The 115343-nt window shown below is 69.5% G+C and carries 107 protein-coding genes, 7 tRNA genes and 1 pseudogene (1 of these 115 running past the window's edge); 46 read left to right on the forward strand and 69 right to left on the reverse strand.

What is annotated here, in order from left to right; translation table 11 throughout:
* Positions 1-56: 56 nt before the first annotated feature.
* From aroQ to RT2_RS06950, 5 genes are read right to left on the reverse strand one after another with little or no spacing between them, the layout of a single operon-like run.
* Complete coding sequence (gene aroQ / locus RT2_RS06930; RefSeq protein ID WP_072843828.1) at positions 57-482, reverse strand: type II 3-dehydroquinate dehydratase; 426 nt, start codon at positions 480-482, stop codon at positions 57-59.
* Positions 479-1591, reverse strand: a complete 1113-nt coding sequence (gene aroB / locus RT2_RS06935; protein WP_072843829.1) for a 3-dehydroquinate synthase — start codon at positions 1589-1591, stop codon at positions 479-481. Before aroB ends, aroQ begins: the two co-directional genes overlap by 4 nt.
* A gap of 53 nt (positions 1592-1644) precedes the next feature.
* Positions 1645-2148 carry a shikimate kinase gene (locus tag RT2_RS06940; RefSeq protein ID WP_072843830.1) on the reverse strand — a complete coding sequence of 168 codons (504 nt, stop codon included), beginning with the start codon at positions 2146-2148 and terminating at the stop codon, positions 1645-1647.
* A 19-nt stretch (positions 2149-2167) separates the two neighbouring features.
* Positions 2168-3367: a chorismate synthase gene (gene aroC / locus RT2_RS06945; RefSeq protein WP_174556678.1), complete on the reverse strand. Its 1200-nt coding sequence runs from the start codon at positions 3365-3367 to the stop codon at positions 2168-2170.
* Between the two features lie 34 nt (positions 3368-3401).
* A complete protein-coding gene (locus RT2_RS06950; RefSeq protein ID WP_072844212.1) occupies positions 3402-3830 on the reverse strand; it encodes a prepilin peptidase in 429 nt (142 codons plus the stop codon).
* A 244-nt stretch (positions 3831-4074) separates the two neighbouring features.
* Between RT2_RS06950 and RT2_RS06955 the strand changes: the two genes are divergently transcribed.
* On the forward strand, positions 4075-4908 hold the full coding sequence (locus RT2_RS06955) for a lipase family protein (RefSeq protein ID WP_083577157.1): 834 nt from the start codon (positions 4075-4077) through the stop codon (positions 4906-4908).
* A gap of 3 nt (positions 4909-4911) precedes the next feature.
* On the opposite strand, the gene RT2_RS06960 is transcribed toward RT2_RS06955, so the two are convergent.
* From RT2_RS06960 to RT2_RS06980, 5 genes are all read right to left on the reverse strand, one after another.
* Positions 4912-5739, reverse strand: a complete 828-nt coding sequence (locus RT2_RS06960) for a shikimate dehydrogenase (RefSeq protein WP_072843832.1) — start codon at positions 5737-5739, stop codon at positions 4912-4914.
* 13 nt (positions 5740-5752) lie between these two features.
* Positions 5753-6988: an endolytic transglycosylase MltG gene (locus RT2_RS06965; protein ID WP_072843833.1), complete on the reverse strand. Its 1236-nt coding sequence runs from the start codon at positions 6986-6988 to the stop codon at positions 5753-5755.
* Positions 6985-7515, reverse strand: a complete 531-nt coding sequence (ruvX, locus tag RT2_RS06970) for a Holliday junction resolvase RuvX (RefSeq protein ID WP_072843834.1) — start codon at positions 7513-7515, stop codon at positions 6985-6987. Before ruvX ends, RT2_RS06965 begins: the two co-directional genes overlap by 4 nt.
* Complete coding sequence (gene alaS / locus RT2_RS06975; RefSeq protein ID WP_072843835.1) at positions 7512-10181, reverse strand: alanine--tRNA ligase; 2670 nt, start codon at positions 10179-10181, stop codon at positions 7512-7514. Before alaS ends, ruvX begins: the two co-directional genes overlap by 4 nt.
* A gap of 106 nt (positions 10182-10287) precedes the next feature.
* Entirely contained in the window at positions 10288-11166 is an 879-nt protein-coding gene (locus RT2_RS06980) for an AraC family transcriptional regulator (RefSeq protein ID WP_072843836.1), read from the reverse strand.
* 26 nt (positions 11167-11192) lie between these two features.
* Here RT2_RS06980 and RT2_RS06985 point away from each other — a divergent pair, with 26 nt between their 5' ends.
* Entirely contained in the window at positions 11193-11687 is a 495-nt protein-coding gene (locus RT2_RS06985) for a VOC family protein (protein WP_072843837.1), read from the forward strand.
* On the opposite strand, the gene RT2_RS06990 is transcribed toward RT2_RS06985, so the two are convergent.
* Entirely contained in the window at positions 11671-13080 is a 1410-nt protein-coding gene (locus RT2_RS06990; RefSeq protein ID WP_072843838.1) for a replication-associated recombination protein A, read from the reverse strand. The two genes, RT2_RS06985 and RT2_RS06990, sit on opposite strands and share 17 nt — an antisense overlap.
* Positions 13081-13305: 225 nt before the next feature.
* Between RT2_RS06990 and RT2_RS06995 the strand changes: the two genes are divergently transcribed.
* Positions 13306-14976, forward strand: coding sequence for an alkaline phosphatase D family protein (locus RT2_RS06995; RefSeq protein WP_083577192.1), 1671 nt, complete (start codon positions 13306-13308; stop codon positions 14974-14976).
* 97 nt (positions 14977-15073) lie between these two features.
* Positions 15074-16798, forward strand: a complete 1725-nt coding sequence (locus tag RT2_RS07000) for an alkaline phosphatase D family protein (RefSeq protein WP_245709157.1) — start codon at positions 15074-15076, stop codon at positions 16796-16798.
* A 13-nt stretch (positions 16799-16811) separates the two neighbouring features.
* Here the strand turns inward: RT2_RS07000 and RT2_RS07005 are convergent, their stop codons facing one another.
* From RT2_RS07005 to aspS, 3 genes are all read right to left on the reverse strand, one after another.
* A complete protein-coding gene (locus tag RT2_RS07005) occupies positions 16812-18011 on the reverse strand; it encodes a kinase (protein WP_072843841.1) in 1200 nt (399 codons plus the stop codon).
* A 168-nt stretch (positions 18012-18179) separates the two neighbouring features.
* Entirely contained in the window at positions 18180-19130 is a 951-nt protein-coding gene (locus RT2_RS07010) for a DUF389 domain-containing protein (protein WP_072843842.1), read from the reverse strand.
* Positions 19131-19146: 16 nt separating this feature from the next.
* Entirely contained in the window at positions 19147-20952 is a 1806-nt protein-coding gene (gene aspS, locus RT2_RS07015; protein WP_072843843.1) for an aspartate--tRNA ligase, read from the reverse strand.
* A 154-nt stretch (positions 20953-21106) separates the two neighbouring features.
* Between aspS and ypfJ the strand changes: the two genes are divergently transcribed.
* Positions 21107-22054, forward strand: a complete 948-nt coding sequence (gene ypfJ / locus RT2_RS07020; RefSeq protein WP_072844214.1) for a KPN_02809 family neutral zinc metallopeptidase — start codon at positions 21107-21109, stop codon at positions 22052-22054.
* A gap of 21 nt (positions 22055-22075) precedes the next feature.
* Here the strand turns inward: ypfJ and RT2_RS07025 are convergent, their stop codons facing one another.
* On the reverse strand, positions 22076-23245 hold the full coding sequence (locus RT2_RS07025; RefSeq protein ID WP_072843844.1) for an AI-2E family transporter: 1170 nt from the start codon (positions 23243-23245) through the stop codon (positions 22076-22078).
* A 103-nt stretch (positions 23246-23348) separates the two neighbouring features.
* Positions 23349-24392 (reverse strand): Rv2578c family radical SAM protein, encoded by a 1044-nt coding sequence (locus RT2_RS07030; protein WP_072843845.1) that lies wholly within the window; start codon positions 24390-24392, stop codon positions 23349-23351.
* An 87-nt stretch (positions 24393-24479) separates the two neighbouring features.
* Here RT2_RS07030 and RT2_RS07035 point away from each other — a divergent pair, with 87 nt between their 5' ends.
* The 5 genes from RT2_RS07035 to RT2_RS07055 all read left to right on the forward strand — a co-directional run bounded on the left by RT2_RS07035 (position 24480) and on the right by RT2_RS07055 (position 30661).
* On the forward strand, positions 24480-25394 hold the full coding sequence (locus RT2_RS07035) for a DUF5995 family protein (protein WP_072843846.1): 915 nt from the start codon (positions 24480-24482) through the stop codon (positions 25392-25394).
* Between the two features lie 12 nt (positions 25395-25406).
* Positions 25407-27053 (forward strand): FAD-dependent monooxygenase, encoded by a 1647-nt coding sequence (locus tag RT2_RS07040; protein ID WP_072843847.1) that lies wholly within the window; start codon positions 25407-25409, stop codon positions 27051-27053.
* Between the two features lie 164 nt (positions 27054-27217).
* Positions 27218-28756, forward strand: coding sequence for an arylsulfatase (locus tag RT2_RS07045; protein WP_072843848.1), 1539 nt, complete (start codon positions 27218-27220; stop codon positions 28754-28756).
* A gap of 4 nt (positions 28757-28760) precedes the next feature.
* Positions 28761-29702, forward strand: a complete 942-nt coding sequence (locus RT2_RS07050) for an HAD family hydrolase (RefSeq protein WP_072843849.1) — start codon at positions 28761-28763, stop codon at positions 29700-29702.
* A 23-nt stretch (positions 29703-29725) separates the two neighbouring features.
* A complete protein-coding gene (locus RT2_RS07055) occupies positions 29726-30661 on the forward strand; it encodes a formylglycine-generating enzyme family protein (RefSeq protein ID WP_072843850.1) in 936 nt (311 codons plus the stop codon).
* Here the strand turns inward: RT2_RS07055 and RT2_RS07060 are convergent.
* The 7 genes from RT2_RS07060 to RT2_RS07090 all read right to left on the reverse strand — a co-directional run bounded on the left by RT2_RS07060 (position 30656) and on the right by RT2_RS07090 (position 38856).
* Positions 30656-31039, reverse strand: a complete 384-nt coding sequence (locus RT2_RS07060) for a YidH family protein (RefSeq protein ID WP_072843851.1) — start codon at positions 31037-31039, stop codon at positions 30656-30658. The two genes, RT2_RS07055 and RT2_RS07060, sit on opposite strands and share 6 nt — an antisense overlap.
* Positions 31040-31063: 24 nt before the next feature.
* Positions 31064-31639, reverse strand: coding sequence for a TetR/AcrR family transcriptional regulator (locus tag RT2_RS07065; RefSeq protein ID WP_072843852.1), 576 nt, complete (start codon positions 31637-31639; stop codon positions 31064-31066).
* Positions 31636-33609, reverse strand: a complete 1974-nt coding sequence (locus tag RT2_RS07070; RefSeq protein WP_245709158.1) for an MFS transporter — start codon at positions 33607-33609, stop codon at positions 31636-31638. Before RT2_RS07070 ends, RT2_RS07065 begins: the two co-directional genes overlap by 4 nt.
* A 95-nt stretch (positions 33610-33704) precedes the next feature.
* A complete protein-coding gene (locus tag RT2_RS07075; RefSeq protein ID WP_072843854.1) occupies positions 33705-35750 on the reverse strand; it encodes a 5-oxoprolinase/urea amidolyase family protein in 2046 nt (681 codons plus the stop codon).
* Complete coding sequence (locus RT2_RS07080) at positions 35750-36415, reverse strand: urea amidolyase associated protein UAAP2 (RefSeq protein WP_072843855.1); 666 nt, start codon at positions 36413-36415, stop codon at positions 35750-35752. The genes RT2_RS07075 and RT2_RS07080 overlap by 1 nt, the downstream gene beginning before the upstream one ends.
* A complete protein-coding gene (locus RT2_RS07085) occupies positions 36412-37320 on the reverse strand; it encodes an urea amidolyase associated protein UAAP1 (RefSeq protein ID WP_072843856.1) in 909 nt (302 codons plus the stop codon). Before RT2_RS07085 ends, RT2_RS07080 begins: the two co-directional genes overlap by 4 nt.
* 3 nt (positions 37321-37323) lie before the next feature.
* Positions 37324-38856 (reverse strand): amino acid permease, encoded by a 1533-nt coding sequence (locus tag RT2_RS07090; RefSeq protein ID WP_072843857.1) that lies wholly within the window; start codon positions 38854-38856, stop codon positions 37324-37326.
* A gap of 194 nt (positions 38857-39050) precedes the next feature.
* Between RT2_RS07090 and RT2_RS07095 the strand changes: the two genes are divergently transcribed.
* The 5 genes from RT2_RS07095 to RT2_RS25340 all read left to right on the forward strand — a co-directional run bounded on the left by RT2_RS07095 (position 39051) and on the right by RT2_RS25340 (position 45064).
* The gene (locus tag RT2_RS07095; RefSeq protein WP_245709159.1) at positions 39051-40493 is read left to right on the forward strand and encodes a putative nucleotidyltransferase substrate binding domain-containing protein; all 1443 of its coding nucleotides are present in this window, start codon (positions 39051-39053) and stop codon (positions 40491-40493) included.
* Positions 40490-41209 (forward strand): Fic family protein, encoded by a 720-nt coding sequence (locus RT2_RS07100; RefSeq protein WP_072843858.1) that lies wholly within the window; start codon positions 40490-40492, stop codon positions 41207-41209. Before RT2_RS07095 ends, RT2_RS07100 begins: the two co-directional genes overlap by 4 nt.
* 39 nt (positions 41210-41248) lie before the next feature.
* Complete coding sequence (locus RT2_RS07105) at positions 41249-42337, forward strand: tyrosine-type recombinase/integrase (protein WP_072843859.1); 1089 nt, start codon at positions 41249-41251, stop codon at positions 42335-42337.
* A 509-nt stretch (positions 42338-42846) separates the two neighbouring features.
* Entirely contained in the window at positions 42847-44637 is a 1791-nt protein-coding gene (locus tag RT2_RS07110; protein ID WP_169888199.1) for a tyrosine-type recombinase/integrase, read from the forward strand.
* Complete coding sequence (locus RT2_RS25340; RefSeq protein ID WP_139191130.1) at positions 44627-45064, forward strand: DUF6262 family protein; 438 nt, start codon at positions 44627-44629, stop codon at positions 45062-45064. Before RT2_RS07110 ends, RT2_RS25340 begins: the two co-directional genes overlap by 11 nt.
* A gap of 83 nt (positions 45065-45147) precedes the next feature.
* Here RT2_RS25340 and RT2_RS07120 read toward each other — a convergent pair whose 3' ends face one another.
* Positions 45148-45414 (reverse strand): helix-turn-helix domain-containing protein, encoded by a 267-nt coding sequence (locus RT2_RS07120; protein WP_072843862.1) that lies wholly within the window; start codon positions 45412-45414, stop codon positions 45148-45150.
* Between the two features lie 110 nt (positions 45415-45524).
* Between RT2_RS07120 and RT2_RS25345 the strand changes: the two genes are divergently transcribed.
* Positions 45525-46406, forward strand: coding sequence for a hypothetical protein (locus RT2_RS25345; protein ID WP_139191131.1), 882 nt, complete (start codon positions 45525-45527; stop codon positions 46404-46406).
* Positions 46407-46465: 59 nt separating this feature from the next.
* Here the strand turns inward: RT2_RS25345 and RT2_RS07125 are convergent, their stop codons facing one another.
* The 5 genes from RT2_RS07125 to RT2_RS07145 form a co-directional block, all read right to left on the reverse strand.
* Positions 46466-46813, reverse strand: a complete 348-nt coding sequence (locus tag RT2_RS07125; protein WP_072843863.1) for a hypothetical protein — start codon at positions 46811-46813, stop codon at positions 46466-46468.
* Between the two features lie 363 nt (positions 46814-47176).
* Positions 47177-48010: a hypothetical protein gene (locus RT2_RS07130; RefSeq protein WP_139191132.1), complete on the reverse strand. Its 834-nt coding sequence runs from the start codon at positions 48008-48010 to the stop codon at positions 47177-47179.
* Between the two features lie 73 nt (positions 48011-48083).
* A complete protein-coding gene (locus RT2_RS07135; protein WP_139191133.1) occupies positions 48084-48683 on the reverse strand; it encodes a hypothetical protein in 600 nt (199 codons plus the stop codon).
* Between the two features lie 200 nt (positions 48684-48883).
* The gene (locus RT2_RS07140; RefSeq protein ID WP_072843866.1) at positions 48884-53830 is read right to left on the reverse strand and encodes a DEAD/DEAH box helicase; all 4947 of its coding nucleotides are present in this window, start codon (positions 53828-53830) and stop codon (positions 48884-48886) included.
* A gap of 112 nt (positions 53831-53942) precedes the next feature.
* Positions 53943-54335 carry a hypothetical protein gene (locus RT2_RS07145; RefSeq protein WP_072843867.1) on the reverse strand — a complete coding sequence of 131 codons (393 nt, stop codon included), beginning with the start codon at positions 54333-54335 and terminating at the stop codon, positions 53943-53945.
* Positions 54336-54561: 226 nt separating this feature from the next.
* Here RT2_RS07145 and RT2_RS25350 point away from each other — a divergent pair, with 226 nt between their 5' ends.
* From RT2_RS25350 to RT2_RS07165, 5 genes are all read left to right on the forward strand, one after another.
* The gene (locus RT2_RS25350) at positions 54562-55455 is read left to right on the forward strand and encodes a hypothetical protein (protein WP_139191134.1); all 894 of its coding nucleotides are present in this window, start codon (positions 54562-54564) and stop codon (positions 55453-55455) included.
* A 32-nt stretch (positions 55456-55487) separates the two neighbouring features.
* Positions 55488-55940 (forward strand): hypothetical protein, encoded by a 453-nt coding sequence (locus RT2_RS07150; protein WP_139191135.1) that lies wholly within the window; start codon positions 55488-55490, stop codon positions 55938-55940.
* A gap of 476 nt (positions 55941-56416) precedes the next feature.
* Positions 56417-57793, forward strand: a complete 1377-nt coding sequence (locus RT2_RS07155; RefSeq protein ID WP_072843869.1) for an MBL fold metallo-hydrolase — start codon at positions 56417-56419, stop codon at positions 57791-57793.
* Positions 57794-57827: 34 nt separating this feature from the next.
* Positions 57828-58055, forward strand: a complete 228-nt coding sequence (locus RT2_RS07160; RefSeq protein WP_072843870.1) for a YgaP family membrane protein — start codon at positions 57828-57830, stop codon at positions 58053-58055.
* A gap of 5 nt (positions 58056-58060) precedes the next feature.
* The gene (locus RT2_RS07165) at positions 58061-58843 is read left to right on the forward strand and encodes a sulfite exporter TauE/SafE family protein (protein ID WP_072843871.1); all 783 of its coding nucleotides are present in this window, start codon (positions 58061-58063) and stop codon (positions 58841-58843) included.
* A gap of 7 nt (positions 58844-58850) precedes the next feature.
* Here the strand turns inward: RT2_RS07165 and RT2_RS07170 are convergent, their stop codons facing one another.
* Together RT2_RS07170 and RT2_RS07175 are read right to left on the reverse strand one after the other, a co-directional pair.
* Positions 58851-59231, reverse strand: coding sequence for a DsrE family protein (locus RT2_RS07170; protein WP_072843872.1), 381 nt, complete (start codon positions 59229-59231; stop codon positions 58851-58853).
* Between the two features lie 51 nt (positions 59232-59282).
* Positions 59283-60860 (reverse strand): HD domain-containing phosphohydrolase, encoded by a 1578-nt coding sequence (locus RT2_RS07175; protein ID WP_072843873.1) that lies wholly within the window; start codon positions 60858-60860, stop codon positions 59283-59285.
* 61 nt (positions 60861-60921) lie between these two features.
* On the opposite strand from RT2_RS07175, the pseudogene RT2_RS26305 reads away from it, so the two are divergent.
* Positions 60922-61461: pseudogene (locus RT2_RS26305) on the forward strand (TetR/AcrR family transcriptional regulator); the annotation flags it as partial.
* Positions 61462-61771: 310 nt separating this feature from the next.
* Positions 61772-62194 carry an HIT family protein gene (locus RT2_RS07185; protein ID WP_072843874.1) on the forward strand — a complete coding sequence of 141 codons (423 nt, stop codon included), beginning with the start codon at positions 61772-61774 and terminating at the stop codon, positions 62192-62194.
* A 37-nt stretch (positions 62195-62231) separates the two neighbouring features.
* Here RT2_RS07185 and RT2_RS07190 read toward each other — a convergent pair whose 3' ends face one another.
* Positions 62232-62882, reverse strand: coding sequence for a class I SAM-dependent DNA methyltransferase (locus RT2_RS07190; protein WP_072844217.1), 651 nt, complete (start codon positions 62880-62882; stop codon positions 62232-62234).
* A gap of 134 nt (positions 62883-63016) precedes the next feature.
* Here RT2_RS07190 and RT2_RS07195 point away from each other — a divergent pair, with 134 nt between their 5' ends.
* Positions 63017-64459, forward strand: a complete 1443-nt coding sequence (locus RT2_RS07195) for an HNH endonuclease signature motif containing protein (RefSeq protein WP_072843875.1) — start codon at positions 63017-63019, stop codon at positions 64457-64459.
* A gap of 128 nt (positions 64460-64587) precedes the next feature.
* On the forward strand, positions 64588-64758 hold the full coding sequence (locus RT2_RS25765) for a hypothetical protein (protein ID WP_169888201.1): 171 nt from the start codon (positions 64588-64590) through the stop codon (positions 64756-64758).
* Between the two features lie 42 nt (positions 64759-64800).
* On the opposite strand, the gene RT2_RS07200 is transcribed toward RT2_RS25765, so the two are convergent.
* Genes RT2_RS07200 through RT2_RS07210 form a run of 3 tightly spaced genes read right to left on the reverse strand, consistent with a single transcriptional unit; the run spans position 64801 to position 67438 of the window.
* A complete protein-coding gene (locus RT2_RS07200) occupies positions 64801-65439 on the reverse strand; it encodes a hypothetical protein (RefSeq protein WP_072843876.1) in 639 nt (212 codons plus the stop codon).
* Positions 65426-66706: a histidine--tRNA ligase gene (hisS, locus tag RT2_RS07205; protein ID WP_072843877.1), complete on the reverse strand. Its 1281-nt coding sequence runs from the start codon at positions 66704-66706 to the stop codon at positions 65426-65428. Before hisS ends, RT2_RS07200 begins: the two co-directional genes overlap by 14 nt.
* 51 nt (positions 66707-66757) lie before the next feature.
* Positions 66758-67438 carry an MBL fold metallo-hydrolase gene (locus tag RT2_RS07210; RefSeq protein ID WP_072843878.1) on the reverse strand — a complete coding sequence of 227 codons (681 nt, stop codon included), beginning with the start codon at positions 67436-67438 and terminating at the stop codon, positions 66758-66760.
* 224 nt (positions 67439-67662) lie between these two features.
* Between RT2_RS07210 and RT2_RS07215 the strand changes: the two genes are divergently transcribed.
* From RT2_RS07215 to RT2_RS07225, 3 genes are all read left to right on the forward strand, one after another.
* Complete coding sequence (locus RT2_RS07215) at positions 67663-68532, forward strand: peptidylprolyl isomerase (RefSeq protein ID WP_072843879.1); 870 nt, start codon at positions 67663-67665, stop codon at positions 68530-68532.
* On the forward strand, positions 68529-69329 hold the full coding sequence (locus RT2_RS07220) for a peptidylprolyl isomerase (RefSeq protein ID WP_072843880.1): 801 nt from the start codon (positions 68529-68531) through the stop codon (positions 69327-69329). The genes RT2_RS07215 and RT2_RS07220 overlap by 4 nt, the downstream gene beginning before the upstream one ends.
* Positions 69330-69599: 270 nt before the next feature.
* Positions 69600-70211, forward strand: a complete 612-nt coding sequence (locus tag RT2_RS07225; protein ID WP_072843881.1) for a DUF1707 SHOCT-like domain-containing protein — start codon at positions 69600-69602, stop codon at positions 70209-70211.
* 66 nt (positions 70212-70277) lie between these two features.
* On the opposite strand, the gene RT2_RS07230 is transcribed toward RT2_RS07225, so the two are convergent.
* The 25 genes from RT2_RS07230 to RT2_RS07350 all read right to left on the reverse strand — a co-directional run bounded on the left by RT2_RS07230 (position 70278) and on the right by RT2_RS07350 (position 94495).
* Positions 70278-72608 carry a RelA/SpoT family protein gene (locus RT2_RS07230; RefSeq protein WP_072843882.1) on the reverse strand — a complete coding sequence of 777 codons (2331 nt, stop codon included), beginning with the start codon at positions 72606-72608 and terminating at the stop codon, positions 70278-70280.
* A gap of 70 nt (positions 72609-72678) precedes the next feature.
* Positions 72679-73239: an adenine phosphoribosyltransferase gene (locus RT2_RS07235; RefSeq protein ID WP_072843883.1), complete on the reverse strand. Its 561-nt coding sequence runs from the start codon at positions 73237-73239 to the stop codon at positions 72679-72681.
* Positions 73236-74945, reverse strand: a complete 1710-nt coding sequence (locus RT2_RS07240; RefSeq protein WP_072843884.1) for an ABC transporter substrate-binding protein — start codon at positions 74943-74945, stop codon at positions 73236-73238. Before RT2_RS07240 ends, RT2_RS07235 begins: the two co-directional genes overlap by 4 nt.
* A gap of 1 nt (position 74946) precedes the next feature.
* On the reverse strand, positions 74947-76116 hold the full coding sequence (gene secF / locus RT2_RS07245; RefSeq protein ID WP_245709161.1) for a protein translocase subunit SecF: 1170 nt from the start codon (positions 76114-76116) through the stop codon (positions 74947-74949).
* Between the two features lie 4 nt (positions 76117-76120).
* Entirely contained in the window at positions 76121-77848 is a 1728-nt protein-coding gene (gene secD, locus RT2_RS07250; protein ID WP_072843886.1) for a protein translocase subunit SecD, read from the reverse strand.
* 134 nt (positions 77849-77982) lie between these two features.
* The gene (yajC, locus tag RT2_RS07255; protein WP_072843887.1) at positions 77983-78357 is read right to left on the reverse strand and encodes a preprotein translocase subunit YajC; all 375 of its coding nucleotides are present in this window, start codon (positions 78355-78357) and stop codon (positions 77983-77985) included.
* A gap of 73 nt (positions 78358-78430) precedes the next feature.
* A complete protein-coding gene (gene ruvB / locus RT2_RS07260; protein ID WP_072844219.1) occupies positions 78431-79525 on the reverse strand; it encodes a Holliday junction branch migration DNA helicase RuvB in 1095 nt (364 codons plus the stop codon).
* Positions 79526-79527: 2 nt separating this feature from the next.
* Positions 79528-80136 (reverse strand): Holliday junction branch migration protein RuvA, encoded by a 609-nt coding sequence (gene ruvA, locus RT2_RS07265; protein ID WP_072843888.1) that lies wholly within the window; start codon positions 80134-80136, stop codon positions 79528-79530.
* Entirely contained in the window at positions 80133-80717 is a 585-nt protein-coding gene (gene ruvC / locus RT2_RS07270) for a crossover junction endodeoxyribonuclease RuvC (RefSeq protein WP_072843889.1), read from the reverse strand. The genes ruvA and ruvC overlap by 4 nt, the downstream gene beginning before the upstream one ends.
* Positions 80718-80832: 115 nt before the next feature.
* A complete protein-coding gene (locus RT2_RS07275) occupies positions 80833-81585 on the reverse strand; it encodes a YebC/PmpR family DNA-binding transcriptional regulator (protein ID WP_072843890.1) in 753 nt (250 codons plus the stop codon).
* Positions 81586-81666: 81 nt separating this feature from the next.
* Complete coding sequence (gene pdxT, locus RT2_RS07280) at positions 81667-82317, reverse strand: pyridoxal 5'-phosphate synthase glutaminase subunit PdxT (RefSeq protein ID WP_281244412.1); 651 nt, start codon at positions 82315-82317, stop codon at positions 81667-81669.
* 267 nt (positions 82318-82584) lie between these two features.
* Complete coding sequence (locus RT2_RS07285; RefSeq protein WP_245709163.1) at positions 82585-82905, reverse strand: hypothetical protein; 321 nt, start codon at positions 82903-82905, stop codon at positions 82585-82587.
* A gap of 286 nt (positions 82906-83191) precedes the next feature.
* A complete protein-coding gene (locus RT2_RS07290) occupies positions 83192-84013 on the reverse strand; it encodes an acyl-CoA thioesterase (protein ID WP_072843892.1) in 822 nt (273 codons plus the stop codon).
* A 55-nt stretch (positions 84014-84068) separates the two neighbouring features.
* Positions 84069-85085: a cation diffusion facilitator family transporter gene (locus tag RT2_RS07295; protein WP_072843893.1), complete on the reverse strand. Its 1017-nt coding sequence runs from the start codon at positions 85083-85085 to the stop codon at positions 84069-84071.
* Positions 85082-85480 (reverse strand): ArsR/SmtB family transcription factor, encoded by a 399-nt coding sequence (locus RT2_RS07300; protein WP_072843894.1) that lies wholly within the window; start codon positions 85478-85480, stop codon positions 85082-85084. The genes RT2_RS07295 and RT2_RS07300 overlap by 4 nt, the downstream gene beginning before the upstream one ends.
* A gap of 119 nt (positions 85481-85599) precedes the next feature.
* Positions 85600-86502 (reverse strand): pyridoxal 5'-phosphate synthase lyase subunit PdxS, encoded by a 903-nt coding sequence (gene pdxS / locus RT2_RS07305; protein WP_072844223.1) that lies wholly within the window; start codon positions 86500-86502, stop codon positions 85600-85602.
* A 129-nt stretch (positions 86503-86631) separates the two neighbouring features.
* A complete protein-coding gene (locus RT2_RS07310) occupies positions 86632-87687 on the reverse strand; it encodes an NUDIX hydrolase (RefSeq protein ID WP_072843895.1) in 1056 nt (351 codons plus the stop codon).
* Complete coding sequence (locus tag RT2_RS07315) at positions 87687-88814, reverse strand: glycosyltransferase family 4 protein (RefSeq protein WP_072843897.1); 1128 nt, start codon at positions 88812-88814, stop codon at positions 87687-87689. Before RT2_RS07315 ends, RT2_RS07310 begins: the two co-directional genes overlap by 1 nt.
* Positions 88815-89717 carry a phosphatidylinositol mannoside acyltransferase gene (locus RT2_RS07320; RefSeq protein WP_072843899.1) on the reverse strand — a complete coding sequence of 301 codons (903 nt, stop codon included), beginning with the start codon at positions 89715-89717 and terminating at the stop codon, positions 88815-88817.
* A complete protein-coding gene (pgsA, locus tag RT2_RS07325; RefSeq protein WP_072843900.1) occupies positions 89714-90397 on the reverse strand; it encodes a phosphatidylinositol phosphate synthase in 684 nt (227 codons plus the stop codon). The genes RT2_RS07320 and pgsA overlap by 4 nt, the downstream gene beginning before the upstream one ends.
* Positions 90398-90964: an ATP adenylyltransferase gene (locus RT2_RS07330; protein ID WP_072843902.1), complete on the reverse strand. Its 567-nt coding sequence runs from the start codon at positions 90962-90964 to the stop codon at positions 90398-90400.
* Complete coding sequence (gene thrS / locus RT2_RS07335) at positions 90961-93012, reverse strand: threonine--tRNA ligase (protein ID WP_072843904.1); 2052 nt, start codon at positions 93010-93012, stop codon at positions 90961-90963. Before thrS ends, RT2_RS07330 begins: the two co-directional genes overlap by 4 nt.
* A gap of 89 nt (positions 93013-93101) precedes the next feature.
* Positions 93102-93914, reverse strand: coding sequence for a hypothetical protein (locus tag RT2_RS07340; RefSeq protein WP_092775869.1), 813 nt, complete (start codon positions 93912-93914; stop codon positions 93102-93104).
* On the reverse strand, positions 93911-94294 hold the full coding sequence (locus RT2_RS07345; RefSeq protein WP_072844227.1) for a TIGR02611 family protein: 384 nt from the start codon (positions 94292-94294) through the stop codon (positions 93911-93913). Before RT2_RS07345 ends, RT2_RS07340 begins: the two co-directional genes overlap by 4 nt.
* 129 nt (positions 94295-94423) lie before the next feature.
* Positions 94424-94495, reverse strand: a tRNA-Val gene (locus tag RT2_RS07350).
* A gap of 666 nt (positions 94496-95161) precedes the next feature.
* Here RT2_RS07350 and RT2_RS07355 point away from each other — a divergent pair.
* The 3 genes from RT2_RS07355 to RT2_RS07365 all read left to right on the forward strand — a co-directional run bounded on the left by RT2_RS07355 (position 95162) and on the right by RT2_RS07365 (position 95404).
* Positions 95162-95234: transfer RNA gene (locus RT2_RS07355), tRNA-Gly, on the forward strand.
* A 23-nt stretch (positions 95235-95257) separates the two neighbouring features.
* Positions 95258-95328: transfer RNA gene (locus RT2_RS07360), tRNA-Cys, on the forward strand.
* A 1-nt stretch (position 95329) separates the two neighbouring features.
* Positions 95330-95404, forward strand: a tRNA-Val gene (locus RT2_RS07365).
* A gap of 58 nt (positions 95405-95462) precedes the next feature.
* Here the strand turns inward: RT2_RS07365 and RT2_RS07370 are convergent.
* A complete protein-coding gene (locus tag RT2_RS07370; protein ID WP_083577197.1) occupies positions 95463-96173 on the reverse strand; it encodes a cation diffusion facilitator family transporter in 711 nt (236 codons plus the stop codon).
* A complete protein-coding gene (locus RT2_RS07375) occupies positions 96173-96502 on the reverse strand; it encodes an ArsR/SmtB family transcription factor (RefSeq protein ID WP_072843906.1) in 330 nt (109 codons plus the stop codon). Before RT2_RS07375 ends, RT2_RS07370 begins: the two co-directional genes overlap by 1 nt.
* 207 nt (positions 96503-96709) lie before the next feature.
* On the opposite strand from RT2_RS07375, the gene RT2_RS07380 reads away from it, so the two are divergent.
* The 5 genes from RT2_RS07380 (at position 96710) to RT2_RS07400 (ending at position 98341) form a co-directional block, all read left to right on the forward strand.
* Positions 96710-96782: transfer RNA gene (locus RT2_RS07380), tRNA-Gly, on the forward strand.
* 22 nt (positions 96783-96804) lie between these two features.
* Positions 96805-96875 (forward strand) — tRNA-Cys (locus RT2_RS07385).
* A 16-nt stretch (positions 96876-96891) separates the two neighbouring features.
* Positions 96892-96966 (forward strand) — tRNA-Val (locus RT2_RS07390).
* 164 nt (positions 96967-97130) lie between these two features.
* Complete coding sequence (locus RT2_RS07395) at positions 97131-97856, forward strand: hypothetical protein (RefSeq protein WP_072843908.1); 726 nt, start codon at positions 97131-97133, stop codon at positions 97854-97856.
* Positions 97853-98341 carry an RDD family protein gene (locus RT2_RS07400; RefSeq protein ID WP_072843910.1) on the forward strand — a complete coding sequence of 163 codons (489 nt, stop codon included), beginning with the start codon at positions 97853-97855 and terminating at the stop codon, positions 98339-98341. The genes RT2_RS07395 and RT2_RS07400 overlap by 4 nt, the downstream gene beginning before the upstream one ends.
* Here the strand turns inward: RT2_RS07400 and RT2_RS26195 are convergent.
* On the reverse strand, positions 98331-98633 hold the full coding sequence (locus RT2_RS26195; protein WP_072843911.1) for a hypothetical protein: 303 nt from the start codon (positions 98631-98633) through the stop codon (positions 98331-98333). The two genes, RT2_RS07400 and RT2_RS26195, sit on opposite strands and share 11 nt — an antisense overlap.
* Before the next feature lie 33 nt (positions 98634-98666).
* Between RT2_RS26195 and RT2_RS07410 the strand changes: the two genes are divergently transcribed.
* A complete protein-coding gene (locus tag RT2_RS07410; protein WP_072843913.1) occupies positions 98667-99071 on the forward strand; it encodes an NAD(P)-dependent oxidoreductase in 405 nt (134 codons plus the stop codon).
* Here RT2_RS07410 and RT2_RS07415 read toward each other — a convergent pair.
* Positions 99005-100057, reverse strand: a complete 1053-nt coding sequence (locus RT2_RS07415) for an alpha/beta hydrolase (RefSeq protein WP_072843915.1) — start codon at positions 100055-100057, stop codon at positions 99005-99007. The genes RT2_RS07410 and RT2_RS07415 overlap by 67 nt on opposite strands.
* Positions 100058-100089: 32 nt before the next feature.
* Positions 100090-101469: a GH1 family beta-glucosidase gene (locus RT2_RS07420; protein WP_072843917.1), complete on the reverse strand. Its 1380-nt coding sequence runs from the start codon at positions 101467-101469 to the stop codon at positions 100090-100092.
* Between the two features lie 98 nt (positions 101470-101567).
* Here RT2_RS07420 and RT2_RS07425 point away from each other — a divergent pair, with 98 nt between their 5' ends.
* The 3 genes from RT2_RS07425 to RT2_RS26315 are packed head-to-tail and all read left to right on the forward strand — an operon-like array spanning position 101568 to position 103812.
* A complete protein-coding gene (locus tag RT2_RS07425; protein ID WP_072843919.1) occupies positions 101568-102794 on the forward strand; it encodes an MFS transporter in 1227 nt (408 codons plus the stop codon).
* Positions 102795-102823: 29 nt separating this feature from the next.
* The gene (locus tag RT2_RS26310) at positions 102824-103279 is read left to right on the forward strand and encodes a hypothetical protein (protein WP_072843921.1); all 456 of its coding nucleotides are present in this window, start codon (positions 102824-102826) and stop codon (positions 103277-103279) included.
* Positions 103276-103812, forward strand: a complete 537-nt coding sequence (locus RT2_RS26315) for a GNAT family N-acetyltransferase (RefSeq protein ID WP_072843923.1) — start codon at positions 103276-103278, stop codon at positions 103810-103812. Before RT2_RS26310 ends, RT2_RS26315 begins: the two co-directional genes overlap by 4 nt.
* Before the next feature lie 96 nt (positions 103813-103908).
* Here the strand turns inward: RT2_RS26315 and zapE are convergent, their stop codons facing one another.
* On the reverse strand, positions 103909-104922 hold the full coding sequence (gene zapE / locus RT2_RS07440) for a cell division protein ZapE (RefSeq protein ID WP_072843925.1): 1014 nt from the start codon (positions 104920-104922) through the stop codon (positions 103909-103911).
* Between the two features lie 34 nt (positions 104923-104956).
* Here zapE and RT2_RS07445 point away from each other — a divergent pair, with 34 nt between their 5' ends.
* From RT2_RS07445 to msrB, 4 genes are read left to right on the forward strand one after another with little or no spacing between them, the layout of a single operon-like run.
* Positions 104957-105712: a pyrimidine reductase family protein gene (locus RT2_RS07445; RefSeq protein ID WP_072843926.1), complete on the forward strand. Its 756-nt coding sequence runs from the start codon at positions 104957-104959 to the stop codon at positions 105710-105712.
* A 22-nt stretch (positions 105713-105734) separates the two neighbouring features.
* Positions 105735-107288: an alpha/beta hydrolase gene (locus RT2_RS07450; protein WP_072843927.1), complete on the forward strand. Its 1554-nt coding sequence runs from the start codon at positions 105735-105737 to the stop codon at positions 107286-107288.
* 35 nt (positions 107289-107323) lie between these two features.
* A complete protein-coding gene (locus RT2_RS07455; protein WP_072843928.1) occupies positions 107324-108577 on the forward strand; it encodes a glycosyltransferase family 87 protein in 1254 nt (417 codons plus the stop codon).
* Positions 108578-108615: 38 nt separating this feature from the next.
* Entirely contained in the window at positions 108616-109056 is a 441-nt protein-coding gene (gene msrB, locus RT2_RS07460) for a peptide-methionine (R)-S-oxide reductase MsrB (protein WP_072843929.1), read from the forward strand.
* Between the two features lie 26 nt (positions 109057-109082).
* Here the strand turns inward: msrB and RT2_RS07465 are convergent, their stop codons facing one another.
* The 3 genes from RT2_RS07465 to RT2_RS07475 form a co-directional block, all read right to left on the reverse strand.
* Positions 109083-110435 carry a serine hydrolase domain-containing protein gene (locus RT2_RS07465; RefSeq protein ID WP_245709164.1) on the reverse strand — a complete coding sequence of 451 codons (1353 nt, stop codon included), beginning with the start codon at positions 110433-110435 and terminating at the stop codon, positions 109083-109085.
* 51 nt (positions 110436-110486) lie between these two features.
* Complete coding sequence (locus RT2_RS07470; RefSeq protein WP_072844233.1) at positions 110487-112763, reverse strand: molybdopterin-dependent oxidoreductase; 2277 nt, start codon at positions 112761-112763, stop codon at positions 110487-110489.
* Between the two features lie 114 nt (positions 112764-112877).
* Positions 112878-113780, reverse strand: a complete 903-nt coding sequence (locus RT2_RS07475; protein ID WP_072843931.1) for a universal stress protein — start codon at positions 113778-113780, stop codon at positions 112878-112880.
* Positions 113781-114009: 229 nt separating this feature from the next.
* Between RT2_RS07475 and RT2_RS07480 the strand changes: the two genes are divergently transcribed.
* Positions 114010-114987, forward strand: a complete 978-nt coding sequence (locus tag RT2_RS07480; RefSeq protein ID WP_072843932.1) for an Acg family FMN-binding oxidoreductase — start codon at positions 114010-114012, stop codon at positions 114985-114987.
* 48 nt (positions 114988-115035) lie between these two features.
* On the forward strand, positions 115036-115343 hold the 5' end (the start) of the coding sequence (locus RT2_RS07485; protein WP_072843934.1) for a response regulator. It continues 334 nt past the right edge of the window; 308 of the gene's 642 nt are visible here — the first part of the coding sequence; its start codon is at positions 115036-115038; the stop codon falls past the right edge of the window.

Here is a 115343-nt window from a genome sequence, read left to right on the forward strand (position 1 = left end):
GCCCACGAGTGTGTGAACAGCTCGGTGAGGTAGCGCTACCACTCGGCGAGAAGCCGCTAACGCTCCGCGAGGAACCTCAGCGCCAACGGATATCCGGCGACGCCGCACCCCACGATCACGCCGGTCGCGATCGCACTCAGGTACGACTGGTGACGGAACTCCTCGCGGGCGTGAACGTTCGAGATGTGCACCTCGACCAGTCCGGCCGCCAGCTCCGCGCAGGCGTCACGCAGGGCAATCGAGGTGTGGGTGAGCGCGCCGGCGTTGAGCACCACCGGCTCCCCCGCGTCCGCGGCCGCATGGATCCAGCCGAGCAGCTCGGCCTCGCTGTCGCTCTGCCGAACCTGCACCTCGACACCGAGTTCGGCCGCGGCCCGCTCGCACAGCGCGACCAGGTCGGCGTAGGTGGTCGCGCCGTACACCTCGGGCTGGCGCTTGCCGAGCCTACCGAGGTTGGGCCCGTTGATCACCTGGATCCTCACAGCAGCACCGTCCCCCTGCCCGCGGCGTCACCCTCACGGGCAACGGCGGAGTAGGCGGCGGCCAGCAGCGACGGGTCCGGGCCCTCGAGGCGGCCGGGCTTGGCCAGGCCGTCGAGCACCACGAAGCGGAGCATCCCGGCGCGGTTCTTCTTGTCCGTCTGCATGCCCTTGACCAGGTCCGCGAACGCATCGGCGTCGTAGCCGGTGGGCAGGCCCACGGCGGTGAGCACGCTGCGGTGCCGGTCCGCGGTGGCGTCGTCGAGGCGACCCGCCAGGCGGCCCAGCTCGGCGGCGAACACCAGGCCCACCGACACGGCCGCGCCGTGCCGCCAGCGGTACTTCTCGCGACGCTCGATGGCGTGGCCGAGGGTGTGGCCGTAGTTGAGGATCTCGCGCAGGTCGGACTCGCGCAGGTCGGCCGCCACCACCCGGGCCTTGACCTCGATCGAGCGTCGGATCAGTTCGGGCAGCACGGTGCCGGTGGGGTCGAGCGCGGCCTCGGGGTCGGCCTCGATCAGGTCGAGGATCACCGGGTCCGCGATGAAGCCCGTCTTGATGACCTCGGCCATGCCCGCGACGATCTCGTTGCGCGGCACCGTCTCGAGCGTCGCGAGGTCCACCAGCACGGCGGACGGCTCGTGGAAGGAGCCGACCAGGTTCTTGCCGGCGTCGGTGTTGATCCCGGTCTTGCCGCCGACGGCCGCGTCGACCATGGCCAGCAGGGTGGTCGGCACGTGCACGATCCGGACGCCGCGCATCCAGGTCGCGGCGACGAAGCCGGCGAGGTCGGTGGCGGCGCCGCCGCCGAGGCTGACGACGGCGTCGCTGCGGGTCAGGCCGATGCGTCCGAGGACGTCCCAGCAGAACTCCGCGACCTTCAGGTCCTTGCCGTCCTCGGCGTCGGGGATCTCGACGCGGTGCGCGTCGATGCCCTTCGCGGCAAGCGCGGCGCGCACGGCCTCGGCGGTCTGCGCCAGCGGCGGCTGGTGGAAGATCGCCACCGTGCGGGTGCCGATCAACTCGTCCACGAGTTCACCGAGCAGTCCGCGCCCGATGATCACCGGGTAGGGGCTCGCCGTCTTGACCTCGACACGTACCGGTTCGGTCACTGTGCTGTTCTCCGCTTCTGTGCGCAGGGCCTGCTCGTTGTCTGTCACGTTCTCTACCCCAGCTTCGTGAGGATCTGCTGCACCACCCGCGCGGGGCTGCGGCTGTCGGTGCGCACCCGGATCGTCGACACCTCACGGTAGAGCGGGCGACGGCGACGCATCAGGTCCCGGTACTTCTGGCGCGGGTCTCCCCCGTTGAGCAGGGGCCGGGAGTCGTTGGTGCCGGTGCGCTTGAGCCCCTCGGAGATGCTGATCTCCAGGTACACCACCGTATGCCCGACCAGTCGGGCTCGGGTGGCGGCGGACAGGATCGCGCCGCCGCCGAGCGAGACGATGCCGTCCTGCTCGAGCAGCGCCCGCCGGACCATGTCCTCCTCGAGCGCCCGGAACGCCGGTTCGCCGTCCTTCGCGAAGATGTCCGGGATGGTGCGTCCGGTCTCCTCCTCGATCGCGACGTCGGTGTCGAAGACGTCCACGTCGAGTGCCCGGGCAAGCCGGCGACCGATCGTGGACTTACCCGCTCCCGGCGGCCCGACCAGCACCGCGACGGGACTCATCGGGACTCACGACCGGCGGTCACCTCGCGAGACGCTCCTGCACTGCGGCCAGGTAGCCCTCGACGTTGCGGACGGTCTCGGTCAGCGAGTCGCCGCCGAACTTCTCGAGCGCGGCCTGCGCGACGACCAGCGCGACCATCGACTCCGCGACGACGCCGGCGGCGGGCACGGCGCACACGTCGCTGCGCTGGTGGATTGCCACGGCCTCCTCGCCGGTGGACATGTCCACCGTCGCCAGCGCGCGCGGCACCGTGGAGATCGGCTTCATCGCCGCCCGCACCCGCAGGGCCTCGCCGTTGGTCATGCCGCCCTCGAGCCCGCCGGCGCGGTTCGTCGAACGCAGCACCCCGTCGGGGCCGGGACGCATCTCGTCGTGCGCGGCGCTGCCGCGGCGGCGGGAGGTCTCGAAGCCGTCGCCGACCTCGACGCCCTTGATCGCCTGGATGCCCATGAGCGCGGCGGCCAGGCGCGAGTCGAGGCGGTTCTCGCCGCTGACGAAGGAGCCGAGGCCGACGGGCAGTCCCTCGACGATCACCTCGACGACGCCGCCGAGGGTGTCGCCCTCGCGCTTGGCGGCCTCGATCTCGGCGATCATCGCCGCCTCGGCATCGCTGCCGAACGCCCGCACGGGGCTGGCGTCGATGGCGGCCAGGTCGGCGGCGACCGGCAGCGGCGCATCCGCGGACCGGGCCGCGGTGCCGATGGAGACGACGTGGGAGAAGACCTCGACGCCGAGGGCCTCGCGCAGGAACTGCCGCGCGACGGTGCCGGCGGCGACGCGGGCCGCGGTCTCGCGGGCGCTGGCGCGCTCGAGCACCGGGCGGGCGTCGTCGAAGCCGTACTTGAGCATGCCGGAGTAGTCGGCGTGGCCGGGCCGCGGCCGGGTCAGCGGCGCGTTGCGCGCGAGGTCCTTGAGCAGCGCCTCGTCGACGGGGTCCGAGGACATCACGGTTTCCCACTTGGGCCACTCGGTGTTGCCGACCTCGATGGCGATCGGGCCGCCCATGGTCCGGCCGTGGCGGACGCCGCCGAGCACGGTGACCTTGTCGGCCTCGAAGGCCATCCGGGCGCCACGGCCGTAACCGAGACGGCGGCGGGCCAATTGGGCAGAAATCTCGTCCGAGGTGACCTCGACCCCGGCGACCATTCCGTCGAGGAGGGCGACCAGGGCGGGACCGTGGGATTCTCCGGCAGTTATCCAGCGCAGCACGGCGCCCATCTTTCCACGGCGGGCCTCCGCGAATGCACACCGGCTACCCGAGCGCCGTCACACCCAACGCCAAGAGCGTCGCCAGACACATCGACGGCCCGTGCGGCACGGCCCGTCCGCGGCGCCCCGATGCGAGCAGAACCACCCCGACCGCCGCGGTGAGCGCGAACGCACCGAGCGCCGCCAGGACCCAGGCCTGCGCACCGGCCGCCCCCGTGACTGCGCCGAGCCCGAGCGCGAGCTTCACGTCGCCGCCGCCCATCCCCGTCGGCACGGCCAGGTGCGCGGCGAGGTAGAGCCCCGCCAATAGTGCCGCCCCGACCAGCGCGGCCCGCCCCTGCCCGGCGACCGTGGCCGAGACCAGCACGACGGCGGCGCCGGGCACGGTCAGCGCGTTCGGCAGCCGTCGGGACGCGATGTCCGCGGCGCTCAGGCACGCACACCACACCAGCAGACAACCCGCCGCGAACATCGGCCAGGACTCCGCGCGCGCAGCCAGTACACCCGTCCCGGCGATCGTGACGAGGGCCGCCACCGCCGCCCCGCCCTGCCCCAACCCGGTGTCCATGCGTTTCACCGTGCCAGGCACCACACCCAGGTCGGGGTCCTCGACCTGGGAATACGCCCGTCCTGTGGATTGATTCGGGACCTGTGGAGGAAAATTCTTCCCACCAGGGCGGCAGGCCCCACCCGGTCGGCGGAATCGAGGAACGGACATGACTAGCCCGCAGATGGATCCCACCAGCGCCGTGGCCTGGGGCCCGTTCGTCCAGGCCGCCTACGACCAGTTCAGTCTGCACCCGCGCGACGACAATCCGGCGGCCGTCGCGAACCTGCCCGCGGGGTACACCCTGGTCCGCACCATCCAGATGACAGATGTCGTCGGTCCGCTGCAGGACCGGGTGTTCTACGGCTACGTCGCCGTCGGCGGCGACCCCCAGACCGTGGTGATCGCCCTGCGCGGCACCGCGTCACCCCTGGAATGGTGGGCCGACCTGCACTGGGACCTGGTGCCGTTCACGCAGGTGTCGAACGGCGGGAGCGTCGCGGAGGGCTTCCACAACCTCTACGCCACCTTCGGCACCATGACGCCCGGGCAGTCCGCGCCCGCGGCGCCCGGCAGTTTCGCGCCCGCGCTCGCGCGGGCGGCCGCCGACGGTCTCGGCGCCACACTCGACGCCGCATCACCCGTCGTCGTGTGTGGTCACAGCCTCGGCGGCGCGCTGGCGACCCTGCTTGTCGCAGATCTCGCCGCGAACACCGCGTTGCGCCCGCAGGCGTGGACGTTCGCCTCACCGAAGGTGGGCGATGCCACGTTTGCGGCGCGGTACGGCGGGCTCAGCGGCGTGTCGTGGCGGATCTACAACCAGGTCGACGTGGTGCCGTACTTCCCCCTCGACCCCGACGACAACTACCAGCACGTGACCGCCGGATACGCGATCAACTCACTCGGGTCGGCGCGCTGGAACGTGGGCTGCGCCCACGCCCTCAACACCTACCTCAGCGTGCTCTCGGCGGGCGCCGTCCAGCTCGATCCCGGCTGCCGCTGACGGTCAGCGCGCGACGACGGCCGCCATCGCCTCGCGGGGAGCGGGCCGGCCGGTGAACTGCTCGACCTGACCGAACGCCTGGTTGAGCAGCATCCGCAGGCCGTCGACGACGATGCCGCCGGCCGCCTCGACGGCGGCGGCGAGCGGGGTCGGCCACGGGTCGTAGATCGCGTCGAGCAGGACCGGCACACCGGCGACCGCCGAGGCGAGGTCCGCGCCGGCGGCGGCCGGGATGGTGCTGACCACCACGGCGGCGCCCGCGCAGGTCCGGGTCAGCCCGTCGGATTCGAAGTCCTGGTGCCGCACGGTCAGGCCCATTGCACGCCCGCAGTCGAGGGTCTCGGCGGCCCGCTCGGCCGACCGCGCCACCACCACGGCCTCGGTCGCGCCGAGGTCGGCGAACGCCCGCAGGCTCGGCCGGGCGGTACCGCCGGCCCCGAGGACCACCGCGGTGCGCCCGGTCAGGTCGGTCACCCCGACCTCGGCCAGGGCCCCGGTGACGCCGTCGACGTCGGTACAGTCCGCCCGCCAGCCCCCGGCGGTCCGGACCAGGGTGTTCGCGGAGCCGATCTGCACGGCCCGCTCGGTGCGCTCGGTGGCGAACTCGAGAGCCGCGAGCTTGCCGGGCATCGTCACCGACAGCCCCACCCACTCGGGGCCGAGTCCGTCCACCAGGCCCGGCAACTGCTCGCCGGTGCACTCGATCCGGTCGTAGGTCCAGTCGGTCAGGCCGAGCGCCCGGTACGCGGCCAGGTGCAGCTGCGGGGACCGTGAGTGCGTGATCGGGCTGCCCAGCACCGCGGCCCGACGCGGCCCGGTCTGGTTCCCCACCTCGGATGTCGAATCAGCGGCCACTGTCGAGAATCCCACTGCCCTGGGCCTTCACGATGTTCGCCAGGTGCTCGTCGTAGCCCTTGGTGAACAGCGTGGTGCCCTGCTTGTCGATGGTCACGAAGTACAGCCAGTCCCCCGCGGGCGCGGTCTCGACGGCCTGCACTGCGGCGATGCTCGGCGAGGAGATCGGCGTGGCGGGCAGCCCGTCCTTGGCGTACGTGTTCCACGGGGTGACCCGCGCGCGGTCGGCGTCGGTGGTCGCGACCTCGGTCGTGTCGAGGGCGTAGTTGACCGTGGAGTCGAACTCGAGTTTCTGCGGCTCCGCGAGCCGGTTGATGATCACGCGGGCCACCTTGCCGAAGTCCTCGGGCAGCGACTCACGCTCGACGAGCGATGCGGCGACGAGGACCTGGTACGGCTGCAGCCCGACCGCGGCACCGGCTGTCCTGATGCCGGTGGACTCGTACTTCTCGGCGCTCCCGCTCACCAGGGTCTGCAGGATCTCGGTCGCGCTGCCGGTGGGGTCGAAGTCCCAGCTGCCGGCGGCGATCAGGCCCTCGAGCTGCCGGTTACGGTCCGGCACGTCGCGGACCTGCGACGCCGCCCAGTCCGGCACGCCGAGCGCGCTGAGGTCGGAGTCGGCGCCCGCGGCCTCGAGCTCCGCGGCGCTTATGCACTTCGGCGCGGCGCCGCCGGGCAGGCAGCTGGCCTTCGAGATCAGGGTGTAGATCCCGTTCTTGGTGGCTCCGGTGGTGACGTCCCGGGTGTCGTGCAGCTGACGGCCCTCGGAGATCACCAGCGCGCCGACCCGCGACTCCGGGTTCACCAGGGCGGTGACGGCGGCGGTGGCCGGCAGTCGGGACTCGACGGAATAGAAGCCGGGCTGGAGCGAGGTCATCGATCCGTGCCGGACCGCGGCGTTGTAGAACGCGTCGCTGCTCTTCACCACGTCCTTGGCCAGCATCTCGGCACCGATCTGCTGCGCGGTGTCGCCGGGATGCACCTGCACGACTACCTCGGGACCGGCCTCGCCGACAGCGTAGTCGGCTGGCAGGCCCGGGCCGCCGAAGAGCTTCTTGACGCCGAAATAGCCTATGCCGCAGATCATCACGACGGCGACCAGCGACGCCAGCACCACCACTGCCCGGCCCTTGCCGCGACGTCGGCGGTTGGCTGCCTCGCGCGCGCGGCGCGCCTCCGCGCGGCTGTTGTACACCTGGGGCTCGCCCGACCGGGTGTCGGTCACTGACCATCCTCCGTCTGTGAGTGCAGGTCCTGCGCGGCACGCAGAGCCCTGCTCCGCTGGTCCAACCATCCCTGCAGGATCGCGACGGCCGCCGCCTGGTCGATCACCGACCGTTGGCCCTTGGCCTTGACTCCGCTCTCCCGCAGTGCCCGTGACGCGGTGACCGTCGTGAAACGCTCGTCGGTCATCCGCACGGGCACCGGCGCGAGCCGATCCCGGAGCTGAGCGGCGAATGTCGAAGCCAGCCCCGCGGCGCTGCCGCGCTCCCCCCGGAGGGTCTGCGGCAGACCGACAATAACCTCGACCGCCTCGTATTCCTCGACTATCGCCGCGAGTCGCTCGATGTCGGACCTGTCGGCCTTGGACTTCGCCCGCGGCACGGTCTCCACCGGCGTGGCGAGAATGCCGTCGGGATCACTGGACGCGACGCCGATCCGGACGCTGCCGACATCGACGGCGATGCGGCGGCCGCGCCCGGGGTCGTCGACCCCGGGCTGATCGGCCGCGGCCTGGTCCTCCCGACTCAACCCGCGAGCTCGGCGACGCGGGCGCGCACTGCCGAGAGCGCGGCGGGGATGCCCGACGCGTCGCTGCCCGAACCCTGAGCCATATCGGGCTTGCCGCCGCCGCGGCCGCCGATGCTCGGTCCGAACGCGGCCACCAGGTCTCCGGCCTTGACGCCGAGGTCCTGTGCGGCCTTGTTGGCGCTCACCACGAACGGCACCTTGCCGTCGGCGGAACCGATCAGGACCACCACGGCGGGCTCGGTCCCGAACCGGCCGCGGACGTCGGTGGCGAGGGTGCGCAGGTCGTTGCCCGCGACGCCCTGCGGCGCCGCCTCGGCGACCAGCAGCAGCCCGCCGATCCGCTCGGCCCGCTCGACGAACGCGCCGGCGCCGGCCAGCACCGCGGCCGCCTTGGTCTGCTCGAGTTCCTTCTCGGCGACCTTGAGCCGCTCCACCAGCTGCTCGACGCGGCCGGGGACCTCGTCGGAGGGCACCTTCAGCGCGGTCGCGACGCCCGCGAGCAACGCCCGCTCCTTGGCCAGGTACTTGTACGAGTCCAGCCCGACGAACGCCTCGACGCGGCGGATGCCGGAGCCGACGGACGACTCGCCGAGCAGGGTGACGGGCCCGATCTGTGAGGAGTGCGCGACATGGGTGCCGCCGCACAGCTCCATCGAGAACGGTCCGCCGATCTCCACGACCCGCACCTCGTCGCCGTAGTTCTCGCCGAAGAGCGCCATCGCACCCATCTGCTTGGCCTTGGTCAGGTCGGTGACGAAGGTGTTGACCGGGTGGTTCGCGGCGACGGCCTCGTTGGTGACGGCCTCGATGTCCTGCTTCTGCGCCTCCGAGAGCTGACCCTGCCAGGAGAAGTCGAAGCGCAGGTAGCCCGGCTTGTTCAGCGAGCCGGCCTGAACGGCGTTGGGGCCCAGCACCTGTCGCAGCGCCGCGTGCACCATGTGGGTGCCCGAGTGGCCCTGGGTGGCGCCGGCGCGCCAGTTGGCGTCGACCTGCGCGAGGACGGCGTCGCCCTCGGTGAGCTGGCCCTCCTCGACGGTGACCTTGTGCACCCACAGCTTCTTGGCGATCTTCTGCACGTCGCGCACCCGGACCTTCAGGCCCGGCGCCGTGATGACGCCGATGTCCGCGATCTGGCCGCCGGACTCCGCGTACAGCGGGCTGCGGTCGAGGATGACCTCGACCTCCTGGCCGACGGTGGCGACCGGCACCCGGACGCCGCCCGAGATCAGCGCGAGGACGGAGGCCTCGGTGGTGAGCTCGGCGAAGCCGGTGAACTCGGTCTCGCCGCGGTCGACGAACTCCTTGTAGACGGTGAGGTCGGCGTGCGCGTGCTTGCGGGCCTGCGCGTCGTCCTTGGCGCGCTGACGCTGCTCGGCCATCAGGGACCGGAAGCCGTCCTCGTCGACGGACAGGCCGGCCTCGGCCGCCATCTCCAGGGTCAGGTCGATCGGGAAACCGTAAGTGTCGTGCAGGGCGAACGCCTCGCTGCCGGCGATGACCTTCTGGCCCGCGGACTTGACCTCGTCCGCGGCGGTCTCGAACAGCTTCTCGCCGGAGACCAGGGTGCGACGGAACGCCGCCTCCTCGCCGACGGCGACGTTGAGGATCCGCTCGAAGTCGGTGTCGAGCACCGGGTACGACGGCGCCATGGTGTCGCGCACGACGGTGATGAACTCGCGCATGCTGGGCTGCTCGGCACCGAGCAGCTTGGCCGAGCGCACGATCCGGCGCAGCAGCCGGCGCAGCACGTAGCCGCGGCCGTCGTTGCCGGGGTTGACGCCGTCGCCGATCAGCATCGCGGCGGTGCGCGCGTGGTCGGCGATGACGCGGAAGCGGACGTCGTCCTCGTGGCTGACGCCGTACTTGCGGCCGGTCAGCTCCTCGGCCTTGGCGATGACGGGGCGGACCAGGTCGGTCTCGTAGACGTTGTCGACGCCCTGCAGCAGGAAGGCGACGCGCTCGACACCCATGCCGGTGTCGATGTTCTGCTTCGGCAGCGGGCCGAGGATCTCGAAGTCGTCCTTGCCGGTGCCACCCAGACCGCGCTCGTTCTGCATGAACACGAGGTTCCAGATCTCGAGGTAGCGGTCCTCGTCGGCCTCGGGTCCGCCCTCGAGGCCGAACTCGGGGCCGCGGTCGTAGTAGATCTCCGAGCACGGGCCGCAGGGTCCGGGGATGCCCATGGACCAGTAGTTGTCGGCCATGCCGCGGCGCTGGATGCGCTCGTCCGGGATGCCGGCCTCTTCCTTCCAGATGTCGCGGGCCTCGTCGTCGTCCAGGTAGACGGTCACCCACAGCCGCTCGGGGTCGAATCCGTAGCCGCCGTCCTCGACACTGTTGGTCAGCAGCGCCCAGGCGTGCTTGATCGCCTCACGCTTGAAGTAGTCGCCGAAGGAGAAGTTGCCGGCCATCTGGAAGAAGGTGTTGTGCCGCGTCGTGATGCCGACGTTCTCGATGTCGAGGGTGCGCACGCACTTCTGCACGCTGGTCGCGGTGGCGTACGGGGGCGTCTGCTGGCCGAGGAAGAACGGCACGAACTGAACCATGCCGGCGTTGACGAAGAGCAGGTTCGGGTCGTCGAGAATGAGGGAGGCGCTGGCCACCTCGGTGTGACCCGCCTTGACGAAGTGGTCGAGGAATCGCCTGCGGATCTCGTGGGTCTGCACGTCATGGTCCTTACAGATGGGACGGTGTGGGCTGCCGATGCGTCTGCCGGGACGCGCGCAGGTATGCGCGCACGCCAGTATTGCGACACCTCGGCCGACCGCCAGCCTATCGCGCGGACGCGGACGTGCCGTCGCCGCCGCGGCCGGTGTCGAGTCCACGCCCGTACCGCGACGGCGGAACACCCACCGCAGCGGTGAAATCCCGGGTGAGATGGGACTGGTCGTACCAGCCCAGGGTGAGCGCCAGCTCGGCCAGGTCGAGGCCCGGGTCCTCCTGCAGAGCGGTCATCGCGTCCAGCAGGCGGTAGCGGCGGATCAGCCAGGCCGCGGAGATGCCGACATACCGGCGCAGCAGGCGCTGCATCGTCCGATCGCTCATGGCGTGTCGCCGCGCCAACTCGGCGGACCGGACCACTCCGCGGTCGGCGGCGACGTCGTCGACGAGGGCGCGGACCCGGACGTAGTCGGGGTCCACCTCCGACGGCAACCAGGCCACGAGATGACGTTCCGCGACCGCGCACCGGCCCTCGTCGTCCTCGCAGGCGAACACCTCGTCCCACAGACCCTCGGCGCCGGGGACGACAGTTGGCAGCGAGGCCACCGAGTCCGTGAACCGGCTCGCGTCCAGGCCGGTGAGTGCGGTGAACCCACCGGGACGGAACTTCACCCCCAGCACGCGCCCTCGCCCGGCCAGTTCGATGTCGAAACGTGTGGTGATCACGCCGTGCACCAGCACCGACGGCAACGGGTGCCCGTGCCTGACCGGCTCCTCCCCCTCCTCGAACGACAGGTGCACGGCCGGATGCGAGAGCACCGACGACTGCTCCCGCCGCGGGGTGTCCAGGGCCCATCGCACCGACCAGTAGTGCTCGACGTACGGGTCGAGGCGCGGGTCGCACGGGTAGCGGCCGAGCCGGTAGACGGACCCCACCTGGGACGGACGGAGAATCCCCCGGCTTCCTGTCGCATCTGTCAAAGACGCCATCGGCCGAGTGTAGGCAGGCTGGGACCGTGAACACGATCCCCACGCCCGTCCCCGACGGCTACACCACCCTCACCCCGTTCCTGGTGGTCGACGGCGCCACCGCCGCGATCGACTTCTACGTCGACGTCTTCGGCGCCCGCCTGATCTCGCGCAACGACCTGCCGGACGGCCGGATTGCGCACGCCGAGTTGGACTTCGGCACCGGCCGGCTGCAGCTGTCGGACCCGATGCCGGAATCGGGCCTGGTCGCGCCCGACCCGGCCGCGCCGGTCAACCACTCGTACGTCCTCTACTGCGCCGACGTGGACCGGGTCTGGCGCACGGCGGTCGACGCCGGCGCGACGGCGTTCGAGGAGCCGTCCACCTTCGTCACCGGCGACCGCTTCGGCGCGGTGCTGGACCCGTTCGGCCATCGCTGGGCGATCATGACCCGGGTCGAGGAGGTCTCCGAGGAGGAGGCGCGCCGCCGCGTCGACGCGTGGCTGGCCGACGAGGCCGCGTCCGTCAACTCCCCCGGATGATCCGGCGCAGCTTCGGAACCCGTTGCGCCAGATCACGTTCGGCGCCGTGGCCGGTGGGTTCGTAGTAGTCGACGCCGACCAGCTCGTCCGGCGGGTACTGCTGGGCGAGGACCCCGTCCGGGTGGTTGTGCGGGTACCGGTAGCCGACGGCGTTGCCGAGCTTCTCCGCCCCGGCGTAGTGGCCGTCGCGCAGGTGCGGGGGCACCAGCCCGTCGCGGCCCTGGTTGACGTCGGCCATCGCCGCACCGAGCGCCGCGATGACGGCACCGGACTTCGGCGCGGTGGCCAGGTGGATGGTGGCCTGCGCCAACGCCAACCGGGCCTCCGGCATGCCGATCAGCTGCACGGCCTGCGCGGCGGCGGTCGCGGTCTGCAGGGCGGTCGGGTCCGCCATCCCGATGTCCTCGCTGGCGTGCACCACCAGCCGGCGCGCGATGAAGCGCGGGTCCTCCCCCGCGACGATCATCCGGGCCAGGTAGTGCAGCGCGGCGTCCACGTCGGAGCCGCGGATGGACTTGATGAACGCGCTGATCACGTCGTAGTGCTGGTCGCCGTCGCGGTCGTAGCGGACGGCGGCCTTGTCGACACTGGACTCGACGGTCTCGAGATCGAGCAACGCGGGACGCACCGCCGTGCGGTCCAGCGCTGCGCCCGCCGCGGCCTCGAGCGCCGTCAGCGCCCGTCGAGCGTCGCCGGCGGCGAGGCGGACGAGATGTTCGAGTGCGTCGTCGGCAATCTCGACGGATCCACCCAGCCCCCGCTCGTCGGTGCGGGCGCGCTCGATCACGACCCGGATGTCATCGGACGTCAGCGACTGCAACTGCAGCACGAGCGAACGCGACAACAGCGGCGAGACCACCGAGAAGGACGGGTTCTCGGTGGTCGCCCCGACCAGTAGCACGATGCGGTTCTCCACCGCGGCGAGGAGCGCGTCCTGCTGCGTCTTGGAGAACCGGTGGACCTCGTCGATGAACAGGACAGTCTGCTCGCCGTGGAGCAGCCGCCGTCGGGCCAGTTCGATGACGCCGCGCACTTCCTTGACACCGGCCGACAGCGCTGACAGCGCCTCGAACCTGCGCCCGGTGGCACCCGAGATGAGCGACGCCAGCGTGGTCTTGCCGGTCCCGGGCGGACCGTACAGCAGCACCGACGACGCGCCGGACCCCTCGACGAGGCGGCGCAGCGGAGCCCCCGGTGCCAGCAGGTGCTGCTGACCGACCACCTCCGCCAGCGTCGCCGGCCGCATCCGCACCGCGAGCGGCGCGCCCGGATTCGGCGTCGACGTTCGGGGCGGGAGCGAGGTGAGCGGTTCGGGTGCCGACTCGGAGGCCGGAGCCTCGAACAGGCCCGCCCCGTCGCCGCCCGCGTCCGTGTCGCCGAAGAAGTCAGTCACACCCCGACGCTACTAGCCGACTCCGACGTCGATCCGCGCCGCCGGTGCGACAGTGAGCTGGGCAACTCCAGAATAGGACGGTGAACATCAGGTGAACATCGGGTGAACATCACACGCACGCCCAATATTGAACTGGTCCAACGTCCAGGTTCGGGGTGTGATCCCGAAGTGCCCGAATCACGCGATCCCGAACACTCCCCCCGCCCCGCCGCCGAACGCCCCGCGCTGGGCCGGCGCAGCCTCCTCCGCGGCTCCGCCATCGCAGCAGGCGCCGGCCTCGCCGCCTCGGTGACCGGAAAGGCCGCGGCCGCACCGGTGGTGGCATTCGGACACGGCGTCGCGTCCGGTGACCCGCTCCCCGACCGCGTCATCATCTGGACTCGTGTCACACCGTCCGCCGACGCGCTACCGGGGTCCGGCGTGGGCGAGGCGATCGCACTGGACTGGCAGGTCGCGACCGATTCGCAATTCACGTCCGTCGTACGCAGCGGCACCGTCACCGCGACCGCCGATTCCGACCACACCGCCAAGGTCGACGTCACCGGCCTGAAGCCCGCGACCACCTACCACTACCGCTTCACCGCCCGTGGCGGCGCGGTGTCCGGCCAGGTCTCCCCCGTCGCGCGGACCCTCACCGCACCCGCGAACGACGCGGACCTGTCGCGGCTGCGGTTCGGCGTGGTCACCTGCTCCTACTGGGAGGCCGGCTACTTCTCCGCCTACCGGCACCTCGCACAGCGCGAGGACCTGGACGCGATCCTGCACGTCGGCGACTACATCTACGAGAACGGCCAGGGCGAATACAGAGCACGCAACGGTGCCGTCCGGCTGCACGAGCCCGCACACGACATCGTCTCCCTCGCCGACTACCGAATTCGCCACGCCCAGTACAAGACCGACCCGGACCTGGCGACGCTGCACGCCCGGATTCCGTTCATCGCGACCTGGGACGACCACGAGTTCGCCGACAATGCCTACCAGACCGGCGCCGCGAACCACGACCCCGCCACCGAGGGTGACTGGGCCACCCGCAGGGCCAACGCCACGCAGGCCTACTTCGAGTGGATGCCGGTGCGGGTCAACGGTTCCGGCACCGACGCGCCACTCTACCGGCGATTCCGGTTCGGCAACCTCGCGGAGATCTCCATGCTCGACCTGCGCACCTACCGCGACGAGCAGGCCTCCCCCGGCGCCGGCTGGCGCAAGGTGGACGACCCGGACCGGACCGTCACCGGCCGCGCCCAGATGGACTGGCTCACCAAGGGCATCGTGTCCTCGCCCACCCAGTGGAAGGTGGTCGGCAACCCGGTGATGATCGCGCCCACCCTGATTCCGCCCCTGGACACCAGGACCACCAAGGCACTCACCGACCTGATCGGTCTGCCCCAGGGGGGAATCCCCTACGGCACCGACTCCTGGGACGGCTACGCCGCCGACCGCCGCCGACTGTTCGACGCGATCGCCGCGGCGAAGGTCGACAACACGGTCTTCCTGACCGGTGACACCCACACCTCCTGGGCCTGCGACCTGCCTGTCGACGCCGCGAACTATCCGGCCGGACCTACGGTCGGTACCGAGTTCGTGGTGCCGTCGGTGTCCTCACCGGGTGTGGGCGACTCACTCGGGGTGCCGCCCCGTACCGTCAGCGTCCCCATCGAGGAGGCGTACAAGGCCGTCAACCGACACATCCGGTACGCCGAGCTCGACTCGCACGGATACGGGGTGTTCGAGGTTGCGCCCGACGGTGCGCAGATGGACTGGTACTACGTCAGCGACGCGGCCGACCCCCGCGCGACGGTGCGCCACGGCGCGAGCTACCGGGTGGCGGACGGCGCCCAGCGCATTGTCCCGGTCGGCGCTCCGCTCGACCCCGCCTCCCACCGACCGGGCGCATGAGCGTCCGGCTGGCCCGGCGGCGAACATCGGGTGAACATCGCGCGCACAGCCCCGTTTTGAATTGAGCACGCGTCCAGGTTCGGGGTCTGATTCCCAGGTGCCTGAATCACGTGTGCCCGAATACTCCCCCCGACCCGACGCCGAACACCCCGGGCTGAGCCGGCGCGGACTGCTACGCGGCTCGGCCATCGCGGCCGGCGCCGGCCTCGCCGTCTCGGTGACCGGAAAGGCTGCGGCAGCAGCCACGCCGGTCGTCGCGTTCGGGCACGGCGTCGCGTCCGGAGACCCGCTGCCCGACCGCGTGGTGATCTGGACCAGGGTCACGCCTGACGCCGCGGCGACACCGGGTTCCGGTGTCGGCGAGCAGGTTCCGGTGCGCTGGGAGATGGCCACGGACCGGGCCTTCGCCTCCGTGGTGCGCAGCGGCACCGCCAACGCCACCGCCGAGTCCGACCACACCGTCAAGGTCGACGTCACCGGCCTCGAGGCCGCGACCACCTACCACTTCCGCTTCACCACCCGCGGCGGCGCGGTTTCCGGCCAGGTCTCCCCCGTCGGGCGGACCCGCACCGCACCCGCGACCGACGCGGACCTGGACCGGCTGCGGTTCGGCGTGGTGTCCTGCTCCAACTGGGAGGCCGGCTACTTCGCCGCCTACCGCCACCTGGCGCTGCGCGAGGACCTGGACGCCGTCATCCACCTCGGTGACTACATCTACGAGTACGGCCGGGGCGAGTACGGCGCCAGGGACGGATCCGTGCGCCTGCACGAGCCCGCACACGAGATCGTCTCCCTCGCCGACTACCGGATCCGGCACGCCCAGTACAAGACCGACCCGGACCTGATGGCCCTGCACGCGCGGCTGCCGTTCATCGCGACCTGGGACGACCACGAGTCCGCGGACAATGCGTACAAGGCCGGTGCCGAGAACCACAACCCCGCGACCGAGGGCGACTGGGCCACCCGCAAGGCCAGTTCCGCGCGCGCCTACTTCGAGTGGATGCCCGTGCGGGTCAACGGGTCCGGCACCGAGGTGGCGCTGTACCGGCGATTCCGGTTCGGCAACCTCGCCGAGATCTCCATGCTCGACCTGCGGACCTACCGCGACGAGCAGGCGTCCCCGGGCGCGGGCTGGCGCAAGGTCGACGACCCGGAGCGGACCATCACCGGCCGGGCCCAGATGGACTGGCTGACAAGCGGAATCGTGTCGTCGCCGACGCGGTGGAAGGTCGTCGGCAACCCGGTGATGATCGCGCCCAGCCAGATCCCGCCCCTGGACACCAGGACCACCGCCGCGGTCACCGAGATGATCGGCGTGCCCGCCGCGGGCATTCCCTACGGCACCGACTCGTGGGACGGCTACACCGCCGACCGCCGGCGACTGTTCGACGCGATCGCCGGGCAGGGCGTCGACAACACGGTGTTCATCACCGGCGACATCCACTCCTCGTGGGCGTGCGACCTGCCGGTGGACGCGGCGAACTACCCGGCCGGACCGACGGTCGGCACCGAGTTCGTAGTGCCGTCGGTGACCTCACCGAACATGGACGACTCGCTGAACGTGCCGCCGCGCACGGCCAGCGTCGCGGTGGAGGAGGCCTTCAAGGCGGTCAACCGGCACATCCGGTACATCGACTTCGACTCGCACGGCTACGGGGTGTTCGAGGTGAACCGGGTCAACGCGCAGATGGACTGGTTCTATCTGTCCGACCCCACCGACCCCCGCGCCGCCGCCACCCACGGCGCCAGCTTCCGGGTCGGGTCCGGCGAGCAGCGGACGCAGCCGACGGCCCCCCTCGACCCGACCGCCTACCGGCCGTAGGGCCGGCCGGGGCTCAGCCCCAGTGCCGGTCCATGGCGTCCGCCACGAGCCCGGCGTGGTCCGCCACGCCGGGCTCACCGGTCCGCCGGGCCGACACCTCGAGCGCACGCCAGCGCGCGATCAGCGCCTTGGACCGGGGCACGGACATGTGGTGTTCGCGCGCCGCGGCGATCCGGGCGTGGTCGTCGGGCAGGAACCAGTAGGTGGACAGCCAGGTCCACATCAGCTGCGCCTCTAGCAGTCCGGTCGCCAACAGGTGGTCGTCGGCCAGCTGTGGCCACATCCCGACCACCTCGGCGCGCCAGGCGTCCACCATGGCGGCCGAACGTTCCTGGGTCAGCTCGATGCTGCACAGGCATCCCGGGAACGAGGTGAGCGCGTAGGAGAGGTCGAGGGTGGCGTCCCGGAAGCCGCCCCACTCGTAGTCCAGGAACTGCACGCCCTCGCCGTTGACGATGATGTTGTCCGGGCACAGGTCCGACGGGCTGAAGGCGCGGTAGCGGCCGCCGTTGAACAGCCGCACGGCGTGACCGGCACGATTCGCCAACTCCGGCGGGACGGTGATGCCGAGCTCGCGCTCGAGCAGACCGGGCACCTTCGGCATCGTCGCGCCGACCTGCTCGGCGACACTGCTGTGGTACTTCTCCACCCCGGCCCGCCGCAGCAGCGCGGTGAAGTCCTCCTCACGGCCGACGGTGGCCGCGTGCATTCGTCCCATCGACTGGGCCATGGCCATCAGCGAGTTGGTCACCGAGGCCTCGTCTGCGCGTGCCAGCAGGCTCGCGATCGGGGTGGCGTCGCCGAGATCGGCGAGGACCAGTAGGCGGGCCGAGAGGTCGTAGGCGATCAGTTCGGGACCGGGCCGCGATTCCGTCGCGAGGGCGTTCGCGAACTGGTACGAGACCGCCTCGCGGAGAAACGCGGTGTCGACCAGTTCGCCGTCCGCGGGGCCGGCGGCCGGCGTGCCCGGTCCGTACACCGCAACGCTGCGGGCATGGGATGCGGCGGAGAGTTCCCGGACCTGCTTGATCACCAGGGTGCGGGGCAGCGAGAACGGATTCTCGGCGCACCGGACCCGCAGCACGATCGTGCGGCCACTGCCGCCCAGGTCGACGGGGTCGACGAGGGTGACGGGCGCTCCGGTGCGTCGTTCGAGCAGCGCCTCGGCTGCTGTCACAACCTCAGAAACTGGGTCGGCCAATAATGCGGTCATCGCGATCCAACCTACCCGCCCTCGGCCCGATTCGGGCCGTCTAGTTCAACGCTCCGCCCACCCGCGGAGCCACATCCCGGCGCGACCAGCAAAAACAGACCGGGCCGTACGATTTATCTCAAACAGGTTACGCCAGCGGGCCATCCGGCACCGACCCGGCCCGGCGGATCACCACACCCGGTCCGGTCGCGCGCCCCGCCGACGCCGCAGCGCCTGTCGCCGACGCGGGTGCAGCGCCAGCACCAGCACCCCCGCGGAGACGATGCCGATCATGTTCACCCCGAGCTGGCATACCGACAGCAACGCCACGTGCCACTGCCCCACCGTCGCGGCCACCACGGCAAAACCGGCTGCGGGCACCGTGGTCACCGAGATGAACACCCCGACCAGCGCCGCCGACTTGGAACTGACCAGCGCCAACATCCCCGCCGAGCCCGCCAGCAGGGCCACTACCAGCGAGAACGGGCCCACCTGGTAGATGAAGTCCACCTGATGGATCCGGTCGAAGGTCTCGAGGCTCAACCAGCCGGCTGCCTCCGCCGCGAGCGCCCCGACCGCGGTGACCAGCATGGCCACCGGGAAGCCGACGACCAGCGCCAGCAGCGAACGCCGGGCAAGCCGGCGTTCGCGGCGCACGATCGCGACGGCCAGCGCGGCCAGGGGGCCGAACTCGGGGCCGACCACCATCGCGCCGACGATCGTCACCGGCGAGTCGGTGACCACACCAATGGCCGCCAGCAGGCAGGCGATGGTGAGGAAGGCCAGGAAGGTCGCATTGAGCGTCGACTCCTCCCGGGTGCGCCCGAGCAGTTCCTCCCAGACGACCGTGTCGTCGGGGTCCCCCGGCGCCAGCCGCCGCGCCTGCCTGGCGGCGTCGGAGATCACGGTGTCGAGCGGCTCGAGCGTGATGGCGCCGGTGTGTTCGAGCCCCATCGACTCGAGCGCGTCGACCACCTCGTCGGTGCACTCGCGCGCCAGGTCGGCCTGGACGGCGTCGCCCTCCGGCGAGAGCGCGCCGCCGCGCGTGAGCACGATGTGGGTGGCCCCCGGCTGCGCCCGCAGCATGGCCAGTACGTCCTCGGTTCGCGAGACCGGACTGATCACGCGCAGGTGCAGCACGGGTCCACCCGGCCGATCAGGCCTGCTCGGCCCTGCCGTCCTTCGGCTCCTTGGACTCCTTGGGCTCCGGCTTGGCGTCGATGCCCGACTCCTTGCGCTGCTGCGGCGTGATCGCCGAGGGCGCTTCGGTGAGCGGGTCGATGCCGCCGCCGGACTTCGGGAACGCGATGACCTCGCGGATCGAGTCCACGCCCGCAAGCAGGGCCGTGATCCGGTCCCAGCCGAAGGCGATGCCGCCGTGCGGGGGCGCACCGTAGGCGAAGGCGTCGAGCAGGAAGCCGAACTTGTCCTCGGCCTCCTCGTGCGAGATGCCCATCACCTTGAAGACGCGTTCCTGAATGTCCTTGCGGTGGATACGGATCGAGCCGCCGCCGATCTCGTTGCCGTTGCAGACGATGTCGTAGGCGTACGCCAGTGCGGTGCCCGGCTCGGTGTCGAAGGTGTCGATCGACTCCGGCTTCGGCGAGGTGAACGCGTGGTGCACCGCGGTCCAGGCGCTGTAGCCCAGGGCCACGTCGCCGCTGGCGGTGGCGTCGGCGGTCGGTTCGAACAGCGGCGCGTCGACCACCCACAGGAACGCCCACGCGTTGGGGTCGATCAGGTCCTGCTTGCGGGCGATCTCGCCGCGCGCGGCGCCCAGCAGGGCCCGCGAGGACTTGGTCGCGCCCGCGGCGAAGAAGATGCAGTCGCCGGGCTTCGCGCCGACGTGCGCGGCCAGGCCGTCACGCTCGGTGTCGGTGAGGTTCTTCGCGACCGGCCCGCCGAGGGTGCCGTCCTCGCCGACGAGGACGTACGCCAGGCCCTTGGCGCCGCGCTGCTTGGCCCACTCCTGCCACGCGTCGAGCTGCTTGCGCGGCTGGCTCGCGCCGCCGGGCATCACGACGGCGCCGACGTACTCGGCCTGGAACACCCGGAAGGTGGTCTCGGAGAAGAACTCCGCACACTCGACCAGCTCGAGATCGAACCGCAGGTCCGGCTTGTCGGAGCCGTAGCGACGCATCGCCTCGGCGTACGTCATCCGCGCGATCGGGGTGGTGATCTCGTGCCCGATCAGCTTCCAGACGTTGGTGAGGATCTCCTCGGCCAGCAGGATGACGTCGTCCTGGTTGACGAAGCTCATCTCGATGTCGAGCTGGGTGAACTCCGGCTGCCGGTCGGCGCGGAAGTCCTCGTCCCGGTAGCAGCGGGCGATCTGGTAGTACCGCTCGATGCCGCCGACCATCAGCAGCTGCTTGAACAGCTGCGGGCTCTGCGGCAGCGCGTAGAAGCTGCCCGGCTGCAGGCGCGCGGGCACCAGGAAGTCGCGGGCACCCTCGGGGGTGGAGCGGGTCAGGGTCGGGGTCTCGACCTCGACGAACTCGTGGTGCGCGAGCACCTGACGGGCCGCGGCGTTGACCTTCGAGCGCAGCCGGATCGCGTGGCCGGGCCCCTCACGGCGCAGGTCCAGGTAGCGGTACTTGAGGCGAGCTTCCTCGCCGGCGTTGTCGTCGAGCTGGAACGGCAGCGGGGCGCTCTCGTTGAGCACCTCGAGCGAGGTCGCGTTGACCTCGATGGCGCCGGTCGGGATCTCGAAGTTCTGGTTGCCCTCAGGGCGGACCTCGACGGTGCCGGTGACCTTGACGCAGTACTCGGCGCGCAGCTTGTGCGCCTGCTCGAGCACGTCCTCACTGCGGAAGACCACCTGTGAGACGCCGGAAGCGTCGCGCAGGTCGATGAAGATCACCCCGCCGTGATCGCGCCGCCGGGCCACCCATCCGGTGAGGGTGACGGTCTGGTCGGCCTGCTCTGCTCGCAACGAGCCGGCGAGATGGGTGCGCAGCACGGGGTTCCTTTCACACACTTTCAACAGCGTTCTGTCGTCAGTGATCCTACGGAGAAGCAACACGGAAGACATAACGCACCAGAGGAATCACCCGGAGCCTTTCGCGTGCGAAGCTGTCCCCGGCGATCACAGACCCCGACAGAAAGCGGTGACCATGACCTTCAACGAGGGCGCTCAGATCACTCCGGGACGGGTCTCCGTCGGTGGCAGCGGCGGCGGTGGCCGCGGCGGTCGTGGCGGCAAGGTCGCGCTCGGCGGCGGCCTCGGCGGCATCCTCGTACTCGTGCTTGCTCTGCTGTTCGGCGGCGACCCAGGGACTGCGCTGGGCAACCTCACGGGAGCCCAGGACGACGCCCAGCTGGGGACAGGTTCGCTGAGCCAGGTCGCAAACTGCAAGACCGGCGTGGACGCCAACCGCGACGTGAACTGCCGGGTTGCCCTCACCGCCGAGAGCCTCGACGCGGTGTGGGCGCAGGAGCTCGGCAAGCAGACCGGCACCCCGTACGTCATGCCCGGCGTCATGCTCTTCTCCGGCTCGGTGAACACCGGCTGCGGCAACGCGACCAGCGACGTCGGCCCGTTCTACTGCCCCGCGGACTCCACCGCCTACTTCGACACCAGCTTCTTCCAGTTGCTCGTCGACCAGTTCGGCTCCAGCGCCGGACCTCTCGCGCAGGAGTACGTCGTCGCGCACGAGATCGGCCACCACATCCAGAACCAGCTCGGCGACATCGGCCGCGCGCAGGCCGATCCGAAGGGCGCGCAGTCCGGCGCGGTCCGGACGGAGCTGCAGGCCGACTGCTACGCGGGCGTCTGGGCGCACTACGCGGACACCCTGCCCGCGCCCGGCAGCAACGAGCCGTTCCTGAAGCCGCTGACCGAGACCGACATCCGGGATGCCCTGTCGGCAGCGTCGTCGGTGGGCGACGACCGCATCCAGCGGGCGTCGAGCGGACGCGTCAACCCCGAGGGCTGGACGCACGGTTCCTCGGAGCAGCGACAGAAGTGGTTCCTCACCGGCTACAAGACCGGCAAGGTCGGCGCCTGCAACACCTACGCCGCACGGGATCTGGACAACCCGCCCGCACTGACCACCAGGTAACCGCCCGCGCCACGAGTGCGGCTACTCGGCCGCTGGTGTCTCGGACGGCGGCTCGGTCGACGACGCGGAGTCGCCCTGCGGCGACGCGGACTCCGGCCGACCTTCGTGCACCAGGTCGTAGCGGTGACCGTAGGTTTCCACGATCGCCTGGATCACCGCGACCACCGGGACGGACACCAGCGCGCCGATCGCACCGAACAGCGACGCCCCGACGATCACCGACCCGAAGGCGACCGCCGGGTGGATCGAGACGGTCTTGGAGGTGATCCGCGGGTGCAGCAGGTAGTTCTCGACCTGCTGGTAGGCCGTGCCGAACACCACCACCCACACCCCGTCCATGGGCTGCGCCGCCGCGGCGATGATCGCGGGCAGCGCGATCGCCAGGTAGGTGCCCAGCGTCGGGATGAACTGCGAGACCACGCCGGTCCAGATCGCCAGCGGCAGCCAGTACGGAACCCCGATCGCCATCAGGAAGATCCCGGTCGCGACGGCACTCACCGCGGCCAGGATCAGCCTCGACACGACGTACCCGCCGGCCTTCTCCACCGAGATGCCCCACACGGTCGAGATGATCTGCTGCTGCCGCGCCGGGAACCAGCTCGAGATCGTCCGCCGCATCGCCGGCCCCTCGGCGGACATGTAGAACACGAACAGCAGCAGGGTCATCGCCTGGAAGACGACGCCGAGCAGCGACGAGAGCACCCCCAGCACCCCGGGCGTGAATCGCTCCGCGAGGTCGCGGACCGTTTCCGGCGTGATCTTGATGAGGTCCTTCCCTGTCGCGAACTCGGTGCCGAAGGTCCGGTTCGCCCATTCGGTCACCCGCGAGACCGCGTCCGGCAACGCGGTGAGTAGCTGGGCGAGCTGGTCGACGAGCAGCGTGCCGAACACCCCCACGAACCCCACCATGAACAGGAAGAGGGCGAGGAGCACCAGGCCGGTGCCGGCGCCACGACGCAGCCCACGGCGCTCGAGCCAGTCCACGATCGGCTCGATGGTGACGCTGAACAGCCAGGCCAGGAACAGCAGACCGAGAAAGCCGCGCAGGTTGTGGAACAGCCAGCCGGACATCTGATAGGCGGCGACGGCGAGCAGCACGTAGACGATCGCGAGCCGCAGCCATCGGGTGTTGGCGCGCCGATCTGCATCGCCCGCCGGTGTGGGAACGTTCTGCCCGGTCGACTCGCTCATCACACGCTCCGTAGTCGGGTGGCTCCTCCCGTTACCGCCGAAATCTACTCGCCGCGTGCGGGGATCACAGGTCGAAACAGGGCCGGCTCGGACCAGGATCGACTCAGAACAGGGTCAGCGCGGCCGGCGCCCCGGCACCGACGAGCTCGTGCAGCGGCCGCGGTGACGCCTCCTGCCGGTGACCGTCGCGCCCGCCGAGGCCGTACTCCTCCACCAGCGGCGCCACCCGGCCGCGCAGCCACTGCTTGTACTCCGGGGTCACGTAGGCGCCGCGGCCGTAGAGCTGCCGGTACCTGCGCACCAGCGCCGGATGCTCCTGTGCGAGCCAGTTGAGGAACCAGCCGCGGGTGCTGCCGCGCAGGTGCATCGGGAAGACCGTCACCCCGCTCGCGCCCGCCTCCGCGAGCGCACCGAACAGCCCGTCCAGGTGCCGGGTGGAGTCGGTGAGGAACGGGATCACCGGCGCGACCATCACATTGCAGTCGAAGCCCGCGTCGGTGATCGCCCGGATCAGCTCCAGCCGTGCCCGCGGGGACGGGGTGCCCGGCTCGACGGCCGCCTGCAGGTCCGGGTCGTGGATGGCCAGCGACACCGCAACGGAGACCGGCACCTGGCGCGCGGCCATGGTGAGCAGCGGCAGGTCCCGGCGCAGCAGGGTGCCCTTGGTCAGGATCGAGAACGGCGTGCGGGACTCCGTCAACGCGCCGATGATGCCCGGCATCAGCCGGTAACGGCCCTCGGCCCGCTGGTACGGGTCGGTGTTGGTGCCCAGCGCCACCGGTTCGCCCTTCCAGGACCGGCGGGCCAGTTCGCGGCGCAGCACGGCCGCGATGTTCGTCTTCACCACCACCTGGCTGTCGAAGTCCGCGCCGGCGTCGAGGTCCAGGTACTCGTGGGTGGGCCTGGCAAAGCAGTACCGGCAGGCGTGGGTGCAGCCGCGAAAGGGGTTGACCGTGAACCGGAACGGCAGGGCCGAGCCTTCCGGCACCCTGTTCAGCGCCGACTTGCACAGCACCTCGTGGAAGGTGATCCCCTCGAACTCGGGGGTCTGTACGCTCCGCACCAGTCCCGCGCGCGCCAGCCCGGGAATGGCCCCGTCGTCGTCCGACGACTGCCCGGCGTCGAGAGCCTGCCCCTGCCATCGCATGCCTACAGTCGAACACTCGTTCTAGGTCAAGTCAACCCCTCGCGCCGTCGCCCTGCCCGCGGGCCCGCCGCTGGCTAGGCTTCGCCGATGAGCCCCCGTCGGTCCGCCGCGCGAACGGCCGGGACTCGTCTCGCAGCCGTCGCCGCACTGTCCCTGCTCTGCTCGACCGCACTCGCCCCGGACGCCGGGGCGACACCGGTCCCCGACACCGCCTGCGGCACCGCGCTTTCCGACGCCGAGATGGCTACGGTCGCCGCGCTCTCCGACACCGGCACCGTCACCGCCGCCGATCCCATGGCGCGCCTCGAGGACGAGGCGTCCCGGCAGCAGCGAATCGCCGAGATCCTCGTCGCGCATCGCGACCGGCGCGGACTGTTCGGCATCGGACTCGACGCCGTCGTCCAGGCCGCGGTCATGCCGCTGCAGCGCAACCCCGCCGCGTTCGCGACGCCGACGTGGGCGCACGCGGTCAGCACGGACCTGCTGCGTCGCTACCTGGTCAACGTGCATGCGGAGTTCACCGGCGGCCCGGTCGATCCCGCCTGGCAGCGCTACTTCGCGCTCGCCTACGACTGCACGCAGTCCCCCGGCCGGGTGGCCATGGTCGGCTACAACACCCACCTGACGATCGACCTCGCGCGCGCGGTGGCGGCGACCGGCGCGGCGCAGCCGAACGTGCCCGACTTCTACAAGATCGTGGACTCGATCGCCACCGACGGCGACGCGATCGTCACCAGGACGAAGGCGGTCTACGGCGCGGACCTGGGACCGCTGTGGCGCTTCTACTTCCTCGGCGAGGGCCTGGACCGGCTCGCGGGCGAGGGTGTCGCGTCCGAAATGCTGCTGCGCGCCGCCGACAGCGGCTACAACACGCTGACCCTCGCCAACGGCTTCGCCCTGCAGGACCCGCAGACCGCCCCGGCCGCGGCGGCGGAGATGGATGCGCTGTGGACCGCCGCGGACGGCGCCGTCGAAGTCCTCGCCCGCCTCGGCGGACTCTGAGACAATCGGGACATGACTTCGGCGGTCGACCCGAAGATCCCGCACACGAGCACCGACGTCCTGGTGGTGGGTGCGGGACCTGTCGGTCTGACGGTGGCTCTCGAACTCCGGCGACACGGCGTGGACGTGATGGTCGTCGATCGACTGGCGCAGCGGGCACCGTTCGCCAAGGCGGTGGGCATCGCGCCCCGCACCCTGGAACTGTGGGACTCGATGGGCGTCGTCCGCCCCGCGCTCGACGCCGGCATCACCATGCGAGGCCAGCTGGTCTACGTCAACGGCACGCAGACCGCCCAGCTGGAACTCTCGCTGCCCGAGCAGGTGCCGTACCGCTTCCTGGCGCTGCCGCAGTACGAGACCGAAAGGGTGCTCGCCGAGGCGCTGACCGAGCGCGGCGGCCGGGTGCAACGCGGCGTCGAGTTCGCCGGGTTCACCCAGGACCACGACCACGTCGTCGCGACCGTCCACGGCCCGAGTGGCGTTTCGACCGTCGTGTGCCGGTACCTGGTCGGCTGCGACGGCGCGCACAGCCTGGTCCGCAAGGGACTCGGCGTCGGGTTCGAGGGTGACGCCTTCCCCGAGGAGTACATGCTCGCCGACGTCGAACTCGATTGGTCCGCGCCCGTCGGGTTCGGGGTCCGCGCGATGCACCAGCGCGACGGCGTCACCGACGACCTGCTGGTGTGCATCCCGCTGCCGGGTGAGCGCCGCTACCGGGTCTCGATGCTGGTGCCCGACGAACTCGCCACCGCGCCACCGGGATCCGGGGAGGTCGCACACGGGCTCGAGGGCGGACGTCGGCCGGAGCTGCGGCACGTGCAGGCGGTGCTGGACCGGCTGGCGCCGCAGCCGACCACCGCCTCGCGGTTGCGGTGGTCGTCGGTGTTCCGGATCAGTCACCGACTGGCGTCCCGCTACGGCGTAGGTCGGGTGTTCCTCGCCGGGGACGCCGCTCACATCCACCCGCCCACCGGCGCGCAGGGCATGAACACGGGCATCCAGGACGGCTGCAACCTCGCCTGGAAGCTCGCGTTGGCCGTGCGCGGGCAGGCCGCGGACGGACTGCTCGACAGCTACGACGCCGAACGCCGCCCGGTCGGCGAGGAGGTGGTGGGGCGCACCGTGCGGCAGGCCCGCCACGGCATCGGCGCGGACGAAACCGATCCCGCCGTCGTGATCGCCCGCGAGGCCCAGCTGCTGGTCGGCTACCCGGACAGCCCGCTCGTCGGCGCGGACCCGGCCGACGCCGCCCCCACGTCCGGACCCACTCCCGGTCAACGGGCCCCCGACGCCACCGGCCTGACCCAGGACTGCGCCGCCGTTCCGACCCGGGTGCACGCACTGCTGCGCCACCCCGGCCACACCCTGCTGCTGTGGGCAGCCGACAGTGCGGACTGGACGACGCAACGGGCGTTGGCCGCGGCCGTCGACCAGCGGTTCGCGTCCGCGGTGCGCACCTACGTCCTGGTCGACCCCGCCGCCGACGTCCCGGACGCCTCGGGCATCACCCTCCGCGACTCCGCAGGACACTTCGCCGCCGGGTACGGCGCCGCCGGCCGATCCGGATTCCTGGTCCGCCCGGACGGTTACCTCGGCCACCGAGCGAACGAGATCGCCCTCGCCGGCCTCGCCGGAAACCTGGCCCGCACCCTGCGCTGACCCGGAACGGCCGTCGTCGGCCGGGACGCGGCGGGGTCTCACCCGGTGCGGGTGATGCGGCGAACTGCTCTCCCGAGCAGCGTCGGAGGTGCCACATCCCTGGTGCCCGGCGCACTGTATCCGCACGGGCACCGCATCCGACCGCACATGCGAGGAGCCGAACGATGGCGGACACCAAACCCAACATCCTGGTGATCTGGGGCGACGACATCGGAATCACCAATCTCAGCTGCTACAGCGACGGGCTGATGGGTTACCGGACACCGAACATCGACCGCCTCGCCGACGAGGGCATGAAGTTCACCGACTCCTACGGCGAGCAGAGTTGCACGGCGGGCCGCGCCTCGTTCATCACCGGCCAGAGCGTGTACCGCACAGGCATGAGCAAGGTCGGCATCCCGGGCGTCGACGTCGGACTGTCCGACGAGGACCCCACCATCGCCGAACTCCTCAAGCCGCTCGGATATGCCACCGGGCAGTTCGGGAAGAACCATCTCGGCGACCTCAACAAGTACCTGCCGACCGTGCACGGGTTCGACGAGTTCTTCGGCAATCTCTACCACCTCAACGCCGAGGAGGAACCCGAGCTGCCCGACTACCCGAGCGCGCAGGACTACCCCAAACTGCACGAGGTGATGATGCCGCGCGGTGTCCTGCACTGCTGGGCCACCGAGGAGGATGCAGGCGAGGTCGATCAGCGATACGGGCCTGTCGGGAAGCAACGCATCGAGGACACCGGACCGCTGAGCAAGAAGCGGATGGAGACCATCGACGACGAGACGGTGTCCGCGGCAATCGACTTCATCAAGCGGCAGAAGGAATCGGAGACACCGTTCTTCGTGTGGATGAACACCACGCACATGCACTTGCGGACCCACACGAAACCGGAGAGCCTCGGCCAGGCCGGGCACTGGCAGTCGCCGTACCACGACACCATGGTCGATCACGACAAGCACGTCGGCAGGCTGCTCGACGCGGTCGACGAACTGGGCCTCGCCGAGGACACCATCGTCATCTACAGCACCGACAACGGTCCCCACGCCAACACCTGGCCGGACGGCGCGACCACCCCGTTCCGCAGCGAGAAGGACACCAACTGGGAGGGCGCCTTCCGCGTCCCCGAGGTGATCCGCTGGCCGGGCAAGATCCCCGCGGGCGTGGTGTCCAACGAGATCGTCCAGCACCACGACTGGCTGCCGACCTTCCTCGCCGCCGCGGGCGCACCGGAGGTGGTCGATCAGCTGAAGACCGGGCACGCGGTCGGCGACAAGACGTTCAAGGTGCACATCGACGGCTACAACCTGCTCCCGTACCTCACCGGCGAGGTCGAGACGTCCCCGCGTCGGGGGCTGATCTATTTCTCCGACGACTGCGACGTGCTGGGCATTCGCTTCGACAACTGGAAGATCGTGTTCATGGAACAACGCGCCAAGGGCACCCTCGGGCTGTGGGCGGAGCCGTTCACGGCCCTGCGGGTACCGAAGGTGTTCAATCTGCGCACCGACCCGTTCGAGCGGGCCGACATCACCTCGAACACCTACTGGGACTGGTTCCTCGACCACGACTACATAGCGATCTACGGAACTTTCATCACGAGCCAGTTCCTCGAGACCTTCAAGGAGTTCCCGCCGCGACAGGAGCCGGCCAGCTTCACCATCGACCACGCGGTGGCCAAGCTGCACGCCTTCCTGGCGAAGGACTGACGCCGTGGGGACCGATCTCGGATCCTGGGCGGACGGCCCCGCGCGGTCCGCGATCGTCGACTTCGTCGAGCGGGTCACCGCCGCGGGCGGCCCTGACTTCGTCGAACCCGCGGACCGGGTGGCCGTCTTCGACAACGACGGCACCCTCTGGTGCGAGAAGCCGATGCCCGTCCAGCTCGACTTCACCGTCCGGCGTTTCGCCGAGATGGCCGCGGCCGATCCCGCCCTCCAGCAGAAGCAACCCTGGAAGGCGGCCCACGAGCACGACCTCCACTGGCTCGGCGCGGCGATGGTCAAGCACTACCGGGGGGACGACGACGACCTGAAACTGCTGATGGGCGCGGTCACCGAGGCGTTCGATTCCGTCACGGTCGAGAACTACGACGCTCGGGTCCGGGCCTTCTTCGACGGCGCGGACCACCCCACGCTCGGCCGCCCCTACCGCGGTTGCGGATACGCGCCGATGGTCGAGTTGTTGCGCTACCTCGAGGCGAACGGCTTCGCGAACTACATCGCCTCCGGCGGCGACCGCGACTTCATGAGACCGGTCGCCGGCCGGCTCTACGGGGTGCCGCCGGAACGCATCATCGGCAGCGCCCTCGGCCTCTCGTACCGCGAGGGTGCGGACGCGACGGACCTGCTCTACAAGGCCGCGATGGACTTCTTCGACGACGGACCGGAGAAGCCGATCCGGATCTGGAGCCGGATCGGGCGGCGGCCGATCCTGTCGGTCGGCAACTCCAACGGCGACCTGCCGATGCTCGCGTTCTCCGGGCAGCCAGACCGCCCGGCCCTGCGGATGCTGATCCTGCACGACGACGCCGACCGCGAATTCGACTACGTCGCAGGCGCCGAGGAGGCCCTCGATCACGCACGGGAGAGGGACTGGACCGTGGTAAGCATGAAGCACGACTGGACCAACGTCTTCTCGTCGGCCGTCACCTGATCAGGGAAGAAGGGAAGGCTTCGTTGGAAACGCAGACCGTCTCCGAGGTCCGGCACATCCCGTCTCAGACCTTCACCATGGGTTCGGATCGGCACTACCGGGAAGAAGGCCCGTCGCATCGGGTGGCGGTCGACGCGTTCGCCATCGAGACCCACCAGGTCACCACCGAGCAGTTCGCCCGATTCGTCCGGGACACCGGGTATCTCACTGTCGCCGAACGCCCGCTCGACCCCGCCGACTTTCCCGGGGCGCCCGCGGAGAACCTGCAACCGGGGTCGATGGTGTTCACCCCGACGCCGGGCCCGGTCGACCTCCGTCACCTCAGCCAGTGGTGGACCTGGACCGTCGGCGCGTCCTGGCAGCATCCCACCGGTCCGGCGTCCACCACGACCGGCCGCGAGCGACATCCCGTCGTCCATGTCGCCCACGAGGATGCAGCTGCCTACGCCCGGTGGGCCGGCCGGTCACTGCCCACCGAGGCGCAGTGGGAGGCCGCCGCCCGGGGCGGCCTCGACCACACCGACTTCACCTGGGGCGACGCCCCCGAGCCCGAATCTGCTGCGCTGGCGAACTTTTGGCACGGGGACTTTCCGTGGCGGGCCGAGCCGGGCTACGGCGCCACGACCGTCGTCGGCAGCTTCGCGTCGAACGGGTACGGCCTGTACGACATGGCGGGCAACGTGTGGGAGTGGACCGCGGACTGGTACTCGGACCGGCACCCCGACACCGCGGAGTCGTGCTGCGCACCGAGAAACCCGCGCGGGCCCGACATGTCGCAGAGCTTCGACAGCCGCCAACCCCAGTTCCAGGTGCCCCGCAAGGTGATCAAGGGTGGCTCGTTCCTGTGCGCCGACAGCTACTGCCGGCGGTACCGTCCCGCGGCGCGTCGGCCGCAGATGGTCGACACCGGGATGAGCCACATCGGGTTCCGCTGCGTCGCCGCTGTTCCCGGTTCATAGCAGAACCGCCACGGCGACGAGCGCCAGCAGCGTGACGATGGTCGTCGTGGCGATCGCGGCGAAGGTGGCGGGTGCGAATTGCCCGGACTCGAGCTGCCGGTCGACGGCCCGGTACCGGAGGGTGCCGTAGGCGGACACCAGGAGTCCCGCGCCCATCAGGATGAGCCCGGCCGCGACTGCGTGGCCGCCACGGTCCGGCGCAAATTTCGCCACCGCGACACCGAGAGCAGCGACGCTGATGCCGGTTCGATGCCATGCGAGGTAGGTTCGCTCGTTCGCGAGGTGGTCGCGAGCCGTGCTTCCGACATTCGGGCGGGTGGGGCCGAAGATGTCCGGCCGGCGAGCTCGTCGACCACGATGCTCGCCTCGTCGGGTCACACCTCAACAATGGCAGGCGCGCGGTCACCCGTCGAGTGTCGCCACCGGCCCCGGACTGTCGGGCCCGTCGACGATCGTCTGCACCAGTGCCCCGTATCGCTCGATCAGATCCTCGCGGGCGATGACCTCGGGGCCGAGCAGCCCCATCGTCCGCGTCCCGCCCGCCAGTCCCAGCAGTGCGGCGAGCACCAGGTGTGAGCGCACCTGGGCATCGGACCGGTCGCCGATGCGCTCGGCGATGGCGGCGACGTAGCGGCGCTCGTAGTCTGCCCGCGCCGCATCCTGGTCGTCGGACTCGTGGATCAGCAGCAGCACGGTCGCCAGGGGGTCGGGCGCGTCGCTGTCGCGTCGCTCGACCAGACGGCGAACGAGCCCGTACCCCACCGGTTCCCGGGCACCCTCCCCCGCGTCGAGGGTCGGCTCGGACGGGTCCGCGGCGGCCAGCAGCGCGGCCTTGCTGCCCATCAGTTTCATCACCATCGCGGGCGAGCACCCGGCCCGGGCGGCGATGTCCTTGATCGTGGTCGCGGTGTAGCCGCGCCGGCCGAACAGTTCCCGGGCGGCGGCCACCACCGCGTCCCGGGTCGTAGCTCCGCTCACGGGGCTCGCACCGCCTCCAGGTCCTCGGCCAGGTCGACGTCGATTGTCGCCGACTGCGCCAACACGAATATCTGGCGGGTGCTGGTGCACCGACTGCCCGGCTCGAGCGCGGTGAACAGGTAGCGGCCGGTGGGTGGCAGCGCCAACTGGTACCGGCCGTCGTCTCCGCAACGCGTGGACGCGACGAACTCCCCGGTGGTCTTGGCCAGGGTCACCACGGCCGCCGTCGCGGGCATCCCGCCCGCGCTCACCCGTCCGCGCAACCGGAGCCGCTCGGCGAGCACCACGCTCTGGCGGGTGCGAGATTCGTCGAACTCGAGCACCTGCGACCGGGGCGCCCACCCGTCGGCGCTGGCGACCACCAGATACGGACCCGGCGCGGGCAGCACCACCGAGAACTCACCCGCCTTGTCGGCGCGACTCCAGTCGACCGGCTCGCCGCTCGTGCGGAACACCGACACGACCGCGTGCCGAATGGGCTGCAGGTCGGCATGGAGGACGGATCCGGTGACGACGAGTTCCTCGGGTGCACCAACAGCATCGGCCGGAATCGGCGCGACAACCGGTGCCGACTGCTGCCGCGGGATGAAGGCGGCGACGAGTGCGGCCACGGCCCCTGCGACGGCGGCCATCGCGAAGACGACCTTGAACGCGCCGAGCGCCGGGAACACCTGTCCGGCCACCTCCACGGTGATCGCGGTGAGGACCGCGGAGATGACGGCGCTCGAGACCGAGGTGCCGACCGACCGCAGCAGTGCGTTGAGGCCGTTCGCGGAGGCCGTCTCGGTGATCGGCACCGATCCCATGATCAGCATCGGCATCGCCGCGTACGCCATGGCCGTGCCGGTGGTGACGAGCATGGCGCCGGCGACAATCATCGGCACCGACCCGGTGAGGAAGATCCGCAGCGTGAACGCGCCGGCCAGGACGAGCGCACCGGCGACGAGGGTGCGCTTCGCGCCGACCCTGCCGATCAGCCGGCCCGCGATCGGCGCGACGACGACCATCATCAGCCCGGCCGGCATCATGCACAGCCCGGCAACCAGCACCGACAGTCCATGCCCGTACCCGGTGACCGTGCTGACCTCCAGTTGCTGCGTGGTGGACAGCATGTTGGAGTACATGGAGATCCCGACCAGCAGCGCGCTGATGTTGGTCAGCAGCACCGGCCTCCGCACGGAGGTGCGCAGGTCCACCATCGGCTGGTTGACGCGCAGCTCGTAGGGGAACCAGGCGGCGAAGGCGACCAGCGACACCACCAACGCCAGGATCGTCGGCTCGCTCCCCCAGCCCCAGGTGCCGCCCTTGGAGATGGCCAGCAGCAGCGCGGTCAACGCCACGGACAGCAGCACCGCACCGCCGTAGTCGAAGCGGCCGGGGGTGCGCACCGGAGACTCGGGTACGACGGCCAGCACCGCGACCAGCAACGCCACGCCAACCGCGGCGGACAGCCAGAAGATCGCCTCCCAGCCGAAATGCTCGTAGACCAGGCCCGACAGCGGCAGGCCCAGTGCGGAACCGATCCCGAGCGTCGCGCTCATCATCGCGGTCGCGCCGGCAACCTTCGACTTGGGCAGCTCGTCGCGCAGGATGCCGATGCCCACCGGCACCAGCGCTGAGGCGAATCCCTGCAGTCCGCGGCCGACGAGCATCGCCGGGAACGTGGCACCCACCGCGGCGATCACCGAACCCAGCACCATTGTCAGCAGCGAGACGACCATCATCCGGCGCTTGCCGAACATGTCCGCCAGCCGCGAGACGATCGGTGTCGCCACCGCCGCGGTCAGCAGCGTCGCGGTGACCAGCCAGGACGCGCTGGCGTAGTCGATGCCGAGGATCCCGGGAAAGTCCGCGAGCAACGGGATGATCAGGGTCTGCTGCAGCGCGACGACGGTGCCGGACATGCACAGCACGGTGACCAGCACGGTGCTCGACGTCCGGCCCGTCGCCTGATTCGAATGGGTCGACACGGGGTACTCCAGGGGCCAGCGGTGAATGAGCGTTCACCGCCGAGTGAACAGGCATTCACCCTTCCCGCGCAAGCCGGACATTTCGCCCCGCCCCGTCAGGCCGCCACCTCACCGGGAGCACTCGACGACGGGGTGCGGGCGAACTCGCCTGCCGCCGACCAGGCCTCGCGCTCGGCGCCGAACGCCGCGGCCTGGTCGGCCCGGAACCCGGCGATCGACTCGGCGTTCTCGGCGACGAACCGCTCGTGCTCGGCGAGCGAGAAGGTGCCGTCGGTGATCTGGACGCCGCCGGGCCCGCCCGCCGCGGTCTCGGCGCGCAGTTCGAGCAACTCGTCGGGTTCGACCGGGTACCAGGAGATCCGGTCGAAGAAGCGCAGCAGCCAGGGCGTGCCGTCCTCGAACGGCCCCGACCGCTCCGGGTGCCGGTGGTTCCACACCTGGGTGGTGCGGCCGACGAACTGGTAGCCGCCGGGCCCCTCCATCCCGTAGATGCACAGGTAGGCCCCGCCGATCCCGACCGCGTTCTCGGGCGTCCAGGTGCGCGCCGGGTTGTACTTGGTGGTCACCAGGCGGTGCCGCGGGTCGAGCGGCGTGGCCACCGGCGCGCCCAGGTAGACGTCGCCGAGGCCGAGCACCAGGTACTGCGCGCCGAACACGGTGTCGAACACGTCGGCCACCGAGTCCAGTCCGTTCATCCGCCTGATGAACTCAATGTTCCAGGGGCACCACGGGGCGTCCGCGCGTACGCCGTTCATGTACCGCTTGATGGCCTCGCGGGTGGACGGGTCGTCCCAGGACAGCGGCATCCGGACCGCCCTGCTGGGCACCACCAGCTCCGACAGGTCCGGCAGCTGGTCCTCGGCCTCGGCCAGCAGGCCCATCAGTTTGGGCACCGGCAGCACGTCGGGGTCGACGCGCACCTGCAGGGACCGGATCCCGGGTGTCAGGTCCAGCAGGCCGGCGGGCTTCTCGGCGTCGAGCCGTTGGTGCAGGGCGTGTGCCCGCGCCCGCAGCGCCAGGTCGAGGGTCATGTCGCCGTACTCGACAAGCACGTTGTCGTCGCCGGAGCGGCGGTAGGTGACGGCGGTGGCGCCGTCGCGGCGGGCGATCACCCCGTCGTCGCCGTCGCCGCCCGCCCCGAACACGGCGGGCAGGCTGGCCCGCCGGCCCAGTCCCAGTTGGCGTTTCGAGGCGGCGCGCTCCGCGCGGATCGGCACGAAGCGGACCGTGTCGCCGGGGCTGAGCTGGCCGAGCTTCCAGCGTTCGGCCGAGACCACGGTGACCGGACAGACGAACCCGCCGAGGCTCGGGCCGTCGGGGCCCAGCAGGATCGGGGTGTCCCCGGTGAAGTCGAGGGCGCCGACGGAGTAGGCGTTGTCGTGGATGTTGGACGGGTGCAGGCCGGCCTCGCCGCCGTCGCCGCGGGCCCAGTCCGGCTGCGGCCCGACCAGTCGGACGCCGGTGCGGTCGGAGTTGAAGTGCACCTGGTAGTCGGTCCGGTACAGGGTGTCGATGTCCTTGCGGGTGAAGAACTCCGGCGCCCCGTGCGGGCCCTCGGTGACGGCGATCTCCCAGCGTCCGCCGATGACCGGGCGGTGTTCCATCGGAACCGGTTGCGCGGCGCCGGGGTTCGCACTCCCCTCGCCGCAGCGCAGCACGTCACCCTCGCGCAGGGTCCGTCCCTCGTGGCCGCCGAACCTGCCGAGCGTGAACGTCGCACCGCTGCCGAGGTAGTCGGGCACGGTGAGGCCGCCGCGCACCAGCACGTAGATCCGCAGGCCGGGACCGGACGCCGCGCCCACGTCCAGGACCCCGCCCGCCGGCACCTCCACCGGCGCCCACGACCGCACCGGCAGTCCGTCGACCCGGACGCTCGCGGGGGCGCCGGTGACGCAGACGGTGGTGGCCTCGTCGAATCGCAGGGCGGGGCCGGCCATCGCGCACTCGAGTCCGGCGGCGCCCTCGTCGTTGCCGAGCGCGACGTTGCCGAGCCGGAACGACAGGTCGTCCATCGGACCCGACGGCGGCACCCCGATCTGCCAGTAGCCGACCCGGCCGGGCCAGTCCTGGACGGTGGTGAGCATGCCGGGACGCTGGACAGTGACGGTGTTGCAGCGGCCGTCTCCGCCGGCGGGGCTCATCACGACGCCTCCGGCCGGGTGACGATCATCCGCACCTCGGTGGGGTCGAATCCGTTGCAGGGGTTGTTGACCTGCGGGCAGTTCGACACCAGGACCAGGGTGTCGACCTCCGCCCGCACCGCCAGTCGCTTGCCGGGCGCGGACAGCCCGTCCACGATGCCGAGGGTGCCGTCCGCGTCCACCGGCACGTTCATGAAGAAGTTGATGTTGGAGACCAGGTCCCGCTTGCCCAGGCCCCACTTGGCGCCCTCGATCAGGAAGTTCTCCACACAGGCGTGCTGGTGCCGGGTGTGGTGCCCGTACCGCAGCGTGTTCGACTCCTGCGAGCAGGCGCCGCCGACGGTGTCGTGGCTGCCAACCTCGTCCGCGACCAGGGTCATCAGGGCGGTGCCGTCGTCGGACCGCAACACGCTGCCGGTGGTGAGGAACAGGTTGCGCTGCGCCGCAACCGTTGCCGCGGCGCTGTAGCGGACGGTGTGGTCGTCGGCGGCGTAGAGCAGAGTGTCGACGGCCTGGTTGCCGTGCAGGTCGACGATCGTCAGGACGTCGCCGGCCCGGACGATCGCGGACCAGGGCCCGCGGGCCCCGACGATCTCGTCGAGCACCACCTCCCCGGGAACCAGGGCGAGCGAACCGGGTGCGGGAACGGTACGGGTGGAGGTCATTTCGCGTCCTTTCCGAACTGCGGTGCGGCGGCGGCCGCGGCGTCCTCGGTGTTGAGCACGGCCCGCTGGTACTCCGGGTCGTCCCCCGACCCGGCGCCGGAGACCAAGGCATCGAGGTCCTCGGGGGCGGCCCAGGCGAGCACCTCGAGCGAGGTGGTCGGATAGGTCGGTGCGGGGTCGAGCGGGTGCGCGGTGTTCGCGATCAGCACGATCACCGGCAGGTGCACCAGCAGTTCGAGTTCCGTTCCGGCCCCGGCGGTCCCGACGCTGGTGAGTGCGCCGTCGGACTCCACCCGCACGCCGTGGAAGAAAGTGAGCACCGGCGGCAGGTCGCGGGCGGTCAGGCCGTGCTTGGCGGCCGCGAGGGTGAGCAGTTCACGGCCCGCGGGTGCGCCCGAATGCGCGCTGCCCTCGCCGTACTTCGCGGTGTTGGCGGCCAGCGACGTGGTGCCGCAGAAGGCGTCGTGCCGGCCGGAGGTGTCGGCGACGACGGTGGCGAGCACCCGGCCGGCGTCGGAGAGCAACGGGTGCCCGGTGCCAAGGTAGGCCTGCCACGGCACCTTGACGGTGTCGGCGACGTTCAGTCGTTCGTGGGTCGCGTCGGCGCGGTAGAGCAGCAGGTTCGCGCACGCGGCGCCGTCGAGATCGCGCAGCCGGAGCCGAGTTCCGCGGGCCAGCACCTTGGCGGTGTACCGGCCGCCGGGCACGGTCTCCGCCCAGGTGAGCCGGTCGGCGGCGACGCCGGCGGGCGGGTTCGGCCAGGCGGACGCGGGCAGCACCGGCATCGAGTCGGTGACCGTCCCGGCTTGCGCGCGGGCGTGGTCGCGGGCGGCGGCGGTGGTGGCGGTGTCGTTGACGGCGGTGCCGTTGACGGCGACGGTGTTCGCTGTGCTGGTGGTGGACACTGCTCAGGCTCCAATCGTGACGGGGTTCGGGACGGCCTTGCCGCGTGGGTAGCAGAGCGCTCCGATGAGCACCACCACGACGACGGTCAGCGGGCCGGCCCACTGCAGGACGGGGTACTCCCCCGTGGGGTTGAAGATCTCGGCGCGCGGCCAGGCGAGGTTGACCACCATCGCGACGCCGTAGGCGACGGCGGCGATGTTGACCGGGAGCGCCCACCTGCCGAGCGAGAACAGCGGCTTCCCTTCGGCGTCCACCTGGGGTCCGCCGTTCGGCCAGCCCTTCAGCCGCCGCACCAGCAGCGGAACAGTGACCAGCAGGTAGGCCAGGTAGATCAGGATGATGCAGACACTCGACAGGGTCGCGAAGATCGCCGAGTTGCCGACGTTGACGGCGAGGACCGCGATGCACAGCAGTCCGATGAGCACGGACGGCGCGATCGGGGTTCCGGTGCGGGGGTTGACCTTCGAGAGCGTCGCCGAGGCGGGGAGCCGGCCGTCGCGGGCCATCGAGAACATCAGCCGCGACGCCGCGGTCTGGATCGCCAGGGTGCAGACGAACACCGCGATCGCGACGTCGATCAGCAGCAGCGTTCCCCACGGCGAGGACAGGATCGAGTTCAGCACGTACGGCAGTCCTTCGGTGGCGAGCCGCCCGTCGGTCAGGCTGGGCGCGGCCATCAGCGCTCCGACGATCATCAGGCCGCCGCCGAGGGCGGACACCGACAGCGCGAGACGGATCGTGCGGGGTGCCACGCGGCGCGGGTTGCGCGTCTCCTCGGCGAGTTCGCCGGCGGATCCGAACCCGACCATCACGTAGGCGGCCATCAGTCCGGAGACGATCCAGGCCCAGATGTAGCCGGGCTGCCCTCCGGCCGCACCGGTGTCGAACACCACCTCGGGCCCGCGCTGGGCGTGGGTGAAGAACATGCCGATCACCGCGATGACACCGACGATCTCGCAGGTGACGCCGATGTTGTTGATCCGCGACATCCAGTTGACGCCGATGCAGTTGATGACGGTGGTCAGCACCAGCAGCACCGAGCCGAGGAGCACCGCGTTGGCCGCCCCGGACGACGACAGGAGCGACGGGTCGTCGCCGACGACCTGGAAGCCGCTCCACACGTTCGGCAGCACCACCTGCAGTGCGATGGCGGCGGCGGAGGCGGTGACGATCTGCGCGAGGATCATGAACCAGCCGGCGAACCAGCCGATCACCTCCCCCGCCATCCGCCGCGACCACTGGTAGATCGCGCCGGAGATCGGGTACCGCGCCGCGAGTTCGGCGAAGCACAGCGCGACCATGAACTGGCCGAGGAACACCACCGGCCAGGTCCAGAAGAAGGCCGGCCCGGCGAAACCGAAGCCCAGACCGAACAGCTGGAAGATCGTGGTCAGGATCGAGACGAACGAGAATCCGGCGGCGAACGAGGCGAACTTGCCGAGCGAGCGGTGCAACTGTTGCTCGTACCCGAACTCCGCGAGTTCGTCGGAATCCGGATGACTCTGGTCCTTCGGCTGTGATGCGACGGTCGTCATGTGCTCTCCCGGGTGGCGGAGTATCTGTCGGTTGACAGTTTTTCCGCCGCCCGTTCCCCACGGGTGTCCCCCCGGTTTCGCGATGTAGCCATTGCGTTGCGGCTCAATGTCATCCGTTTCGTCGACGTTGCGGCTTCCTCACCGCCTCCCCCGGCAGACTTGCGGCACCGGCCGGCCCTGCGAGGATGGGCCTCATGACCGAAGCCGGTGCCCCGCGCGTCGCTCCGCTCGTCGTTCGCGACCCGGCGATGCGTCCGGCCGGCGAGCTCCTGCGCGGGCCCGCCCTCACCTGCGCCCCCGAGACGCCGGCGCGCGAGGCGGCCGAACTGATGACCCGCGCCGGCCGCCGCTGCGTCCTGATTCCCCTGGCCGAGGGCGCGCACGGGATCTTCACCGACGGCGACCTGCGCCGGAAGGTGGTGGCCGCGGGGCTGACCACCGCCACCCCGGTGTCGGCGGCGATGACCGCCCCGGTCCGCACCGTGCCCGCCGACCGGCTCGGCGCGGACGTGCTGATGGACATGCTCGAACTCGGCGTCCGGCACATGCCGGTGCGGTCGGCCTCCGGCGCACTGCTCGGCGTGCTCGAGGACGTGGACCTGCTCGCCGCCGCGACCCGCAGCGGGTTTCTGCTCCGCGGCGAGGTCGCGCGGGCGGCCGACCCGGACGCGCTGGTCGCGGCCGCCGCCCGCGTCCCGGACCTGGTGCTGGGGCTGTGGCGGGCGCGGGTGGCCCCGCTGGACGTCAGCGCGATCCTGTCGGTGATCGTCGACGCGGCCGCGGCCCGGGCGCTGCAGCTCGTGACCGCGGACCGCGACGGCGGCGCGGCGCCGTTCGCCTGGCTCTCACTCGGCAGCGTCGCGCGCCGCGAGGCCATGCCCGGCTCCGACGTGGACAGCGCGCTGGCCTGGGCCGACGAGGACCCCGATGCCTGCGCCGAGGACCTGATGGCGATCGCCGCACGCGTGCACGACCTGCTGGACCGTTGCGGCTTCCCGTCCGACGACAAGGGCGCCGTCGCCGCGCGGCCCAGGTTCGCCCGGTCGGGTGGTGAGTGGCTGCGCGCCACCGGCGGTTGGATCGCCGATCCGTACCAGGACAAGGGGATCGTGATGATCTCGCTGCTGACCGACAGCCGGGTGGTGTGGGGCGCGGATCGACTCGGCCTTGCCGCCGTCGTCGCGGAGCGGGCCCGGGCGAACCCCCAGGCGCTGCGACTGCTCCTGCGGGAGGCGGTCGAGGACAAGGCCCGGATCCATTCGCTGCGCCAGATCCTGACCCGGCGAACCGAGACCGTGGACCTGAAGTCGCAGGGCGTGATGCCGATCGTCAACGTCGCTCGCTGGGCGGGCCTGGCCACCGGGTCCGACGCGGGGTCGACGACCGCACGACTGCAGGCCGCGTCGGGCGGCGGACTGCTTCCCGACGACGACGCCCGGGTGCTGGCCGAGTCCTTCGACGTGCTGCAACAGATCCGGCTGCGGCACCAGTGCGAACAGCTCGAGCAGGGGTTGCCGGTCACCGACGAGCTGGCCATCGCCACGCTGACCCCGCTCTACCGCAGCCTGCTGGCGAACGCGGTCCGGGAGGTCGCGGGCGTGCAGCGCAAGCTCGCGTACGCGGGACCGGCGACATGACCGCGCCGGCGGCGCCGCGGCCCGCGGCCCGGTGGCCGGAGCTGTTCGCGGACCTCACCGACGGCCAGACACACGCGGTCGAGCAGACGGTCGCCGCGGAGCGGCTCGAGGGCTGGCGGCCACGGCGTGAGCACGTCACCGACCTGGTGGCGTTGGCCACCTGCGACGGCAGTCACGCCGACCGCCTGGCCCGCTGGCGGTCGGAGGCCGCCGCGCTCCCCGTCGCCGGACGCCGCCGCCTCGCCCTGCCGCGTCCGTACCTGGTGACCGGGACGTCGGTGCTGCGCAACAACTTCGGCTTCCGCGACGGCGGACAGCTGCGCGAGGTCGAGTTCCCTGCGACCGCCGCCCGGCTGCTGCAGGCCCACCTAGGGGCGGCGACCCCGGTGCGCTCGGTGGATGCCGAGCACATCCTGCGCCTGCACGGGCAGGTGTTCGGCGACGTGTTCGGCTGGGCCGGGCAGACCCGGTTCGTGGAGCTGTCGAAGAACGGCGACGCCTTCGCGCCGGTGGCCGCGATCGGCCGCTACCTGCGGGAAGTCGAGATCGCCGTCGCGGTGACCGACTGGCCCCGCGTCGACCCGGGCCGGCTGGCGTACGCGCTCGCCGCGGTCTACGCGACCTACAACCACGCGCATCCCTTCCGCTATCTCTACTTCCTTGCACTGTGTCCATCACGTGTGACACGAAGCCGTAAGCATCGCGAAACTCTGTGACGGACGGATTATCTTGACTGTCCAACAGCGGAGGTCAGGATGCGAGTTCAGCTGGTCATTGCGCCCCACGACGAGAGTCGTTCCTGGACTCTGCTCGACGACGATCTCAGCGTGCTCGAGCCGGTGGAGTCCTACTTGGCGCACCTCTCCGCGATCGGACGCTCCCCCAACACCGTTCGCGCCTACGCCCACGATTTGAAGGACTTCTTCACATACCTACGCCGTTGCGAGCTCGTGTGGGACCAGATCCAGCTCGAGGACGTTGGACGGTTCATACCCTGGCTCGGGCTGTCTGACGACGCGCGCCGAGGCGGAACGTCGACTGTCCCGCTGCGTGGGTCCCGGTGCTCCGCGGTCACCGTGAACCGAAAGTTGTCGGCCGTGTCCTCGTTCTACGAGTTCCAATCCCGACACGGCGTCCAGTTGGCCGAGTCGATAACGGCCTGGCAGCGACAAGGACAGCTTGCGGGGTCATGGGAGCCGTTCCTGGCGCACCTGGGCGGCGACCACAATCCAGTACGCAAACGGATGATTGCGCTGAAGACGGATCAGCACGATCCGAAGACCCTGACTCCAGATCAGGTCGAGGCGGTGATCGGAGCATGCGATCGTCTCCGCGACAGGTTCCTGTTCATGCTCTTGCGTAGCTCTGGACTCCGAATTGGAGAGGCGCTCGGGCTGCGTCACGAAGACCTGAATCCACGGCGGGGAGATGTCGCGATCCGAGCGCGCACCAATACAAATCACGCGCGAGCAAAGACCCGGTCTCGTGTGGTGCCGATCCCTGCGCGAGCCTTCGTGCTGTACAGCGACTATCTGCACGAAGAATACGGACCTCTTGACTCCGACTACGTGTTCGTCAATCTGTGGGGTCAACCGCACGGCGAAGCGATGACGTACTCGGCGGTCCACGGCTTGGTCTGTCGGATCCGCAACCAAACCGGAATCGCTTTCAGCCCGCACACCTTCCGGCACACCTACGCGACCGAGCTTCTACGGCAGAGCGTGCCGGCCGAAGTTGTACGAAATCTCCTGGGACACGCGTCCATTTCAACGACGGTCGACACCTACGGTCATCTGAACCTCGAAGATGCACGGGGCGAACTCGAGAAGGCTGGTGTCCTGTGAATCCGATCCGACTGCTCGATCCCCAACCAGAAGGGCAGCTCACTGGACGAATCGTCGCAGCCCTCCGGCCGAAATTTGATGAGCGGATAATCTCCCCGGAAGCCGGCGACCCAATGCTCGGATTGCCACCATGCCGAGTCGACAACTGCGAACGCGGTGCAGTCAGCCCGAGGAAGTTGTGCTCTGGGCACAACTCGCGGTGGATTCGGGACGGAAAACCCGAGGTGGATGGCTGGTTGCAGGTCGGACAACCACCGATCAGGCGGGGTGGGGTTCTGGCATCGTGCATCGTTCCCGATTGCCGCCGCGGCCGGTCAATGGCGAAACTCTGCGGGAGCCACTACCAGAATTGGCGCAAAGTCGGCGAACCGGAACGCGACAGTTGGATCGCAGCGGGCGGGCCGCGCACCCTTGATCGTCAGCCCGTCTGTGCGATAGGCGGATGCGAGCTCGACGCGGACACTCGTCGAAGGCCATTGTGCGCCACTCACCAGACGAGGTGGCGCAAGGTGGGCGAACCACCAATCGACCAGTTCGTCGCGGATTGCGCTGCGCGGACTGACGTTGTGAACACGGACACCTACGACCTGCGCGGACTACCCGCTGGCCTGGCCCGAGAGATTCAGTATGGATTGCAGTGCAGGGCCGACGAGAACCGGCTCAAGACCCAGCCGCGTCGGCTTATGCCGCTGATCCGCAGCCTCGAGCGACAGGGAACCGTATCCCTTCGCGAGCATCCGCTCGACGAGTGGACATCCATGATTGCCGAGATTCCCGGGCTGGGGTGGCAGAGCACCTCTGTGGCGTTTATCCGGGACTGCCTCGACTACTTGGAGCGGTTGGAGGGCCGAGTCGGCTGGGATGCCGAATATCCCAAGGACATCTGGAGGCTCAAGAACATCGGACTTCCTCGTGAGCGGGTTGCCACGCTGCGATTCGATCGCATCCAGCCTGAGTGGATCCGTGAGTCCGCAAAGCGGTGGTGCCGCTGGCGCCTCTCCACCGGGAGCAGCGCGACCGCAACCGCAGCAAACCTGTTCGCAGTCACACGATTCGGGCAGTTTCTTGAGAGGACTGGACGCCAGGTCCCGGTTCCCTCGGCGCTCGATCGCCCAGTCATCGAGGACTACCTCGCCTGGGTGTCGATCGAATGCCCCGATCCCTGCACTCGACGGAAAGATCTCGGCGGGTTCGCATCTTTCCTACGCACGCTTCAGCAGCACAGGTGGGAGCCCGGCCTCTCACCAGGGGCAATGATCTTCAACGAGGATTACCCCGACGCCCCTGACCTGAAGGAGAAGGCACTACCCGAGTTCCTCGCTGCACAATTGGAGCTCGAGTCCAATCTGTCCCGCTTCAGGGAACCGCGCTTCCGTGTTTTGACCGAGATCCTTCAACGCACCGGGATACGTGTCGGTGACGCCCGTCGACTCGGCATCGACTGCCTCGACCACGACCAGCACGGCGCTGCCTACCTTCGCTACCGCAATCACAAGATGCGGCGGGACGCTCGAACCCCCATCGACGACGCGCTCGCCGGCTCCATCGCGGCCGAGCAAAGGCGGGTCAGGCAGCTGCACCCGACCGGTTCGGTCCTGTTCCCCATGACCCGGAACAATCTCGACGGAGATCGGCCAATCGATCGCGCCTTATACGCGAAGTACCTCAAAGAATGGATCCGCGAGTGCGGAATCCGCACGGCGACCGGTGACCCTGCCCACGTGCACCCCCACCAGTTCAGGCACACCTACGCCACCCGACTGATCAACACCGGGGTGCCACAGCACGTCGTCAAGAAGCTCCTCGACCACGACTCGGACACCATGACTGCGCACTACGCGAGGCTGTCGATGGAGACCGTGCGCGAGGAATGGTCCAAGGCAACCAAAGTCAATATTGCCGGCCACGAGGTCCACGAGGTCGACGGTGAACTCGCCGACGCCGTCTGGCTCAAGAACAGTCTGTCCAGGGTGAAAATGGCACTCCCGAACGGCTTCTGCACTCTGCCCCTGCAACAGACCTGTGAGTACGCCAACGCCTGCCTGACCTGTCCAATGTTCCTCACGACGACGGAGTTCTTGCCCCAGCACAAGTCCCAGCTCACCGAGACACAGGCGTTGGTCCAGTCAGCACGTCAGCACGGACACGAACGAGTAGCCGAGATGAACGAGAAGGTGGAACGGAACCTACTCAACATCATCGGATCCTTGGAATCCAAGAAGGCAGGCTGCTGCGGACCCGACAGCCCGTGTCAATGCAGACAGAGCGAAGAACCCCGTGAGGTGAACGGTGCACGCTGATAATTCCGCGGCCCTGGCGGAGAACGCCCGTGAGCGCGCTCGCCAGACACTTCAACGGGCCACGCGACTGCTTGCGGAGCTTGAGAAGGCCCAACGGCCGGTCAGCATCGTCGACTTCGCGCATCAAGCTCAGGTGTCTCGATCGTGGATCTATTCCCAACCGGATGTGATGAACCGACTTCAATCTCTGCGGCTCCGAATGATCGACGCAAGGGCAACCCGTCCGGTCGCCGCTTCCCGCGCGAGCGACGACTCACTGCTCATGCGACTCGAACTCGCCCACCAGCGTATTCGCAAACTCAGCGAAGAGAACGCCGAGCTACGCCAGCAGCTCGCCCGTTCCCTCGGGGAGCTGCGCACCGCACGACTCGGTGTTCATGTCAACGGCGAGACCAAAGTCCGGCGCAATGGCGACGCCGACTCTTGAGCCAACAAGGAGCGAGCCGACACAACGAGCGCCTGTAGCAAGTACCCCACCTACGAGTGGTCACATGATGGTGCCCGCTGGGGTCAGCGGCTGGAAGATCCGCCGAGGAGTTCCCCCGCCGAAACACCCAGGACATCCGCGATATCAAACAGTCGCTCGTAGAGCAGGCCTCGACGACCGTGCTCGACGTGTATCAGCACGTTGCGGGTCACTCCGGATTCCAGCGCCAGCGCTTCTTGCGTCAGCCCCTGTTCGATCCGCAGCTGCCTAATCCGAGCACCCACCTCCATGCGACGTTCGGCCCAAGCACGAGAGCGCTCTGGGTCGGTTTGACTAGGACGGGTCGGCACGCATTCCAGTACCCGTTCTTGAGGTACGAAAGTCTGCCCTACTAGTAGGGCATCAAGCTATTATCCCGCGAAAGGAGCGGGCCGGCGAAGCATCTGAAGGAGTCCGACACATGCCGAATGGCGAGAGCGACGGCACCAAAGTCAACAAGGACAGTGCCACTGCGGCATGGCTGCAATCGATGAAGCTGACCAAGGTCCGCGGGGGCCACGCCCTATTGGCCCGAGCCACATCACCAGGTGTCGCAGGACTCCATCGGACAGCGCTCGTGCTGCCACTCCCTGGCTCCCCGATGTCAACAGCGGTCGCAGCGCTCCTTCGCGCGGGGCAAGTTCCCACCCCTGCCGCCGTAGAACAGATGGCCCGAGATCTGGAACGGCGAGATCGCCGCTCACGGTCGATGGCCGAATGGGTTAGGAACCTCGACGATCTCGGCCAGTGCCTTGGCACTCTCGTCGACCAATGCTGGAGTCAGAGCGGGAACGGTCCAACCTGGATGGAAGTAATGGTGTCGCCTGCCATCATTGACTTCGCCCGAACTCAGGAGCTGGAGCTGCCTGCAAGTTGCCGTGCTCGGACGCGGCTGATGCGACGCCTGATGAAGGCCGGCTGGCTCGCGTCCAATGAGACCCCCCGCTCGCTGTGCACAGGCCCGACATTCCACGCGTTCCGCCACGGGATGCGTGAACGCGTCCTCACTGACGCGGTCGGCCTTCGTGTCGGTCAGAGCATCGGGGCGTTCCGGTTCGAACACCACCGAGGACCAACCTGGTATGAGCTGGCCGAACAAGCTCACGACGTCAGCGGTCGTCGCATCTTTACCAATGCCGTCGACGCGGAGGCTCAGTCCTTGTGGCTACTGACCCGACGATGGATCAGATTTGAGGACGGTGAACTGAAGCGCGGCACCAAAGCCAAGGAAGCCGCACGCCGCAATGCTGATGCGCGCCGCCGAAAGCTGGCAGCGGCACAGCGATCCTCAGCGGTTCAATAGCCAAAAGGCCGTTCCAGGTGTCGCCGGCCAGGCGGCAGCGCGAAACCTGGGGCGTACAGTCAGCCCAGGTCAGTAGGCGGAAATTGCCGATCGAGGCGACTTCGATAGATTTCCTGGATTGTGCCGACGTCCAATCGAAGACTGCCAGCGATGGCTTCCCAGGACAGGTGGGCAGCGAGCGCCTGCTCAATGATGCTGTGCCGGTAGTCGTCCACGCGTCGAGCCAATTCGCTGACGACGTGGAGCGCGATCGTATGGTCCTGGGCAGTTAGCGGAGCCAGATCGGGGACGTAGCGACGTTCGACGATCGCCTGCCGGTATTGACCTAGCAGCTGAACCGCCTCGTCCGCCCCGGGCGGGTCAGGGGTGATATTCCAGTCCAGGGTGCAATCGTGGCTGGGGCTCATGCTGCCTCTCGTGGTTGCGAGGTGATCAGCGGCAACGGGCTCAGAGCGGGCCGCTGCAGCGGAACTCAGATTCAGGATTGCGTGTCGTGTCGATCGGTGCTGGAGCGCCGTGAGCTGTTACCTGGACATACCGGAGGCCCGCCGCGCCAAGGAGGGATCCCCTGCCCGGCGCAGTCATAGGCCTAACCCCTCGCATCCCGATTCGCCTTCACATCGTCCAACAACCCTCCGGCGCCTAACCCTCGGGCGAGTTCGTCCAAACGTTGAAGCGGCATGCTAACACTGCGCTGATTTGCCGAATCACCTGCAGTTTCATGGCAGCAGACCATCGCCATATGTCCCGCTCTAGCCCTACCGGCGCAGCTACCGCTTCTGCACGGCCCAGCCCTGCCGGTGCCACTGCACAATCGTCGCGGCCAGCGTCACGACAGCCCGCGCCTCGGCCTCGGATGGTGAGCGCTTGGTAGCTACCCCGCCGTGGCGGTCGTGATTCGGCCAGATCAACCGGAGCATCGCCACAAGCGGGGTGACGTCGTTTGTCAACTCATGCCCCGGCAGAACCATCTGCCACTGCCCCGCCGACTGTTGGCTACCGAGAACGCCGATTACACTCCCCAGATTTGCCTTGTCCTTCTTCGGTACAACCACAGGTATCAGGGTGTCTTCGACCGCCTTGATCGCGTGATCCCAGGCGTCTGACGGGTTGCCATTCCGACCAAAGGCATTCGCCCAGGCGTCCCGCAACTCCTTCGATGCTTCGTCTGCCTCAGCCACGGCGAGCTCAAAGGTGTTCTGTGCCTCACTGGATACAATCCGGGCAAGTGATTGCCGATCCTGGCCAACAGTCCAGGCTGAAGCCGCGCTTTCCAGAAGTGTCCGCAACTCGTGGTTGTTGTTGCCCCAGCTTCCCGCGACATTCAGAGTTGCATCAACCACATCCAAGAAGGCGTCGTCGTCGACGTCCGCATGCGCGAACAGTGCCTGCAAGCAGTCGTAGTCGCTGCCGAAGGTCGGAAGGGGCACACGGAGACGCATCGCAACTGATCGGACGGTGTCGCCGCGAATAGCTGTCACACCGTTGCTCAAAGTTGCGTTGAGCCATGCACCTAGCCCGCTGACCAGATGGGCCGGGACTCCTTCGTACGGACCGTCTGGCTCAAGCCCTCGGGTGCGCCGCGACAGCGGTTGCCATGCCATGCCGCAAGACTCTAAGGGAACACCCCGACAAGACCCCCGATATCCCTCGGTTGGTGATCACCTGTATGCCGATTCAGAGCCCATCAAGATACTCAGCGATGTCCGCCGCGATCCACGTATACCTCTCGGCATCGTTTCGATCAACGGGAACAAGCTCATGAACCGCTTGCTTCCTGAGGCTTACCAGGTCGTCGACGAGGCGAAGTAGTGAACTATCGGCCACCGTATTGGATTGCAGCGTCCTGATCGCCGATTGCAGAGGCTTCTTTCGGTTGCCACCGAGGCCGTGGCGTTCGAGCGCCCTCCACACAGCGAGTTCAACGACCCGGTATGCCTCCAACAACGTCACGAGCGGCTCGTCGCTTTGTACCACCGGCGGCACCTCAGAGCGGAACTCGTCGCGCTTCACCACCGTGGCCTCGTCCGAAGCCGTGACACGGTCAGCGGCTGAGACTTCTTTGATCTCCTTGACGCCCATTTCCAGCTCGTCGAGTGTCTCAGTGAACTTGAGCGAGACCCCTAATCCGCTCAGCTCGGTCAGCATCGCGAATCTAGCGACCAACCGTCCGGCGAGCGCTTGGATTTGTTTGCGCAATCCAATTGCGATAGCAGCCACAACAACCGGCCAAGCCAGCGATCCGGTCATAGACGCAATGAACTCAAGGACACTCACGGGTCGGGAGCTTAACCTTTGACGTCGAGCCTCTTACCAGCAGCTAACCCCTGATCGCCCGCACGTTCGCCGCCCCGAGGCTTCGAGGCCGGCGAACGCGACGTTCATCGCACTGGAGGCCGCGTCACTCACCAGTGTGTTTCGTGAGAATCCTCGCCACCCACCTGGGGAAACGTAAGCCCTCAAGCATCGACCTCAGTTCAAAGCGAGTCGACGATCTTCATCGTCTCCATGGCCACCGTGGTGACCCGTTTGATCAGGTCGACAATGTATGTCGGGTCATCGTGTTCGTCACACCAGTCGTTGGGGTCGTCGACGATCCCGGAGGCCTTGTCGGTCTTGACCTGGTATCGGTCGATAGTCCATGCCAGCGCAGAGCGGGGGCCGAGCATGTACCGCTCGGCTTCCTCGGGGATACCGGCGATGGTGACCTTCGGGTTGTAGACGAGCGTGGTGCGGTCGTCGATGTTCTTCCCGGTCTCCGGGTCTTTCTTCTTGCCCCACTTCATCTTCGACACCCGCCACGTCTCAGGATCCTCCGCGGCAGCACCCGGCTTGAGCTGCACGTCGAGGTCGTACGGCTCGACCGCCTCGTAGCCCACGTGCAGGTCCGAGAGCTCGCGGCCGGCTGAGGCGAGGCGGTCGAATCGCTCTCGGGTTTCCGGGGTCGGGATGTGCGGAAGCATCTTCTTCAGATCCGCCGCGTACGCCTCCCGGTAGGCCGGATCGTGCAGCAGACCGTAGACGTAGAAGAAGATGTCGTCCTTCGTGACCTGGTCGCCGATGGCACCGCGGTAGAGCGCAAGGACGCCGTCGGTGATGTTGTCGACCCGGCGGTAGCCGTACTCGTCAACCTCGGCCGAATCTGCCGCGGCGAAGTCCAGCTCGCCGTCAGTCGACTCAGCCTTGACATAGGTCCAGCGAGGGAAGAACTGGCCAGTGTCGAGGACATGCAGGTTTGGCAGCAGGTCCGTGATGAACGGCGTGAACTCGAAGTGCGATGCCGGTCCAGTCAGAACGATGCCGATGTTCTTGTGGCGCGGGGTCGGGAAAATCGCGGGGAGCTGGTAAATCATGTCGTTGACACGGCGGTCGAGGTATGACCACTGGCGGTTGAACGGACGGTAGCTGCCGAGCCGCACCGAGTCTTCCACGAAGGCGATCGCGGTGCCCTTGGCGAGATCGTTGCGGAGTCCGCGATTCCAGCTGATCTTGCCGGTTCCGGTCAGATCGGGGCTAGCCGCAAGGAAACTGGTCACAGTGTCCTGTGACGGCTTGGGCTCACCGATGTCCTTGCAGTACGCGGCGAATCGCGTCTGGGCGTCACGGTACTGAGCTGTCAATGTGTCGATCGACGTCACAAGAGCGGCGCGAGACGCACTGTAGCACCAAGCGTCGCGACCGGTTGACAATCCACGGGAGTAGGTCGAGAACACCGCCGGGGCAGCCGAGTTGGATTTGTCTCCGATCGCAGGCCATGCCTCGAACTCATCGTTGCGCTGGTTGGTCCAGTCTCCGTGGGCGTTCGGGGCGATGGTCTGCCAGCCGACCGTATCGAGTGTGCCTTCGTCGACGATGCGGAGCTTGTCCTCTGCAGTGAGATAGTCCCCAATGTCTCGGTAGAAGATCTCGCAGTCGCCCGTGTGGGCAGGGTTCTTGACGCCGATCAGGATCGCGACGGTATTCCGACTGCCGGAGCCGAAGACTTTCCCGCCTTCCCTACGGGAGAGTTCACCTGCGGTGCGCTGGTTTCCGCGCAGGTTGTAGACGTAGATCCGGGAGTATTCGTCGGCCAGCGAGAGGCGGATACCGTCAGCGGTATTCCCCTCGATCCAGCCGCCATTGGAGACGAACGCGACCACCCCGGAGTCGCCGATCCGGTCAGTGGCCCACCGGAAGGCCCGCAGGTAGGAGTCGTAGAGGCTGTTCTTGTTCGTCGCGGTCGAGCGCTTGACGTAGGTGGCGGCGATCCGGCCGTCCAACGTCGGGTAGCCGATGTTCGCGTTGAGATCGTTCGCACTCGTTTGGCCGACTGAGTACGGAGGATTTCCAATAATTATGTTTATGGGGATGGTGTTTTGGCGGACGATGCGATCGTTGTTCTGAGGGAACATCACCCCATCCAGGCTGTCGCCGTCCTCGGTGATCTGGAAGGTGTCGGCGAGCACGATCCCCTCGAACGGGGCGTACTCCGCAGCTGCCTCCGTGCCGATGAGTGCGTGGTAGGTGGACTCGATGTTCACCGCCGCGATGTAGTACGCCAAGAGCATGATCTCGTTGGCGTGCAACTCGTCCGCGTACTTGCGCGCCAGATCGCCGGGCTCGATGAGCCCAGACTGCAGCAGTCGGGTCATGAAGGTGCCGGTGCCGGTGAACGGATCGAGGACGTTCACCCCCTCACTGGTCAGGCCGCGGCCGAATGCGTCCCGGGATGCCTGGTCTGCGGCGCGGAGGATGAAGTCGACGACCTCGACGGGTGTGTAGACGATGCCGAGTGCTTCGGACTGCTTCTTGAAGCCGATACGGAAGAACTTCTCGTACAGGTCCGCGATCACCTTCTGCTTGCCGTCTGCGGTGGTGACCTCGCCGGCCCGCACCCGCACCGAGGCGTAGAAGCCCTCGAGCTTGGCGGTTTCGGCCTCGAGCCCGGAGTCGCCGAGTGTCTCGACCATTGTCTGCATGACGCGGGAGACCGGGTTGTGGGAGGCGAAGTCGTGCTCGGCGAACAGGGCGTCGAACACCGGCTTGGTGATCAGGTGCTGGCTGAGCATGCTGATCGCGTCGTCGTGGCTGACGGAGTCGTTGAGGTTGTCTTTTAGCCCTTGGTGGAACTGCTCGAAGGCCGCTGTCACTGCGGGGTCGGCGCCGGCCAACAGGGCGCGGATGCGGGTGATCTGGGCGGCGGCGATGTCGGCGACGTCGGTGGCCCAGTCCTCCCAGTAGGCGCGGGTGCCGACCTTGTCGACGATCTTCGCGACGATCGCCTCCTGCCACTCCGACAGTGAGAACAGCGCCATCTGCTGCGCCATCTGCCCACCGGTACCGGGCGTGGTGTCGGTGCCGGCGGCATTCGAGGAATCGGAGGTGCCTGTGCCGCCGATGGATTCGTCGTGGTCGCTGACGGGTCCGATGTGATCGCCCATCAGCATGGTGGTGCCCTTGCCGACCTTCGCGTCGGCGGTGGTGGCGTTGAGGGCGATGGAGTTGACCATCGCGTTGAACCGGTCGTCGTGCGCACGCAACGCGTTGAGGACCTGCCAGACGACCTTGAACCGGCGGTTGTCCGAGAGTGCCTGCGACGGGGAGACGCCGGCGGGGACGGCGACGGGAAGGATGATGTAGCCGTAGTCCTTGTTGTCGGCCTTGCGCATCACCCGGCCGACGGACTGGACGACGTCGACGACGGAGTTGCGGGGGTTGAGGAACATCACCGCATCCAGAGCCGGGACGTCGACGCCCTCGGAGAGGCAGCGGGCGTTGGTCAGGATCCGGCACTCACCGTCCGGCACCGGCGCCTTCAACCAGGCCAGTTCGGCGTTGCGTTGCAGGGCGTTGAACGTGCCGTCCACGTGACGGACCGAGCAGGCCAGGTCGAGGTTCGTCGACGCCACCTCGTGGCCGTCGTTCTCGCTGTCGGTGAGCAGGTCCCGGTAAGCGTCGACGACGGCGGGGAACACTGCGGCGACCTGCTTGGACGCGGCGATGTCCTTCGCGAACACCACGGCCCGCCGCATCGGCGCCTCGCCCGGGGCGAAGCCGGTGCCGTCCGGGGTCTTCCCGGCGCGCTTGGCGAGGCCGTTCCAGCAGCCGACGATCTTCGACGCATCATCGAGCCGCAGCTCGGAGAAGTCCCCGGCGAGCTGCTGCTGCAGCGGCGAGGCGACGAGGTCCTCGTCCACGGTCAGCACGATCACCTTGTAGTCGGTGAGCAGTCCGCGTTCGACGGCGTCCCCGAACGAGAGGCGGTGGAACTCCGGCCCGTAGCGGGTCTCGTCGTCCATCGACGCCAGCTCCGCGGAATGCTCCTGCGCCTTGTCCTTGACAGTCTCGTCGAAGATCCGCGGCGTCGCCGTCATGTACAGCCGGCGGGCCGAGCGGAGGTAGTCGGCGTCGTGCACGCGCACGAAGTTCGACTCGTCCTCCCCGAACAGGGTGACGCCGGTGGTGCGGTGCGCCTCGTCGCAGATCACCAGGTCGAACCCGTCCACACCCTGCGCCTGCGCGGCCGCGACGACGGGGAGGGACTGGTAGGTGGTGAACACCACAGTCAACCCTTTCGCCCGCTTGCGGTGGCCCATCTCTGCGACCAGCGTCGCGGCGTCGGTGGTGACGGGGATCGCGACGTCGTGCACCGCGACGTCCTCCGCGGAGCGGGAGACCTTGGTGTCCGAGCACACCGCGAACGCCCGCAGATCCAGCTGTGCCTGGGCGGTCCACTCCCGCAGGGTCTGCGAGAGCAGGGAGATGGACGGCACCGCGAACAGGATCCGCGCGTTGCCGCCGCTCTCGGCGGCGGTGCGTTCGGCGATCTTCAGCGCGGTGAACGTCTTGCCGGTGCCGCAGGCCATGATCAGCTTGCCGCGGTCGTTGCCGGCCTCGTATCCGGCGAACACGGCGTCGATAGCAGCCTGCTGGTGCAGGCGGGGCTCGTGCCGCTTCGCCTCCGACAGACCGACCTGCAGTTCGCCTGCCGGCCAGGCGATGTCCCAGTCGATCGGCGACTCCGCGATCTCGGCGAGCCCGATCCGCTGCACCGGCACGTTCTGCCCGTCGAGGGCGTCCTCGGCGTTCTTGCCCCAGCGGTCGGTGGTGGAGATGATCACCCGGTTGGTGAACGGCTTCTTCCCCGACGCGGTGAAGAAGGAGTCGATGTCGCCCTTGGCGAGGGTGTGGGTGGGCTCGTAGAACTTGCACTGGATTGCCGTCATCGCGCCGGTGTCGCGTTCGCGGGCGACCAGGTCGATGCCGGTGTCCGGCTTGCCGTCGCGGCCCGGCCAGTCGATCCACCGCCATACCTGGTCGTACTGTTGGGCGAGCATCGGGTCTAGCTGGAAGTATCGGACCATCAGCTGCTCGAACTTGGTGCCCCGCTCGGAGTTGGACGGTGCCTCGCGGAACGCCTCGATGACTTCGTGCACTGAACCCATGACAACCCAACTCTCCGCGGAACCAACCGTGCTCGCCTGCAATCTTGCCTTCCGGCCCGAACCGGAGGTGCACAGGCATGGCGCGTGTCGTCGGGACCTCCTGCTCGCCTGCCTACCGCGCCTCAGGGTGCTCCGTGAAATGCCTCCGGACGGCGCTGAGAACTTGACGGCGCTCACGCTCACTGAGGAGCACTGTGAGTGGCGAGAGGTTCCTCATCTCGTCGCTGGTTTCGCCGTCCGCCGTGACGATCCTGCGGATGCTGTCGAGGTCGTTGTCCCGGATTAGCTGATCCCAGCGGTCCAGGCAATCGGTCATGGTCTTGCCTTGGACATGTTCGCGGATCGTCAGCAGGCTTCCGTGAACCTGATCCGTGTTGATTGGCAAGTGCTCGCCGTCGATCTTTTCGAGGACCGCCATCTGCATGAGCTTCTGCCGGACGACCTTCCGCGGATCAACAGCCAAAGCCACTCCCCGGAAGGGTCGACGCGAGCGGACGGCTGTCATGCTCGATATCCAATTGCATCTCCCTACGGTAAGTACGATCGGCCGGTGCCTTCTCCCGCCGCCAGCAGCAACACCGTGAAACTCAAGCCTGCCATCCGAACTCGGAGGCGGAAACCTGGAGCAGCTTTTCAAATCGATGGGTCTCCATGGTCGACAAGATCCGTCGACCGGCCTGTGGGCGATTCGCGACACGATCTATCGGCGACCGAGTACGACACGGAAGCTCGTGGAGGCCAAGACACTAGCTGCGCCCTGGCTACGTGATGAACGGTTCGACCTAATTGACCTTCCACCCCAGGATCTTGAATCACCTGCTGCTACGGAGGAAGCATTTGACGAGGAGCGACGATCCGTCGACGAGCGCATCAGACGGGGCGACCTCGCGGCGGCGCTCTACCGGGTACAGGTCGACCTATCGGGCGCAAAGGACGACAACGTATCTGAGACCGTGTCGTCGACCTACCAGTACCTGAAGCAAGCGACAGTTGATGGAGACAAACTCTTTCCTGACCTATCTGCGCACCTTGTCTCAGTCGACGTGCGCCTCTACACACGCTCCAAGCTGCCGGCGATACTTCTTCGATTGGATCAGGACCCACTCTTCATAGACGACATTCGAAGCGGGCGAGCAGGGCAGTCGACCGATAGTCTGATGTTTGGTTCCAACTCTGATCTCTTTGGTTCAGGCGTACTGACAGATACCTTCCTTGGCCCACTGTTCGCGTGCAGATCGCCACTCCTCTGGGCAGTACACGGCCAACGACTGCTCGGTACGGTCGTCTTCAATCTCGGAAAGATGATCCCGGGGGTGACCCCCCACCCGGTTGAACCTCTCCAACTACTGCCGAGAACCGCGCCCATATCGTGGCCGGGAACGGCAAACAACGAACTCCCGTCGCAACGCTGGGCAGATGCGATTGACTGGTGGGTACTGAAGTTGGACCAGATGTTCGCCTGCCTGAGCGATCCCAGCAATTTTAGCGATGCGAATGGCAGCTATCTGCCCTACCACCACCAGAACTGGCTGATGAACATTCAGGAGTTGTTCAGCCGTGTGACGTCGACGATGCTGTCATGGCGCGATGCGTACGCCACACGAATCTCACCTTCAGCTCCCTAGACCTGGTCGGCGAGGCATTTCTCGGTGGCGACATGTCGGAGTTGTGCGACCCAAAGAGAGCTCAGAAGACACTCGACCGCATCAAGGCGGCGATGCCATCCGACGTCCAGCAGGCGCTACTTCCTACTGCACAGGCTGCGGTGGATGCGCTACCAACGATTGCCGACGGGTTCTTCATCCAGAAGCAACGCGCCAGCGGCGCCGTCGATCTGGTCAAAGCGAACGGCGACCTCGAAAAGCTCGAGCCAAACAAGGCAATCACCACCCTCATGCGAGCGAGGCGCAATGCAACCCACGGCTTCGGCGGAAGCGCCACCGGCGATCGCGAGCACCGTGGATCTAGGGTTCTCGCCCACCACGACGGATCCCTCCCCATCGAAGTTGCGTACCTGCCGTATCTGTACCTCCTCGGCGTCCTGACAGACCCCGCAAATATGGCCCGAAGGATCCAAAACGGATGCCGAAACGTGAACAAGGCCCCGTGACTGTCCCACCGGGACTGAACACTCGTCGGCGACACTGCCCGCGACACAGTTGCCGACGCCACCCAGATACCGGTCAGCACGACTGAAGATAATTTCAGCGAGGGCAACGGCCGCACCGGCACCCTGCTGCTGCACCAGCTCACCGCGTCCACCGAGTTCCGTCTGGACCTCTCCGACGTCACGGCCACGGAATGGGTTGCCGCCTCCCGCGACTCGGCCCCGTTCCGCCGGACGGGGGCGCCGTCGCCGCGGCCGTTGATCCCGCTGCTGCGGCGCGCATTGGTGTCGCGCCGGTAGCTCGTCCCCACCGCTCTGCCGGAGTCGAGATGCAGATCCGCCCTCTCGCTTCCCACAGTCACCCCTGGCCATATACCCCATGGGGTACTTGACATACCTATGGGGGTATATGGCACCCTGTACTCATCACCCCACTGACCTGGGCAGCAAGGAAGCTGAGAAGTAGGAAGGTTGTCCCGATGATCCTCGAGCAGTACTACATCGAGTGCCTCTCGCACGCGTCGTACCTCATCGGCGACGAGAGCACCGGCCGCGCCGTCGTGGTCGACCCGCGGCGCGACATCACCGAGTACCTCTCGGACGCCGCTCGACACGGCCTGACCATCGAGGGCGTCGTCAACACGCACTTCCATGCGGACTTCGTCTCCGGACACCTCGAACTCGTCGAGGCAACCGGCGCCTGGATCGGCTTCGGCGAGGCCGCGGACACCGACTACCCGATCGTCCGACTGACCCACGGCCAGCACCTGACCCTGGGGAACGTGGACATCGAGATCCTCGCCACACCCGGCCACACGTGGGAGTCGATCAGCCTGCTGGTCCGCGAGAGCCGCGACGCCGAGCCGTCCGCCGTGCTGACCGGCGACTCGCTTTTCATCGGCGACGTCGGACGCCCCGACCTGGCCAATCTCGGCGACGGCACCAACACCGACCTCGCCCGGGCGATGTACCGCACCGTCCACGAGACGCTGCTGGCCCTGCCCGACGCGGTGACCGTCATGCCGGCCCACGGGGCGGGGTCGTCCTGCGGCAAGAACCTCTCGTCCGAGCTGACCTCCACCATCGGCGAACAGCGGCGCACCAACCCGTCGGTGCAGCCGATGAGCGAGGCGGCGTTCGTCGCCCTGATCACCGACGGCCAGCCCGCGGTGCCGGGGTACTTCGCCGCCGACGTGGCGCTGAACAAGTCGAATCGGGCCCTGCTCGACCAGGATCGGCGCATCCCCGATCTGTCCGCGGAAGACCTGCGGGCCGAGATGACCAGCGGCACCCGCGTTCTCGACGCCCGCACCCCCGACGACTTCGCCGCCGGGCATCTGCGCGGCTCGGTCAACGTCGGATTCGACGGCCGATTCGCCGAGACCGGCGGCATGGTCGCCGACATCGGCGAGCGCATCGTGCTCGTCACCTATCCCGGCGAGGAACAGGAGGCGGCAATGCGCCTGGCGCGCATCGGGTCCGACAACGCCGTCGGCTATCTCACCGTCGACACCACCTTCCCGGACGCGCTCACCGACCTGGTCCACACCGGGCCGCGCACCACGGCCGTCGAGCTCGAGGAACTCCTCGACGCCGACGCCGTCACGCTGATCGACATACGCAACCCCGGCGAACGCGACTTCGGCGTCATCGACGGCGCCCGGTCGATCCCCCTCCCGCAGCTGCGATCCCGCCTTGCGGACCTGCCGCGGAACAAGCCCATCGTCGTCCACTGCGCGGGCGGCTGGCGCTCGTCGGTCGCCGCATCACTGTTGCGTGCCGACGGCCTCGAGAAGGTCAGCGACCTGGTCGGCGGATACGCCGCCTGGACCGAACGCGCCGCCGTCTCCGCCTGATTCACAAACTATCGAAAGGACGGCACCGACCGTCATGGCAGCTCTCCCCCGACACCACGGCTGGACCATCGAACGGGTGGTTCCGCTGCTGGGCGGCACGGTCGTGCTGCTCAGCGCGGCACTGGTACTCGCGTTCTCCGCCTGGTGGCTGATTCTCACCGCGTTCGTCGCCGCGAACCTCCTGCTCTACAGCGCGGTGGGCTGGTGCCCGATGAGCCTGCTGCTCCAGCGCCTCGGGATCCCGCGGATCAACGGTCGCTGACCGAGATGACGCTCACGATCGCGCTGGCCCTCGCCGCCGGCGCAGCCATCGGCGTCCTGCTCGGACTCCTCGGCGGCGGCGGATCCATCCTCACCGTGCCGGTGCTGGTGTTCGCCCTGGGCCTCGACCTCGACGAGGCGATCCCGATCTCGCTGATCGTGGTCGGCGCCGCCTCGGCCGTCGGGGCCGTCCCCAAGATCCGCGCGCACCTCGTGCAGTGGCGGCTGGCGGCGGTGTTCGCCACCGCCGGTATCCCCGCAACCTTCCTCGGCAGCGCCCTGGGACGGCAGCTACCGCAGACCGTCGTAATGGTCGGGTTCGCCATGGTCATGGTCGTGGCCGGCGCCCGCATGCTCGCCGACACCGGTGACACCGGCACCGCATGCAGGGTGGGCAACTCCGGCATCAACTGGCGCCGCTGTGCCTCACGCTCGATCCCGGTCGGCTTCGCCGTCGGTGTCATGACGGGGCTCTTCGGCGTCGGCGGCGGATTTCTCATCGTCCCCGCGCTGGTGCTCATGCTGGGTGTCGAAATGCGGATCGCGGTGGGAACGTCACTGCTCGTCATCGTCGCGAACTCCGCCGCCGGCCTCGTCGCGCAGCTGGGCGGCGGCGTCACGGTCGACCCCGCCACCACGATCGGTTTCGCCGGCGCCGCAATCGCCGCCTCACTGATCGCCGGCCGGTTCGGCAGCCGCGTCGACACCCGCAGACTCCAACACTGGTTCGCCTACCTGGTGTTCGCCGTCGCCGCCTACGTGCTGCTCGACACGCTCGTGCTGAGTTGACGGCGCGTCAGTAACTGAAGGTGACCACCGGGTCGGTGTCGATCCACTTCCACATCACCACAGTGCCGCCCACCTCCGCGTTCGGGACCAACGCCTCGCTGTCCAGATGCTTCGCGTCGAAACAGATGGGGCAGACCAGGTATCGGCCGCCCGCCGCCTCGTAGCGTGCGGCCAGTTCGGGCAGCGGCGGGCATCCGTCGCAGGCCACGCCCTGCAGGGTCCCGCGCAGCACCAGGCGTACCGCCTCCTTCGTCAGGAACATCAGCGTCTCGCGGCCGTCCTCCGCCGCACCGACGGCGACCAGGAAGGCCACCGTCACCTTCTCCGCGTCCTCGAGGCCGGTCGTCAGACTGATCACGGCCTTGGGTCGTCCTCCGTTGTTCGTCATGGTGTCGACTCTTCGCCGCCGCGCCCGGATCGGCATGAGGCAACTGCCCCATCAGTCGGACGAGGCGTGCACCGGCGGACGCACCAGCCCGTGGTCGATCGCGGCCAGGCTGGCCTGCGTCCGGTTGCCCACCCCGAGTTTGAGGTAGATGTGCTCGACGTGATTGCGCGCCGTCTTGGCCGCGATCGACAGGTCGGTGGCGATCTCCCGGTTGGACCGGCCGTACGCCAGCAGCCGCAGCACCTCCACCTCACGGTCGGTCAGGCCCGCGGGCCACGGACGCGCCCGGTCGATGCGATGGCCGGCCACCGCGAGCACGGCATCCACCGCCTCGGCGTCGAGGCGTCCCTCCCGGGCCTCTGCGCGCAAGCGGTCCGCGGCCAGGTCCGGCCCCATCGCCGGCCGGTACGGGCGGGGCTCCAGCCAGCCCTGATACGCCTCGGCCGCCCCGAGTAGCCGGTCGGATGCCGACAGGTTGGCGCCGCGGACCCCACGTGGGAATCCCGACCCGTCGAGCCGCTCGCGGTGAGCGGCCGCGATCGCGACGATCGGTTCGAGACCGACGACCCGATCGAGGATCCGTCCGGTGAGGTAGGGGTAGAGCCGGAGCCGTTCGAACTCCGCGGCCGTCAACGGGCCGGTCTTGTCCCAGACCGAGTTCGAGACGCCGATCCGGCCGAGACCGTGCACCAGGCCGGCGCGGTAGAGAACGCGGACATCGGCAGGCCCCATCCCGGCGTGCCGGGCCGCTGCGGCGACCAGGTCGGCCACCGCCGCGGCGTGACCGACCAGCGCCGGGCACTTGAGGTCGACGAAGGCGCCGAGCTCCCGGAGCAACCCGTCGAGCTCCGCCTCCGACAGCTCCCGGTCGCCGTCCGGCGCCTGCGCGAGCGACTCCGTCCACACGTCGCCGGTCAGCAGGCCGTCGAGAATCTCGTCGGCGTGTTCGGTAAAGGTCTGCGCGACCGACGGACAGAACGCCCGACCCGCCCTCGCCTGCACCACGGCGACCGCCTGCGCGACGCCGCCCGCGCGCAGGTGCACCTCCGCCACGTCCGCCACCTGCGCGATGCAGGCCACCTCGGGTACGTCCGGTCCACGCACGCCGGTCGGCAGCCCCGCACCGTCCCAACGCTCGAACATCGCGCCGACCACGGCGGACACTTCCTCACCCAACCCCACGCGGTCGGCCAGCGCCCCGGCCGAGGCGCAGTGCGAGCTGATCAGATCCGACATGCGTGAACGGGCGGTCACCGCGAACGCCGCCCGGTGCATGGTGCGCTCCCACAGCGGCAGTCCGGAACCGGTGTGTTCGAGCATCAGACGCAGGAAGGGCAGGCCCGCCCGGTCGACGCGGTAGGTGTCGGCTCGGAAGCCGATGTCGTCGCCGAACGCGGCCGCGATCTCGGGAGAATCCGCGTGACAACCGATCCAGGCGATCAGGGTCCCGTAGTAGACCGCGCCGCGGGCCCGGGCGTCCATCCCGCAACGGTCGGCAAGCCTGGTCGCGATCAGCGAGGAGCGCAGCATGTGCTCCATCGGCTGACCCAACCCGAGGTCGATGGCGAGCGACAACGCGGCGAGCAGCTCGGCCCGCCGCGGTCCGGCAGCGGACCCGTGTCGCGTCACGGTTACATCCTCCCCCACATCGGTCCCCCGCCGTGGGATCCGACTCTGACAGGATGGGGCCGTGACCACCGCCGGACCGGGCCGCCCACGGCTGACCAAGCAGCGCCGGCCGGGCGGGACCGCGCAGGCAGAGATCCTCGACGCGGCGGCGGAACTGTTCACCACCCGGGGGTTCTCCTCCACCTCGACGCGCCAGATCGCGGAGGTGGTCGGGATGCGTCAGGCCTCGCTGTACCACCACTTCGCCACCAAGGACGACCTCCTGGTGGCGCTGCTGGAGAAGACGGTATCGGCCCCGCTCCGGCTGGCCTCGCGCCTCGCCGAGCGCGACGAACCGGCCGCGGTCCGGTTGTATGCGCTGATCCTGTTCGACGCCGGGCAGCTGATGTCTGGACGGTGGAACCTCGGTGCGCTGTACCTGCTGCCCGAACTGCGCACCGAGCGGTTCGCCCAGTTCCGCCGGGAGCGGCAGATGCTGCGCCGGCACTACGGCGCCCTCGCCGCGGCCGTGCTGGGGCAGCAGGACTCCGCCGACACCGCCCGCGCCGGCCTGCCCTTCCGCATCGTCGAGAGCGTGATCAACGAACGCAGTGACACGGAGGGCCGGGACACGGAGGGCCGGGACACGGAGCGCCGGGACACGGAGGGCGGGGACACGGAGGGCCGGGACACGGAGGGCCGGGACACGGAGCGCCGGGACACGGAGGGCGGGGACACGGAGGGCGGGGACATGGCAGGCGACGATGTCAAGGGGGTCGACATCGGGGGCGGCGACCAGCCGGGCACCGGGACCGACTCGCCCCAACTGCTCGCCGACGCGGGCCTGCGGGTGCTGGGGTGGACCGACGTCGAATCGCTACGAACACCGGCTGGCGCACTGCTCGCAGAGTTCGCGGCCGAGGCCTGAGCCGGTGAGCGGCGAGTGCGCCTTCTGCGACGTGGTCGACCGCTCCGCGCCGGCTCACATCGTCTTCGAGGACGCCGACACGGTCGCCTTCCTGGACCGGCGGCCGGTGTTCAAGGGCCACGTGCTGCTGGTGCCGCGCCGGCACGTCGCGGTCCTGGCGGACCTCCCGGCCGAGCTGATCGCGCCACTCTTCGCTGTCGCGCAACGCCTCTCGTCGACTGTCGTCGATGCGCTCGGCGCGCAGGGGTCGTTCGTCGCCGTGAACAACGTGGTCTCGCAGAGCGTGCCGCACCTGCACGTGCACGTGGTGCCGCGAACCAAGGGTGACGGCCTGCGCGGCTTCTTCTGGCCGCGAACAAAGTACGCCGACGAGGTCGAGGCCGACGACTACGCCGCGCGGCTCGGTGCCGCCATGCGCGCTGGCTGAATTTGGTCCGCCTCGCACTTGTCTGGTGTCCGTTCGACTACTCGGAGGGCTTGCGCGCCATCAGATATGCCTGGCGTTGCTTCTCGGGAGGCGTGGGCTCCCGCAGGAGCTGCGCATGCACGTCAAAGCCGGCCTCCCGAAGGAACCCGACGATCCGGTCGGGCGACAGTCGATACACGTCGTAGGACACCGTGTGCCCGTACGCCTCCTCGAGCCGGACGCGTTCGTCGCCGACCTGGAATGCGAGCGCCAGGTGGCCGCTGGGCCTCAGGGTCCGGTGGAACTCGGCGAAGACCACCGGCAACAGCTCCGGCGGAGTGTGGATGATCGAGTACCACGCGACAATTCCCACGAGGACACCGTCTTCCAGGTCCAGTTCCGTCATCGAGCCCACATCGAACCGAAGCTCCGGATGGTCGCGGCGGGCCACCGCGACCATCTCGGGCGAGAGATCGACACCGAACGCACTGAGTCCCAGTGACCGCAGGTGCGCCGTCACCCGGCCCGGCCCGCATCCCAGGTCCGCGACGGGACCGTCGCCCGCGTCGCGCACGAACTCCGCAAACGTTGCCAGCATGGCCCGGTCGAATGGCTGGTCCGCGAGCATGCCGCGAACTAGCTCGGCATAGTCCACAGCGACCGTGTCGTATGCGGCCCGCGTCATGTCCAAGTAGGAAGGTCCCGTCATGCGAAGGACCATATTCCCACCGGCCGACATCCTCGTGGGCCAGCGATTCACCGATCGGCATCACACACCTTTTATACGCTTAACCAGGCAAAACAACATTGCGATCGAATGCGCGTGCGAGTAGAATTCGATGTATGAAACTCGACGCCATGCTCACCGACCCCGCCCGGGTCGAAGCATGGCGACTCGACGAAACCGAGCTCGCGTCGGCGGTTCCGGAGTTGGTTCAGGACATCCGTCGGCGGGACGCCCTTCTCGTCCGACTCGTCCACGAGGCCGACCAAAGGTGCCTGCCCGAACACGCCGGCGCCGCCGACACCACCTCCTGGCTCGCCGGCGCCACCCGGATGCACCGTGCCCGCGCCGCCCAGATCGTCCGCCTCTCCCGCGAGCTGCCCCTCCACCCGCAGATCGCCGACGTCCTGAACACCGGACGGATCGAACTCGCCCACGTCCAGGTGATCGTCAACTTCCTCGACAGGCTCGCGAAGCTCACCAAGGACTTTCACGTCGACCCGGCACCCGACGGCACGGACTGGGAGCACCCGGACCCGAACAGCGGTCGGGCCGACGACTGCGAGGCCTACCTGCTCATCGCCGCCCAGGTCGACGACCCCACACAGCTCCGCGACCGGGCCCGCGAACTGGAGATCATCTTCGAACGCGACAACGACCTGCCGTCCGACGCCGAGAACCCGGAACTCAACGAGTTCCACGCCAGCGCCACACTCGGCGGGCGGGTGCACGTGACAGGCACCTTCGACGCAGAGACCGGCGAAGCCCTCCAGACCGCCCTTTCGGGACTGTCGAAGCCGCACCCGAGCACCGACGAGCATGGCCACCCGATCCGCGACCCCCGCTCCGCTGCCAAGCGCCGCGCCGACGCGTTGGAGCAGATCATCCGCGGCCACCTCGACAACGCCCGCGGACCGATGGAGGGCGGCGAACGACCCCACGTCACCGTCACCATCGACATCGATGCCTTGAGAGACGCGGCCTCAGCGACCGCACCCACACCCGCGACCGGAGCCTGGTCCGGGAATTGCTGGGACTACCACCGCGACAACGCAACCGGACCAGTCGGCGGCGAACGCTACGACGGCTGTTCAGACGTCCGGCCGCCTCGGCACTACCGCCGACGCCGCCACGCCACCATGCCCTGGGCCGGCCCCGTCTCCGCCGCCATCGCCGCCCGCATCTCCTGCGACGCCCAGGTCACCCCTGTCTTCGTCGACCGGGGCGGCAACCCCCTCGACGTCGGCCGCACCACCCGCATCATCTCCCCGAAACTCCGGAAAGCCCTGGTGGCAAGGGACTGCGGCTGCGCATTCCCCGGATGCGGCCGCCCCGCCGCCTGGACCGACGCCCACCATGTCCAACACTGGTCCAAGGGCGGCCCGACCGCCCTGTCGAACCTGGTGCTGCTCTGCAAGAAGCACCACACGATCATCCACAGGAACCACTGGGCCGTGCAGATCGAATCAGACGGGTTCCCTTGGTTCACACCTCCGGCCTGGGTGGACCCGTTGCGAAGACCGAGGCCGGCTCACAACCGGCGCGTGATCCACGGAGTCTGACCCGAGGGCACTGGCCACTCAGCAAAGACCTGCACCCACCACAACCAGACCGGTTGCGGCCGAGACACACTCGGCCGCAACCGGTTAGCGCCGTGCGGGTGGCGGACACTGCAGCTAAAGTGGCGCGCATGACTGCCATGCACGGGGTTCCCAGCACTGACAACGCTGTTCGTCGTCCGCCAACCCACGCCGAGGCAATTGCCGAGTTCCGCGAGATGGCCGAACGACATCCCGAGTTGGACATCGACATGGACGCGGTACTGGCATCCGTCCGTTACGTGCGAGGCGAATCCGACTGACGGTCGGACTTCACCGGCCCGCCGGGCCGACCCCGAGCCCGGTCAGTCGGTGAGACCGACGACCTCCTGGTCGGTGAGCACGGTCTGCGGCACCCGGCCGGCATCCTTCGCAAGGTGCACGGCCCGATAGAGCGGGCGCTCCTCGAGGCCCGCGCCACGGGCCTCCGCCCGCAGCTGGGCGACGAGCACCGTCGACATCGCCAACGCGGGCGCCAACTCACTCGAGACCAACGCGTCGGCCAGCGACCGCAGCCCGAGAACCTCGAGCTCGCGCCCACCGTCCTCGGTGTAGAGGGCCAGCGGCACCGACACCACGGTGTTGCCGTCACCGACCCGCAAGATCAGCTGACTGACCCGGGCCGCGCGCACCTGCAGCTCTGTGGTCGCCGCGGCGGAAAGATCCACCGACTTCGACCGCAACGCGCTCTGGGCGTGGACGACGTTGCCGCTGATCCAGATTCGACGGCGCAGGGTCAGGAGCGCGGACAACGCGGTGGGCAGCGCGATGATCGCGCCGACCAGCACCCCCGTCCACAGCGAGGTGAAGATCCCGACCACCGCGCCGACCACGACACCGAGCCCGACCGCCACCGCCGCGACCTTCCGCAGCCGAGGCGCGATCAGGGACGCGGGGATCAGGTCCAGCGACACCGGGCCCGCGGCCGCGTCACCCTTCGCCAAGGAACGCCCCGACCTGCGCGACCACGTCGTCGAGCGGCACCGGCCGCTGGTCTCCGGTCGCCAGGTCCTTGAGCCCGACCACGCCCTCCTCGAGGTCCCGCTCGCCGAGGACCAGCGCCAGCCGGGCGCCGGAGCGGTCGGCGGCCTTCATCGCGCCCTTGAGTCCACGCCCGCCGTAGGCGACGTCCGTCCGGATTCCGGCCTGCCGCAGCTGCGCCGCCACCACCACCATGCGGGCCCGCGCATCGTCACCGAGCGGCACGCCGAACACCTCGCAGCGCGCCGGGCTCGCGACCGTCTTGCCCTCCGCGGCGAGCGCGAGCACGGTGCGGTCGACGCCGATGCCGAACCCGATGCCGGACAGCGGCTGACCGCCGAGCTGTTCCATCAGTCCGTCGTAGCGGCCGCCGCCGCCGATCCCCGACTGCGCGCCCAGGCCGTCGTGCACGAACTCGAAGGTGGTCTTGGTGTAGTAGTCGAGCCCGCGCACCATCCGCGGGTTCACCACGTACGGGACGCCGAGCGCGTCGAGGTGCGCGAGCACCTCGTCGAAGTGTGCCTTCGCCTCCTCCGAGAGGTGGTCGAGCATCAGGGGCGCCCCGGCCGTCATCTCCTTGACGTGCGGGCGCTTGTCGTCCAGCACGCGCAGCGGGTTGATCTCGGCGCGCCGACGGGTGTCCTCGTCGAGGTCGAGGCTGAAGAGGAACTCCTGCAACAGCTCTCGGTACTGCGGTCGGCAGGTGTCGTCGCCGAGCGAGGTGATCTCCAGGCGGAACCCGTCCAGGCCGAGGGACCGGAATCCGGCGTCGGCGATCGCGATGACCTCCGCGTCGAGGGCGGGGTCGTCGACACCGATCGCCTCGATGCCCACCTGCTGCAGCTGCCGGTAGCGGCCGGCCTGAGGACGCTCGTAGCGGAAGAACGGGCCCGCGTAGCTGAGTTTGACCGGCAGCTGGCCGCGGTCGAGGCTGTGCTCGATGACCGCCCGCATGACGCCGGCGGTGCCCTCCGGGCGCAGCGTGACCGAGCGGTCGCCGCGGTCGGCGAAGGTGTACATCTCCTTGCTGACCACGTCCGTGGACTCGCCGACGCCGCGGGCGAACAGTCCGGTGTCCTCGAAGATGGGCAGCTCGATGTGCCCGTATCCGGCGAGCCGCGCGGCCCGGGTGAGGCCGTCGCGGACCGCGACGAACTCCGCGGACGCCGGCGGCACGTAGTCGGGGACGCCCTTGGGGGCCGAGAATGCGGTGTTACTGGGCTTGCTCACGTTTTCCACTATTCCTTAAACACGGAGGCGTGACAGACAGGGAGGCGCGACTTACCTGGAGTCGGCCAGTCCGACCAGGAACGGGTTGGCCACGCGCTCCTGCCCGATCGAACTGGAGCCGCCGTGGCCGGGCAGAATCGCGGTGTCGTCACCCAGGACCAGCAACTTGGCCGCAATCGACCGCAGCAGCTGCTCGTGGTCGCCGCCCGGCAGGTCGCTGCGCCCGATCGAACCGGCGAACAGCGTGTCGCCGGTCAGCGCCACCTGCACCGGACCGTCCGCGGTGGCCGCCGTCGTCCGCAACACCACCGAACCCTGGGTGTGCCCGGGAGTGTGGTCCACCTCGAACCGGATGCCGGCCAGCTCCAGCACGTCACCGTCCACCAGTTCGCGCACGTCGGCGGGCTCACGGAACTCGGCGTCGCCGATCATCGCGGCCAGCGCAGGACCGGTGCCGCGCAGCGGGTCGCTGAGCATGTACCGGTCCTCGGGGTGGATGTAGGCCGGGATCCCGAACTTCTCGCACACCGGCGCCACCGACCAGGTGTGGTCCAGGTGCCCGTGGGTCAGCAGCACCGCCGTCGGGGTCAGTCCGGACTGGTCGAGGAACTCGACGAGTGGCGCGGTGGCATCTTGACCGGGGTCGACGACGACGCACTCGGTCGAGTCGTCCTGCGCCAGGATGTAGCAGTTCGTCTGAAAAGCTCCGGCCGGGAATCCGGTGACGAGCACGGCAATCGCTCCTTGGTGGCGGTGGCGGGGAAACAGGTGTTGCTGACAAAGACGGTCCAGAGGGACCGGCTACAGCCTAGGCTGCCAACCCGTCAGCATGCTCACAGGTTCTAATGGCAGACTTTGACAGCGACTGACCAGTGGGCGTCATGCCCTACATACGAGGGCCGCTCGTCCCGCCGCGCGGGGCGACGCGCCCGTGCGGTTACCGGAGGTATGCAGTAGTGCCGAGCAATGAGCAACGTCGCCAGGCCGCCAAACGGAAGCTGGAACGACAGCTCGAGCGCCGGGCCGAGCAGGCCCGCAAGCGCAAGCAGATGACCATCGGAGCGTCCGTGTTCGGCGCCGTGCTCGTGGTCGCGGCCGGAGCAGTCGTCTACAACCTGACCAAGGGCGACGACAGCGCAGACACGTCCACCACCGCGGCGAGCAGCGCACCCCAGGAGGCCGGCGTCATGCCCGCGGGCCGCGCCGAGGCCCTGCCCGCGACCGTGGACTGCACCTACATGCCGGACGGTCAGGCCCCCGCGAAGCCCGCGAACATGCCGAACGCGACCGCCGTCTCCGCCGAGGGCACCGTCACGGTCAACCTGGACACCACCCAGGGACCGATCGGACTCGACCTCAACCGCGCCGAGTCCCCGTGCACGGTCAACAGCCTGGTCAGCCTCGCGGAGCAGGGCTACTTCAACGACACCCCCTGCCACCGGCTCAGCACCACCGGCCTGAAGATCCTCCAGTGCGGCGACCCCTCCGGCCAGGGCACCGGCGGACCCGGCTACGGCTTCGTCAACGAGTTCCCCACCGACCAGTACAGCCCCGACGACCCGAACCTGGGTGAGTCCGTGACCTACGGGCGCGGCACCATCGCGATGGCCAACACCGGCCAGCCGGGCAGCAACGGCAGCCAGTTCTTCCTGGTCTACGACGACTCCCCGCTGCCGCCGATGTACACCGTCTTCGGCACCATCTCCGACGAGGGCCTCGCCACCATCGAGAAGGTCGCCGCGGCGGGCGACGACGGCTCGATGTCCGCGGGCGGCGGCAAGCCGAACACCCCGATCCAGATCACCACCGCGAGCGTGGCCGCATGAAGCGCACCCTGATCGTCGCCGCGGGCGTCGGCCTGGCCCTGGTGACAGGCGCCTGCTCGAGCAGCACCGACAACTCGGCCGGCGGATCCTCGGCCACGTCCGCCACGACGTCCGCCACCTCGTCCGGCACCACTATCAACCCGCCGGACCTGTCGTCCTACCCGAAGCTCCCCGCGGCCACCACACCCACCGAGGGCACCGCGGCCTGCTCGTACCCGGCCAGCGGCCAGCCGGTCAAGCCGGTCACCCCGCCGCCGTCGGCCGGCGTGCAGGCCGAGGGCACCGCCGAGGTGACCATGGCCACCTCGCAGGGCCCGATCGGGCTGAGCCTGAACCGCGCCGAGGCGCCGTGCACGGTGAACAGCTTCGTCAGCCTGGCCGAGCAGGGCTACTACAACGACACGCCGTGCCACCGCCTGAGCACCAGTGGGCTGTACATCCTGCAGTGCGGCGACCCGTCCGGCACCGGCCGCGGCGGACCGGGCTACGGCTACCTCAACGAGTACCCGTCCACCCAGTACACCGCGGCGGATCCCGCCGGTCAGCAGCCCGTCGTGTACCCGCGCGGCACCATCGCGATGGCCAACACCGGCCAGCCGGGCAGCAACGGCAGCCAGTTCTTCCTCGTGTACGAGGACTCCCCGCTGGCGCCGCAGTACACGGTGTTCGGCACCATCTCCGAGGAGGGCCTCGCCACCATCGAGAAGGTCGCCACCGCAGGAAACGACGAGTCGATGCCCGCGGGCGGCGGCAAGCCGAACACCCCCGTGCAGATCGAGAAGGTCACCGTCGGCTGACTGAATCGCCCGACCGGGCGGGTCGAGAACTGCGACGACTCGTTGTCACGGGCCGTTGAAACGAAGGTCTCCTGTCGTGGAGTGGTGTTGCACGGACACTCACCCGCCGACTGGAGACCTTCGTTCGTCCCGATGCCCACCGGCACGGGACACTCCGATCGCCGTGCGGCCGCTCCGGTCGTACGCGGCGCTTCGATCGCCCACGCACGAGGTCATAGGATTCTCCGTTGACGAATCTGACAATCCGCTCACAGAGAGAGTCGTTACGTGATGGACGAACCCGACCGCGAAGACCTTCTACTCAGCGATGACGAGCGCATGCACGCATTGAATGTCATCGGCGAGCACTACGCCGCAGGACGGTTGGATGGAACCGAGTTCTACGACCGCTCGGAAGTAGTCGCCTCCGCACGCACTCTCGACGCAATCCGCAGTGCTTTCCGAGGACTTCCTGGCGGACTGCCACTCGAGCTGGTCGACGGGCACCTTCGGAAGATCCCGGTCAGTGGAATCACCCCGGCAACGAGGAACGGCGACACCGTTGCTTCACGAACCGCATCACGCAGTCCCGAAGAGGAGCTTTCCTCCCTCCGCAGACGCGGGGACTTGATCGAGACGCTCGACGGGGCGATCTTCGGTGTCACCCTCGTGACTTTCCTTGTGCTGCAACTGATCGTCGGCTGGGACTACGCCTGGGTCGTCTGGCCGTCGCTGGTGCTCACTCTCAGCATCCCCCGGATGATCCTGAGGTTTGGCGACACCGATGAGGAGATCTACGAGGAGTTGAAGGACTCGGAAGCCACATCACGCAAGAAACGCCTCCATGAGGCCGCCAATCGGATACACGAGCTCGAAACCAAGCAGGACCCCGAGCAGATCTGAGCGGCCCGAGGTGGCACGGCTCACGTGGTCGAGTCGAGACCCACCTCGGTGCAGGCGCGTCAGCGCCTACGCCGCGCTGGTCAGCCGGTAGACGTCGTAGACGCCCTCGACATTGCGCACCACGTTCAGCACGTGGCCGAGGTGCTTGGGATCGCCCATCTCGAAGGTGAACCTGCTGATTGCGACCCGGTCACCGGAGGTGGTCACCGAGGCCGAGAGGATGTTCACCTTCTCGTCGGCGAGCGCCTTGGTCACGTCGGAGAGCAGCCGGTGCCGGTCCAGGGCCTCGATCTGGATGGCCACCAGGAACACCGACGACGCCGACGGCGCCCACTCCACCTCGATGATCCGCTCGGACTGCTCCTTGAGCGAGGCCGCGTTGGTGCAGTCCACACGGTGCACGCTCACAGCGCCGCCACGGGTCACGAAACCCATGATCTCGTCGCCCGGTACCGGGGTACAGCACTTCGCCAGCTTGGCGACCGTTCCCTCGGCCCCGGGCACCAACACCCCGGAGTCGGTGGTCCGACGCGACCTCGTCGGCATCGTCGACGGGGTGGCCCGTTCGGCCAGCTCCTCCTCGACGTCGCCGACGCCACCGAGGTGCGCGACCAGCCGCTGCACCACGTGCTGCGCCGAGACGTTGTGCTCCCCCACCGCCGCGTACAGCGCGGAGACGTCCAGGTACCGCAGCTCGTGCGCGATCGCCGACATCGACTCGGCGCTGAGCAGCCGCTGCAACGGCAGGCCCCCGCGCCGCACCTCCTTGGCGATGGCCTCCTTGCCCGCCTCCAGCGCCTCCTCGCGGCGTTCCTTGGCGAACCACTGCCGGATCTTCGTCTTCGCGCGCGGCGAGACGACGAAGGTCTGCCAGTCCCGGCTGGGCCCGGCGTTGGCGGCCTTGGAGGTGAACACCTCCACCACCTCGCCGTTCTCCAGCGTCCGTTCCAGCGCGACGAGCCGGCCGTTGACCCGGGCGCCGATACAGCGGTGCCCGACCTCGGTGTGTACGGCGTACGCAAAGTCCACCGGCGTCGACCCGGCGGGCAGCGTCACCACGTCGCCCTTCGGGGTGAAGACGAAGATCTCCTTGACCGCCAGGTCGTAGCGCAGCGACTCGAGGAACTCCCCCGGGTCCGCCGCCTCCCGCTGCCAGTCGAGCAGCTGACGCATCCACGCCATGTCGTCGACCTCGGCGACGTCATTGGAGTGCTTGCCCTTGGTCTCCTTGTAGCGCCAGTGCGCCGCGATGCCGAACTCGGCGGTGCGATGCATGTCGCGGGTGCGGATCTGCACCTCCAGCGGCTTGCCCTCCGGCCCGACGACAGTGGTGTGCAGCGACTGGTAGACGCCGTAGCGGGGCTGGGCGATGTAGTCCTTGAAGCGGCCCGCCATCGGCTGCCACAGCGAGTGCACCACGCCGACGGCGGCGTAGCAGTCTCGGACCTCGTCGCACAGGATCCGCACGCCGACCAGGTCGTGGATGTCGTCGAAGTCGCGGCCCTTGACGATCATCTTCTGGTAGATCGACCAGTAGTGCTTGGGCCTGCCCTCGACCACCGCGCTGATCCGGGACGCGGCCAGGGTGGCGTTGATCTCGGCCCGCACCTTCGCCAGGTAGGTGTCGCGCGACGGCGCCCGGTCCGCGACCAGACGCACGATCTCCTCGTACTTCTTGGGGTGCAGGATCGCGAAGGACAGGTCCTCGAGCTCCCACTTGACCGTGGCCATCCCGAGTCGGTGCGCAAGCGGCGCAATAACTTCCAACGTCTCGCGCGCCTTGCGCGCCTGCTTCTCCGGCGGCAGGAAGCGCATGGTGCGCATGTTGTGCAGCCGGTCGGCGACCTTGATGACGAGCACCCGCGGGTCCCGCGCCATCGCGATGATCATCTTGCGAATGGTCTCGCCCTCGGCCGCGCTGCCGAGCACCACCTTGTCCAGCTTGGTGACGCCGTCGACCAGGTGCGCCACCTCGTCACCGAACTCCTCGGTGAGCTGCTCGAGGCTGTAGCCGGTGTCCTCGACGGTGTCGTGCAGCAGCGCCGCGACCAGCGTCGTGGTGTCCATGCCGAGTTCGGCGAGGATGTTCGCGACGGCCAGCGGATGCGTGATGTAGGGGTCGCCGGAGCGTCGTTTCTGGCCTTCGTGCCGCTCCTCGGCGACGTCGTAGGCACGCTGCAGGGGCGCCAGGTTCGCCTTGGGGTACAGGTCGCGATGCACTGCGACCAACGGCTCGAGCACCGGCTTGACCACGGTGTTGCGCTGCGCCGTGATCCGGCGTGCGAGCCGAGCCCGCACCCGCCGGGACGCCGAGGTGGGCACCGCGGGCGTCGTGCCCTCCGGAGTCGAGCCCTGTCCACCGTTTCCGGACCGCGACCTGTCGAGGTTCTGGGTCATCTCCGTCACCTCCCACCGAATCGGTCGTGCACTACTGGCCGCGCAACGCTGCCAGCGACAACTTTAGTCCTCAGACCCGCAGCAGCGATGTGAGCGGGTACTCGGCGAGCCGGTCCCGGCCGGCGAGCGCCTCGATCTCGAGGACGACGGCGACACCCACCACCGTGGCGCCCGCCGAGGCGAGCAGTTCGGCTGTGGCGCGGAGCGTTCCGCCGGTGGCCAGGACGTCGTCGATGACGAGCACCCGCCGGCCCCGCAGGTCGACGCCGTCGGCGGGCACCTCCAGCGTCGCCGAGCCGTACTCGAGGTCGTAGGACTGACTGAGCACCGGCGGCGGCAGCTTGCCGGCCTTGCGGACCGCCAGCACGCCCGCGTCGAGGGCCAGCGCGACCCCCGCACCCAGCAGGAAGCCCCGGGCGTCGATGCCGGCAACCAGGTCCGCGTCGCCGCCGATGGCCACCAGGGCGTCGACGATGTCGCGAAAAGCCTTCGCATCGGCGAAAACCGGGGTCAGGTCGGCGAAACGCACACCGGGCTCCGGGAAGTCGTCGGCCCACCGGGTCAGGCGGGCGACGTCCGCGGAAGCGGACTCGAGGGACGGGACTGCGTGCGGGGACGGATCGGTACTCACCTGAGCAGTATCCACCTGTCCATGTTCCAGCCCGCACCTGCGGCCGTCGGATTCGGCACCGCGGCGTGCATGCCGTCCGCGAACGCCGTGGTCCGCGGCTCGTTGAACAGCGGGATCGACGGCATCTCCGACCACAGGATGTTCTCGGCCTCGGTCGCCAGCCCCAGCTGACGGTCGTAGCCCGTCTCGACGGCGAGCTTACCGGCGATCTCGGTGACCCGGCCGTTGCGGAACTGCCCGAAGTTGCTGCCCTCGCCCTCCGCCAGCGAGTACGCGGGCGGCACCAGGGAGTCGGCGCCCGCCGCACCCTGCGCGGACGCGGTCCCGCCGAGCACGGCGTCGACCTTCCCGGCGGCCAACGCGGACGGGGTGAAGTCAGCAGATCCGTTGTCCTGCACGGTGATCCCGGCAGGAGAACATGCCGCCGCGATCGCGGCAACGGTGGCGGCACGCCGGGCGTCGGGCGCCAGGTAGCCCACTCGCACCGTGATCGGACCCTGCCCGGACGCGGAAAGTGCCGCGCTGGCTGCGCCGGTGTCCGCCCGCAGGTAGCGGTCCCCCGCGACCGCGGCCACCGGCGGGTACAGCAGCGTGTCCGCCTGCACGATCCGGGAGTTCAGCACGCCGGACCCGAGGCCGGACTGCGGGGCGTAGCCCGGGTGGCCGAGCGTGTCGAAAAGCTGCTGGCGCGGCACACACGAGGCGAGCGCCCGCCGTGCATCGGCCGAGCCGAGCACGCCGCCGGTGGCCAGCACCAGCTGCTCGCTGCTACGCGACGGCTCGTGGACGGTGCTGAAACCCTTGCCCGGATCGAACCCGTCGATCGAACCCGCGCCGACGTCGAGCACGTCGACGTCGCCGGAGGCCATCTTCTCCTCCAGGTCGACACCCTTGGGCCACACCACGATCCGATCGGTGGCGGGCCTGTTCCCCCACCACTTGTCGTTCGCGACGAGAACCAGTCCGTCCTCGGCCGAGTACGACTGCGCCCGGTACGGACCGGCCGACGGGAACACCGCCGGGTCGAGCTCGCCCTCGGTGAGGTTCCAACCGGTGTTCCAGAACGCGGCGACCCGCGCGGCCGCCGCGGTGTCCTCGCCCTGCAACGCCGTCACCACGTCGGGGACGCCCGCGGCCCGCGCGGCCACGTGCGCGGGCATCAGCTCGGTGGCGCCGAACAGCGCCCGCCACTCGGCGAACGCCCGCCCAGGCCGGAACACCACGGTGGCGTCCTTGGTCCCGGGCCGGCACTCGACGCGGTCGATGTCCGAGTAGCCGGCCCGGGAGGCCGCGTGGAACAGCGGCGCCTGGTCGGGGCCGGTGAACCGGCCGCTGCCGGCCGCCCAGGCCAGAACCAGGTCGTCGCAGGTCACGGGCACGCCGTCGGAGTACACCGCGTTGGGGTTGACCTTGTAGAGCAGGCTCAACCCGTCGCCCGGTTGGGCGGTGACGGTGCCGACGTCACCGTCGGCGAGGGCGCGGCCCTCGGGGCCGAGGTAACTCAGCCCCGGGAGCACCCGCGCGAACGCCTGGCGGGCACCCGACGCGGCACCGTCCACCGTGTTCGCGTTGTACGTGGTGAGCACGTTGTCGATGGCGTAGCCGATGGACGGGACCTGGTCCTCGCCCTTCGAACAACCGGCTGCCGTCGCGACAAGTGCGATCGCGACGACGCCGGCGACGCCGATCCGTCTACGCCTGCTCATCTCAGTGCCTCTTCTTGTTGCGCTTCCCTGTCGGCCGAGATCCCGGCTGCGGTGCTTCCGCGGTCCGTCGCGGGGACGACACCGAGCCTGCCAGGGCCGCGGTCGAGGTCCCGGCCGCCGCGCCCGCCCGCTCGGCGCGCCGGGCCAGCACCTTCTTGGTGTGAGCGGCCACAGGTCCCCAACGCTCCTTGATCGACACCAGCATCGGGGTGGCGAAGAAGATCGAGGACACGGCACCGACGATGATGCCCACCAGCTGCACCACCGCGAGGTCCTTGAGGGTGCCCACACCCAGCAGGCCGACCGCGACCACCAGCAGGCCGATCACCGGCAGGACCGAGATCACCGTGGTGTTGATCGAACGCATCAGCGTCTGGTTCACCGCGAGGTTCGCCTGTTCGGCGTAGGTGCGGCGGGTCAGGTGCAGGATGCCCCGGGTGTTCTCCTCGACCTTGTCGAACACCACGACGGTGTCGTACAGCGAGAAGCCGAGAATGGTCAGGAAACCGATCACCGTCGCCGGCGTGACCTCCAGCCCGATGAGCGAGTACACGCCCGCGGTGACGACCATGTCGAAGAACAGCGCGACCAGTCCCGCGGTCGCCATGTCGCGCTCGAACCTGATCGCGATGTAGATGCCGACGATCACCAGGAACACCGCCAGCGCGATCAGCGCCTTCTTGGTGATCTGGCTGCCCCAGGTCTCGCTGACGTCCGCGACAGAGATCGCGTTCTTGCTCGGGACGCCGTCCTTGTCCTCCGGTTGGAAGGTGTCGTACAGCGCGTTCTGCAGCGAGGCCACCTGGCTGATGTCCAGCGCCTCGGACCGGATCTGGATGGTCGCGGCGTCACCCGAACCGACGGTCTGCACCGAGACCGGTTCCATGCCGAGCGTGTCCGTGTAGACCGCCTCGACCTGTTCGGTGGTGACGTTGTCGGCCGCGGGGAACTGGATTCGCGATCCACCCTCGAAGTCGATGCCCAGCGTGAACCCGCGGAAGACGATGCTGGCCATGGAGATCAGCACGATGACGCTGATGATGGCGTAGTACATCTTGCGCTTGCCGACGATCTCGAAGGCGCCGGTGCCGGTGTACAGCCGGGACAGCAGCCCGTGCTTGGGCAGGTCGGCCTGGTCCTCGGGGGCCAGGTCCTCGGTTGAGTTGGTCACTGTCTCAGGCCTCCTTCGCCTGCGCACCGACGGCGTTGTGCACCGAGGTGGCGGCGGTCTTGCGTTCGCGGGCAACCTGCTGGACGGCACCGAGGCCGTTGACGCTCGGCTTCGACCAGAAGTCGGACTTCGAGGCCAGGTGAACCAGCGGATGGGTGACCAGGAACACCACGAGCACGTCGAGGATGGTCGTCAGGCCGAGGGTGAACGCGAAGCCGCGCACCTGCCCGACCGCGAGGATGTACAGAACCGCGGCGGCGATGAAGCTGACCGCGTTGCCGGACAGGATCGTCCGGCGGGCGCGTGCCCAACCGCGCGGCACGGCGGACCGGAAGCTGCGACCCTCCCGCATCTCGTCCTTGATCCGCTCGAAGTAGACGACGAACGAGTCGGCCGTCATGCCGATACCGATGATCAGACCGGCGATTCCGGCGAGGTCGAGGGTGAATCCGATGTACCGGCCCAGCAGCACCAGGATCGCGTACACGAGGACGCCGGAGAGCACCAGCGACAGCGCGGTGAGGACACCGAGCATGCGGTAGTAGATGAGGCAGTACAGCAGCACCAGGATCAGGCCCACCAGACCGGCGATCAGGCCGGCCTGCAGCGACGCCAGACCCAGTGTCGCCGAGACCGTTTCGGCCTCGGAGGCCGAGAAGGACAGCGGCAGCGAGCCGTACTTGAGGGTGTTTGCGAGTTCCTTGGCGCCGGCGGCCGTGAAGTCACCGGTGATCGAGGTGGCGCTGCCCGCGGGGGTGGCACCCTGCACGACGGGCGCGCTGACCACCTTCGAGTCGAGGGTGAACGCAGCCTGCTTGCCGATGTTGGCGGCGGTGAACTGCGCCCACGTGGTGCTGCCGTCGGACTTGAAGGTCAGGCTGACCTCGTGGCGCGCCTGCTGCGAGTTGAACGCGGACGTGGCGTCGGCGATCTCCTGGCCGTCGATGATGCTCGGCCCCAGCAGGTAGACGGTGGTGCCGTCGGTCGAGCAGGCCACGAGCGGCAGCGTCGGGTCGTCGTTGCCCTGCAGCGGGTCGGCCGCGTTGCAGTCGAGGGTCGCCATGGCCTGCTGCTGGACCGCGGGATCGGTACTCTGCCGGGTCTTCTTCGCCTCGGCGATCTCGGCGGCCGCCTGGTCCGCCGTCGACAGGTCACCGCTCGGCGGCGCCGGGGCGGTGGTGGGCTCGGGCGCCGGCGCGGGGGCCGGTTCCTGCGCCGGGAACGGACGGTTCTGCGGAGCGGGAGCGCCTTCCGGAGCCGGGGCACCCTCGGGGGCGGGGGCACCTTCCGGGGCAGGAGCGCCTGCCGGGGCCGGGGTCTGGGTGACCGGCACCTGGGCCTTCGCGTTCGACGAGACCTGCGAACCGAGCACCGGCCGGATGTACAGACGCGCGGTCTGCCCCAGCGTGCGGGCCTGCGAGCTGTCGTCTCCGGGGACCGTGATCACCAGGTTGTCACCGTCGATCACCACCTCGGACCCGGACACACCGAGACCGTTGACGCGGGTCTCGATGATCTCCTGGGCGCGACGCAGCGAGTCCTGGCTCGGCTGGCTGCCGTCCGGCGTGCGCGCGGTCAGCGTGACACGGGTGCCACCCTGCAGGTCGATGCCGAGCTTCGGCGTCGGGGACTTGTCACCCGTGAAGAAGACGAGCGCGTACAGCACGGCAACGATCAGCCCGAATATCACGAGCGAACGCGCTGGTCGTACGGCTCCAGTAGAAGGTGCCACGATCCGTAGTTCTCCTAGAAGTGCGTATGAGGTGCGTCGGTGTGCGCCGACACGGGCCGCGTCCGAAGGGGCGAACTCCCGCCCAGACGCGACCGCTGCCGAGCGAGGGCACTCGGCAGCGGAAACGGTCTAGCTCACTCCTTGTCGAGGCGACGCTGGGTCTCCTCGGGGGTTTCCTCGCTCGCCGCGTCGGCATCCGTTGCGGTGGTGTCCTCGTCGAGGTCGTCGGCATCGAGGTCGTCGACCTGGTCCTCGTCGTCGACGATCAGCTCGCGGACAACCAGCCGCGACCACGTGGTCACGACGCCGGGGGCGATCTCCAGCTCGACGGTGGTGTCACCGAGGCCGACAACGGTCCCGTGCAGCCCGGAGGTGGTGAGGACACGGTTGCCGACGGTCAGCGAGTCCTGCAGCTCGGCAGTCTTCGCCATTTCCTTCTTCTGGCGGCGGATGCCGAGGAACATCGGCACGAGCAGGGCGAGAATAAGGAGCGGAAACAGCAGTTCCATTGTTGAAGTCAGTCCTAAAAGGTTGTCCGTGCGACCGGTCCGGGTCGGACCGTCGCAGTACCCCAGTGTGCCACTAGTCCAGCAAACCCTGCGGAGGTTCGTTCACACGGACTTCGATACCGCCGGCGGCCGCGTCCGGGGGCGGCGTCAACCCGAGCTGCTGCCAGGCGGCGGCGGTGGCGACGCGCCCACGCGGCGTCCGCGCGATCATGCCGGCGCGGACCAGGAACGGCTCGCAGACCTCCTCGACGGTGCTCGGTTCCTCCCCCACCGCGACGGCCAGCGTCGACACGCCCACCGGGCCGCCGCCGAAGCTGCGGATCAGCGCGCTGAGCACCGCGCGGTCCAGGCGGTCCAGGCCCAGCTGGTCCACGTCGTAGACGGCCAGCGCCGCATCCGCGATCTCCCGGGTGATCACGCCGTCGGCACGGACCTCCGCGAAGTCGCGGACCCGTCGCAGCAACCGGTTCGCAATACGCGGCGTGCCGCGGGAGCGTCGGGCGATCTCGGCGCCGGCGTCGCCGCCGAGCTGCACACCCAGGATCCCGGCCGAGCGCATCAGGATGCGCTGCAGCTCCGGCGGGTCGTAGAAGTCCATGTGCGCGGTGAAGCCGAAGCGGTCCCGCAGCGGCCCGGTCAGCGCCCCGGACCGGGTGGTCGCGCCGACCAGGGTGAACGGCGCGACCTCCAGGGGAATCGAGGTGGCACCGGGGCCCTTGCCGACGACGACGTCGACCCGGAAGTCCTCCATCGCCAGGTACAGCATCTCCTCTGCGGGCCGGGCGATCCGGTGGATCTCGTCGATGAACAGCACGTCGCCCTCGACCAGGTTGCTCAGCATCGCCGCGAGGTCACCCGCGCGTTCGAGTGCGGGCCCCGAGGTCAACCGCAGCGACGAGCCGAGCTCGGTCGCGACGATCATTGCCATGCTGGTCTTGCCCAGGCCGGGCGGACCCGAGAGCAGGATGTGGTCGGGCGTGCCGCCGCGCAGCTTGGCTCCGGTCAGCACCAACTGCAGCTGTTCGCGCACCCGCGGCTGACCGATGAAGTCGTCGAGGGAGGTGGGCCGCAGGCTGGCCTCGATGTCGACGTCGCCGGCCACCAGGCTGGCCGCGACGGCCGACTCCCCGTCTTCGAAACCGGTGCCGTCGAATCCGTTGCCGGGCATGGTCATCGGGTCTTACCGAGGAGGCCGAGCGCCGAGCGCAACGCGGTGGAGGTGTCCGCTGCGGGGTCCGCGGCGAGCACCGAGTCGGTGGCCGGCTCGGCCTGCTTGAGGGGGAAGCCGAGTCCCACCAGGGCCTCGACGATCTGCTCGCGGACCAGGCCCGGTACGACGCCCGCTGCCCCGCCGAGGTGCGGGTCCGCGGCGGTGGGGACGGCCTCGACCTTGTCCCGGAGTTCGACGACCATCCGCTCGGCCCCGCGCTTGCCGATGCCCGGCACCCGGGTCAGCGCGGTGACGTTGCCCTCGGCGAGCGCCTTGCGCAACGCGACCGGCTCGAGCACGGCCAACGTGGCCATCGCCAGTCGCGGGCCCACCCCGGACACGGTCTGCAGCAGACCGAACAGGTCCCGCGACTCGGTGTCGTGGAAGCCGTACAGCGTCATCGAGTCCTCGCGGACGATCATCGCGGTCACCAGGCGCACGTCGGCGCCGCGGGTGAGCGTGGACAGCGTCGCCGGGGTGGCGTTGAGCCGGTAGCCGACGCCGGCGGCCTCGAGCACCACGTGGTCGAGTGCGATCTCGAGCACCTCACCGCGAACGGAGGCGATCATCGGGTACCTGCCTTCTTGAGCCTGGACTTGGTGACTTCCGCGAGTTTCGCCTCGTACCGCAGCCGCTGCTGCGCCGCGGCCTCCTCGGCCTGCGCCATCCGGGCCATCATCGGGGCCCGCCAGCAGTGGCAGATGGCCAGCGCGAGCGCGTCGGCCGCATCCGCCGGTTTGGGCGCGACCGAGAGGCCGAGAATCTTGGTCACCATCGCGGTGACCTGCTTCTTGTCCGCGGCGCCGTTGCCGGTGACGGCGGACTTCACCTGGCTCGGCGTGTGGAAACAGACGTCGATGCCGCGGCGGGCCGCGGCCAGCGCCACCACCCCGCCGGCCTGCGCGGTGGCCATCGCGGTGCGCACGTTGTGCTGGGAGAACACCCGCTCCACGGCGACCACGGTCGGCCGGTGCAGGTCGAGCCACTGCTCGGCGGCGTCCGAGATGCGCAGCAGCCGCAGGGCCAGGTCCATCTCGGGTGGGGTCCGGACCACGTCGACGGCGACGGGCGTGACCGTCCGGCCGCGGCCGGAGTCGACCACCCCGAAACCACACCGGGTCAGCCCGGGGTCGACTCCCAGGACGCGCATGAACCCACCTCTCGACACAATTGCGAACAGCTGTTCGAGAGTATAGATCGGGGGTCCGACAGGTCGGTAGACCAACACGCGGTCGCGTCGGCCCGCAGGCCGACGCGACCGGCGGTCAGGCGTCGAGCTCGGCCAGGACCTCGTCGGACAGGTCGACGTTGGTGTAAACGTTCTGCACGTCGTCCGAGTCCTCGAGCGCGTCGACCAGCTTGAAGACCTTGCGCGCGCCGTCGGCGTCCACCGGGACCTCGACGGAGGCGCGGAAGTCCGGGTCGGCGGACTCGTAGTCGATGCCGGCCTCCACGAGCGCGGTGCGCACGGGGATGAGATCGGCTGCCTCGGAGACGATTTCGAAGGTGTCACCGAGGTCGTTGATCTCCTCGGCGCCGGCCTCGAGGACCACCTCGAGGATCTCGTCCTCGCTGCGGCCCGCCTTCTCGAGGATGACGACACCCTTGCGGCTGAACAGGTAGGACACCGAACCCGGGTCCGCGAGGTTGCCGCCGTTGCGGGTCATCGCGGTGCGGACCTCGCCGGCCGCGCGGTTGCGGTTGTCGGTGAGGCACTCGACCAGCAGCGCCACGCCGTTGGGGCCGTAGCCCTCGTACATGATCGTCTGCCAGTCGGCGCCGCCCGCCTCTTCACCGGCACCGCGCTTGCGCGCACGCTCGATGTTGTCGTTGGGGACGGAGCTCTTCTTCGCCTTCTGAATGGCGTCGTACAGGGTCGGGTTTCCCGCAGGATCGCCGCCACCCGTACGCGCCGCCACCTCGATGTTCTTGACAAGCTTCGCGAAGGACTTACCGCGTTTGGCGTCGATCGCGGCCTTCTTGTGCTTGGTGGTGGCCCATTTGGAGTGGCCGCTCATGCGTAGTTCCCTCTTCCCGTTCGTAGATGCGCACGCCGCAGCGGTGCACGCTGCAGCGGGGAGCACACAGTACCGCTGAGTTTACGCGCGCGTGGCCGCCACTCCCCGCACCATGTCGACAAAGAGCTGGTGGACCCGCCTGTCGCCGGTCACTTCCGGGTGGAATGACGTCGCCATGACGGCCCCCTGACGGACCGCCACGATGCGTCCGGCGGCGGGACCTTCGGGCACCGTGGCCAGCACCTCGACACCCTCCCCGACCCGTTCGACCCAGGGTGCGCGGATGAACACCGCGCGCATGGCGTCGCCGTCGATGCCCGCGAAGTCGAGGTCCTCCTCGAAGGAGTCGACCTGACGCCCGAAGGCATTGCGCCGCACCGTGATGTCGAGCCCTGACAGGCAGTGCGCGTCGGGGCGGGTGTCGAGGACCTCGCTGGCCAGCAGGATCATGCCCGCGCAGGAACCGTAGGCCGGCATCCCGTCGCGCAGCCGGGCCCGCAACGGCTCGAGCAGGTCGAAGACGGTGAGCAGCCGGCTCATCGTGGTGGACTCGCCGCCGGGGATGACCAGGCCGTCGACCGCGTCGAGCTCGGCGTGCCGGCGCACCGTCACCGCGTGCGCGCCGGATGCCTCTAGCGCGGCGAGGTGTTCCCGGAAGTCGCCCTGCAGGGCGAGCACCCCGATGGTCGGTTGTGTTGTGCTGATGACTGATTCGCCTGTCGTTGACGTGATGGACACTGATTCCTCGATCTCGGGACTGCTGACGACGGTCACTGCTGGGGCACCCCCGCCGGCAGCAGGTGCCGAGTCGACACCGGCGGGTCGGTGGGCACCGGGTTCACGGTGTCGAGTTCCAGAATTCGTCTCGTCTGCACGCAACGAGGATACGGATGCCCGCGGCGGCGCCGACGGGCGGAGGAGCGCCCGAGGCGACCTCCGACCGATACGAAATCGAGGTGACAACGGCGGGTGACCACCTCGTGAAGCGGTGTCGGATGATCACGGGCCGCCCGAGAGCGAGTAGCCGATGTATCGATTGCCCCACTCCAGGAAGGCGCTTGTCGTGGCCTCACCGCGAACGTTCTGCCACTGGTAAATGCTGTGACTGGGCGGCAGGCAGCCCACTCGCTCGAGCGTCCAGTGCTCGCGGTGCGTTCGGCCGTAGCGTTGGTTCAGTTCCTCGCGACTGAAAACGTCATTGCCCAGGATGTACGTCCTGCCCAGTGACTCGATTCTTGCCGGCGGGGTGAACACGTTGACGCTGCGGTAGACAGACATCGTGTAGCCAAGGCCCACCAAGAAGATCGCGACCAGTGTCAAGGCTCCTGCGCGGAGCACTCGGCACGCGGGGAACGGCATGGCTCACCGTACAACCCGGCAAGGAACCTCCCAGAGCAGCCTCTGCCCCGGTCGACCAGCTGCCGAGGAAGCCTGAAAAGCTGCCGGCACTGCCACTGCTCACTCGCGACGATTGCGGCGTTGGAGTTGGCACGCGCCGATCCCGCGTGCCTGACTCGAATCGCCCGACGGGGCCACCAGCGGTTCCCTGGCGTGTACTCGATGCAAGCGCGGGCACCAGGACCGGCCACCTGATCGGGGAGAACTGTCAGTCCTCGCGGACCAACCTGGTCAGCCCCTCCTGGACCACCGCGGCCACGAGGTGACCCGCCCGGTCGAAGATCCGACCCTGCGTCAGGGCCCGGCCGAACCCCGCGGACGGTGAGGACTGGTCGTAGAGCAGCCACTCGTCGGCCCGGAACGGGCGCATGAACCACAGCGCGTGGTCGAGTGAGGCCTGCTGCACCTGAGCGTCGGGATGCGGCACCTGCGCCGAGCCGAGCAGCGTCATGTCGCTCATGTACGCCAGTGTGCACACGTGGAAGACCGGATCGTCGGGCAGGCGGCGGCGGTAGCGGAACCACACCTGCTGCTGCGCCGGCACCCCCGTGCGCCGAGTCACCTTGTCCTCCGGGACGAATCGCAGGTCCCAGTTGGCCCATTCGCGGAACTCCCAGGACAGTTCGTCGCTCGCGATGTCGGCGGTGTCCGGCAGGTCCTCCGGGTCCGGCACCGGCGGCATCTGGTCCTCGTGTTCGATGCCCACGTCCCCGACGTGGAACGAGGCCGACATGGTGAAGATCGCCTGCCCGTCCTGTACCCCGGTGACCCGGCGGGTGCAGAAGGACCGGCCGTCGCGGATCCGGTCGACCAGGAAAACGGTGGGGATCGTCGGGTTTCCCGGACGCAGGAAGTACCCGTGCAGCGAGTGCACCCGGTACCGCTCGTCCACCGTCCGCACCGCCGAGACCAGCGCCTGGCCGGCCACCTGGCCGCCGAAGGTCCGGGTCAGGATGGTGTCCGCGACGATGCCCCGGAAGATGTCCTTCTCCAGCCGTTCGAGTTCGAGGATCTCTTCGATGGACGACATGGCGCTCCCTCTCTCGGCAACCCGACTTGGTAAGGCTAGCAACAGCTCTGCCCCGTCAGTCGCCCGTGGCGTGCGCGGGATACGCGTGGATCAGCGCAGAGCCCAGCTTCGGGACGGCGCCGACGAGCGTGGACTCGGCGCGGTGCGCGAGCCGGTGGGCGTCGGCCAGGGTCATAGTCTCGGGCACGTCCACCTCCGCGTCGGCGTGCAGGCGGTGACCGATCCACCGCATCCGCAGGCTGCGCACTCCGAGCACCCCCGGCACGCCGGCGAGCACGGCCTCGGCGGCGTCCACCAGTTCCGGGTCCACGCCGTCCAGCAGTCGGCGCAGCACGTCCCGGGCCGCCGACCGGAGGACGACGAGGATTGCCAGCGTGATGAGCAGTCCTACAACGGGATCGGCGAGCGGGAAGCCTGCCGCGACGCCGCCCGCCCCCAGCACCACCGCGAGCGAGGTGAACCCGTCGGTGCGCGCGTGCAGCCCGTCGGCGACCAGCGCCGCCGACCCGATCTGCCGGCCGACCCGGATCCGGTAGTGCGCCACCAGTTCGTTGCCGACGAAACCGATGACGCCCGCGGCCGCCACCGCTCCCAGGTACTGGACCGACGGCGGGTGGACGAGCCGGCGAACCGACTCCACGGCGGCGACGGCGGCCGAGACGGCGATCATCAGCACCACGAACAGCCCGGCCAGGTCCTCGGCCCGACCGAGACCGTAGGTGTACCGGCGGGTGGCCGCCCGCCGGCCGAGCGCGAACGCGATCCACAGCGGCACCGCGGTGAGCGCGTCCGCGAAGTTGTGGACGGTGTCGGCCAGCAGCGCCACCGACCCGGACACCGCCACGACCAGCGCCTGCGCCACTGCGGTGACCGTGAGCGCCACCAGGCTGATCTTGACCGCTCTGATCCCGATCGTGCTGGACTCGAGCGCGTCGTCGACGCTGTCGGCCGGGTCGTGGCTGTGGGGCGCGAAGAACTCCCGGACGAATCCGCGGCGGTTGTCGTGGCCGTGCCCGTGCCCGTGCCCGTGCCCGTGTCCGTGGCCGTGCGCGACGTCCCGGGCCGGGGTCATGCCGGTCCCCCGACCGCCGTTCCGTCGGAGCGGGCTCGGATCTCGTCGTTCGGACGGTGATGCGCGGGCACCCCGGGGCCGGCGTGCTCGGCGTTGAACACCGCGTCGGTGACGAGTTGTCGGACGTGGTCGTTGCCCAGCCGGTAGAAGACCTGCGTGCCCTCGCGCCGGGTTCGCACCAGACGTGCCATCCGGAGCTTCCCCAGGTGCTGCGAGACCGAGGGTGCGGGCTTGGCGACGTGCTCGGCGAGCTCGTTCACCGACAACTCACGGTCGACCAGGGCCCACAGCACCTGCACGCGGGTCGGATCCGCCAGCATCCGGAAGACGTCGACGACCAGGCCCGCCTGATCGTCCGGCAGACGCCCGCGGCAAACGCCACTGTCTGCATTCATACGTAGACAATAGTGCAGCCTGCCCCGGACGCGACAGCGCCGGAAACGACGCAGGCGCCACCGCCGAAGCGGTGGCGCCTGTGCGCTCGGTACGTCTACGTCACGTCGCTACGTCTGGGTCACCAGCCGCGCTCGGCCAGACGGTGGCCCACCGGCAGGTCGTCGACGTTGATGCCGACCATGGCCTCGCCGAGTCCACGGGAGATCTTGGCGAGCACGTCGGCGTCGTCGAAGAAGGTCGTCGCCTTGACGATGGCGGCGGCCCGCTCGGCCGGGTTGCCGGACTTGAAGATGCCCGAACCGACGAAGACGCCCTCGGCACCGAGCTGCATCATCATCGCGGCGTCGGCGGGGGTGGCGATGCCACCGGCGGTGAACATGGTGACCGGGAGCTTGCCCTCCTTGGCGACCTCGACCACGAGCTCGTACGGCGCCTGCAGCTCCTTGGCGGCGACGTAGAGCTCGTCGTCGCTCAGCGAGCTGAGACGGCGGATCTCGCCGAGGATGGTGCGCATGTGGGTGGTCGCGTTGGAGACGTCACCGGTGCCCGCCTCGCCCTTCGAGCGAATCATCGCCGCGCCCTCGGTGATTCGACGCAGCGCCTCACCCAGGTTGGTGGCGCCACACACGAACGGCGCGGTGAACTTCCACTTGTCGATGTGGTTGGCGTAGTCGGCCGGGGTCAGCACCTCGGACTCGTCGATGTAGTCGACGCCGAGGGACTGCAGGATCTGAGCCTCGACGAAGTGTCCGATGCGGGCCTTGGCCATCACCGGGATCGAGACGGCGGCGATGATGCCGTCGATCATGTCGGGGTCACTCATCCGGGACACGCCACCCTGCGCGCGGATGTCGGCGGGGACGCGCTCGAGCGCCATGACCGCGACGGCGCCGGCGTCCTCGGCGATCTTCGCCTGGTCGGGGGTGACGACGTCCATGATGACCCCGCCCTTGAGCATCTCGGCCATGCCCCGCTTGACGCGGGCCGTGCCGGTGGTCGGGGCGGTTTCTGCGGTGCTCACGGCAAACTCCATCGGTAGTGACCTGTGTGGGAACACTCGCGCCACGATCCGCCGGGCCTGTGACCCAGCGGGACCGTGCCCGGGCGTGCCCCAATTCTAGGACGACGCGCCTGTCAGCCGGTCGGCCGGTCAGCGAATCGAACGGACCTCGGGCTCGACAGCCCGCCCGACCACCACTCTGGCCTCGCCGAGCAGGTCCGGCAGCTCCTCCGGGTAGACCACCTCGCCGGACGCCGCGATCGCCCGCATCTCCGCGGCCGTGCACCACCGATGACCGGTGATGGCGCGCCGCTCGAGCTCGGTGAAACCGTTGCGCTGCGGCGTGAACGAGGCGGTCTGCAGCGCGAAGAACAATTCCTCCGACCGGATCAACTCGCCGTCGTACGGGAACACCGCGACCCGGCGCCACATCGGCCCGCGCAGCGCCGCCTGGTCCACGGCGAGACCGGTCTCCTCGGAGATCTCCCGGACGGCGGTCTCGCGCAGGCTTTCCCCCGCCTCGACGCCCCCGCCGATGGTGAACCAGAAGTGCACGTCCGGCGACTGCGGGTCGTGACCGCGCAGCAGCAGCGCCCGGCCCTTCTCGTCGAGCACCACGATCCGGGCGGAGGTACGCATCTCGTCGACGCTCAGCCCGCCCGTCGCGGCGGCCGTGGTGCGTTCGGCGATCTCGAAGTAGCTCGGCAGCGGCGCGGTGCCGCCCAGGTGCAGCCAGCGCACCGGTCGGCGGGTCCGCAGCGCCAGGGTGTCGCGGACGGCGTCGTTGTGGAAACGGCGCGCGATCAGCACCCGTGCCTCCGCGTCGGCCAGCTCCGCCACCAGTTGGGGCGGCAGCGCCTCGGTGGGCACCGCGCCCAGCGCCGCGGACAACGCGTTCTCCGCGGTCTCGCGGTGTCCGCGGTCGGCCTGCTCGGCCTTCACCGCCAGGGCCGCCAGGGTCCGCCCGTCGGACGCCCCCGGCACCGGACCACCGAACGAGTACCCGGTGGGTACGAGCGCCGCGGCCACCGCGCGTGCGACCACGGACCGCCGGGCCAGCGCGGAGTCCAGCGCCTGCCAGGACAGGTCCGAGCGCACGTGCAGCCGGTCGAGGCGGTTCGCCGTGGCGTACGCCCACACTCCGACGGCGACGACCACGGCGGCGATCAGCGCGAGGACCAGGATGGTGGTCGCGGAGAAGGTCATCATCGGGTCTCCACCCGCACACCCTGCGCCCCGACGGTCACGGTCTCGTAGACCCGCAGGATCTGTTCCGCGACGACCGGCCAGTCGTACTCGGCGACCACCTCGGTGCCGGCCGTGACGAGGGCGCGGCGGCGGTCCGGGTCGCTGAGCACGGTGTCGAGCGCATCGGCCAGCGCGGCCGCGTCGCCGATCGGCACCAGCAGGCCCGCGGCACCGTCACGGAGCACGCGACGGAACGCGTCGAGTTCGCTGGCCACCACCGCGGTGCCCGCGGCCAGCGCCTCGACCAGCACGATGCCGAAGCTCTCCCCGCCCAGGTTCGGCGCGCAGTACACGTCGGCGCTGCGCATCGCGGACGCCTTCTCGGCGTCGGTGACCTGACCGAGCAGGCGCAGATGCTTCGCGTAGCGACCGGCCTCCTTCCGGAGCCGGTCCTCGTCGCCGCGCCCGACCACCAGTACCTCGAGGTCGGGGTGCCGCTCGGCCAGCGTCGGCAACGCCCCGATCAGGGTGTCCATGCCCTTTCGCGGCTCGTCGTAGCGGCCGAGGAACAGCACGGTGCCGCCGGCGCGCGGGTACCCGTCGATGGGCCGGGCGTTCGCGAACGCGGGCACGTCGACGCCGTTGGGAATCTCCACCGCGTCCGACCCGAGGGACTCCACCTGCCAGCGCCGCGCCAGTTCGGAGACCGCAATCCGGCCGGAGATCTTCTCCAGGTACGGCTGCAGGACACCCTGAAAGGTGCTGAGCACCAACGACTTCGTGGTGGAGGTGTGAAAGGTCGCGACGATCGGCCCCTGCGCGATCTTCATCGCCAGCATCGACAGGCTCGGGGCGTTGGGCTCGTGGATGTGCAGCACGTCGAAGTCGTTCTCGCTGATCCAGCGACGCACCCGGCCGTACGCGACCGGTCCGAAGCTCAGCCGTGCCACCGACCCGTTGTACGGGATCGCGACCGCGCGACCGGCCGAGACCACGAAGTCCGGCAGCTCGGTGCTCTCCGCGGCCGGCGCGAGCACGCTCACCTTGTGACCGCGCTCGATCAGCACCTGCGCGAGCTCGACGACGTGCGCCTGCACTCCGCCCGGCACGTCGAACGAGTACGGGCAGACCATGCCGATCTTCATCTAGGACTCCATCCGCGCCACGCGGGCCGCCGACAGGTCGGCGCGCCACAACGGCTGCAGCATGTGCCAGTCCTCGGGATGCGCGGCGATGTTCGCCGCGAACCGGTCGGCCAGCGCCTGCGTGGACGCCGCCAGGCCGGCCGAGGTGTCGATCGGCGGGTCGATCTGGAAACCCCAGGCGTCGCCGACGAAGTAGCAGTGCACCGGCAGCAGTACCGCGCCGGTCTCGATCGCCAGCTTCGCCGGGCCCGCCGGCATCCGCGTCGGCTCACCGAAGAAGGTCACGGGCACACCGCGGCTGGCGAGGTCTCGCTCTCCGAGCAGGCACACCACCTTGTTCTCTCGCAGCCGGGCGGCCAACTGCCCGAACGGCGGGGTCTCGCCGCCGCTGAGCGGGAAGATCTCGAATCCGAGGCCCTCGCGGAAATCGACGAACCGCTGGTAGAGCGACTCCGGCCGGAGCCGTTCGGCGACCGTGGACAGCCCGCCGCAGTGCTGCACGCACCAGACCCCGGCCATGTCCCAGTTTCCGCTGTGCGGCAACGCCACCACCGCGCCCTTGCCCGCGGCCAATGCCGCGTCCAGGTGCTCCTGGCCGTGCACCTGGGAATCGAGGCGACGCCCCAGTTCCGCCTGGTCCATCGACGGCAGCCGGAAGGCCTCCCGCCAGTACCGCGCGTAGGACCGCAGCGACGCGCGGATCAACTCGTCGGGCACCTGCGCCGGCGGCACACCGAGCACCCGGGCGAGGTTGCGGCGCAACTGGTCCGGGCCTCCACCCCGCCGGGCGGCAAGGTCCGCGCCGAGGTCGAACAGGCCTGTCGCGACCCGCTCGGGCAGGGCACGCACGAGCCGCCAGCCGGCCGCATATCCCAGATCGGTCGCCCGTTCGCTCCACGTCACCGCTGTGTCTCTCCACCCTCCACGCCCTGCGGCGTCTCCTTGACCGGCAACAACTCTCGCGCGCCCGCCGAGTTCCGGACCGCGAGCACACGCTGGAACACCGTCACGATGCTGGCCGCGGCGAGCAGCCACATGGCGACGTACACCGCCCACTCCAGCCAGCCGATGCCGAAGTGACCGGCGATGCCGGTCAGGCCCGCGCCGGTCAGCACGATGACCAGCCGGTCCGGGCGCTCGATCAGCCCGCCGTCGGCGGAGAGCCCGCTGGCCTCCGCCCGCGCCTTGGCGTACGAGATGACCTGCGAGGTGACCAGGCAGATCAGGGTCGCCACCAGCAGCGACTTGCTGTTCTCGTGGTACACCGCCCACCAGGCCAGGCCGGCGAAGATCGCGCCGTCGGCGATGCGGTCGCAGGTGGCGTCGAGCACGGCCCCGTAGCGGGTGCCACCGCCACGGGCCCGGGCCATCGCGCCGTCGAGCAGGTCGAACATGACGAAGAACCAGATGAGGATCGTGCCCCAGAACAGGTGCCCCGACGGGAACAGCGTCAACGCGCCGGCCACGGTCGCGACCGTGCCGAAGACGGTCACGACATCGGGCGTGAGACCGGTCCCGATCAACGCCCGCCCGAGCGGCGCCGTCACCTTCGACACCGACGCGCGCCCGAGGATGCTGAGCACCTACCGGCCCCCGTCGTTCCAGGCTGCGGACAGCAGCGCCCGCGTCTCACGCAGCAACTGCGGCATCACCTTGGCACCGCCGACGACGGTGATGAAGTTCGCGTCCCCGCCCCACCGCGGCACGATGTGCTGGTGCAGGTGCTCGGAGAGCGAACCACCCGCCGCCGCACCGAGATTGAGGCCCACGTTGAAACCGTCGGGCCGGGAGACCTTCTTGATGACGCGGATCGCCTGCTGGGTGAAGGCCATCAGCTCCGTTGACTCGCCCTCGGTGAGGTCCTCGAGCGCAGCCACCCGGCGGTACGGGACCACCATCATGTGACCGGGGTTGTACGGGTACAGGTTCAGCACCGCGTACACGTGCTCGCCGCGCGCGACGATCAGCCCCTCCTCGTCGCTCATCTTCGGGATGAACGTGAACGGACCCTCGTCGGGCGTCGAGGTCTTGGGCGCCTCCGCGATGTACGACATCCGGTGCGGGGACCAAAGACGCTGCAGCCGGTCCGGATCGCCCGGCCCGGTGTCGGTCAGCGAGGTCTCCGGCGGCACTGCCGAGTCGTCGCTCACGCCAGACCGCCGAGCAGCTCCGCCGTCGGTGAGGCGTTGTCCCGCCGGGCAATCCAGCCGCTGATGGCCTCGACCGCGGTGTCGACCGGGATGCCGTTGACCTGGGTACCGTCCCGGAACCGGAAGCTCACCGCGCCGGCCTCGACGTCCCGCTCGCCGGCGAGCAGCATGAACGGCACCTTCTGGGTGGTGTGGTTGCGGATCTTCTTCTGCATCCGGTCGTCACTGACGTCCACCTCGGCCCGGACCCCGGCGGCCTTGAGCTTGTCGACGACGCCGAACAGGTGCTTCTCGAACGCCTCCGCGACCGGGATGCCGACCACCTGTACGGGCGCCAACCAGCCCGGGAACGCGCCCGCGTAGTGCTCGGTGAGCACGCCGAAGAACCGTTCGATCGAGCCGAACAACGCGCGGTGGATCATCACCGGGCGGTGCTTGGCACCGTCGGTGCCGGTGTACTCGAGCTCGAACCGCTCCGGCAGGTTGAAGTCCAGCTGGATCGTCGACATCTGCCAGGTGCGGCCGAGAGCGTCCTGCACCTGCACGGAGATCTTCGGTCCGTAGAACGCGGCTCCACCCGGGTCCGGCACCAGGTTCAGGCCCGACGCCTCGGCCACCTCGGCGAGGGTGTTGGTGGCCTCTTCCCAGGTGGCGTCGTCGCCGACGAACTTGTCCGGGTTCTTGGTGGACAGCTCGAGGTAGAAGTCGTCGAGTCCGTAGTCCTTGAGCAGCCCGAGCACGAAGTTCAGGGTGGTCGTCAGCTCGTCACGCATCTGCTCGCGGGTGCAGTAGATGTGCGCGTCGTCCTGGGTCATGCCGCGCACCCGGGTCAGGCCGTGCACGACGCCGGACTTCTCGTAGCGGTACACCGATCCGAACTCGAAGAGCCGCAACGGAAGTTCGCGGTACGAGCGTCCACGCGAGCGGAACACCAGGTTGTGCATCGGGCAGTTCATCGGCTTGAGGTAGTACTCCTGGCCGGGCTTGCGCACCGTGCCGTCCTCGTTGAGTTCCTCGTCGATGTGCATCGCCGGGAACATGCCGTCGCGGTACCAGTCCAGGTGGCCGGAGACCTCGTAGAGGTGGCCCTTGGTGATGTGCGGGGAGTAGACGAACTCGTAGCCCTCCTGCACGTGACGCTGGCGGGAGTAGTTCTCCATCTCCTGCCGGATGATGCCGCCCTTGGGGTGGAACACCGGCAGGCCCGAGCCCAGCTCGTCGGGGAAACTGAACAGGTCCAGCTCCGCGCCCAGCTTGCGGTGGTCGCGGCGCTCCGCCTCGGCCAACAGCTCCATGTGCGTGTCGAGCGCCTCCGAGGACTCCCAGGCGGTGCCGTAGACGCGCTGCAGGTCCTCACGCGACTGGTCGCCGCGCCAGTACGCGGCGGAGCTCCGGGTGAGCTTGAACGCGGGAATGTGCTTGGTGGTAGGGATGTGCGGGCCGCGGCAAAGGTCGCTCCAGACCTTCTCACCGGTGCGCGGGTCGAGGTTGTCGTAGATGGTCAGCTCGTTGCCGCCGACCTCCATCACCTCGGGGTCGTCGATGCCGGACTTGTCGTCGATCAGCTCGAGCTTGAACGGCTCGTTTGCCAGTTCGACGCGGGCGTCCTCGATCGAGTCGACCACGCGACGCGAAAAACGCTGCGAGCCCTTGATGATCTGCTTCATCCGCTTCTCGAGGCGGGTGAGGTCCTCGGGGGTGAAGGGATCCGCGACCCGGAAGTCGTAGTAGAAGCCGTCCTTGATCGGCGGCCCGATGCCGAGCTTCGCGGCGGGGAACTCGGCCTGCACTGCCTGCGCCAGCACGTGCGCGCACGAGTGCCGGATCACCATGCGGCCGTCATCCGTGTCGGCCGCGACGGCCTCGACCTCGGTGTCGGTGTCGGGAATCCACGACAGGTCCTTGAGCTGGCCCTCGGCGTCACGGACGACGACGATCGCGTCGGGCCCCTTGCCGGACAGACCCGCCTCACGAACCGCCGTACCGGCGGTAGTCCCCGCAGGCACCCGGACGTGGGCGGCTGGGACTACTGATGCAGGCGTGGTCACGGCGATGTGCTCCTCGATGTGTTAGCCGCCGTCGGCGACGGCTGCTCGGTGAGCCCTCATGCTATCGGCACCGGATTCGAATCTGCCCGTCACCCGACCAGCGCGCCAAGTCGTGCGAGCCGCAACGCAGGAAGCTGACTGGGACAGCTGACGCACTTGGCTCGCTCGGCGGCCTCGGGATCGCCCGCCGCCGCGACCGCCGGGGAGCGGTAGAGCAGGCAACAGGAGTTGCGGCGAACAAACCTCCGCGCACCGGGTGGCGGTTCCACCCCCGGGTCGGCGAACGTCTGCTCCCCGGCAACGACGTCGACGAACCGCGGCGTCAGAAGGGGCGCGCCGATCCGCTCCGCGATGCGGACTGCGAGCGCACTGCCGATCGACGGCCCGCCGAGCGCGGTGGCGGCGTCGAGCGCTCGGTTGGCGATCGCGTCGGTGGCGATGGCCCACAGCGACCGCTCGTTCATCTTGGCGACCGCAGCCAGCCAGCCGATGATGCGCGCCATCGCCGCCCGGAGCCGGTCCGCGAACTCCTCGGGCCCGCGAAGGATGCCCGCCGAGCGCACGGTGGCGACGGATCCGTCGGGGCGCAGGGTGAACGTCAACCGTTCGGGCGTCGGGTCCGGCGCCAAACCGGTCGATAGCAGCATCGCGGCCGGGACCGCCAACAGCGCCGAGCTCGCGGAGTACCACCACAGCGTGGCCGGCACCCGTGCCTCGTCGCACCGCCAGATCCGAGCGGTCTGCGACACCCGGGACGCGAGCCAGGTCGGGTCCACCAACTTCTCGCCGCGCAACTCGAGCGCGTTCGCGGGTGCGTTGACCAGCCCGCGCACCGGTGGCAGGGCCGCTGCGGTGCGGGCATAGGCATCGGCCACTTCCGGGTCGATCGTCGGGCCGCTCATCCGAGCACCGGACTGTGCAGCAGCGGGTGATCGAACCCGAACCATCCGCCGACCAGGCTGAACGTGCCCAACAACCAGAGGGTGAGCAGGACGACCGCGGTCGTCAGCAGCACCCCGGCCGCCTTCACCACCACCGACTGCCCGGCAAACCAGACCATGAACCTGTCGTAGCGTGCCTTCGCGAAGTGCAGCAGCCGGTGCGCCCAGGCGAACTCGGTGGCGAGAATTCCCAGGCCTGCGAACACGATCAACCAGCCGGGGCCGGGGTACGGAATCGTGATGACACCGATGACGAACACCAGTCCGCCCACCACGCCGACACCGATCCGGTAGGCGAGGTTGAGGCCGACATTGGCTGCTATGCGACGGCGCTGCTGCATCCATCGGTTCTCGGTGGTCGACACCCCTCACACATTACTTACGCATACGGAGTGCCGGCGGAAGGCTCCGCTCCCGCCCCACGACGAAAAAGGCCCGCTGCGAGAATCTCGCAACGGGCCTTTGTGTTGTGGTCCCGGCTGGGATCGAACCAGCGACCTTCCCGGTGTGAACGGGACGCTCTTCCACTGAGCCACGGGACCGAACCGCGCTGTAAAAACTCTCGCGGCCGAACGAGGAGAAACATTAACACGACCTCGACGTCGGGGGAAATCCCCAGGCCAAGGGCCATATCTCCCCCGCCAAGACGGAAGGCGGGCGCCCTGGGACGCCCTACTGCGGGGAGGGAGCCCTGCCCTGGGGCGGCCGGCGCCGGCGAAGATCCCACGGCCACCGCCGGCGGCGGTACGCCCAATCACCCAGACACGGGGACACCGTCGACTCGGCCGGCAGTCGGAGGCAGCGCCCACCCCCCCGAGTCACCGTCGAGCGACGCAACCGCGACGACGGCTCCCACGAGTGCCCGTCCCAACGGACGCAGGCCTCATTTCGGCCCCTACCTCCTTCCCACTTCACCGCTCCCTTGCCGCCGGCCCTCATTCCCGTTCGCCCTCCCTGCCACCCAACCTCGGACGCCGTCACCGCCAGACCGCGCCGGCACTGCCCCCCCTTGGCAGCAGTCACTCCCCCGCCGGCAGGCCCAGGGAGTCGTGCGTGGTTGACGGGGCCCTGAACCCTCAACCACGCACGAGCACGAAGTGCCTATTTGGCTCGATTTACCCACTCTGACCTGGCGATTTGTGGCCACCCACCCCGTGGGCTAATGTTTTGTCTCGCACCACGGAGCACACAAGCCCCGGAAGTGCAGTGCGGACGTGGCGCAGCTGGTAGCGCACAACCTTGCCAAGGTTGGGGTCGCGGGTTCGAATCCCGTCGTCCGCTCGAGAGGTTGGACTCAACCTTGCGGTGGAGTGGCCGAGTGGTGAGGCAACGGCCTGCAAAGCCGTGCACACGGGTTCGATTCCCGTCTCCACCTCGCGCGATTAGCTCAGCGGGAGAGCGCTTCCCTGACACGGAAGAGGTCACTGGTTCAATCCCAGTATCGCGCACCAAGACAAAGGCAGGACCCGGAACATCGGGTCCTGCCTTTGTTCGTTTCGGCGATCCCCGTCAGTCGCAGCAGTCGCAGTCACGCTCCCCTGCCCGCGTTAGCCCCGCATCGACCGGCGTCGGACAGCAGGTGTCCCCCCTCCAGGCGCTGCGACCCTCCTTGACGGCGATCACGGCGATCACGAGGGCGGCGACGGGATCGGCCCAAGACCATCCGAAGGCGCTGTTGAGCACGAGGCCGACGAGCAGCACCGCCGACAGGTAGGTACACAGCAGGGTCTGCTTCGAATCCGCGACGGCGGAGAGTGAACCCAGTTCGCGACCGGCGCGGCGCTGAGCCCACGACAGGACCGGCATGATCACCAGGCTCACCGCGGCCAGCACGATCCCCACGGTCGAGTGGCGCGCCTCGCCGAACCCGAACAGCGACCGCACCGCGTCGACGCCGACATAGGCGGCGAGGGCGAAGAACGAGAATGCGATGACGCGCAACGCCACCCTCTCCCTCGCCTCCGGATCACGGCCGGCGAACTGCCAGGCCACCGCGGCGGCGGAGGAAACCTCGATCACCGAGTCGAGACCGAAGCCGATCAGTGCGGTGGACGAGACCCGGGCACCTTCACTCAGCGCAATCGCGGCCTCGACCACGTTGTAGCTGATCGTGGCCGCGACGAACAGCCGGATCCGACGAGCGAGAACCTGCCTGCGATCCACCATGGGGCCGACGCCCGCACCCGGGCCGACAGCGGGCAGTCCGAGGTTCGAGGACATCAGCAGCACGCCTCGGCGGCCGCGTCGGGGCAGCAGGACGGATCCACCGCGAGGACCAGCCCGATCAGGTCCTCGAGCGCCCGCCCGATCCGCGGGTCGGCCAACTCGTACCGGCTGCGGCGACCCTCCGGAACGGCGACCACGAGCCCGCAGCCCCGCAGGCAGGCGAGGTGGTTGGAGAGGATCTGCCGCGACACCCCGATCTTGTCCGCCAGCTCCGAGGGGTATCCGGGCTCCGCGTGCAGGCTCAACAAGATCCGCGAACGCGTCGGGTCCGCCAGCGCGAATCCGAATCGCGACAGCGCATCACCGTGCTTCAGTGTCTCCATGGACCAATAGTACAGCTCAATCTGTATACAGATCAAGATGTACCTTTCCGGCGACACGGCCCCCCCGCCGCGACGGAGCACCCCCACGCCAGCTCGAATGACGATCCGATTCGCCGCGCTGACCTGGCGATTTCACACCGCGCCCAGAGTGCGCTACTGTTCCTCTCGCACCACGGAGACAGGCCAAGCCCGCCTCCGAGATGCAATGCGGACGTGGCGCAGCTGGTAGCGCACAACCTTGCCAAGGTTGGGGTCGCGGGTTCGAATCCCGTCGTCCGCTCGAGAGGTTGAATCGACCTCACGGTGGAGTGGCCGAGTGGTGAGGCAACGGCCTGCAAAGCCGTGCACACGGGTTCGATTCCCGTCTCCACCTCGCTTTCTGAGGTCCCGCGCGATTAGCTCAGCGGGAGAGCGCTTCCCTGACACGGAAGAGGTCACTGGTTCAATCCCAGTATCGCGCACCACGAACACAGTCAGGGTCCCCGTCCGCGGGGGCCCTTTCCTGTTTCTCCGGGACACATGGTTCCCCAATTCCCACTCCGCGGAAAATTCTGCGCCCCACGGCAGGTATCGCATGCCCACGACAGGCCCAGACTGGTAGACAAGAGCGTCCGACGAGGAGGGTCCCATGTCCACTGCACCTGGTGCCGAACCACCGCCCCTCCTGTTGCTGACCTTCGGCGTCGCGGCCCGAACCCTCGACGCCGCCGGCACCGTCGGCCGCGCCGCCCGGGGCGCCGTCCGGGCGGTGCCCCTCGTCGGTGCCCGGGTCGACGCCGTCACCGAGAGCACCCTCGCCCGGGGCGAACAGGCGGTCCGGGCGACCGCCGAACTGGCCCGCGCCACGCTGCGCGTCGTCGTGCGCGAGGTGGTGGCCGCCGCCCTGCTCGAGGTGGACCTGACGCGGATCGTCCGGGAGTACGTGGACCTCGACCTGATCGCGCAGGGCATCGACGTCGACGCGATCGCCGGACGGATCGACCTGGACGCGATCGTCCGACGCCTCGACCTCGACGCCGTGGTCGACACTGTCGACCTCGGTCGGCAGGTCGACCGCATCGACCTCGACGAGATCGCCCGCCGGCTCGACATCGACGCGGTGATCGCCCGCGTGGACCTGATCTCGCTGGCCAACAACATCATCGAGGGCGTGGACCTGCCCGACATCATCCGTGAGTCCACCGGATCGCTGTCCTCCGAGGCGGTCCGCGGCGTCCGGAGCCAGGGCATGCAGGCCGACGACGCCGTCGCGGGGTTCGTCGGCCGACTCTTCGGCCGGGACCCCGGCCCGGATGCCGCGCCGCGGGGCGACGACGACGCCGGACACGGCGAATCCGAACCGGGTGTGCGGTGACCGGGCCGCACCCCCACCCGCACCCCCACCCGCGCGTTCCGGAACAACGGACGGCCGGCATCGTCACCCGGGTCCTGTGTGCCGCCATCGACCTGGGGGTGGTGCTCACGATGGTCGGCGCCACCTACCTGGGCCTGACCTTCGTCCGGTTGCTGTTCTCGCCGCAGAACTTCACCTTCCCCGAGCCGCACGCACTGCTGTCCGTGAGCACCTCCCTGATGCTGTCGGTGCTGTACCTGACAGTCTGCTGGGCGACGACCGGACGGACGGTCGGCGCCATCGCGATGGGCCTGCGGGTGGTCACCGTCCGAAATCGCAAGCTGCGCTGGACCGTTGCCGCCGCCCGAGCCGCAATGTGCGTGTTCTTCGGGATCGGGCTGGCATGGGTGGCCGTGGACCCGCAACGCCGGTCCCTGCAGGACATCGCGCTGCGCACCCGCGTCGTCTACGACTGGGACCAGAATCCCGAACTCGTCAGCGGGTGACGCCGGCCCCGGCGCGGACCGTCGCCCGGTCCATCGCCCCGGATTCGGGCGCGCGAGGCAGGGGCGCGGCAACCTCTGCCGCGAAGGCCTGAAGCATGAAACCCACCGGCCGACGCCATGATTCGGGGGCGTCCTCGCCCGTCGCCGCCACCGGTCTGGCGGTCGTGATGGTGCTGGCGGCCGCCACCCACCTGCGGCGCAAACGATAGCGAAACAACGTGAACGTCACCGTGTTCGGCGCCACCGGCGCGATCGGCCGACTGGTCGTCGACAACTGCTCGAGCCGGGGCACACCGTCACCGCCTACGCCCGCAACCCCGCCAAGGTGCCCGAGCGGTGGGGCGAGCAGGTACGCGTGGTGATCGGCGCGATGGCCCGCACGTTCCTGCCCCGCGCCTACCGGGAGATGCTCGGAATGTCGAAGGCGGTCACCGAATCCGGGCTCGACGCGACCGTGGTGCGGTTCATCGCCCCCGCCCCCGCCGACGGTCCGGCGGCGGGCGTGCGGAAGGTCGGCTTCTTCGGCACCGACAGGATCGGCTGGAAGGTCACCCGCGCGGACATCGCGGCCTTCACCGCCGCCCAGGTCGACGGCGACCGCTACGTCGGCGCGGCACCGGCGATCGGCACTGACCTTCCCGGCGGCCGCCGACCTGTCGGCGACTACGGCTGCATGCCCATCGAGCTGGCGAGCATCGGCCAGGAGTTGTGCAGGTCGTCCTGCCAGTAGCCCCACGAGTGGGTGCCCACCGGCCTGAAGTCGAACGTCGCCGGGATCTTCAACTCCGCCAACCGGTTCGCGAGGTTGTGGGTGCACATGTTCACAGCCGACTCGATGATGCCGCCGACGATCACCTGGTTGGCGAGCGTCGCCGGGCTCCCGTTGACCCCCGGGGCGTCGAGGGTCTCGTGGGGCCCGGGCAGGCCCGACCCCGAGGACACGTACAGCTGTGTGCCCCTCAGCTTCTCGGCGTTGACCACGGGGTCGTTGGCGACCCAGCCCGGACCGTCGAGCGGCCCCCACATGTTGGTGACGTCTCCCCCGCCTCGTCCCTCCACGACGAGCTCGATGAAGGCCTGCCCCTCCGGGGTGCTGGTCTCGGCGCACCCGCTGTAGGCGCCCACACTCCGGTACAGGCCGGGTGCCGCGATGGCCAGGTTGAGCACGGAGGTGGCGGTCATCGAGATGGCGGCAATCGAATTGACGCCGTCGGTGCCGAACTCGGCGTCGACGATCGGCGGCAGCTCCTTGGTCAGGAAGGTCTGCCACTTGTTGCGGCCCAGTACCGGGTCGTCCTTCTCCCAGTCGGTGTAGTAGCTGAAGGCACCCTCGAGCGGCGTGACGACGTTCACGTTCTTGTCCTGGAAGAAGGACAACACGTCGGTCCGGTCCTGCCAGGTCGCGGTGTCCTCACCGCCGCCTGCACCGTTGAGCAGGTACAGCGTGGGCCGCGGGGCGCTGGTGTCCGCCGGCAGGATGACCTCGATCGGGATCGTGCGACCCATCGACGCCGAGTACACCTCGGCGGTCACCGTGCGGTCACCGTTCCTCGTCACCCCGGCGAGGTAGGACCCGGCCGCCGCCTGGATGACGGCGACGGTGCCCGGCGGGTGGTCCCCGGCCGCCGCGATCGCGGGAGTCAGCAGCATCGGCAGCACCGACACCGTCAGCACCGCCGACGCCACCCGGCCGGGTCCACCTCGTCGAGTCCTCATGCCCGCACCTTTCGACTCCTCGCGGGCGAAACTCAGCGCTGCGCCGCGATCAGGTCCCGATACCAGTAGTACGAGTCCTTCGGCGTCCGCGCAAGGGTCTCGTAGTCGACGTGCACCAGCCCGAAGCGTTCCTGGTAGCCGGCCGCCCACTCGAAGTTGTCGAGAATCGACCACACGAAGTAGCCCCGCACGTCGACGCCGTCGTCGATCGCCCCGCGCAGCGCGACCAGGTGCTCGCGGTGGTAGTCGATCCGGTTCTCGTCCCGGACCCGCCCGTCCGCGTCCGGCGCGGCGTCGTGGAACGAGGCTCCGCTCTCGGTGATGTAGACCGGCGGCAGCGCGTCGCCGTAGCGGTCGGCGAAGATCCCGACGATCTCGCGCAGGCCCGCGGGCACGATCGGCCAGCCGAAGTCGGTGCGCTCGTAGCCCTCGAGGGCGACCGGCTGGAACGGCATGCCCGGCGGCAGGTCCACCTCGAGCACACCGGTGGAACCCGCGTCCGACGTCGGCGCCGCGATCACCGTCGGTTCGTAGTAGTTGATCCCGAACCAGTCCAGGGGCTGCGAGATGATCTTCAGGTCCTCCTCGACCGGCCCCTGCAGGATCGCCGCCAGCTCCTCGGCCGGGTAGCTGCCGCGCAGCACCGGGTCCGCGAAGGTCCAGTTGACGATGTGGTCGTAGATGTCGGCGGCCTCGACGTCCGCCTCGGAGTCGCTGGCCGCGTGTACGGGCGCGTGGTTCGACGCGATGCCGATGTTCGTGCACCCCGCCGCGCGCAGCGCCTGCACCGACAGGCCGTGCCCGAGCAGCTGGTGGTGCGCGGCCTGCAGCGCACCGAACCCCAGCTCCAGCCCGGGTGCGTGCACCCCGAGCGCGTGCCCGTAGAGGGTGTGCACCACCGGTTCGTTGAGCGGCATCCACATGTGGACCCGGTCCCCGAGCCGGCGGCCTACGATGTCGGCGTACTCGGCGAGACGCTGGGCGGTGTCTCGGCTGAGCCAGCCCCCGGCGTCCTGCAGCACCTGCGGGAGGTCCCAGTGGAACAGCGTGACGGCGGGCTTGATGCCGGCCGCGCAGAGCTCGTCGACGACCCGGTCGTAGAAGTCCAGGCCGGCCTCGTTGACGGCGCCGCTGCCGGTCGGCTGCACCCGCGGCCACGACACCGACAGCCGGTACGAGTCCACCCCGAGCTCACGCATCAGCGCGACGTCCTCGCGGTAACGGTTGTAGTGGTCGATGGCCACAGTGCCGGTCTCGCCGCGGACCACGGCGCCCGGGCGCTCGCAGAACTCGTCCCAGATCGAACGGCCCCGGCCGTCGGCGTCGACTGCGCCCTCGATCTGGAACGCGGCCGCGGCCACGCCCCACAGGAAGTCATGTGGGAAAGACGGATTCGTACCGGAAGCAATCATCCGCCGAGTGTGCCCAATTGTTGGACAGGCGTCCAGCCCGGTGTTTCAATTCGTCTACACACCGCCCGAACGGGCCCCGTCGAAAGCACCCCTCGCACATGACGCTTCCCACGCCCGACCGTGACTCGACGCCGCCCACACCCACCCAGCGCACGGCCCGCGTGTCCGCCTCGGTGGGGTTCGGCCTGCAGGGCTTCTTCCTGGCGGTCCTGCTCACCCAGCTCCCGCAGTTCAAGGACAAGTACGGCTTCGACGACACCACCATCGCCCTGGTCGTGGTGATGGCCTCGGTGATCGCGGGCGGCGGCAGCGTGCTCGCCGAGTACGTCGCGACCCGCACCAGCAGCAAGACCACCCTGCGCGCCGGACTCGCCGTGATCGCCGCGGCCGGGCTGGGCATCGCGCTCTCGCCCGGCACCGTCCCGTTCTTCGTCGGGTTCGCGGTGTACGGGATCGGCCTCGGCATGGTCGACGCGGCCACCAACATGCAGGCGGTCGCCATCCAGCGGTGCTACGGCCGCTCGATCCTCTCGTCCTTCCACGCCGTCTGGAGCGTCGGCGCGATCACCGGCGCCCTGTTCGTCTCGCTGTGCGAGGCACTCGACGTCAGCCTGCTGGTGTCGATCGCGCTGGCCAGCCTCGTCGTCGCCGGCGCGACCGCCGCCCTCGGACCCCGACTGCTCGTCACCGGATCCGAGGCCGAGGCGGAGCTCGAGGCGAGCAGCACGCCGCTGGTCATCCCGTGGCGGCCGTTCCTCGCGCTCGGCACCGCGATGGCCCTGTTCTTCGCCATCGACTTCAGCGTCGGGAACTGGTCGGCGCTCTACCTCAAGGACCTGCTGCTCTCGAGTTCGAGCACCGCGGCCCTGGCCGTCGCCGCCTACCAGGGCGCGGGACTGATCTCCCGGTTCACCGGCGACCACTGGGTGCGTCGCCACGGCGAGATCGCCGTCGTGCGGGTGGGCGCCACCATCGCCGCCCTCGGCCTGGTCGTCGTGGTGTTCGCGCACAGCCCGGCCGTCGCCATCGTCGGATTCCTCGTCGTCGGACTCGGCGCCCCCGTCATCGCGCCGCTGTGTTTCAGCGCCGCCGGCAGGCTGGCACCGCCGGAGCAGACGGACGCGGTCATCGCGCGCCTGAACCTGTTCAACTACGCGGGCACGATCATCGGCGGCGGCGTCGTCGGAGGCATCGCGGCCATGACGGATCTGCGAGTCGGTTTCGCGGTTCCGCTGGTGTTCGCCGTCGCGCTGATCTTCCTGGCGCCGGCCTTCCACCCGAACCGCGCGACGACGGAGCCGAGCCAGCCCGACCGCGTCGGCTAGTCGTTCCCCGGTAGTGGTTGACTAGGGCCATGCCAAACTGGGGATGGCTGATTGCCGTACTGATACTCGTGGACATCGCGGTGCTGACCGCATGGTTGGTCGGCCGGCGCAGGCCGCGCAGCGGCGCCCGCACACCCTCCACGTGGGTCGCGGGACTCGACAACGAGACCCGCGACCGGATCGAACGTCTGGTCGCCGATCACAAGCGGATGCACGCCATCCGAGTCCTGCAGGAACGCACCGGGCTCGGGCTCTCCGACGCCAAGGCGGCGATCGACGCCATCGTCCGCGGCGAGTGGATCCCCACCGCCGGACCCGACGCCCTTCCCCCGACACCCGGCACTCGCACCGGCAAGTGGTCGGACCTCGAGCCCGCCCTGCGCACCCTCAAGGACGAGGGCAAGTCCGCCAAGGCGATCGCCATCCTGCGGGACACCACCGGGATGAGCCTGCAGGAAGCCAAACAGGCGGTGGACCGGCTGTGAGTCTCACCGTCACCCGGGCGACCGCCGCGGACGCTCCCGGCCTGGCATCGGTTGCCGCCGCGACCTTTCCGCTCGCCTGCCCGCCCGGTGTCACCGAGGCCGACATCGAGGCCTTCCTCACCGACGTGCTGTCCGCGCGGCGGTTCGCCGAGTACGTCGAGTCGCCGGAGCGGACCGTGCTCAAGGCCGTCGACGCGGACGGCCTGGCCGGGTACGCGATGCTGGTGGACGGCCTGCCCGAGGACGACGACGTCCGCGCAGTGGTGTCCGTGCTGCCGACCGTCGAGATCAGCAAGCTGTACGTGCTGCCGAACCGGCATGGCGGCAACGTCTCGCACCGGCTGATGGCGACCGCCCTCGACCATGCCCGGACCGGGGGTGCGGCCGGGGTGTGGCTGGGCGTCAACCAGGAGAACCTGCGCGCCCAGCGGTTCTACGCGAAGTCCGGTTTCGAGCGGGTCGGCACCAAGCGGTTCCGGGTCGGCGACCAGCTGCACGAGGACTTCGTGATGCAGCTCCGCCTGGACGACTGACGACGCCGTCCCTGGAAGGGCACCCCGGCAACAAGACAGCTCCGGCACCAGAACTTCGATTCTGGTGCCGGAGCGCTCGTGTGTGTAGCGGACGGACTAGGCCGCGACCTCGAAACGCGAGAGCGCGAGCAGCCGGGAGGTGGCGCGCAGGTATTTCTTGCGGTAGCCGCCGGCCAGCATCTCGGGGGTGAAGATCTCGTCGAGCTTGGCGCCGGACACCGTGACCGGGATGTTGGCGTCGTACAGCCGGTCCGCGAGGACCACCAGGCGCAGGGCCACCGACTGGTCGGTGGCGGCATGCACGCCGCTGACGAACACCGCGGGCACGTCCGCGATCAGCTTGTTGTAGCGCGACGGATGCAGCGTGCTCAGGTGCGCGCACAGCTCGTCGAAGTTGTCCAGGGTGGCACCGGGGATCTCCTCGGCCCGCTCGACGAGCGACTCCTCCGAGATGGGCTCCGGTGCGGGCGGCAGGTCGCGGTGCCGGTAGTCGGGGCCGTCGACGCGGATGGTCTCGAAGATCGACCCGAGCTTCTTGATCTCGCGCAGGAAGTCCTGCGCGGCGAAGCGGCCCTCGCCGAGCTGGCCGGGCAGGGTGTTGGACGTCGCCACGATGGACACGCCGCGCGCCGACAGCTCGGTGAGCAGACGCGAGACGAGCATGGTGTCGCCCGGATCGTCGAGCTCGAACTCGTCGATACACAGCACGCTGTGACCGGACAGCTGCTCGACGGCGTTGTTGAAGCCGAGCGCGCCGACCACGTGAGTGAGCTCGACGAACGTGCCGAACGCCTTGGGGCTGGGCACACTGTGGAAGATCGACGCCAGCAGGTGGGTCTTGCCGACACCGAAGCCGCCGTCGAGGTACAGGCCGGCGCCGCTGGCCTGGGCCTTCTTGCCGAACAGTCCGCGACGGCCGCCGGCGCGGATCTTCGCGACCTTGCCGGCGAACTCCTCGGCCTTGCGGACCGCGGCGGCCTGGCTCGGCTCGTCGGGATCGGGAATGTAGGAGCCGAAGCTCACGTCATTGAACATCGCAGGCGGGACCATTTGCGCGATCAACTGGTCGGCGAGGACCACCGGACTGCGATCAACAAGACGTTCGGGCATGCGGCAAGCGTATCGACGTGCTGTTATCTCTCCTATGCACCACCTCGATAATGGGACCTACTTCACACCGCTCGACGACGACGCGCTCCGCGACCTGTACCGTGGTCCGGCCGACCTCGAGACGCCCTGGGTCCGGTCGAACTTCGTCGCCAGCATCGACGGTGCGGTGTCCGCGAACGGCACCTCCGGCGGGCTGGGCACACCCGCGGACCGGCGCCTGTTCACCATCCTGCGCGAGCTGGCGGACGTGGTCCTCGTCGGCGCGGGAACCGTCCGCGCGGAGAACTACGGCGGGGCCCGCACCGGCGACGACGCCCGGACCCGGCGCCGCGGCCGCGGGCAGTCCGACACCCCGCCGATCGCGGTGGTCACCGCCGGCGCCAACCTCGACCCCGGCTCGCGGCTGCTGACCGACACCGTCGTTGCGCCGCTGATCCTCACCTGCGCCGCCGCCCCGGCCGCCCGCAAGGACGCGCTCGCCGCGGCGGGCGCCCGGGTGTTCGAGATCGGGGACGACGCCGTACCCAGTCGGGCGATCCTCGACACGCTCGGCGGCCTGGGCCTGCACCGGGTGCTGTGCGAGGGCGGGCCGGCACTGTTCGGTCAGTTGCTCGGCGACGACGCCGTCGACGAGTTGTGCCTGACCACCGCCCCGATGCTCGTCGCGGGCGCGGCGGGCCGCATCGCGACCTCGCCGCGGGCGGTCGCCACCCCGATGCGACGGGCCCACCTGCTCGGCGACGACGACGGCACCGTGCTGACCCGATGGGTGCGCGAGCGGCCCCGCTGATCGACCTGGCAGGCTGTCGGGCATGCGCCGAACTGGTCTGCTCGCATTGGTTCTCGCGTTCTGCTGCGCGTGCGGGGCCGGACCGAGCGTGCGGCCCGACGTGGCCGTGGTCGAGCACCACGTCGACGCGACCACCACCTCCGCCGAGCCCGTCGACGCCCCCGCGGAGCTGCAGCCACCCGTGCACGACCTCAGCTGGGAGGACTGCACCCGCACCACCCTCGACACGCTCGGGCTCGGCGCCGGACCGGTCGGACTGGTCCTGGACTGCGCCCAGCTGCCCGCGCCGATCGACCCGACCGGGGACATCCCCGGCACCTTCCTGCTCGGCGCCATGCGGGCCCGGCTCCCCCAGACGCCCACGGACGTCGCCCCGCTGGTGCTGACCTCGGGCGCCGAGCGGTCCTCGACCGGCACGCTGGCCGCCCTGGCGGCGGGGCCGATCGGGACGCTGCTCTCGTCCCGGCCGGTGGTGGCCGTCGACCGCCGCGGCATCGGATCGTCCACCCTGATCGAGTGCATCACCCCGGCGCTGCGTCGTGAGATGGTCGACCTGGGCCAGTTCTCCACGCCCGCCGCCGGTGGCGACTCCGCGGACGTCGTGATGGCGCTCGGCCGAGACGCGACCACCGAGTGCACCGACTTCCTGCAGCCGCAGGAGATGGCCTTCGACGCCGCCCACTCCGCCGACGACCTCGAGCAGCTACGCACGCTGTGGGGCGTCGACCGGCTCGCGCTGCTCACCACCGGCACGGGCGCCGACGTCGGGCTGGCCTACGCCGACCAGCACCCCGACGCCGTGGGCCGGCTGGTCCTGGACTCCCCCGGCGCCGTGCGCACCGACGCCGTCACCGCGACGCAGGGCGTGCTGGCGGGCCGGGAGGCGGCCCTGTCCGCCTTCGCCCGCCAGTGCGCCGCGCTGGCGTGCGCGCTCGGCCCCGACCCGCACGCCGCGGTCGTCGACCTGACCCGCCGCGCCGCCGCCGGCGAACTCGGGCCGGTCTCCTCGAACGCGCTGCTGACCGCGCTGCGCGAGTTCCTCGGGTCGCCGCGCGGCGACCAGCAGTCCCGGATCCGGGAGTTCGCAGACATCCTCGCCGCCGCCGGGACCGGCGACACCGCGGGCCTGGAACGGGTCGTGGACGACGCGATCGCCGCGACCGACTCCGACGGCCAGTTCGTGGCGCGCTGCTCGGACGGCACCGGGTGGCCGACCCCCGGCCGGGCCCGAGAGCTGCGGCGTAGCTGGGGCGAGCAGTTCCCGGTGTTCGGCGCCGACGCCGCCCTCGCGCTGCTGCTGTGCGCGTCGTGGCCGACGACCCCACCGCCGCAGATGCCCGCGACCCTCGACCTCGGCGTGCTCACCCTCGCCGGCGCCGCGGACCCGGTGGCCGGAAATGCCGGTGTCAACACGGTGACCGGTGCCGTGGCCGCCGCGGGGGCGCGCACCTCGACGCGAGCGTGGCTGGGCAGTGGGCACTCGGTGACCCCGCACTCGCAGTGCGGCCAGGCGGCCGTCGTCGGGTACGTCGACGACGGAGTCCTGCCGCCGGACGGCGGCGCCTGCCCCGGCTGAGCTGGGAGTGTCCCGCCCGAGCGGACACCTCGCCGGTGTACCGTGCCACGGTGTTCCTTCAACGCCTTGAACCCCGCACCGGACGCACGACCGCCGAGGTCGTGAAGTTCGCGTTGTGGCCGCTCGCCATCATGACCGTGCTGCACCGGGTGCTGGTCAAGGCCGTGAACGGGTTCCGAACCGACGACTTCGCGCCCGTCTACCGGGCCGCGCTCGCCTTCCTCAACGGCGAACCGGTCTACATCGCGAACTTCGACACGGTGGACCCGCACTACCTGTACGCGCCGAGCGGCACGCTGCTGCTCTCCCCGATCGCGTACATCGAGCCGGAACTCTCGCGCTGGCTGTTCATCGGCGCCAACGCGGCCGCCGTGATCGTCGCCGGCTGGCTGCTGCTCAAGATGTTCGACCTGTCGATCACCTCGGTCGCCGCGCCGATCCTGCTGCTGGGCATGTTCGCCAGCGAGACCGTCACCAACACTCTGGTGTTCACCAACGTCAACGGGCTCGTCCTGCTCGGCGAGGTCGCTTTCCTCTACCTGCTGCTCCGACGCAAGGACGCCTGGGCGGGCGTGGCCATCGGGCTGACGCTCGCGGTCAAGCCGATCCTGGCGCCGCTGTTGCTGCTGCCGCTGGTGTCGCGGCAGTGGCGGGTGTTCGTCACCGCCGTCGGAATTCCGCTGATCCTCACCGCCGTCGCCTGGCCGCTGGCCGCGGACCCGATGGAGTTCATCCGCCACACGGTGCCGTACCTGGCGGAGTCGCGCGACTACTTCAACAGCGCGATCGTCGGCAACGGCGCCTACTACGGCCTGCCGCCCGCCCTGATCCTGCTGCTGCGGTTGCTGTTCGCGGTCGTCGTGGCGGTCTCGCTGTGGCTGCTCTACCGCTACTACCGCGAGGACCGGCTGTTCTTCTTCACCACCGCGACCGGGGTGCTGATGGCGGGCTCGTTCCTGCTCGGCTCGCTGGGCCAGATGTACTACTCGATGATGCTGTTCCCGCTGCTGATGAGCGTGGTGCTGCGGAACTCCGTGATGCGGAACTGGCCGGCCTGGCTGGCGGTGTACGGGTTCATGTCCTACGACAGTTGGCTCTCGGGGCGCTTCCCCGCCGCCGGCCGCGCCGCCGAGTACATGAAGACCACCCTCGGCTGGAGCCTGCTGCTGCTGGTGATCTGCGGCGTCCTCGTCGCCCGGTACCTGACCGCGAAGCGGGAGGGCCGCCTTGCCGACGGCATCGACCCCGCCTACCTGACGCCGGAGCCCGAGAAGGTCGCCGTCGGCTGAGGGTCGCCGCGTGCGGGGGCACGGGTTAGCGTGGGGACATGAGTTCCGCAGCCGACCCCGCCCCCCGCGCCCCGCTCGCCGACGCCCTCCAGGTCACCGAGGAACAGTGGCGCGAGCGCCTCACCCCGGAGGAGTTCGCGGTGCTGCGTCAGGCCGGCACCGAACGCCCGAACGTCGGCGAGTACACCGACACCACCACCGCCGGCGAGTACCACTGCCGGGCCTGCGACGCCCTGCTGTTCACCTCCGCCGAGAAGTTTCCGTCGCACTGCGGCTGGCCGTCGTTCTTCGACCCGGCGGACTCCGACGCGGTGGTCCTGCGTGAGGACGTCTCGCTCGGCATGCGCCGCGTCGAGGTGCTGTGCGCGAACTGCCACAGCCACCTCGGCCACGTCTTCGAGGGCGAGGGGTACCCGACGCCGACCGACCAGCGCTACTGCATCAACAGCATCTCGCTGCGCCTGACGCCGAAGGACTGAGCCCACACGATCAGCGGTCGGCGCAATCAGCTGGTGGGCGCGGGCGCGGGTATCGACGCGGGCGCGGCGGCCGGCGGGAACATCGCGTCGACGATCGTCTTCGCGATGCCGCTGGCCGGGTCCTGACCGTTCGCGGCGGGGGCGAGGTTTGCCCAGACAACCAGCGTCACCCCACTTTCGGGGTCGCTGCCCATGAACGAGTTGTAGCCGGGCAGCTCTCCCGTGTGCCCGTACAGCGGACCCATCTTCGCCATGGCCAGTCCGTACTCCGGTCCGCCCGGCTTGGTCGGGTCGGTCGGCTGGAAGCTGGCCATCCGCACGGCCTGCATCTCGGCGTCGAGCGCCTTGCCGTCGGCCAGGGCCTCCACCCAGGTCGCCAGGTCGTTCGCGGTGGCGATGCCCGAGCCGGCCGACCAGGCCCAGGACGGGTTCCCGTCCGTGACGTCGTTGGGCGCGAGGGTGCCGGCCTTCGCCTCCGCCTGCATCTCCGCGGGGAGGGCGGGATCGGTCATGGTCTGCACGTTGGTCCCGTACATGTACCCGCGTGAGTACGGCGTGGGGAGCGCGTTCGAGTCGGGGAAGACCGTGTTCTTCAGGCCGAGCGGGCCGAACAGGCGGTCCTGGAACACCTCCTGGAGCGGCTTGCCGTCGAGCTGCTCGGCGATCAGCCCGAGCAGCACGAAGTTGGTGTTCGAGTAGTGGTAGCCCTGGCCCGGCGGGAAGTACGGCGGATGGGTGAATGCCAACGCCAGCAACTGGTCCGGGGTCCAGGTCCTCTGCGGGTCCTGGTCGAGGGCCTCGTTCAGCTCCAGCGTCTCGCTGTAGTTGAACAGCCCGCTGCGCATGTTCAGCAGCTGCTCGATCGTGATGCCGTCACCGCCCGGGACGTCCGGCCGGTACTTCGAGACCGGGTCGGTGAGCGCAATCTTGCCCTCCTGCACCTGCTGCAGGATCACCGTTCCGGTCCAGGTCTTGGTGTTCGAGCCGACGCGGACGTGGTCGTCGAGGGTGACGGGCGCGCCGCCGCCGCGTTCGGTGGTGCCGTAGGTGACGGTCTGGTCGCCGCTCGGGGTGCGCAGCAGCACCACCACCCCGGGGAGCATGAGCTCCTTGGCCGTCGACTCGACGATCGACTGCAGTTCCGCGTTTCCAATCGGCAACAGCCCTGTCACCGACGCCGCGGCGCTCGTGCCGGAGCCGGCCGTCGAGGAACCGGCGGCGCCGGACCCCTCGTCGGAGTTTGATGAACAGGCCCCGATCGCCAGCGCCACCGCCGCCGCGAGAGCGGCCGCTCGCAGGTACCGATGACGGCGCCGGTGCGCCCCGAACGTGCGTGCCGAGCCGAGCATTGCTGCCGTGGTGTCCGCCGAACGGTCCATGCTCAGTCAAGGTACGCCGCATACGCGCTGGTCGGGCGCGAAAGGAAGGACTTACCGCAGTTGCACCCTCGGCGGGGCGAACGCGCGCACCGGCGGAAGCTCGCCGTCGAACCGCTCGACCTGCACCAGGACGTGCTGGCCGGTGCACCCGTGCGCGAGCTTGGAACTGCCGACGTCCGGGGTGAGCACGTTCGGGTTGCCGTGCACGCACATCGAGTCCGGATCGGCCGGATCGAGGGGGTCGAACCAGGCGCCGGTGGACAGTTGCACGACCTCGGCCCGGACCCCGTCGTCGAGCACCGCGCCGGCCAGGCACGCGCCGCGGTCGTTGAACACCCGCACCACGTCGCCGTCGGCGATCCCCCGTGCCGCGGCGTCGGCGGGGTGCAGCCGGATCGGCTCACGGCCGCGCACCTTCGAGGCCTGACTGACCGGGCCGTGGTCGAGTTGGCCGTGCAGCCGGGCCCGCGGCTGGTTCGCGATCAGGTGCAGCGGAAAGCGTTGCGCGCGTTCACCGCCGAGCCACTCCTCGGGTTGGTACCAGGTGGGGTGGCCGGCGCAGTCGTCGTACCCGAAGCCGTCGACGTCGGCGGAGAAGATCTCGATCCGTCCGCTCGGGGTGGTGAGCGGGTGGCGCACCGGGTCGGCGCGGAAGTCCTCGAACAGGATCAGGTTGTCCTCGGTGCGCATCCGCACGTGGCCCTCGCGCCAGAAGGTGCGGAAGTCCGGCGCCGGTCCCCCGTCCCGTCGCACGTACTCGCGCCACTGCCCGTACAGGTGCTCGAGCCACTGCTGCGCGGTGCGTCCCTCGGTGAACTCCGCTGCCACACCGAGCTTCTCGGCCAGCGCCGCGAAGGTGGCGTAGTCGTCGCGGGAGTGCGCGTGGGCGGGCACCGCCGCGTGCATCGCCACCAGCAGTGGGTCGTTGCGGGTGCAGGTGATGTCGTTGCGCTCGAGCGACGTGGTCGACGGCACCACGATGTCGGCGTGGCGCGCCATCGGCGTCCAGTACGGGTCGTGCACCACCACGGTGTCCGGTCGGCCCAGCGCCCGCCGCAGCCGGTTCAGGTCCTGGTGGTGGTGGAACGGATTCCCTCCGGCCCAGTACACCAACCGGATGTCCGGGTACGTCAGCCGATGGCCGTCGTAGTCGAACTCCTCCCCCGGGTGCAGCAGCATGTCCGAGACCGCGGCGACCGGGATGTACGCCTTGACCGGGTTGTTGCCCTGGGGCAGCGTCGGCAGTGGGTACGGCACCGGCGCCAGCCCGGGCTCGTTCATCGAACCGTAGCCGTGGCCGAAACCGCCTCCGGGGAGACCGATCTGGCCGAGCATCGCGGCCAGGGTGACGCCCATCCACGGCGCCTGCTCGCCGTGGCGCACCCGCTGCAGCGACCACGTCACCGTCACCATGGTCCGGCCGGCGGCCATCCGCCGGGCCAACCCGACCAGGTCCGCGGCGGCGATCCCGCACCGGTCCGACGCCCACTGCGGGGTCTTCGGGACGCCGTCGGCGCGGCCGAGCAGGTAGTCCTCGAACCGCTCGTAGCCGACGCAGTGGGTGGCCAGGAACTCCTTGTCGTGCAACCCCTCCGAGGCCAGCACGTGGGCCAGGCCGAGCATCAGCGCGACGTCGGAGCCGGGGCGCGGCGCCAGCCAAGTGCACTCGCCGTGCAGGTCGTCGCGCAGCGGGGAGATCGACACCACGGCGCCGCCGCGGTCGCGGAACCGGTCCAGCGCACCGCGGGTCGGATGGTCCGAGGTGCCGCTGTGATTGACGCCGGTGTTCTTCAGCGGGACCCCGCCGAAGCACACCATCAGGTCGGTGTTGCGGGCGATCACGTCCCAGTTCGTCGAGCGTGCGAAGAGCTTCCAGTGGGTCCCGACGACCCGCGGCATGATCACGCCGGTGGCGCCGAGCGAGTAGGAGTGCAGCGAGCGGGTGTACCCGCCGAGGCAGTTGAGGAATCGGTGCACCTGACTCTGGGCGTGGTGGAAGCGTCCGGCGCTGGCCCAGCCGTAGGAGCCGCCGTAGATCGCCTCGTTGCCGTGGGTGTCGATCACCCGGCGCAGCTCGGCCGCCAGCAGGTCCGTCAGCTCCGGCCAGCTGACCTCGACGAAGTCGTCGCGGCCGCGCGCCTCGGTGGGTCCGGGGCCGTGTTCGAGCCAGCCGCGGCGCACCGCCGGGGCGGTGACACGGGCGCCGTGGCGCACCGAGCCGACGGCGTTGCCGAGGATCGGGGACGGGTCGCGGTCGCCGGGGAACGGGTGCACCGCGGTGATGTCGGAGCCGTCCGACTCGGCCTCGAACATCCCCCAGTGCGCCATGTGCTGGTGTCGCGTGGTTCCCGAACTCACGCCGCCCAGTGTGCCACCGGTGGCACCACCGACCCGGCGTCGGTGCTGCTCGGCGGCACCCACCACCGTCCGGGCGCCCAGACGTCAGTCGCCGCCGCGCACGATCATCAGCGGGCCGTCGACCAGGTGCAGCAGCGCCCTGCTGGTAGATCCGAGGAGCATGCCCTTGAATCCGCCGCGTCCGCGGCTGCCCACGACCAGCAGCTGGGCGCCCTCGGCTAGCCGGGCCAGCTCACGCACCGGACGATCCCGAACCACAACCCGCCGCATCGACACGTCGGGGTACCGCTCCTTCCAGCCGGCGAGGCGCTCGGCCAGGACCGCCTCCTCTGCGGCCGCGACCGCGGGCCATTCGAGAATCGAGTCGTCCGCGCCGATGTCGAACGCCGTCGCCAGGTTGAGGTCTGTCCACGCGTGGACCGCGGTCAGGTCGGCGCCGCGCCGCGAGGCGAACTGCACGGCCTCCGCGATCGCCGGCTCGCTGTGTTCGGATCCGTCCGTTCCGACCACGACCGGGCCGTCCAGCGGGGGCGCGTCCGGTCCCGGCAGCCCTCGAATCACCACGACTGGGCAGTGGGCATGGGTGGCCACGGCGGAGCTGACCGACCCCACGAGTCCACCGGCGATCTCGCCGAGCCCGCGGGAGCCGAGCACGACCAGCCCGGCCGTGAGGGAGAGCTCGAGTAGCACCGGAACCGGACGACCACCAGAGAGCGCAGTCCGGATCGCCACGCCGCCGAACTCCTTCGCCGCGTCCGTCGCCAGCTCGGTGGCCTCGTCGAGGAGGTGCCGTCCTGCCAGTGCCTGGTCCTCGAAATAGCTCGGCGGGGCGACCACCATCCCGAGCGGCTCGAGCGGAAGTGCGTAGACCGCGGCCAGCAGCAGCGGGACTCCGCGGAGCGCGGCCTCGGCCGCGGCCCAGCGGACCGCATCGAACGCCGGCCCCGAGCCGTCCACCCCCACGACCACGGAAGAGTGCGTGTTCATCGGTCCTCCTCGCGTCAGTCACCTGCATGCGAACGGGCCGGACTGCGTCAACCCGACTCCAGAACCCGACTCCAGCGTTGCCCGAGCGACGGGCCGAGGGAAGAGAACAACGTCACCTCTCACGGTCGCGGGTCTCGCCTGCCCTGGTGACTGCCGCGGGTAGGGACCATCGGCCCTGTCGCGCGGTGTCCGTCCGGACGAGACTTGACGGTGAAGCGAGGAGGCCTCGATGGACACCACGATTCCCGACGCCAATGTCATCCGGATTGCCGTCGACCTTGCCTGCCGCGCGCCATCGGTCCACAACAGTCAGCCCTGGTACTGGCGGTACTCGAGCGGTCGGCTCGACCTCTTCGGCGACCGTTCTCGACTGCTGCCGTCGACGGACCCGACCGGCCGCCAGCTCGACGTCAGCTGTGGTGCAGCACTGCACCACCTGCAGGTGGCGCTCGCGTCGCTTCGCTGGCGGACGTCGATCCGCCTGTTCCCCGAATCAGCGCTGCCACGATTCGTCGCGGCCGTGCACCTCCACCACGACGCGCACCCACAGTCCCGCGACTTCGACCTGCTGGCCGCGATCCGGCACCGCCGTACCGACCGCAGGCCGTTCGCTCCGCTGCCACAGGACGAGGACGAGATCCTCGCCGCCCTGCACGGAGCGGCCGCGGCTCACGGCGTCACCGTGACCGTGCTCCCGCCGGAGGCCCGGGCGACCCTGACCGTGGCAGCGGAGTCGAGTTCCGCCGCACGGCGGTACGACTCCGCTTATCAGGCCGAACTGCACTGGTGGGCAGGACACTCACGGCCGGCGGACGGGATTCCGCCCGATGCGTTGGCGACCGCCGACGAGAGCACCAGCGTCGCCGTCGGACGCGCCTTTCCGTCCACCCACCGGAGCGAGGCCTCGGCCGCCGCGGCGGACGAAGCCGTCGTGCTGATGCTCGGTACCGCCACCGACACTGCTCCGGACTGGGTGCGATGCGGGCAGGCCCTGTCCGCGGTGGTCCTCGAGGCAACCTCCCGGCGGGTCGCGACCTGCCCGCTCACTCACCTCACCGAGGACCAGCGAAGCCGCGACCTGATCGCGGGCCTGGCGCCCGATGCCGGGTTCCCCCAGGTCCTCGTTCGAATCGGAACGGCGACGGGGCCGCGCCCTCCGCACGAGACGCCGCGCAGGCCGGCCACGGAGGTGCTGTCCCTGCACTGACCGGACGTAGCGTTGAGAACGGGCCCGACCGGAAGTGGAGGACGCCGCATGATCACGGTCTTTCTCGTAGACGACCACGAGGTGGTTCGACGCGGCTTGGCCGACCTCCTCGAGAGCGACCCGGAACTGCGGGTGATCGGCGAGGCCGACTCCTGCTCGCATGCGCTTGCTCGGATCCCGGCCCTGCGCCCCGATGTCGCGGTTCTCGACGTTCGACTGCCCGACGGCAACGGGATCGAACTGTGCCGCGAACTCCTCTCCCGGCTGCCTGGTCTCTACTGCCTGATCCTCACGTCGTACACCGACGAGCAGGCCATGCTCGACGCAATCCTGGCCGGGGCGCGCGGCTATGTCGT

The organism is Rhodococcus tukisamuensis NBRC 100609, assembly GCF_001894985.1.
Classification (GTDB): domain Bacteria; phylum Actinomycetota; class Actinomycetes; order Mycobacteriales; family Mycobacteriaceae; genus Rhodococcus_G; species Rhodococcus_G tukisamuensis.

Excerpts from the sequence above, each read along its gene's own strand:
- RT2_RS07445 (WP_072843926.1), top strand. The coding sequence starts at position 104,957 with ATGCACCACCTCGATAATGGGACCTACTTCACACCGCTCGACGACGAC.
- RT2_RS07395 (WP_072843908.1), top strand. The coding sequence starts at position 97,131 with ATGTCCACTGCACCTGGTGCCGAACCACCGCCCCTCCTGTTGCTGACC.
- RT2_RS07095 (WP_245709159.1), top strand. The coding sequence starts at position 39,051 with ATGACCGAAGCCGGTGCCCCGCGCGTCGCTCCGCTCGTCGTTCGCGAC.
- RT2_RS07035 (WP_072843846.1), top strand. The coding sequence starts at position 24,480 with ATGAGCCCCCGTCGGTCCGCCGCGCGAACGGCCGGGACTCGTCTCGCA.
- RT2_RS07300 (WP_072843894.1), bottom strand. The coding sequence starts at position 85,480 with ATGAATGCAGACAGTGGCGTTTGCCGCGGGCGTCTGCCGGACGATCAG.
- RT2_RS07225 (WP_072843881.1), top strand. The coding sequence starts at position 69,600 with ATGGACGAACCCGACCGCGAAGACCTTCTACTCAGCGATGACGAGCGC.
- RT2_RS07130 (WP_139191132.1), bottom strand. The coding sequence starts at position 48,010 with ATGGCATGGCAACCGCTGTCGCGGCGCACCCGAGGGCTTGAGCCAGAC.
- RT2_RS07425 (WP_072843919.1), top strand. The coding sequence starts at position 101,568 with ATGACGCTTCCCACGCCCGACCGTGACTCGACGCCGCCCACACCCACC.
- RT2_RS07345 (WP_072844227.1), bottom strand. The coding sequence starts at position 94,294 with ATGCAGCAGCGCCGTCGCATAGCAGCCAATGTCGGCCTCAACCTCGCC.
- RT2_RS07295 (WP_072843893.1), bottom strand. The coding sequence starts at position 85,085 with ATGACCCCGGCCCGGGACGTCGCGCACGGCCACGGACACGGGCACGGG.
- zapE (WP_072843925.1), bottom strand. The coding sequence starts at position 104,922 with ATGCCCGAACGTCTTGTTGATCGCAGTCCGGTGGTCCTCGCCGACCAG.
- RT2_RS07450 (WP_072843927.1), top strand. The coding sequence starts at position 105,735 with ATGCGCCGAACTGGTCTGCTCGCATTGGTTCTCGCGTTCTGCTGCGCG.
- ruvB (WP_072844219.1), bottom strand. The coding sequence starts at position 79,525 with ATGCCCGGCAACGGATTCGACGGCACCGGTTTCGAAGACGGGGAGTCG.
- ruvA (WP_072843888.1), bottom strand. The coding sequence starts at position 80,136 with ATGATCGCCTCCGTTCGCGGTGAGGTGCTCGAGATCGCACTCGACCAC.
- RT2_RS07340 (WP_092775869.1), bottom strand. The coding sequence starts at position 93,914 with ATGAGCGGCCCGACGATCGACCCGGAAGTGGCCGATGCCTATGCCCGC.
- RT2_RS07140 (WP_072843866.1), bottom strand. The coding sequence starts at position 53,830 with ATGGGTTCAGTGCACGAAGTCATCGAGGCGTTCCGCGAGGCACCGTCC.
- RT2_RS07040 (WP_072843847.1), top strand. The coding sequence starts at position 25,407 with ATGACTTCGGCGGTCGACCCGAAGATCCCGCACACGAGCACCGACGTC.
- RT2_RS07190 (WP_072844217.1), bottom strand. The coding sequence starts at position 62,882 with ATGACGGGACCTTCCTACTTGGACATGACGCGGGCCGCATACGACACG.
- RT2_RS26310 (WP_072843921.1), top strand. The coding sequence starts at position 102,824 with ATGCCAAACTGGGGATGGCTGATTGCCGTACTGATACTCGTGGACATC.
- RT2_RS06940 (WP_072843830.1), bottom strand. The coding sequence starts at position 2,148 with ATGAGTCCCGTCGCGGTGCTGGTCGGGCCGCCGGGAGCGGGTAAGTCC.
- yajC (WP_072843887.1), bottom strand. The coding sequence starts at position 78,357 with ATGGAACTGCTGTTTCCGCTCCTTATTCTCGCCCTGCTCGTGCCGATG.
- RT2_RS07080 (WP_072843855.1), bottom strand. The coding sequence starts at position 36,415 with ATGACCTCCACCCGTACCGTTCCCGCACCCGGTTCGCTCGCCCTGGTT.
- RT2_RS07150 (WP_139191135.1), top strand. The coding sequence starts at position 55,488 with ATGTCGGAGTTGTGCGACCCAAAGAGAGCTCAGAAGACACTCGACCGC.
- RT2_RS06950 (WP_072844212.1), bottom strand. The coding sequence starts at position 3,830 with ATGTTCGCGGCGGGTTGTCTGCTGGTGTGGTGTGCGTGCCTGAGCGCC.
- RT2_RS07195 (WP_072843875.1), top strand. The coding sequence starts at position 63,017 with ATGAAACTCGACGCCATGCTCACCGACCCCGCCCGGGTCGAAGCATGG.
- RT2_RS07125 (WP_072843863.1), bottom strand. The coding sequence starts at position 46,813 with ATGAGCCCCAGCCACGATTGCACCCTGGACTGGAATATCACCCCTGAC.
- RT2_RS07090 (WP_072843857.1), bottom strand. The coding sequence starts at position 38,856 with ATGACGACCGTCGCATCACAGCCGAAGGACCAGAGTCATCCGGATTCC.
- RT2_RS07105 (WP_072843859.1), top strand. The coding sequence starts at position 41,249 with ATGCGAGTTCAGCTGGTCATTGCGCCCCACGACGAGAGTCGTTCCTGG.
- RT2_RS07370 (WP_083577197.1), bottom strand. The coding sequence starts at position 96,173 with ATGTCCTCGAACCTCGGACTGCCCGCTGTCGGCCCGGGTGCGGGCGTC.
- RT2_RS07230 (WP_072843882.1), bottom strand. The coding sequence starts at position 72,608 with ATGACCCAGAACCTCGACAGGTCGCGGTCCGGAAACGGTGGACAGGGC.
- RT2_RS07475 (WP_072843931.1), bottom strand. The coding sequence starts at position 113,780 with ATGAACACGCACTCTTCCGTGGTCGTGGGGGTGGACGGCTCGGGGCCG.
- RT2_RS07170 (WP_072843872.1), bottom strand. The coding sequence starts at position 59,231 with ATGACGAACAACGGAGGACGACCCAAGGCCGTGATCAGTCTGACGACC.
- RT2_RS06955 (WP_083577157.1), top strand. The coding sequence starts at position 4,075 with ATGACTAGCCCGCAGATGGATCCCACCAGCGCCGTGGCCTGGGGCCCG.
- RT2_RS07165 (WP_072843871.1), top strand. The coding sequence starts at position 58,061 with ATGACGCTCACGATCGCGCTGGCCCTCGCCGCCGGCGCAGCCATCGGC.
- RT2_RS07145 (WP_072843867.1), bottom strand. The coding sequence starts at position 54,335 with ATGACAGCCGTCCGCTCGCGTCGACCCTTCCGGGGAGTGGCTTTGGCT.
- RT2_RS07275 (WP_072843890.1), bottom strand. The coding sequence starts at position 81,585 with ATGAGCGGCCACTCCAAATGGGCCACCACCAAGCACAAGAAGGCCGCG.
- RT2_RS25345 (WP_139191131.1), top strand. The coding sequence starts at position 45,525 with ATGCCGAATGGCGAGAGCGACGGCACCAAAGTCAACAAGGACAGTGCC.
- RT2_RS07160 (WP_072843870.1), top strand. The coding sequence starts at position 57,828 with ATGGCAGCTCTCCCCCGACACCACGGCTGGACCATCGAACGGGTGGTT.
- RT2_RS07470 (WP_072844233.1), bottom strand. The coding sequence starts at position 112,763 with ATGGCGCACTGGGGGATGTTCGAGGCCGAGTCGGACGGCTCCGACATC.
- ypfJ (WP_072844214.1), top strand. The coding sequence starts at position 21,107 with ATGACCTTCAACGAGGGCGCTCAGATCACTCCGGGACGGGTCTCCGTC.
- RT2_RS07220 (WP_072843880.1), top strand. The coding sequence starts at position 68,529 with ATGAAGCGCACCCTGATCGTCGCCGCGGGCGTCGGCCTGGCCCTGGTG.
- RT2_RS07155 (WP_072843869.1), top strand. The coding sequence starts at position 56,417 with ATGATCCTCGAGCAGTACTACATCGAGTGCCTCTCGCACGCGTCGTAC.
- RT2_RS07005 (WP_072843841.1), bottom strand. The coding sequence starts at position 18,011 with ATGACCGCATTATTGGCCGACCCAGTTTCTGAGGTTGTGACAGCAGCC.
- RT2_RS07030 (WP_072843845.1), bottom strand. The coding sequence starts at position 24,392 with ATGCGATGGCAGGGGCAGGCTCTCGACGCCGGGCAGTCGTCGGACGAC.
- msrB (WP_072843929.1), top strand. The coding sequence starts at position 108,616 with ATGAGTTCCGCAGCCGACCCCGCCCCCCGCGCCCCGCTCGCCGACGCC.
- aroC (WP_174556678.1), bottom strand. The coding sequence starts at position 3,367 with ATGGGCGCCGTGCTGCGCTGGATAACTGCCGGAGAATCCCACGGTCCC.
- RT2_RS06980 (WP_072843836.1), bottom strand. The coding sequence starts at position 11,166 with ATGGCGTCTTTGACAGATGCGACAGGAAGCCGGGGGATTCTCCGTCCG.
- RT2_RS07240 (WP_072843884.1), bottom strand. The coding sequence starts at position 74,945 with ATGAGCAGGCGTAGACGGATCGGCGTCGCCGGCGTCGTCGCGATCGCA.
- RT2_RS07025 (WP_072843844.1), bottom strand. The coding sequence starts at position 23,245 with ATGAGCGAGTCGACCGGGCAGAACGTTCCCACACCGGCGGGCGATGCA.
- RT2_RS07415 (WP_072843915.1), bottom strand. The coding sequence starts at position 100,057 with ATGAGGACTCGACGAGGTGGACCCGGCCGGGTGGCGTCGGCGGTGCTG.
- RT2_RS07480 (WP_072843932.1), top strand. The coding sequence starts at position 114,010 with ATGGACACCACGATTCCCGACGCCAATGTCATCCGGATTGCCGTCGAC.
- RT2_RS07315 (WP_072843897.1), bottom strand. The coding sequence starts at position 88,814 with ATGAAGATCGGCATGGTCTGCCCGTACTCGTTCGACGTGCCGGGCGGA.
- RT2_RS07075 (WP_072843854.1), bottom strand. The coding sequence starts at position 35,750 with ATGAGCCCCGCCGGCGGAGACGGCCGCTGCAACACCGTCACTGTCCAG.
- RT2_RS07465 (WP_245709164.1), bottom strand. The coding sequence starts at position 110,435 with ATGGACCGTTCGGCGGACACCACGGCAGCAATGCTCGGCTCGGCACGC.
- RT2_RS07310 (WP_072843895.1), bottom strand. The coding sequence starts at position 87,687 with ATGACCTTCTCCGCGACCACCATCCTGGTCCTCGCGCTGATCGCCGCC.
- RT2_RS07375 (WP_072843906.1), bottom strand. The coding sequence starts at position 96,502 with ATGGAGACACTGAAGCACGGTGATGCGCTGTCGCGATTCGGATTCGCG.
- RT2_RS25765 (WP_169888201.1), top strand. The coding sequence starts at position 64,588 with ATGACTGCCATGCACGGGGTTCCCAGCACTGACAACGCTGTTCGTCGT.
- RT2_RS07420 (WP_072843917.1), bottom strand. The coding sequence starts at position 101,469 with ATGATTGCTTCCGGTACGAATCCGTCTTTCCCACATGACTTCCTGTGG.
- ruvC (WP_072843889.1), bottom strand. The coding sequence starts at position 80,717 with ATGCGCGTCCTGGGAGTCGACCCCGGGCTGACCCGGTGTGGTTTCGGG.
- RT2_RS07100 (WP_072843858.1), top strand. The coding sequence starts at position 40,490 with ATGACCGCGCCGGCGGCGCCGCGGCCCGCGGCCCGGTGGCCGGAGCTG.
- RT2_RS07290 (WP_072843892.1), bottom strand. The coding sequence starts at position 84,013 with ATGTCGTCCATCGAAGAGATCCTCGAACTCGAACGGCTGGAGAAGGAC.
- RT2_RS07045 (WP_072843848.1), top strand. The coding sequence starts at position 27,218 with ATGGCGGACACCAAACCCAACATCCTGGTGATCTGGGGCGACGACATC.